Source organism: Burkholderia sp. CCA53 (genome assembly GCF_001685525.1).
GTDB lineage: Bacteria > Pseudomonadota > Gammaproteobacteria > Burkholderiales > Burkholderiaceae > Burkholderia > Burkholderia multivorans.
The window spans coordinates 3,335,897-3,449,963 of the sequence record NZ_BDDJ01000001.1; the positions used below are offsets into that span (position 1 = coordinate 3,335,897).

The window sequence follows — 114,067 nt, forward strand, 5'->3', positions numbered from 1 at the left end:
ATCCGGAATCCACACCGAGATCACGCCGACCACGAGCCCGCCGAGCGCGAGCCGCACCGGCAGCGGCACGGGCAGCCGCTTGAACTGGTTCTTCGACGCGTCGAGCAGATGCAGGAACTGCGGCGCGAGCACGCCGCACAGCGCGCCGAGCACGACGAACAGCAGCACCTCGGGGCCCGTGACGGCCGGAAACACCGGCATCTCGTACGGCGGCCGATAGCCGGCGAACTCGCGCATCACGATGTTCGCGACGACCGATGCGACGACCATCGGCCCGAAGCTTTCCATCGCGATCGTGCCGAGCACGATTTCGGAGACGAAGAACGCGCCGGCGATCGGCGCGTTGTACGCGGACGTGATGCCGGCGGCCGCGCCGCACGCGACGAGCAGCCGCAGGCGCGGCGGATCGAAATGCGCGAAGCGGCCGACGAGCGACGCGGCGAGCGCCGCGAGCTGTACCATCGGCCCTTCGCGGCCGATCGAGCCGCCGCTGCCGATCGTCAGCAGCGACGACAGGCTGCGCCACAGGCTCTGCCGCACGGGCACGATGCCGTTGCCGAGCGCGACGGCTTCCATATAGTCGGTCTTGCCGGACTTGCGTTCGCCGCGCGTCGCGAGCAGCAGCACGCCGCCCGCGAGCAGGCCGCCGGCGGCCGGCAGCCAGAAGCGCACGTACCACGGCAGGCTGCGCGCCATCTGCACGAAGCTGCCGCTGCGCCCGGCGATCAGATGCTGCATCAGGTCGATCCCTTCGCGAAACGCGATGGTCGCGAACGCGCCGCCGACGCCGACGATCGCCGACCAGATCAGCATCGTGTGGGCATCCGACAGGCGGAACAGCGTCTGTGCGCGGGTGCGCAGCTTCAGCAGGAACGAGAGCACGGCTGACAGGGGGCGATGGAAAACGACGCGAAGCATAGCACTGCGCCGCGCCCGCGGGAGATCCCCGTCGGGCGCGGCGCGCGAAGCGGTGCGGACGTGCGGCTCAGCCAAGCCAGTGCTGCACGGCCCACGTGATGCCGTAGCCGCCGACGATCAACCAGACGTACAGGATCAGCCCGGTGGTCAGCGCGCGCGGGCCGGCCTGGCGGATCTGCGCGACGCGCGTCTCGATCCCGAGCGCCGTCATCGCCATCGTCAGCGCGAACGTATCGAGCACGTTCAGCGTATGCGTGACGTCCGCCGGCAGCACGTTCAGCGAGTTGACGATCACGAAGGCGAGGAAGCCGAGCGCGAACCAGGGCACCGCGACCTTGCGCTTGCCTTGCGCGCCGCCGGCTGCCGTTTGCGCCGAGCGCGCGAGCCACCAGCCGAGCATAAGCAGCACGGGCACGAGCAGCATCACGCGCGTCATCTTGACGATCGTCGCGACGTGCGCGACCTGCGGGCTGATGTCGCTCGCGGCGCCGACCACCTGCGCGACCTCGTGGATCGTGCCGCCGAAGAACAGCCCGAGCCCGGCCGGATCGAGATTCAGCAGCCCGGCGTGATAGGCGATTGGATACAGGAACATCGACAGCGTGCCGAACAGCACGACGCTGCCGACCGCCATCGCGCTTTGATGGGGCTTCGACTGCAGCGTCGATTCGAACGCGAGCACCGCGGCCGCGCCGCAGATCGCGCTGCCGGCGGCGGTCAGCAGCGCCGCGTCGCGGTCGAGCTTCATCAGCTTCATGCCGGCCCAGGTGCCGATCGCGAGCGTGCTGACGACGACCAGCACCGATACCGTCAGACCCGGCAGGCCGACCTGCGCGATTTCCTGCAGGCTGACGCGCAGCCCGAAGAACGCGACCGCGATGCGCAGCAGCTTGCGCGCGGAGAAGTTCACGCCGGCCGCCCAGCTCGCCGGCATGCCGTCGCGCAGCGCATTGCCGTACAGCGCGCCGGCGACGATCCCGACGATCAGCGGCGACAGGCCGAGCGCGGCGATCGCGGGCAGTTGCGACAGGCTCGTGACGGCGGCCGCAAACAGTGCGACGAACAGCACGCCGTTCAACTGGCCGCGCATCGACGGCGCGGCGTGGCCGAGAGAGGGAGTCGGGGCAGTGGACATGGGAGGCACCGTGACAGCGTCGTTGCGATGGTCTAATCCTAAATTCGTTATATCGATATGAAAAATTGTGATTTGTGACATAAACTATCCGCCAAACCGATAATTCGACGCCATGACCCCGGATCAACTGATAACGTTCGCCGCCGTCGCCGAGCATCTGAACATCAGCCATGCGGCCGTCGCGCTCCATCTGTCGCAGCCGGCCGTGTCCGGCCAGTTGCGGCTGCTGCAGGAGGAATTCGGCGAGCCGCTGTACCAGCGCGACGGGCGCGGCATCCGGCTCACGCCGGTCGGCGAGCAGCTCGCGCAGTACGCGAAGGCGCAGCGCGACACGTTCGCGCAGGCACGCGCGTTCCGCGACGCGGTGCGCGGCCTCGATGCCGGCACGCTGCGGATCGGCGCGAGCACGACGCCGGCGAGCTATCTGCTGCCGTACCTGATTGCCGCGTTTCAGCCGCGGGCGCCGCGCATCGCGATCCAGACCATGAGCGGCAACACGGCCGACGTCGTCGCCGCGTTGCCGTCGCTCGATATCGCGATGATCGAAGGGCCGCCCGGCGACGCGTTGCCGCCGGGGACCGCGATGCACGTCTGGCACGAGGACGAAATCGTCGCGATCGTGCCGGCCGGCCATCCGCTCGCGGCGCCCGAGTACGACGCCGGCGTGACGCTCAATGCGCTGGCGCCGCATCCGCTCGTGCTGCGCGAGGAGGGCTCGGGCGTGCGGCAGCTCGTCGAGCGCGCGTTCGCACAGTGCGCGGCGCCGATGCGCGTCGCGTTCGAGATCGCCGGCGTCGAAGCGGTGAAGGAGGCCGTGCGCGCGGGCATGGGCGTCGGCTTCGTGTCGGCGATGTCGCTGCGTCATCGCGATGCGGCGCTCGTCATGCGTTCTTTCGCGCCGACGCCGCTCACGCGGCATTTCTCGATTCTGGTGCCGCATGGCAGTGCGCCGTCGCGGGCCGCCGCGCAGTTCCTCGAGATGAGCGTCGCGCATCCGATCGGATAACGGCCACGGCTCCACGCGCCGTGCACCACGTCGGTGCGGCGGCAGGCACGGACGATGCGCGCCGAGACGCGCGCGTCGCGCGGGGCGGGGCGGGCCCGCGGGGCGGCGTGCGGGCCGGCCGCCGACCCTAGGGATTTCCACTATGGTGCATGCCCGAAGCGAAGCGCACCATCCGTCTCAAGCAAATGGAACCGGTTCCAGCGCCGGGGAAAAAGGGCATCATGGCAGACATCGTGATCGTGGCGAGCGCATTCGGAATGGACCGTGTGCGCCAGGCGGGCCACAGTGCATTCGTCGCGGCGGCGGCAGAAGCCGGCGCGGCCGGATTCGAGGTGCGGCGCGAGCTGTTCGCGTCGGACGACGACGCGGCGCCCGGCGCGCTGGCCGCGCTCGGCGAACGGATCGCCGCACACCGGTTGTGGTCGGTCTATTCGACGCCGGCCACGCTGTACACCGACGACGGCGCGCTCGACGCGGCAGCGCTGCGCGACACGCTCGCCGAAGCCGACGCGCTCGGCGCGCGCTTCGTGAAATTCCAGCTGGGCGGCTTTGCCGGCGACGCGCACGCGGCCGACATCGTTGCGCTGTCGCGCGGTGCGCGGGCGCGTGTCGTCGTCGAGAACGGGCAATTGGCGGTCGGCGGCGCGTTCGCGCAATTTCGCGGGCTGTTCGACGCGCTCGCGGCGTGCGGCCTGCCCGATGCGCTCGGCATGACGTTCGACATCGGCAACTGGCAGTGGCCGGGCGAAGCGCCGCTCGCGTGCGCGCACGCGCTCGCGCCGCACGTCGAGTACATCCACTGCAAGGCCGTCGAAGGCGAGGGCGCGCGCCGCTTCGCCGTCGCGCCGGCGCCCGACGATCGGCTCGTGACCGACGTGCTGGCGGCGCTGCCGCCGCAGGCGCCGCGCGGGATCGAGTTTCCATTCGACGCACACGATCCGGCGGCCGACGCACGCCGCCGCGTCGCGTGGCTCGCGGCCGCGTGACGCACCCAGGACACGGAGGATTCACTGATGCAGGCAGCACTCGATATCGTCACCTACGGCGAAGCGATGGCGATGTTCGTCGCCGCGCAGCCGGGCCATCTCGCGCACGCGGCGCAGTTCACGAAGCGCATCGCGGGCGCCGATCTCAACGTCGCGATCGGGCTCGCGCGGCTCGGTTTCCGGGTGGGCTGGATGAGCCGCGTCGGCCACGATTCGTTCGGCCGCTACGTGCTCGACACGCTCGCGCGCGAAGGGATCGACGCGTCGTGCGTGACCGTCGATACGCGCTACCCGACCGGTTTCCAGCTGAAGTCGCGCAATGACGACGGCAGCGATCCGACGGTCGAATATTTCCGCAAGGGCTCGGCGGCGAGCCACCTGTCGTGCGACGACTACGTGGCCGACTACGTGCTCGGCGCGCGCCATCTGCATCTGACCGGCGTCGCGCCGGCGATCTCGGCGAGCTCGTGCGAACTGGCGTTTCACCTCGCGCGCGAGATGCGCGCAGCCGGCAAGTCGATTTCGTTCGACCCGAACCTGCGCCCGACGCTGTGGCCGTCGGCCGAGGCGATGGCGACGACGCTGAACGCGCTCGCGGCGCTCGCCGACTGGGTGCTGCCGGGCCTCGCCGAAGGGCGGCAGCTGACCGGCCGCGACACACCGGCCGACATCGCGCGCTTCTATCTCGACCAGGGCGCGCGCGGCGTCGTCATCAAGCTCGGCCCGCAGGGCGCGTACTATCGCACCGCCGACGGCGACGAGGGCACGGTTGCGGGCGAGCGCGTCGACAATGTCGTCGACACGGTCGGCGCCGGCGACGGCTTCGCGGTCGGCGTCGTCAGCGCGCTGCTGGAGCGCAAGCCGGTCGCGCAGGCGGTCGCGCGCGGCAACCTGATCGGCGCACTCGCGATCCAGGTGATCGGCGATTCGGAAGGGCTGCCGACGCGCGCGGCGCTCGACCGGCTCGAGCGCGAACGGGCCGAGCGAGTAGAGGAAAGCTTCGTCGCGCAATGAGAGGCCGGACACGGCACAATCCGCGAACCGGTTTCGCGCGCGCATCGCGATGCGCGGAGCCGCAGCAACGCATGCAGCAATCACCCCGATCGACGACGCCGACGCAAGCGCTCCGGTCGACACAGGAGACACTCTGATGGCAACCAATCTCGCACCCCGCCGCTGGTGGACGATCATGCCGATCGTCTTCATCACCTACAGCCTCGCCTACCTCGACCGCGCGAACTACGGGTTCGCGGCGGCGGCGGGCATCAACCAGGATCTCGGGATCGGCAAGGGCCTGTCGTCGCTGATCGGCGCGCTGTTCTTCCTCGGCTACTTCTTCTTCCAGATTCCCGGCGCGATCTATGCGGAGCGTCGCAGCGTGAAGAAGCTCGTGTTCGTGAGCCTCGTGCTGTGGGGCGCGTGCGCGGCGCTGACCGGCGTGGTCAGCAACATTCCGTCGCTGATGGTGATCCGCTTCGTGCTCGGCGTGGTCGAGGCGGCCGTGATGCCGGCGATGCTGATCTACATCAGCAACTGGTTCACGAAGAGCGAGCGCTCGCGCGCGAACACGTTCCTGATCCTCGGCAACCCGGTGACCGTGCTCTGGATGTCGGTCGTGTCGGGCTATCTGGTGCACGAATTCGGCTGGCGCCACATGTTCATCGCGGAAGGCGTGCCGGCGATCCTCTGGGCCGTGTGCTGGTGGTTCCTCGTGCAGGACAAGCCCGCGCAGTCGCCGTGGCTGTCCGCGCAGGAAAAGCGCGATCTCGAGACGACGCTCGCGGCCGAGCAGGCCGCGATCAAGCCGGTGCGCAACTACGGCGAAGCGTTCCGTTCGCCGGCCGTGATCAAGCTCTGCGCGCAGTATTTCTGCTGGAGCATCGGCGTGTACGGCTTCGTGCTGTGGCTGCCGTCGATCGTGAAGAACGGCTCGGCGCTCGGGATGGTCGCGACCGGCTGGCTGTCCGCGCTGCCGTATCTCGCGGCGACGATCGCGATGCTCGCCGCATCGTGGGCGTCGGACAAGGTCGGCTCGCGGCGCGGGTTCGTGTGGCCGTTCCTGCTGGTCGGCGCGGCCGCGTTCGCCGCGTCGTTCGCGCTCGGTTCGACGCACTTCTGGATCTCGTACGCGCTGCTCGTCGTGGCGGGCGCCGCGATGTATGCGCCGTACGGCCCGTTCTTCGCGATCGTGCCGGAACTGCTGCCGAAGAACGTCGCCGGCGGCGCGATGGCGCTGATCAACAGCATGGGCGCGCTCGGCTCGTTCGTCGGCTCGTATTTCGTCGGCTATCTGAACGGCGCGACCGGCTCGCCGCTTGCGTCGTATGCGTTCATGAGCGCCGCGCTCGTCGCCGCCGTGATCCTGACGCTGTCCGTCAAACCCCAGCCGCGCGATGCCCATTCGCTCGCGGCGCCGCTGCAAGGAAAATGAAACGATGAAGCCTCGTATCGTCGCGTACAAGCCGCTGCCCGATGACGTCCTCGCGTATCTGCGCGAGCATGCGGACGTCGTGCAGGCCGACGGCGCCGACGCGCTGGCCGATGCGCTCGGCGATGCCGACGGCGCAATCGGCGCGAGCCTGAAGATCACGCCGCAGATGCTCGATCGCGCGCCGCGGCTCAAGGCGTGGTCGACGATTTCGGTCGGCTACGACAACTTCGACGTCGCGGATCTGACGCGGCGCGGCATCGTGCTCGCGCACACGCCCGACGTGCTGACCGAGTCGACCGCCGATACCGTGTTCTCGCTGATCCTGGCCTCCGCGCGGCGCGTCGTCGAACTCGCCGAGTGGGTGAAGGCCGGCCACTGGCATCGCAGCATCGGCCCCGAGCTGTACGGCACCGACGTGCAGGGCAAGACGCTCGGCATCGTCGGGCTGGGGCGCATCGGCGGCGCTGTCGCGCGGCGTGCGGCGCTCGGCTTCCGGATGCAGGTGCTGTACACGAACCGCACCGTGCATCCGGAAGCGGAAACGCAATACGGCGCGCGGCGCGTGACGCTCGACACGCTGCTCGCGGAGTCGGATTTCGTCTGTCTGCAGGTGCCGCTGTCGCCCGAGACGCGCCACCTGATCGGCGCCGCCGAATTCGCGAAGATGAAGCGCAGCGCGATCCTGATCAACGCGTCGCGCGGGCCGGTGGTCGACGAGGCCGCGCTGATCGACGCGCTGCGCGCCGGCACGATCCGCGGCGCGGGGCTCGACGTGTTCGAGAAGGAACCGCTGTCGGCCGATTCGCCGCTGCTGCGGATGAGCAACGTCGTCGCGCTGCCGCACATCGGTTCGGCGACGCACGAGACGCGTCACGCGATGGCGCGCTGCGCGGCGGAAAACCTGGTCGGCGCGCTGGCCGGCACGCTGCGCTCGAACCTCGTCAATCCGGACGCGCTCGCGCCGCGCTAAGGCGCTAAGGCGCTAAGGCGCTAAGGCGCTAAGGCGCTGAGGCGCTAAGGCGCTAAGGCGCTGAGGCGCTGAGGCAGGGCCGCGCCGGGGGCGGCTGGCCGGCCGCGCGCCTGCCGTTAGAATCGACGGTCTTGGTGCCGGCGGGCGGCGTGCGTTATGATCGCCCGCTCGTCGCGCATGCGCGCGGCCGCGCCCGCGACGACGGTCCGTGCGACGCCGCGCGGCACGCCGGTTCCGGTCGGCGTCCGATCGACAGAGGAGTCCGCCAGGTGGCTTTCGTATCCAACAACAATGGTCCGTCCGCCGACGCAGCGGCGCGGATCGCCCGTCGCGAGGCATCACAGTGACCGAATCGCAACTTTCCACGTCCCGTCCGGCGACGATCAGCGACGTCGCGCGCGAGGCCGGCACGGGCAAGACCAGCGTTTCGCGCTATCTGAACGGCGAGACGCACGTGCTGTCGGCCGATCTGCGCCAGCGGATCGAAGCCGCGATCGCGCGGCTCAACTACCGGCCGAACCAGATGGCGCGCGGGCTCAAGCGCGGCCGCAACCGGCTGCTGGGCATGCTCGCGGCCGACCTGACCAATCCGTATACCGTCGAAGTGCTGCAAGGCGTCGAAGCGGCGTGCCACGCGCTCGGCTACATGCCGCTGATCTGCCACGCCGCGAACGAAGTCGAGATGGAGCGCCGTTTTCTGCAGCTGCTGACCACGTATCGCGTCGAAGGGCTGATCGTGAACGCGCTCGGCGCCGAAGAGGAGGTGCTGCGGCCGCTGCGCGGCGGCGGCATTCCGGCCGTGCTCGTCGACCGGACGGTCGAGGGCTTCGAGGCCGACCTGATCGGCCTCGACAATGCAGACGCGATCGAGACGGCGCTCGCGCATCTGATCGAGCGCGGCTTCGACGCGATCCATTTCGTCGTGCAGCCGTTCGAGCACGTCAGCTCGCGGCGGCTGCGCGAAGCCGCGTTCCGTGCGGCGCTCGCCGCGCGCGGCATGCCGGTGTCGCCGACGGTCGTGCTCGATCTCAACGTGCCGCAGGCGGCTGCTGTCGCGCTGGCCGACCTCGATGCGCGAATCGACGATGCCGCGCGGCGCGGCGTGCGCGCCGCGCTGTTCGCGGCAAACGCGCCGGTCGCGCTCGCGATCGCGCGTCATCTGCGCGCCCGATTCGGCGCCGCGTGGCAGTCGAACGCCGCGCTGCTGTCGATCGACGATCCGGAATGGGCCGAGCTGATCGGCATCACGACGATCCGTCAGCCGACCTACGAGATCGGCTACAAGGCGGTCGAGTTCGTGCACGAGCGGATCGACGGCGCGGGCGGCGACGTGCGCGTCGCGATGCTGCCCGGCGAGCTGATCGCGCGCGCGTCGACCGCAAGCTGAGTATCATTCGGGGCACGCGGCGCGTTCGGTGCGCCGCGCCCAACAAGGAACTCCATGACCGTTGCTCCCGTCACGCTGGCCGTGCTGATTGCGGCCACGCTGATCATCGCGCTGCTGCCGCTCGTCCTCTTCCGTTATCTGCGCAAGCCGCTTGCGCTCGACCGCCGCGACACGATCGTCGGCGTCGCGATGTTCGCGCTGTCCGCGATGATCGTCGAACGCGCGTTCCACGCTTTCGTGCTGAGCCGCACGCCGGCCGGCGGCTGGCTCACGCATCCGCTCGCGTTCGTCGCGTACAGTGCGCTCGCGACCGCCGTGTTCGAGGAGCTCGGCCGCTATCTCGGGATGCACTGGCTGAGCCGCCGCTACGGCGCGTCGGCCCGCGACGGGCGCGGGATCGGCTACGGGATCGGGCACGGCGGCGCGCAGGCATGGTTCGTCGGCGTGCTGGTATGGGGGCAGTGGGCGTATCTCGGCTGGCTCGCGAGCCGCGGCCAGCTCGACGCACAGCTTTCGGATCTGCCGCCCGACACCGTGGTGCGGCTGCAGATGATGCTGGCGACGCTGTCGGTACCGACCGTCGTGCTGCTGCTGCTCGAACGCGTTGCCGCCTTTGCGGTGCAGGTCGCGCTGTCGGTATTCGTGTGGCGCGGCGTGCGGGCCGGCCGCGCCGGCGTGCTGCCCGCGGCGATCGTGCTGCACGCGCTCGCGGCCGCGCCCGCGCTGCTGTATCAGGTCAGGATGCTGCCGGCCGCGTGGGCCGAGGCCGCGTACTTCGTGATCGCGGCGCTCCTGACAGCCGCGCTCGTGAAGACGTGCCGCGCGCCGCGCGCGGCGAACTGACCCGTGCGGACGAACGGTTGCGCCACGCCCGCGCCGACGCGCGGCGACAGAGGATGACATGGACGACTATCAGATTGACTGCGCAAGCGCGGAATTCGATGTGCTCGCGCGCGTCATTTGCGATCTCTTTCCGGAACAGACGCGCTTCGTCGAAAGCAGCGATGCGCGTGGACGCTTTCTGTCCGTGCACTGGCTCGCGATGCGTTTCGGCGCGACGCCGAAGCGGATGACGCTCGACGTACGAATCGCACCGGCCGCGCTGGCCCGCTATCTGGCGCTGAAGCCGATGCAGCGCGCGCGCAGCCACGCGGTGCTGCATGCCTATACGGAAGCGATGCTCGGGTCGCTCGAAGAGCGGCATGCGGCGGGCGAGACGGTCGAGCGCGAAGCGGAACTCGCGCTCGACGAAGATTTTGCGTGACGGCGTGAGCGCGATTACGTGACTGCGCGATGATGTGTGGCCCGCGCGTCGCGCGGTCACGCGTCGCGGTAGACCTGCGCGAAGCGCTGCGCCTGTACGACGCCGTAGTCGCCGGGCGCGTATTGCATGACCCAGTCGCCGGCCGCGCCGCGCAGCGTATCGCCGTTTTCCGAGCGCGCGATGGCGAACGGTTCGTCCATCCGGCGTGCGAGCACGACCGTCGGCCGGTTCCGGTATGCGCCCGGTGCGCCGTGCGCGAGCGCCGGATCGGCCGGCACGTACTTCGCGTCGAAGCGCGCGCGCGACACGACCCAGCGGTCGCCGGTCGAGCCCGTGATCAGCGCGTCGCCGGCGACGTAGCGGTTCGGACCTTCGAGGCTCATCAGTTCGCCGGCGGCGTCCGCGAACGCGACGGTGACGGTTTCATCCTTGACGACGCGGCGGGCCTGCGGATCGGTGCGCAGGTCGAGGTGCTTGAGTTCGAGCATGGCGGAAGGGCGGGAAAAGCCGGGAGCTTATCCCGAAATTGACGCGCCGTGTGAGGCGCGTCGACTGCAGGCCCGGTGCGCGGCGCCGCCCGGCCGCAGCGGGCAGGGCTGGCGGCCGCCGCACGGCCGAATTATCAGGGCTGCGCCGGCGCGCTCGCGGCCGGGGCGGCCGCGGCCTTGCCTTCCTTCGCGTTGCCCTTGCGGCGGTGCTCGCCGCCGTGGTGCAGCCAACTGCGGAACGTCGTGTCGGCGAGCGCCTTCTGCTCGGCCGGGAAGCTGTCGTAGAGCGGCGCGAACGCGTCAGCGAGCTTCTTCGCGCCGTCCGCGTTTGCCTGTGCGAGTTCCGCGTACTGCTTCATGTCGTCCACGGCGGACACGTTGCGGCTTTCCATCCGCGCGCGGTAGAGACGGCCCATCGTGTCCCCGTTGTCGCGCATCGTGTCGGCGAACGTCTTCCATTGCGATTCCTGTGCCGGCGTGATCTTCAGCTGATCGTGCAGATACTTGATGCGCTGCTCGATGCGCGCTTCGCGACGTGCGGCGCGCTGCTCCGCGCTCGGCGCGGACGCGGCCGACGTCGTCGCGGCCGAAGCGGACGTTTGCGGCTGCGGCGTCTGCGCGAAGGCGCCGGCGGCAACGAGGAGCGTAGCGAGGGTGAGCGAGATTTTCTTCATGGTTGGCTCTCCGGGTGGTGTCTTGCGAGCGGGCGTGGCGGCCGTTGCCGCGCGCGCCTCTCGCGTCGCCGCTATTAGTAGCACGTTGCCCGCGTCGCGGCAGCGAATGCGACACTTGCTTACATCCGATACGAATCGAAATTGAAAGGTCGGTGCGTGCAGGCGTTCGGGCGCAGCGGCGTTCGCGCTATCATCGCGGCACGTTCCACTTCGCCGGCGCACGGCGCCGCGCACAGTCTCATGCGCCCACCCCGTCTCGACCAGCTCGACGATCTCGATCGGCAACTCGTCGCGTTGCTGCAAGCAAATGCGCGTGCGAGCGTTGCCGATCTCGCGCGGCAGCTCGACGTCGCGCGCACGACCGTCGTCGCGCGCATTGCGCGGCTCGAACGCACGAACGTGATCGCGGGCTACAGCGTGCGGCTCGGCCAGGACGTGCTCGACGCGAGCATCTACGCGTACGTCGGCATCATCCTCACGCCGAAGTTCGGCAAGGACGTGCTGCGCAAGCTCGACCGCATGCCTGAGGTGCAGCTGCTATGCGCGGTGAGCGGCGAATACGACTACGTCGCGTGGCTGCGCGCCGATTCGCCGGAACGGCTCAACGATCTGCTCGACCAGATCGGCACGCTCGAAGGCGTCGAACGCACGACGACGTCGATCATCCTGTCGCGCAAGATCGATCGCGGGACCATCGGCGGCTGAGTGCGCGGTGCGCCGCAAGCCGCGCGTATCGGGCGAGTCGTCGTGCGGTTCGTCGCGTCGCGCGACGCGAATACGCGTCCACTAATTCCGCCTGCGGGATAAGCGTCTCCGTTCAGCATGACGATGCCGATCGAGCGATCGGCGAACCTCATTTGCCGTTCGTGAGGCAATTCGATCGGCGCCCGCCGGACGCGCTCGCGGTTGGCGTTATCTCGGTGCGCGATGTGCAGCGATCGGCGTTTCGATCGCCATCAACTGCCGCTTTTCCTTCGTGATTTCTCTTGCCGGCCGGCGCCTGCGCGTGCGGCGAATCGGCACGTCGCGCGCGCCTGCCGGGCCGCGCGACACGGTCGTTTCGGTGGCGTTTCGTCGTTTCGGCGAAACGTGTAGTCATTGCGTCGAAATTATCGGTCGTTTCGCATCATTCTTCGTCTTGGAACTGATTTTGCGCATCTCTACACTGCGGGTCATGGCTCGACGCCGTCCACAACACCAACCCATCATCAGGAGATAAGCGCATGAAAATCGCCATCGTCGGCGCCGGTTTGATCGGCCACACCATTGCTCACATGCTGCGCGAAACGGGCGACTACGAAGTCGTCGCGTTCGACCGCGACGCAGACGCGCTCGCGAAGCTGTCGCGCGAAGGCATCGCGACGCAGCGGGTCGACTCGGCCGACGCCGCTGCGATCCGCGAAGCCGTGAAGGGCTTCGATGCGCTGATCAACGCGCTGCCGTACTACCTGGCCGTGAACGTGGCGGCCGCCGCGAAGGCCGCAGGCGTCCACTATTTCGACCTGACCGAAGACGTGCGCGCGACGCACGCGATCCGCGAACTCGCCGAAGGCTCGGATCGCGCGTTCATGCCGCAGTGCGGCCTCGCGCCGGGCTTCATCGGCCTGGCCGCGCACGAGCTCGTGAACGGCTTCACCGAGGTGCGCGACGTGAAGATGCGCGTCGGCGCGCTGCCCGAGTATCCCACCAACGCGCTGAAGTACAACCTGACGTGGAGCGTCGACGGGCTGATCAACGAATACTGCCAGCCGTGCGAAGCGATCCGCGACGGTCGCAAGCAGTGGGTGCAGCCGCTCGAAGGCCTCGAGCATTTCTCGCTCGACGGCACCGAATACGAAGCGTTCAATACGTCCGGCGGCCTCGGCACGCTGTGCGAGACGCTGTCGGGCAAGGTCGAATCGCTCGACTACAAGTCGGTCCGCTATCCGGGGCACCGCGATCTCGTGCAGTTCCTGCTCGAGGACCTGCGCCTGTCGAGCGATCGCGACACGCTGAAGTCGATCATGCGCCGCGCGGTGCCGTCGACGAAGCAGGACGTCGTGCTGGTATTCATCACGGTGACGGGCGTGAAGGACGGCCAACTCGTGCAGGACGTGTTCACGCGCAAGATCTTCGCGAAGGAAGTGTGCGGCATGCACATGAGCGCGATCCAGATCACGACCGCCGGCGCGATGTGCGCGGTGCTGGACCTGTTCCGCGAGAAGAAGCTGCCGCAGAGCGGTTTCATCCCGCAAGAGAAGGTGTCGCTGAAGGCGTTCCTCGCGAACCGCTTCGGCAAGCTGTACGACGGCGGCACGATGGAGCGCGTGCACGCGGTTGCCTGATAACGACAAGACCAGACCGAGAGGGCCGGACGACGCCGGGCGTGCAGCTGCACGTCCGGCGTCGTCGTTGCGGCGCAGGGAAGGGCGCGTGCGCGCTTCAGGCCGGCAGCGGCGGGACGATCGTCGCGGCCGGAGCGGGCGGTACGATGCGAACCAGCAGTGCGTCGATGTCCGCGTCGGACGGCGCGGTGTTGTCGAACATCACGATGCCGTCGCATTCGGAGCCGGTCGGCACGAAGCGGCGCTGGCGGTATTCGTCCCAGTGCGCGAGCTTGTATGCGTCGTTCGGGTTGCCGCGCGCGACGATCCGCTCGCGTGCGACTTCTTCGGAGGTATGCACCCAGACGACCGTCAGCGCGACGTCGGGCGCGATGCCGAGCCAGGCGCGATCGAGAATGCGCCGGTCGCGCACCTCGCGCGACAGCGGGCCGACGACGATCGCGCTGATGCCGAGTGCGAGGTTTTCACGTGCGGTATCGAGCAGGCCCTGGTACTCGGGATCGCGCAGATGCTGCAGAAAGAGCGGGCTGTCGCGATCGTTCGGATCGGCGGTGAGCGCGCCCATCGCGGCGGCGCTGTAGCGGCCGTACAGCGTATCCTTGTCGAGCAGGCAGAAGGCCTCGCCGGTCGCGCGCATCAGCGGCCGGATCAGCCGTTTCGCGAGCGTGGTCTTGCCGGTGCCGGCGTGGCCGCAGAAGAACACCAGATGCGTCACGAGCGGCGGCTCCCGGCATGCGAAGCGGGCGCGGCGCGGCGGCCGTCGCGCGAGAATACTTCGGCTTCGAGCCACATTGCGTTGACGATGCCGAAGCCGAGCGCGACGCCGATCCCGAGTATCCACGCGAAATACCACATAGGTCTGCCTCCTTGACGGTTGCGCTGCATGGTCGCGTTCGCCCGGCCGTGCGTACCGGTGCGCGGGCGGCGACGCGCGAGAGTCCGATCATGACCAATATCGGCGCACGGTGCAAGCCGGCCGCGCGCGCGGCAAACCGGTAAACTGACGGGAAAACGGCAACATCATCCGACAACATGCTGATCAACTGCGCTGCATATCAGGACGGCCGCAAGCTCGCCGACATCGAGATCGAGGCCATCAGCGACTACGTATCGAAGCCCGAATGCTTCGTGTGGGTCGCGCTGAAGGACCCGACGCCCGAGGAGCTCGAGCTGATGGGCGAGGAGTTCGGGCTGCACGAGCTTGCGCTCGAGGATGCACGCAAAGGGCATCAGCGGCCGAAGATCGAGGAGTACGGCGATTCGCTGTTCGCCGTGCTGCATACGGTCGAGCTCGACGACGACGGCGAATTCAAGGTCGGCGAACTGAACCTGTTCGTCGGCCCGAACTATGTGCTGTCGATCCGCAACCATACCGAGCAGGATTTCCGCGAAGTGCGCAAGCGTTGCGAGCGCGAGCCCGAGCTGCTGCGCGAAGGGTCGGCGTTCGTGTTCTATGCGCTGATGGATCAGGTCGTCGATCGCTACTTTCCGATTCTCGAGACACTCGGCAACGAGCTCGACGAGCTCGAGGACCGCATCTTCGCGAAGGCGACGACGGCGTCGTCGCGCGCGATCATCGAGGATCTCTATTCGCTGAAGCGCCGGCTCGTGCTGCTGTATCAGCACACCGCGCCGCTGATCGAGCCGCTCGCGAAGCTGACGGGCGGCCGCATTCCGAACGTCTGCAGCGGGATGGTCAACTATTTCCGCGACGTGTACGACCATCTGCAGCGGATCGTGAAGACGATCGAAGGGCGGCGCGAGATGGTCGTGACGGCGATCCAGGTGAATCTCGGGATGATCTCGCTCGCCGAAAACGAGGTGACCAAGCGGCTCGGTTCGTTCGCCGCGCTGTTCGCGATCCCGACGATGATCGCCGGCATTTACGGGATGAACTTCGCGAACATGCCCGAGCTGCACCTGAAATACGGGTTCTACGGCTGCATCGCGGTGATGGTCGCCGCGGATCTCGCGCTGTGGTGGCGCTTCAAACGCGCAGGGTGGCTGTAGCCGCGATCAGCGCGGCGCGTGCTTGCCGACGACGACGCGCCACGGCCGCACGCGCCACGATTTGACGAGTCCGTTCTGCACATACGGATCCGCACGCGCGAACGACTCGGCGATGGCCGGCGAATCGCCTTCGAACACGAGCACGGCCTGGTCGGCCGGATCGGCGAGCGCGCCGGCGAGCACGAGTTCGCCGCGTTCGGTGGCGGCCCGCGCGAGCGCCAGATGCTCGGCGCGAAATGCTTCGCGGCGGGCCAGATAGTCGTCGACGAGATCGTAGATCAGCTGGAAATGCATGATGGCTCCGGGATCGGTCGGCGCGCGGGATCGCGCGCGGCGCGGTCAGTATAGGACAGCGGGCGGCGTTTGGCGGCCCTCGATGACGGTGCGTCGTGCTTCGCGCCGCGCGTCGCGAAGTCGTCGCTGCGGCTCGTATCGCTGCTCCGTCCTTTGCAACTAACGGTCCGCCCGTTCGCCGCCGGCCACTTCGGTCCGCGTTTCCGCACCTTCAGCGCATTGCCGCTTCAGTCTGCAGAAAGCGGGCCTGTATTGCGGTTATCCGGCATAGGTTCAACGCAATTTTTACGCGCGGCGAGGGCGCGCGACGGCACGGCAAAAATCGGTGCCGATCGGAAAAGTGCGCCGGCCGACACGCCGACAGATCCGATTTCCATCGGCGCGAATGCGACCTATGCTGAACGAATCCGGAGCGAGCTTCGTTCGCCCGCGTTGCCCACTTGTCCAGTCCAGACGAGGTGTGCCATGCCAGTGTCAGCCACCCTGCAGGATTGCCTGCGCCAGAAATCATCCCGATACGAAGTCGTGTATCACCCGTACAGCCATACGAGCATGGAGACGGCCGCCGCCGCGCATATTCCCGGCGATCGGCTCGCGAAGACCGTGTTGCTCGAGGACGAAGAGGGCTACGTCGCCGCCGTGCTGCCGACGACGCATGCCGTGCGTCTGTCCGATCTATGGGTCAAGACGGGGCGCCATCTCGTGCTCGCCAAGGAGGTCGAACTGCGCGAACTGTTCAAGGATTGCGACATGGGCGCGCTGCCGCCGGTCTGCATGGCGTACGGGATGAAAACCTTCCTCGAAGAACGGCTTGCGCAGCAGCCGGAAGTCTATTTCGAGGCCGGTGACCACGAAGCGCTGATCCATATGACGCAGGACGAATTTCTGTCGCTGATGGAGACGGCCGAGCGCGCGCATTTTTCACATCGGATGCAAGGGATGATGTTGTCCTGAGGCGGACGATGCGTCGGTTGGATGGTGCGGCGGCCGGTGACGGTCGCCGCGGCCGGTGCGTGCGTCGGTGGTCGAGCGGATGAGTTTGCGGTTTGCCGGATGGTGGCCGCTGGAAGCGGGTGTGGCCGTTCGGCACGCTTAGTGTGGGCGGGTTTTACACGTTGCTTTGTGGAAATTCATTATTTGACATAATCATAATTATCACACCAAACGGTTGTAGCGGCTAAGTTGTAATGTCCGCTTTCGTGCCGCGTAAGCTATCCGGCCGGTTGTCCGGCGCCGGGAGCTTCGATGGCTGCGACAGAACGGATCGCGATGACGATGCGAGAACTGGACCGATTCAAGGTTATTCAGGACGTGGCGGACGGCAAGCTCAAGCCGTGGCGCGCGGCCGAGCGACTCGGGCTGACGGCATGACGGCTGGTCGGGTGCTGTCGATCATCCGCGATCGCTACGCGGACTTCGGTCCGACGCTGGCCCGCGAGGAGCTCCGGGAATGCCACGGCATCCCGCTCGCCAAGGAAACGGTCCGGCGGCTGATGACAGACGCAGGTTTGTGGATTCCGCGCCGGCAGTGTTCGCCGAAGGTCTACCAGCCGCGAGTGCGCCGGACTTGTCCGGGTGACTGATCTAGATCGACGGCAGACTCTATCAATCGCCGTCTCCGGCGCGCCGGCGAACCGGAACCCATCAACGAGCGTCCCGAGGAACGCCATGTCATCGGCCCGACCCGCAAACGCGTCAACAGGCGAAGGAAGCAGGCGCGCCGAACACACCGCCACCCGCACCCTCCTCGTTCCGCTCAGATCGCGACTTCCGGCGGTGCCTGACGAAACAGCCGCGTTATCCAGCACAAATACACGAGCCCGAGCACGAACCACACGACACCCAGCACGATCGCCGTTTTCTCGAGGCTGACAAGCAGCCAGATATCCGACACCGCACCGATCGCCGGAAAAACGAGTCCGCCGACCACTCCGATCCGGCGCTCGCCATGATTGCCGGAAAGGTAGAGCCGAATCACACACAGATTGACGGCCGTGAATGCCAGGAACGCGCCGAAGTTGATGAACGACGTCGACGTCGCGACGTCCAGCCTCAGTGCGACGAGCCCGACGATGCCGGCCAGCGCGATGTTGATCGCCGGCGTCTTGAAGCGCGGATGGATGAACCCGAACACGCGCTTCGGCAGGATTTCGTCGCGGCCCATCGCATAGAGCAGCCGCCCCACGCTCGCCTGCGCGGAGATGCCCGACGCGAATTGCGCGAGGATCAAGCCGGCAAGAAACACGGTCACGAACAGATCGCCGCCGATCATCTTCGCGACTTCGAACGCGGCCGAATCCGTGTCCTTGAAGGCGACGCCCGGATGCGCGAGCTGCATCGTGTAGGCGGCGATCACGAAAATCGCGCCCCCGATCAGCGCGATCAGCAGGATCGCGCGCGGCATGTTCTTCTTCGGATCGATCGTTTCCTCGGTCAGCGTCGACACGGCGTCGAAGCCGAGGTACGAATACGCGGCGATCGCGGCACCCGCCATCGTCGCGCCGAACGGCACGTGCGGCTTGAAGAACGGTTCGGCCATCGCGATCCCGCCCGCGCCCGCTGCCGCCGATGCGTAGTGCCAGCACAGCACGACGAACATCGCGACGATCGCCAGCTGCACGATCATCAGCACGATATTGAAACGCGCGGCCAGCTCGATGCCGACGATGTTCAGGCCGCTCGTCAGCACGATGAACGCGACGATCCAGATCCACGTCGGCACATGAGGAAATGCGGCATTCAGATACGCCGCGCCGATCAGCCAGATCACCATCGGCAGGAAGAAGTAGTCGAGCAGCGTCGCCCACCCGATCATGAAGCCGACATGCGGACTGAACGTCTTGCGCGTGTACGTGTACGCGGAGCCCGCGGCCGGATAGAGACGCGCGAGCTTGCCGTAGCTGAGCGCCGTGAACGCGATCGCGATTAGCGCGAGCAGATAGGCGAGCGCGGCCGTGTCGTCGCTCGCCTTCGCGAGCACGCCGTACGTGCCGTAGACGATCAGCGGAGCCATATAGGCGAGACCGAACAGCAGCACGGACGGCAGGCCGAGCGTGCGCTTCAGGCGCGGCGATTCTTGGGACGACGACGCTTGCATGTTATCTCCTGGGCCCCGCGGGGGCCGATGCGAATGCCTTCGGGCCGTTTGCGGCCGGCATTTCGATTGGATGAGCCGGTACCGCACGCACGCAGGGGCGCGCGATGCCGTGAATGGACCGAGATCGGGACCGCGTCAGCCGACGCGCTGTCGAGGCGTTTCGATTGCGAGCGCGCGCCGGCCGTCCGGCTGTTCGATCGGTACGAGGCCGAGCGGCACGCGTGCGTCGTGCAGATAGTTGTAGTGCTCGCGGCTTGCTTCGAGACGCGTCGGATCGATGCGCGTGCGCGCGATCGCCTCGTCGCGACCCAGTTCGAGCACCGTGTCGCCGAACGGATCGACGAGCGCGGACAGGCCGGCGAACGTCAGATCGTCGTCGCCGGTGCCGCAACGGTTCACCATCAACGCGAACATCTGGTTCTCCATCGCGCGCGCCGCGATCGCACGACGATGCACGGGACCGAACGGGTCCATGTTGCCGTTCGTGACGATGAGCAGATCGGCATCGAGCGAGCCGATCGCGCGCGCGGTTTCAGGGAATTCGATGTCGTAGCAGATCAGCACGCCGACCGTCAGGCCGTTCCAGCGGCAGGTCGCGAAGCGGTCGCCCGGCGCGAACACGCCGACGTCGGACGCCCACAGATGCGTCTTGCGGTAGCGCAGCGCGATGTCGCCCTGCTCGTCGACGAGCACCGTCGTGTTGTAGAACCGGTCGCCGTCGCGCTCCGCCAGGCCGACCGCGACGGCGACGCCCTTTTGCCGCGCCGCGTCGCGCACCGCGGACAATGCGCGGCCCTCGAGCGGCTGCGCGACGTCGACCACGTTCTCTCGCGTCGGAAAACCCGACAGCGTCGTTTCCGGAAACACGATCAGCTTCGTGCCGCCTGCCACGTCGACGCGTGCGATCGCGTCGATGACCTTGTGCGTGTTGTGCGCGACGTCGCCGTCGATCAGCGATAGTTGCGCGAGTTCCACCTGCATGAAGCCGTCTCCTTCCAATTACCTTTCATCTGTGCCGCGCGCATTGCGCGCCGCGCGGCACTTCGCGAACCGGAACGGCGCCCGTGCGGCCGCCGTTCGAACCGGTGTCGATTATCGGGGTATTATTTTTGGCTCGAAATTCCCCGCCAGGGTTACCCTCACCGGAGCACACGATGGACTTCGAATGGCGAGATCTCGCCTTTCATCGGGAGATCGGCTCGGCCATCGATGCGCTCGATGGCCCGCACTTCTGGGCACGGCTTACGCGCGTGCTCGAGCGTCACGTCGGTTTCGACAACTGGGTCGCGCTGTGTTTCGCGCGCGATGCGGCGCCGCTCGTGCTCGCCGAGCAGGCCATGCCGGACGGCAAGATCGACGTGATGTTCCAGGACTATCTGGCCGCGCTCTATCAGCTCGATCCGTTCTACCTCGCGGCATTCGAAATGCAGGCATCGGGTTTCTACACGCTGGCCGACGTCGCGCCGGACAACTTCCGGATGACCGAGTACTACCAGCGCTATTTCAAGAAAAACATTGTCGGCGACGAAGTGCATTTCAACGTCGTGATCGATCGCGACCACACGCTCGGTTTTTCTCTCGGCAAGACCAGCAAATACGACGAACGCGAAATTGCGCTGCTGACGCTGTACTCGCCGTGGGTGCTGTCGCTGATGCAGCAGCGGCTGCATTTCGAGAAATTCGCGACGAAAGCGGCGCCCCGCCCTGCCGGCGGCGACGCGCCCGACCCGCATGCGCGCTTCGGGATGCTGACCGGCAAGAGCGGACGCGGCGCGCTGACGACGCGCGAGATCGAAGTCGCGATGCTGTCGTTGAGCGGGTTTTCGTCGCGCGCGATCGGCGAAAAATTGTCGATCTCGTTCGAAACCGTGCGCGCGCACAAGAAGCACATCTACGCGAAGCTCGGCATCAGCTCCCAGTCAGAACTGTTCGCGATGTTCTACGACGCCGGAAAGGCGAACGAGCCGGCGTGATTCGCGACGCGCATGCGAGCGCAATCGACGATGTTGTCGCCCTTCCCTGTTCCGGTTTCGTTCCTGCTCACCATCGAAACAGGATGCCGGACGACGTGAGACGCGTTTTCGAAATCGCCAGTTTTGGATTTCAATATGGCTATTGTGATAAGAAAAGTTATCCCGACGAGCGCCAAGTTTTTATCAACCCGACCGTTTCGCCGGCGGCAAGCCGCCATGCCTGAACACGGCACTTCCGCCCTCGCCGTCCCGTCGTTTGTGCCGCCATACGCCCGCACCGTGCGCATCGCCCTTTGCTGGTGCGACGCAAGACTGTCGCGCCACCGTGGGCGTTCGAACTCGCCTCGGCCGCGCCTACAGGTTCGCCCATCGGCGTTCGATCCGGTCGGCATCGAAGCCTCTGACCTTTACGGGTGGCGCCGGCGATGCGATGCGCTGAACGTGCTCGCGCAAATTCGCCGACACTTCAGCGGCTTCGACCGGCTGCGCCACATCGTTCGCGTCGACGGGCACGTCGCATCGGCCGACGGCTTCCTCGGGCAGCCGGCCGTCGTCGACGGCGCGTCCCACCTGTTCGCGACGGTGCTTCCCGACAAGGCCAGCCACAGGAGCTCGGCGTTTTCGCAACGCCAGTCGCCCGTCGATACGGCCGTGATTCTCGTCGTGATCGCCGACATTCGTCATACATGGGCTCGCCCGGCCCGCTCGGCGCCGATGCCGCTGCGCCGCCCCCGCTTTTCCATATCGAACCGTGTCCGGCCGCGGCGGATCGCGGCACCGTCCGATCGCCCGAGACCGTTCCCGCACAAGGCGTAGCCGGTTTTCGATACATTGAAATACAAAACATCGCATGCGATTTAATCGAGCGCGCTTGACATTGCGCGATCCGTCGACGAAACTCCATCGTATGCGATCGAATCGCATCTGAACAAAACCTTCCACTGACGGAGCAAACCATGAGCAAGATCGACAAAGTGCTGTACACGGGCAAGACGCACACGACTTCCGGCGGCCGCGACGGTAGCGCGCGGAGTTCCGACGGCCGGCTGGACATCCGCCTGTCGTCGCCAGGCAGCGCGGGCGACGGCACGAATCCCGAGCAGTTGTTCGCGGCCGGCTGGTCCGCATGCTTCATCGGCGCGATGCAGCTCGCCGCGCGTGCCGCGAAGGTGACGCTGCCCGCCGATCTGTCGGTCGACGCGGAAGTCGATCTCGGGACGGGCGGCAACGCGTACTTTCTGCAGGCGCGGCTGAACGTCAGCGCGCCGGGCCTCGATCGCGACGTCGTACAGCAGATCGTCGATACCGCGCACCAGACCTGCCCGTATTCGAAGGCGACGCGCGGCAACATCGACGTCGAAATCCGCATCGTCTGACTCATGCATCGGGCGGCAGCACGCCGCTCCGCCGAATTCCCGATCTTCTACCGAGGTGAATGATGAAAACCCGACTGATTGCCACCCTGCTCGTCGTCGCGTCCGCTGCCGTTGCCGCGCCGGCCTTTGCGAATCCCTCCACCGTCACGCGTGCGCAGGTACGTGCCGAACTCGCACAACTCGAAAAGACCGGCTACGCGGTCAACCGTGCCAGCGACGCGACTTATCCGGGCACGGTCCAGGCGGCACTTTCGCAGCTTCATGCGGACGATGCGATCGCCGGCGCCGCGTCGCGCACCGCGTACGGCAGCGACGGCAACGCCGCGACGCAGTCCGGCCGCCGTGCGGCGGTCCGTGTCGCCGAGCGCTCCGTCTATTTCGGTCATTGAGCGCCGCTTCGCCGCCATACCTGAAGAAGTCTTGAATCCTTTCTCTTTCTATCGAGGTCGATGATGAAAACACAGTTGATCGCCGCTCTTCTCGTTGCCGTGTCCGCCGCCGTTGCGGCGCCGGCATTCGCCAATGAATCCGCGCTGACGCGTGCGCAAGTGCGCACGGAGCTCGTCCAGCTCGAAGCGGCCGGCTACGCGCCAGGCCGTGCGAACGATCCGCACTATCCGGCCGACCTGGAAGCCGCGCTGTCGCGGATTCACACGAATGCTCCGGCGTCGGTGTCTGCGTCGGCGTCCGCATACGGCAGCGATGCGGCACCGGTCGCGCAATCGGGCAGCCGGCTCGCAACGCGCGTCGCCGACCGCTCGATCTACTTCGGACATTGAACGAACCCGCGCGCGGGCGCCGACGATCGGCGCACGACGCACACCTTACCCATCCTTTTTTGTCGAGGTCGATGATGAAAACCCCACTGCTTGCCGCTCTTCTCGCTGCCGTGTCCGCCGCGCTCGCCGCACCGGCGTTTGCCTCCGATGGCGCTGCCGTCACGCGCGCACAACTGCGCGCCGAACTGGCCGCGCTCCAGCAAGCCGGCTACCAGCCGAACCGGCCGAACGATCCGAACTATCCGGACAATCTGCAGGCCGCGCTGAAGCGCGTTCACGACAGCGGCATCGCCGTCGCGGACACGCAGACGTCCGGCTACGGCCGCGAGGCCGACGCCGCGACGCAGTCCGGCAGCCGCCGCGCCGTTCGTACGGTCGAGCGCTCGGTCTACTTCGGGCATTGAGCGGCGCGGCGAAACCGCCGCCGTCCGCCGACACAAAAAGCGCATGCGATGTAATCGCGTGCGCTTTTTCTTTGGAGGCGACACATGACGGCAAGCGAGTGCGAACGTGACTGTGCCGACGGCGTTGTCGGCGTTTGCAGGCGATGCACATCGCCGAGATTCAAGACGGATAAGCCTGCGAATGCTTCGCGCACTCGACGAAATGGCGCGCCGCGACGCGTCGGCTAAGCGCGCATGAACGGGTAAAGCAAGAAACGCGGGGGAAGTAAGAAACGGGCCGGCTCGCATTCGCTTCGCCGGCCCGACGTCGGCTAGTCTTCGATCGAATCGATCAGATTGCCGCGCAACGTGACGATTGCCTTTTGCATTTTCGCGAATTCATCGGGCTTCAAGCCGGTTGCCTCGACGAGGTTCATGCCGAGCCCCTTTTCGCGCACGCGGCGGCCGCTCTTGGTGAGGCTCACGCGCACCTGGCGCTCGTCCGACGGATCGCGGTGGCGTTCCAGATAACCCATCGCCTCGAGCTTCTTCAGGATCGGCGTCAGCGTGTTCGATTCGAGGAACAGCTTCTCGCCGAGCTGGCCGACCGTCAGGCTGCCCTCCTCCCACAACGCGATGATCGTGATGTATTGCGTATAAGTGAGACCGAGCTCCTCGAGGATCGGCTTGTACGCCTTGCCGAACGCGAGGTTCGTCGAATAGATCGCAAAACAGAGGAATTCGGACAGCTTCGGCGTGGCCGGCGCTTGTGCATCGTTCGGTTTCATCGGCGTTCTCCTTCGACGCGGAAACGGTCGCAGATACGCGCATTATATATCGCATGCGATCGAATCGGAAGCAGGAGAATCGTTCGCGATCGACGATGGCGCGCGGCCCGCGCGGCGAAGCGGCGCGCGAGCTCAGATGCGCGTTGCGTCGTCCCGGCGCCGGCGGTCGCCGACCGACGACAGTCGCCCGACGGACAGCAGCGAGCATTGCACCGGATGCGCGATTTCGGTCGCGAGCCCGCCCGCGGCGAACAGCAGGATCGTCAGCCAGCGTTTCATGCGTCCTCCACGACGGACAGGCTCGCACCGTTGGCGATCGTGGCGTCGAGCGCATACGGATCGATGCCGTCGATGCAGCCGAGATTGACGCGCCAGCACGCGGGATCCATGCGCGTCTGGTGGAATGGATAGACGCCGCAGCGGCTGCAGAAATAGTGACGCGCCGTGCCGGTGTTGAAGCGATACGTGCTCAGCATGCGCTCGCCCTCGACGATCTTCAGGTCGCGCCCGTCGAACATCGGGCTCATCAGCGCGCCGCGCCGGCGGCACAGGCTGCAATTGCAGCGCACCGCCGGTGTGAGGGCAGCTTTCACTTCGAAGCGGACGGCCCCGCAATGGCAGGATCCGCTGAACCAGGTGGCAGACATCGCGTGCTCCGGAAAAGGCGATATCTGCGTTATAGCGAACGCGCGCAACGGCTGCGTATCGCACTGTATCCGCGTTGCGCGCGGATACATGACGTTGCAATCCCGCGGCCGCCGCCGCGTAGATGCGCTCAGTCCAGCGCGTGCTGCAGTCGCGCGATCGCGGCGCGCGTCTCGCGCTCGAGCGTCGCGAACAGCTCGGCGGCGGGCAGCGAGCGGACGAGCGGCGCGGCCTGCCCGGCCCACTGCGCGCCGTAGCCGAATTCGCCCTTCGCCTTCGCTGCCGCGTGCAGCGCTTTACCGGCGTCGTAGGCAATCGGATAGGCGGGCGTGACCGGCGCGCGCGGATCGTCGCCGAGCGCGGTGAACCGGTTCGCAATGCCGCGCGCGACGCGACCCGAAATGGCCGCGGTGAACGTCGTGTGCCGCGTCGCGTCGCTGAGGATCGCGCGGCGATAGCCGTCGTCGATCGAGGTTTCGGGGCACGCGACGAACGCGGTGCCGAGCTGTGCGGCCTGTGCGCCGAGCGCGAGCGCCGCGGCGATCCCCTCGCCGTCCATGATGCCGCCCGCCGCGATCACGGGCAGCGCGCATTCGCGCACGAGCAGTCGCGTGAGCGCGAACGTGCCGAGCCGGTCGTCGCGCGCAGCTGGATCGAACACGCCGCGATGGCCGCCGGCCTCGACGCCCTGCGCGACGATCGCGTCGATGCCGCCGTCGGCGATCTGCCGCGCTTCGTCGAGATTCGTCGCGGACGCGAACAGCGTGACGCCGGCGCGCTTGAGCGCCGCGATCACGTCGGCGGACGGCAGCCCGAAATGGAAGCTGACGACGGCCGGCTTTTCTTCGAGGAGCATCGCCTGCATCGCGGGATCGGCGATGAAGCTCGTATAGATCTCCGACAGCGACGCCGGCGGCGTCGCGCCGTATTGGCGAAACGCCGGCGCGAGCCAGTCGAGCCACGCGCGTTCGATCGCCGCATCGGCGCGCGCGGGCTGGTGACAGAACACGTTGATGTTGAACGGCCGGTCGGTGAGCGCGCGCGTGTCGCGGATCATCTTGCGCGCGCCGTCCGCATTCGTCGCGCCGACGCCGAGCGAGCCGAGCCCGCCCGCGTTCGACACCGCGGCTGCGAGCGCCGGCGTGCTGACGCCGGCCATCGGCGCCTGGACGATCGGCACGCGGATGCCGAGCTGGCGCAGCAGCGCGCGGTTATCGGTCGATGCGTTCATGTCGTTGCCTCCTGTATCGCGATCGAAAGGTCGGTCGAATCGGGCGCCGGTGCGGGCACGCGCGCCGCGTCGCTGCGCCATCGTACGTCACGGGCAGGCGAGCGTGACGACGAACACCTCCATCGCATCGATCCGGTTTATGGCACTCGGAAGATCGCGCGCGGCGAGAAACGGGCATGCAGGCTGTCTATACCGTAGCCCCGTGCGCGCCCGCGCAGCGCACCCTTTCTGCACGGGAAAGGACGCTTGAGACATCCTCAATTATCGGCAGCCGCAAATTCGCGGAGCATGTGTCGGACGATCGGCGCAGCCCGCGCATCCGGCCCTCGCGGCGCCACGCGGGACTGACGCGATTCGCATGGCCGGCGCGCCGTTGTGCCGCGCCGTCGCCGCCCGGGCGCGATGCCCGGCGGTTTCAACAATCGGAGACATGATGACCATCCCTTCCCTCGATCTCGGCGGCCGCGCGGCGCCGCCCGCACCTGCCTCGCCGCCTGCCGCCCGCTCCGCCGCCGAGCCGGCGCCCGTTTCCGCACGCGACGTCACGCTCGGCGCTTTCATGGACGACCTGCCGGTCGGCGCGCTGCACCGGTTCGTCGTCTGGGTGATCGGAATCGGCCTGTTCTTCGACATGTACGAGATCTTTCTCGTCAGCACGATCGGCTCCGCGCTGCAAAGCGAATTCGGGCTGAACCGCGAGAGCGCCGACTTCAAGCTTCTGCTCGCGTCCGCGTTCATCGGGATGTTCGTCGGCGCGCTATGTCTCGGCAGTGTCGCGGACCGCATCGGGCGTCGTCGCGCGTTCCTGCTGACGCTCGTCTGGTACAGCGCGTTCTCGCTGATCGGGGCGTTCTCCGTGAACGCCGACATGCTCGTCGCGTGCCGGTTCCTGACCGGCATCGGCGTCGGCGCGATCTATCCGGTCGCGGACAGCTACCTGTCCGAGATCCTGCCGAAGGACAAGCGCGGACGGCTCGCGGCGTGGGCGTACACGACGTCGTACGTTGCAGTGCCGCTCGTCGGCTTTCTCGCGCTGTGGCTCAACCCGTTGCATGTCGGCAGCGTGGCCGGCTGGCGAATCATTCTGGCGATCGGCAGCCTCGGTGCGGTGTACGTGCTGTTCGTGCGGCACCGGTTGCCGGAAAGCCCGCGCTGGCTGCTCGCGCAGGGGCGCGACGACGAAGCATATGCGACGCTACGGCGCTTCGCGGACAGCGCCGGCGTACGGATGCCCGAACGTTTCGCGCCACCCGTCGAACCGCAGCGCCCGCTCGCGCTCGGCGAGCGCCTCGCGTTGCTGCGCCGCCGGCCGTACGGCGCGCGCTACGCGATGCTCGTGATCTTTCATCTATTCCAGGGCTTCGGCTACTACGGTTTCGGCACGCTTGCGGGCGTCGTCGTCAAAAGCCGCGGCTTCGACGTGACGGACAGCACGCTGTTCCTCGCGCTGTCGTTTCTCGGCTATCCGCTCGGCTCGCTGCTGTCGATTCCGTTGCTCCATCGCATCGAGCGCCGCACGCTCGTGATCGCGTCGATCCTGTCGATCGCCGCGTTCGGGCTCTGTTTCGCGTATTCGAACCATACGGTGCTGATCGTCTGTTTCGGCGTGTTGACGACCTGCGCGTCGAACGTGTTCAGCAACGCGTATCACGTCTATCAGGCCGAGATCTTTCCGGCGCGCGTGCGTTCGACCGCGATCGGCAGCACGTACGCGCTGTCGCGCATCGTCAGCGGCGCGCTGCCGTTCGTGCTGCTGCCGGTGCTCGTGCGCGGCGGCGCGGGCGCGATGTTCGGCACGATCTCGGTCGCGCTCGCGATCGTCGCGATCACGTTGCGCGTGCTCGGGCCGCTGACCACGCGGCGCAGCCAGGACGAGATCAATCCGGTGTGACGAATCGGGCGCGTCGCGCGTCGCGCGCCGCCCGGCCGTTTGCGTGTCGGCGCCTCAGCGTGCCGACATGAAGTCGAACAGCTTCGCGATGTCGGAGGTCAGCGCCGCACCGGCCTTCACGCCGACCCACAGCGTGCGCGTGGCCCACGCATCCTCGAGCGTCACGACGCCGAGCCGCGCCGCGCGCTCGCCCGTCACGGCGTCGCGCGGCAGCACGCCGATCCCGAGCCCGGCCTCGATCATCCGGCTCACACCGTCGAAATTCGATACCTGGATCCGCAGCTTCAGCGACCGCTCGGCCGCGAACGCCGCATCGGTCATTCGCGCGAGCAGCGAGCTGCCGTCGCTGAGCCCGACGTAATCCTCGTCGAGCGTCTCGGCGAAGCGGATCCGCTCGCGCGTCGCGAAGCGATGGCCGCGCGGCACCAGCAGCACGAGTTCGTCGCGCCGATACACGCGGCGCTCGATGCCGGGCGCCGGCACGTTGTCCGCGAACACGCCGAGATCGGCCTGACCGGCCGCGAGCGCATCGACGATTTCGTGGCTGAGCCGCTCCGCGAGGCTGATCCGGATGCCGGGGTTGTCGGTCAGAAACGCGGCGAGATCGGCGGGCAGGAACTGGACGATCGCCGACGTGTTCGTCCACACATGGATGTGTCCGCGCACGCCGGCGGCGTAGTCGCTCATCTCGTGCGCCATCCGGTTCACCTGTTCGAGAATCTTCGCCGCATGATCGAGCAGAGCACGGCCCGCAGGCGTCAGCTCGACGCCGCGCGCATGCCGGACGAACAGCGCGCTGCCCGTCACGCTCTCGAGTTCCGCGATGCGTTTGCTGACGGCCGACAGCGTGAGCTGCCCGTGCTCGGCGGCCTTGGTGAGACTGCCGTGCTCGGCGACGAGCGCGAATACGCGCAACGACTGCAGATCGAAATGAAGCGGGTTCACCATGGGCGGGTCCTGGAAAGCCTGAGGAGAAAGCCGCGCCCGTGCCGCTGCGGTATGCGCGGGCACGCATCGGCCTGACGCCGATCATACGCGCACGCATGCGTCGGCGGGCCGCGGGCGGCGGCGGGATCGGCAGGTTGACAGTCGGCGCGGCCGTGGGCGGACAGGCGCGCCGCACGTGCGAGACGGCGCTGCCGCGCCGGTTGGCTCGGCAAGATCGGTTGGTTCAGATAGGCTCGGCGATCTCGATCAGGTTCAGATCGGGATCGCGCACGTAGACGGAACGGATCCGCTGCGTCGCACCCGTGCGCTCGACGGGCCCTTCGACGATCGGCCAGCCGACGCGTGCGAGGTGCGCGATCACGTCGTCGAGCGGCACGGCTGCGATCAGACACAGATCGAGCGCGCCCGGCACCGGCAGGTGCGCCTTCGGCTCGAACTCCGCGCCACGCACGTGGAGGTTGATCTTCTGGTTGCCGAAGCGGAACGCGATGCGGCCCGCGCCGAACGTTTCGAGCCGCATCTGCAGCACGTCGACATAGAACTGCCGCGTGCGCTCGGGATCGACGCAGGTCAGCACGAGATGGTCGATGCGATCGATCAGCGTCATGTGCGTGCTCCATCGAGGACAACGCGCGGCGCTGCGATCGCTTCGGCCGGCGGACGATGCAGGTCCGAGCGGCGCCCGGCTTTCAGCAACTGGCTCGGCACGTCGTGACCGATCAGCGCGGGCAATCGTGCGGCCGCGGCGAGCACGGCCGCGAGATCGACGCCGGTGTCGTAGCCGTCGAGCTCGAGCATGTGCACGAGCTCCTCGGTGCATGCGTTGCCGGTCGCACCCGGTGCGTACGGGCAGCCGCCGAGGCCGCCGAGCGACGCGTCGAAGCGGTCGATGCCGGCGTCGAGCGCCGCGAGCGTGTTCGCGAGCGCCATTCCGCGCGTATTGTGAAAGTGCAGCGTCAGTGGCAGCGCACCGAAGCGCGCGCGTGCGCGTTCGCAGAGGTCGCGCACCTGCGACGGAAACGCCATGCCGGTCGTGTCGCAGAGCGTGAAGCCGTGCACGCCGAGATCGGCGAACCGCTGCATCCATGCGAGCACCGTTTCGGCGGGCACGTCGCCTTCCATCGGGCACCCCATCGCGGTGGACAGCGACACGTTGATCGCGATGCCCGTGCCGCGCACCGCCTCGATCACCTCGCGCAGCTGCGCGAACGACTGCTCGCGCGTCATCCGCAGGTTCGCGCGGTTGTGGCTGTCGCTCGCGGACATCACGAGGTTCACCTCGTCGACGCCGCACGACAGCGCGCGCTCCGCGCCGCGCACGTTCGGCACGAGCGCGGTGTAGACGACGCCCGGCGCACGCGCGATGCCGTGCATCACGGCCTCCGCGTCGCGCAGCGCGGGGATCGCCTTCGGCGACGTGAACGACGTGACTTCGATCTTCGCGTAGCCGCACGCACTCAGCGCGTCGATCAGCGCGATCTTGGCGTCGGTGTCGACGAATGCCGCTTCGTTCTGGAGACCGTCGCGCGGCGCGACTTCGTGCAGATGGAGCCGTTTGTACCGTTGGTGTCGAGCGTCCATGTTGAGCCTCCGTCAGATCACGCCGCGAGCGCGCCAGTCGTCGCGCGTCGTCGCATCGATGCCGAGCGATTCGAGCACCGTGTCGGTATCCGCGCCGAGTGCGGGCGCGGGCCGTGCGATGCGTCCCGGCGTCGCGGCGAGCTTCGGCACGATGCCCGGCACGAGCACCGGCGTGCCGTCCGGCAGCGCATCTTCGACGATCATGTCGCGCGCACGGTAGTGCGGATCGGACGCGATGTCCGCGACGTCGTAGATGCGGCCCGACGGAATGCGCGCTTCATGGAGCGCGGCGAGCACGTCGTCGAGATCGTGCTGCGCGGTCCAGGCGCCGATCGCCGCATCGAGGCGCTCGACCTGCGCGACGCGGCCGTCGTTGTGCGCGAGCGCCGGATCCTGGCCGAGGTCGGCCCGGCCGATCAGGTCCATCAGCCGCCGGAAAATGCTGTCGCCGTTGCCGGCGATCAATGCGTACTTGCCGTCGCGGCAGCGATACGCGTTGGTCGGCGCGATGCCGGGCAGGCTGCTGCCGGACGGCTGACGTACCGTGCCGAACACAGCGTATTCGGGCAGCAGGCTTTCCATCATGTTGAAGACCGACTCGTACAGCGCGACGTCGACGACCTGCCCGGTGCCGCCCGGACGATCGCGATGCCTCAGCGCGAGCAGCACGCCGATCACGCCGTGCAGCGCGGACAGCGAATCGCCGAGCGAGATGCCGACGCGCACCGGCGTCCGGCCCGGCTCGCCGGTCAGATGCCGCAGCCCGCCCATCGCTTCGGCGATCGCACCGAAGCCCGGCCGGTCGCGGTATGGGCCGCTCTGGCCGTAGCCCGACACGCGCAGCATTACGAGCCGCGGGTTGATCGCCGACAGCGTGTCCCAGCCGAGCCCCCACCCTTCGAGCGTGCCGGGGCGGAAATTCTCGATCAGCACGTCGGCTTCGGCGACGAGGCGGCGCACGACGTCCTGTCCTTCGGGTGTGCGCAGATCGAGCGTCACCGACGACTTGTTGCGCGACTGCACGGCCCACCATACCGACGTGCCGTCGTGCAGCAGCCGCCATTTGCGCAGCGGGTCGCCGACGCCGGGCGGCTCGATCTTGATCACGTCCGCGCCGAATTCGGCGAGCATCCGGCCGGCAAACGGCCCGGCGATCAGTTGCCCGAGTTCGAGGACGCGGATGCCGTCGAGCGGTGTTGTCATGACTGTCTCCGATCAGATGATGAGGTCCATGGCGGCGATCATGACCGCGTTTGCGCGGCGCGAAAATCGATCGATGCTCAAGCGCCCTTTCCGTTTCGGAAAGGCGTGCGCGGACGATCGACGGTGCGTTGGTAGTGGAGAGGCGCGTACTTTCCCGGGCGGAAAGCGCAGAAGCGACGATGACGGGGGAATGGACCGGCGCCGCGCGGATGCGGGGCGGTGGTGTATGACGAGGGGAATGGCGGAGAGAGGACGGCGGCTCAGGTAGCCGCGATCAGGCCGGCTGGAGCGCGGTTGGCGATCCGGTCGGCAAGCCGGTTGGCAAGCCCGTTAGGCGAGCCGATTTACAGCAGCGCCGCCGGTCGCGCGAGCATCGTCACGCGACGGCGGAAGTCGGCAAAACGCGGGTTCAGTTGCGACGCCGCTCAGTAAGCGGACATCTCGACGCAAGGATCGACCTTCGACGGCGAGCAGATCGTCGAGTACTTCGCGCTTTCGCGCATCAGCGCTTCGCCTTGCTGCAGCGCGATCTTGATTTCCGGATGGCGTTCGTACGCGAGAAATGCCGAGCACACGACCGCGGACATCACGACGAGCGAGAACATGAATTTTTCGAGGGTTTGGAAACGTTCAGGCATGGTTCGACCTTTCAGCAAGGCCGACATTGTAACGCAAGATAAGGGTTTTCCCTATATCGAATTCGTCATACCGAAGATGCGCGGGAGGCGGCCGGGCGCGATGTTCGCGCCCTTTTTCGCCGTTAAGCCGCCGTCAAGCGCCTGTCGAAAGCGATGATGGGACCAGTGCGGCAATCGGGCTGCGTCGGCCTCGCGTCTTGACGCAAAGCCGGAAGATGAGGAAAGCCGCCCTTTCCCTGCTCGTCGCTGCCGCTGCGATCGCGGCACCGCTCGCGTTCGTTCGGGTCGTTCGCGCAGCCGGCCAACGGGCCCGTGACGCGTGCCGAAGTGGTTGCGCAGCTGAGTCGACTCGAACTCGCCGGCTACAAGCCGTTCAAGAGCGCGTGTCCGGACGACATTCAGGCCGGCGAGGTGCGCGTCGCTGAGGCCACGGCCGTTGGCGCGGGAGCCAGACGTGTCGAGCGCTATCGCGCCGTCGCAGCCTGCGTCTGCACGTCGATGCCGCCGGGCGAATCGCGTCGAATCATGTCCAGCGGATTCGCATTGGCGCACGCCGCGCCATGCCGCTGTCGCTGCCGCTCCCGCTGTCGCCGCCAGCGTGATACGCCGAACGCTCTATCACCGCGCGGCGGCCGACGTGCCGCTCGCCCCGTTGCCGGGCCACGCGCGGCCGATCTTGTCGATCAGCGATTTGGCGGCGCCGGTCGCGATCGCGGCGTCGACGCCCGAGGTCTGCCACGTGCCGTCGGCGGCCTGCACAAACGTCAGGTTCGCGCGCGACGGCGCGTAATCGGCATTGCGCCACGTGACGACGACGTCGCACGTATAGGTCCGTTCGCCGGCCTTCCTGCAGTCGCCGTCGGGCCGCGCCGACACGACGTCGGCCGACACCGGCAGCGGCTGGCCGAATAGCGCGTTCAGGCCGCCGTGGTTCTCGGCTTCGAGCGCGCGGCGCACCGCGGCATCGACGTCCGACGATCCGGGGCCGTCGTGGATCAGGTTGCAGGCGGCCAGCAGCGTCGAGGCGCAGCCGAGGATCAGCAGCGAGTGAAACTTCATGGAGTATTCGTCGATCGGTCGATAGCGGGCGGCCTGCGACGCCGCGCATGCGCGCGCCGCGGGGCCGGTACGCCGCGTAGTCTGCAACGTCCGCGCGACGCGCGCGGTATCCATTTGTAACCGATCGTGCGGGCGGCACGCGCTCGCGACGCTACTGACGCTCCTGCTTCACGCGGCTCACGAGCTGCGTCGGGCTCACGAACTGCAGCGCGATCACGACCCACACGAGCGTGATCGCCATGTAAATCATCGCCATCGCGTCGATCGACTGCGGCGCGCGCACGCCCGTCGAAAACACCGCGTAGTACAGCGCGACGACGAGCGTCTGCGTGCTCGGCCCGGCGGTGAAGAAGGTCAGTTCGAACATCCCGATCGTGCGCACGAGCACGAGCAGCCCGGCCGCGAGCATGCCCGGCACGAGCAGCGGCAGCAGCACGTAGCGGAAATAGCGCCACGTATTCGCGCCGAAGATCCGCGCGGCGGCTTCGAGGTTCGGGTCGATCTGCTCGATGAACGGCGTCATCACGAGAATCACGAACGGCAGCGCCGGCACGAGGTTCGCGAGAATCACGCCGGATAGCGTGCCGGCGAGCCCGATCTTGTACATCGCGGTCGCCATCGGAATCCCGTACGTGACGGGCGGCACCATCAGCGGCAGCAGGAACACGAGCAGCGCGAAACGCTTGCCGCGGAACTGCACGCGCGCGAGCGCATAGGCGGCCGGCACGCCGAGCGCGATCGACAGCAGCACGACCGCGCCGACGACCTCGACCGTCACCCACAACACGCTCGCGAGCTGGAAGTCCTCCCACGCCTTCGCGTACCAGTGCAGCGTGAAGCCCTGCGGCAGCGGCGTGCCGAACCAGCGCGTCGCGACCGAATTCACGGCGACGGTCGCGATCAGCAGCAGCACGTTCAGCAGAAAGAACGCCATCACGGCCCAGACGAGCGCATGCCATGCGCGGCCCGTCAGGCCGCCGCGCAACGCACGCGGCTTCGGCGTATCGGCCGGTCGCGCGTCCTGCGGCTCCTGCTTCGGCGGCCAGGCCGGTGCCGCATGATTGTCGGTCGCCATCAGCCCTTGCCTCCCGTCACCGGACCCGAGTAGAAGAAACGGCGCGCGCCGAGCATCGACGCGACCACCAGCAGCTGCACGAAGCCCATCACGATCGCGATCGCCGACGCGAGCGAGTAGTCGTAGTTTTCGAACGCGGCTTCGGCCGCCGCGATCGAGATCACGCGCGTCGGGCCGGCCGGCGCACCGAGCAGCACGGCCGACGGAAACACCGAGAACGCCTGCACGAACGACAGGCACGCGGCCATCGTGAGCCCCGGCACGAGCAGCGGCAGATAGATCTGGCGGAACTGCTGCCACGGATTCGCGCCGAGCGTCGCGGCCGCGCGCGCGAGCGTCGGGTCGATGCCGCTGATATACGAGAGCATCAGCAGGAACGCGAACGGAAAGCCCGACACGATCAGCGACAGCAGCACGCCCCAGTAGTTGTGCGTGAGGCGCACTTCGTCCGCGTACAGATGCAGCCCGTGCAGCGCCTGCGGAAACCAGCCGTTCGGCCCGAAGTACGTGAGCATCCCGTCCGCGACGAGCACGGTGCCGAGCGTGACCGGGATCACGAGCAGCGTCGTCACGAACTTCTGGTACGGCGAATTGCGGCGCAGCGCGAACGCGACGGGCACCGACACGCCGACGTTGATCAGCGTCGCCGGCACCGCGAGCTTCAGCGTGACGAGCACGGTCGGCCACAGCGCGGTATCGGTGAAGAACTGCACGTAGTTCGCGAGCATTCCGCCGCCGTTCATCGGCTCGAACGACAGCACGAGGCCGTAGGCGAACGGGTAGATGAACAGCGCGGCGATGAACGCGAGCGCGGGCGTGACGAGCCACGCCTTCGCGTCGCGAGGCGCGCTGCCGGATGCGAGCGTGCTCATGCGGCCTCCCGGCCGGCGGCCCGTGCCGCGCGCGGCATGCGGACGAGCGGGCAGCACGCGGTCATGGCGCGTCTCCCGGATAGACGAGCGTGCGCGATGGCGCGACGCGCAGCGTCAACCGTTCGCCGGACGCGAACTCGCCCGCCACGCGCGCCCAGATCGCGCCGAACGGCGCGAGCGCGCGAATCAGCGAATCGCGGCCGCCGTATTCGACCGTCTCGACCGTTGCCTCGAACGTGTTGTCGGCGGCGGCATCCGCGCGCTCGATATCGTCGGGCCGCAGCGCGACCGCGACCGCCTTGCCGTCGAAGCCCGCCATCGGCACGCCCGCGAGACGCACGCCGGCGGCCGCGACCGTCACGTAGTCGCCGGCCATCCCTTCGAGCGTGAACGGCAGCACGTTGCGATAGCCCATGAAGCGCGCGACGTGCAGGTTGTGCGGGCGCGTATAGACCTCCTTCGGCGACGCGACCTGCTGCACGACGCCCTCCTTCATCACGACGATCCGGTCTGCCATCGACAGCGCCTCGTCCTGGTCGTGCGTCACGTAGATCGTCGCGCGCTCGAGCTGCGTGTGGATGCGGCGGATCTCCGCGCGCATCTCGATGCGCAGCTTCGTATCGAGGTTCGACAGCGGCTCGTCCATCAGCACGAGCGGCGGCTCGATCACGATCGCGCGCGCGATCGCGACGCGCTGCTGCTGGCCGCCCGACAGCTGGCCCGGCAGCTTGCCTTCGTGGCCGACGAGCTGCACGAGTTCGAGCGCCTGCTGCGCGCGACTGCGCGCTTCGTGCTTCGGCACGCCGCGCATCTTCAGCCCGAAGCCGACATTGTCGAGCACGGTCATGTGCGGAAACAGCGCGTAGTTCTGGAACACCATCCCGAACCCGCGACGCTCGGGCGGCAGCACGTCGATGCGCGTGTCGTCGAGCCAGATGCCGCCGCGCGTGAGCGGCTGCAGCCCGGCAATGCAGTTCAGCGCGGTCGACTTGCCGCAGCCCGACGGGCCGAGCAGCGCAATGAACTCGCCGCGCCGGATGTCGAGGTCGAGCCCGTTCAGCGCGGCCACCTGCGCGCCTTCCGCGTTGGTGAAGCTGCGACAGACGCCATCGAGCCGCAACCGTTCGAAACTGTGCTTCATGCCCCACACTCCGATGACGCGGGCGCACCGGCGCCCGCGGGTTCGACCGTCACTTCGACTTCTGCGAGCCGATCTCGCGGTCCCACTTCTGGAACGCGGCGACCATCGCCTGCGCACTGAGCGGCTGCACGTGCGGACGCTCGGCGAGCAGCTTCGCGTATTCGGGGCGGCCGAACTTGCGGATCACGTCCTGACTGTGCGCGGGCGCCATCTCGAGCGTCACGCCCTTCACGGCCGGGCCCGGATAGAAGTAGCCGTCGTCGTAGGTCATCGCCTGTTGAGCCGGTTCGAGCAGGAAGGTCATCAGCTTGAACAGCACGTCGAGCTTGTCCTTCGGCACGCCCTTCGGAATCACCATGTAGTGCGCGTCGTTCACCCACGTCATGTTGTCGAACGCCTGGATCCGGAAGTCGGCCGGCACGATGCCGAGCGCGCGCGGGTTGATGTCCCAGCCGGTGACGGTCACCGTCATGTCGCGCGTACCTTCGCCGAGCTCCTTCATCACGGCCGACGTGCCGCCCGGGTAGTACGGAATGCAGTCGTTGAGCTGCTTGAGGAAGGCCCAGGTCTTGTCCCAGCCGTTGATCGGGTCCTGCGGATTCTTGTCGCCGAGCACGTACGGCAGCCCCATCAGGAACGTGCGGCCCGGCCCCGAGTTCGCGGGCCGCGCGTAGATCAGCTTGTTCGGATGCGCCTTGCACCAGGCGAGCAGCTGCTCGGGCGTCTTCGGCGGCTCGCCGACCTTCGCCGGGTTGTATTCGAGCAGCGGGCCGGCCGGCATGTAGGTGACCTCGAGCCCGAAACCCTGCGCGAGATCCTGCATCTTGCGCGGGCCCGGCGCATATTTGTCGAGCACGCCGGGAAGCGCGGCCGCATGGTCGGGCAGCAGCTTGAGCCAGAGGTTCTGCTCGATGCCGGCCGCGAGCGCGTCGGTGCCGGTCAGCACGAGGTCGATGTCCGCCCGCCCGGCCGCCTGCATCGCCTTGATCTTGCCCGGCAGCTGCGGCGCCGGCGCGTTCGTGAACGTGACGTTCGAGACGAGATTCGGATTCTTTTCCCTGAACGCCTCGATGGCCTTCTGCGTGAGCTGCAGGTTGCCCGCGACGTCGACGACATTCAGCGACACGGGCGCGGCGACGGCCGCCGCAGCCGACAACGTGAAACCCAGCGCGACGGCGATCCGGCGAACGATCCTGGTTGTGTTCATGTCTCCTCTCTGCGGTCAGTGGATGGGACCTTTCTTTCGCGAAATCATGACGGCGTTATACGATGTCGGTCAACAAAAAACCGTGACAACGGGGACGGGAATTTCCCTAACAAAAAGCTTTAATGAAACGGCGTCCGGCCGAGGAATCGGCTCGGTGCGTTTCGCGTGTTAAGACGTCATATAACGTCGCGCCGCGTTCGTCTGACGGTTCGCGGTGCCGCGCCGGACCGCGCATGCGCCGCGCGGTGTCCTGCACCCGTTTCCCGAATCGGCTACAGTGGGCGTTTTCGGCGCGCCCGCTCGCGCCGCCGCCACGATCGCACCGCCCTCGCGGCGCACGCTGCGGCGGCGCCCGGGCGCGGATCCTTCAACTCGACGAACGTATCCCCATGTCCGATCTGTCCGCCTTTCCGATCACGCAGAAGTGGCCGGCCCAGCATCCCGACCGTCTCCAGCTCTACTCGCTGCCGACGCCGAACGGCGTCAAGGTGTCGATCATGCTCGAGGAAACGGGACTGCCGTACGAGCCGCATCTCGTGCGCTTCGACACCAACGACCAGTTCTCGCCGGCGTTCCTGTCGCTGAACCCGAACAACAAGATTCCCGCGATCCTCGACCCGAACGGTCCGGAGGGCAAGCCGCTGCCGCTGTTCGAATCGGGCGCGATCCTGATCTATCTCGCCGACAAGACCGGCCAGCTGATTCCGAAGGATCCGGCCGGCCGCTACGAGACGATCCAGTGGGTGATGTTCCAGATGGGCGGGATCGGGCCGATGTTCGGCCAGCTCGGCTTCTTCCACAAGTTCGCAGGCCGCGAGTACGAGGACAAGCGTCCGCGCGACCGCTACGTCGCCGAGTCGAAGCGCCTGCTCGGCGTGCTCGATGCGCATCTGTCGAACCGGCAGTGGATGATGGGCGATACCTATACGATCGCCGACATCGCGATCTTCCCGTGGGTGCGCAACCTCGTCGGCTTCTACGAAGCGGGCGATCTGGTCGGCTTCGGCGAGTTCCGCCACGTCGCGCGCGCGCTCGAGGCGTTCGTCGCGCGGCCGGCCGTCGTGCGCGGGCTGAACATCCCGGCGCGCGACTGAGTCGCGCCCGCACCCGGTGCGGGCCGCCTGCTTCGATCGACGCCCGCTGCATCGCGCAGCGGGCGTCTCTTTTTGTGTCGACGCTTGCGCGACGCGCGCGTCGCTAGTCGCCATCGTTGCCATCGTTGCCGTCGACCGTGCGCTCCAGCCCGGCCAGCAGCTGGTCGAGCAGCCGCGCGAGCTGCGCCTGCTCTGCGGCCGACAACGCGGCCAGCATCGCGCGCTGGTCGTCGACGTGCGCGACCACCGCTTCGTCGATCAGCGCACGAGCGCGCGACCAGCGTGCCACGCCCGTCGGCCATCGTCACGGTCGACCATGCGGCGACGCCGGCCGATGCGGCATCGCTGACGGGCTTCGTGCAGGGCGTCGGCTATCTAATCGCGGGACTGTTTCCGTTCGCGGCGGGCATCGTGCGCGAGCATCTCGCGGATTTGACGCCTGCGTGGGTCGCGACGGCTTGTCTGTGCGTCGTGCTGTTCGTGCTCGCGGCCGGCTTCGCGCCGGGCATGACGCGGCGCGTCGTGCGGGCGTAAGCGCTGCGATCAGGCGCCGGCCCGCGCCTGATTACCCCGCACTGGCATACAACGTCGAATCCGCAAACCCCTGCGCGTCGAGCACGCGTCCGACCAGGATCAGCGCGGTGCGTTCGATCGACGTGTGCCGCACCTTGGCGACGATATCGGCGAGCGTGCCGACGACGCGTTCCTCATCGGGCCAGCTCGCGCGATACACGACCGCGACCGGGCAGTCGGGCCCGTAATGCGGCAGCACCTCGTCGACGATTTTTGCGAGATGACGCACGCCGAGATGGATCGCGAGCGTCGCGCGATGCGCGGCGAGCGAGCCGAGCGTCTCGCCTTCGGGCATCGTCGTCTTGCCGGCGAAGCGCGTGAGGATCACCGTCTGCGCGACGCCCGGCAGCGTCAGCTCGACGCCGAGCGTCGCGGCGCATGCGGCCGTGGCCGTCACGCCCGGCACGATCTCGTACGGAATCCCGAGCGCCTTCAGCCGGCGGATCTGCTCGCCGATCGCGCCGTAGAGCGACGGATCGCCCGAATGCACGCGCGCGACGTCCTGCCCTTTCGCATGTGCGTCGGCGAGCAGCGCGACAATCGCGTCGAGATCGAGCTCGGCGGTATTGACGACCTGCTCCGCGCGATGGCCGTCGAGCACGGCCGCCGGCACCAGCGAGCCTGCATACAGAATCACCGGGCACGTGCGTACGAGGCGCTGGCCCTTCACCGTGATCAGCTCCGGGTCGCCGGGACCCGCGCCGATGAAATACACCGTCATCGAAAAAACTCCGTCAGTGGATGGGGCGATGCGCCGCGTCTCACGCGCGCGCGGCGGGATCGAGTGCAGCGAGCAGCGCGGCGGCCGACTCGAACGTGCGATCGGCATCGGGCAGTGTCGGTCGGCGCAGCATCACGACCGGCAGCCTGCGCTCGCGCGCGACCTCGAGCTTCGCTTCGGTCGCGCTGCCGCCGCTGTTCTTGCTGACGACGACATCGATCCCCGCGAGCGCGAACAGCGCGCGTTCGCCGTCGAGCGTGAACGGCCCGCGCGCGGCGACGACCTGTGCGCGCGCGTTGCCCGGATGCGGATCGAGGCAGCGCACGAGCCAGAACTGGTGCGGCGGGATCGCGTCGAGATGCGCGAGCGGTTCGCGACCGAGCGTGAACAGCGGCCGGCGGAACGGCGCGATCGCGGCCTCGATGCCGGCCCAGTCGTCGACCATGCGCCAGTCGTCGCCGGGTTGCGGCGTCCACGGTGCGCGGCGCAGTGCCCACAGCGGCACGCCGGCGTCGCGCGCGGCGGCGGCCGCGTTCGCGCTGATCCGCGCGGCATACGGATGCGTCGCATCGATCACGAGACCGATCCGCTCGGCGCGCAGATAGGCGGCGAGCGCCGCCGCACCGCCGAAGCCGCCGACGCGTACGGCACAGCGCAGATCGTCCGGCACCTTGCCGAGCCCCGCGAGGCTGTACACGTGCTGCGGGCCGAGCGCGCGCGCGATCGTCAGCGCGTCGCCGGTGCCGCCGAGCAGCAGGATGCGCGCGCTCATCGTGCGCTCCCGACGAAACGGCCCTGCCGGTCGATCGCGAACATCTCGACGGCGACCGACGCGGGCACGATGTCGCGCGCGACGCGCAGCGCATGCGCGCAGACGACATCGCCGAGCGGCACGCCGTCCGCGCCCGCGAGCGCCAGCGCTTCGACGCTCGTATTGGCCGCGCGGATCGCGGCCTGCAACGCGTCGCTCGCGCCTGCATCGCGCGCCCACTGCGCGAGCAGCGGCAAGTCGATGCTCGAATGGCGGCTATGCAGATCGAGATGGCCGGCCGCGAGCTTGCTCAGCTTGCCGAAGCCCCCGCACATCGAGAGCCGCGCGACGGGCGCGCGCCGCAGATGCTTGAGCACCGCTCCGGCGAAATCGCCCATCTCGATCAGCGCGATGTCGGGCAGCCCGTAGTGCGCGCGCATGGCGTCCTCGCTCGCGTTGCCGGTGCACGCGGCGATATGCGCGACGCCGTTGGCGCGCGCGACGTCGATACCCTGATGGATCGACGCGATGTACGCGGAACACGAGAACGGCCGCACGATGCCGGTCGTGCCGAGAATCGACAACCCGCCGACGATGCCGAGACGCGGATTCATCGTCTTCAGCGCGAGCGCCTCGCCGCCTTCGACGCCGATCGTCACGTCGAAGCCGCCCGTGTAGCCATGTTCGGCCGCGAGCGCGTCGAGATGCGTCGTCATCATCCGGCGCGGCACCGGATTGATCGCCGGTTCGCCGATCGGCAGCGCGAGGCCCGCGCGCGTGACCGTGCCGACGCCCGGCCCCGCATGAAAACGCACGCCGCGTGCGCCGCCGAGCGCGACGCGCGCGAAGATCAGCGCGCCGTGCGTGACGTCGGGATCGTCGCCGGCGTCCTTGATCGTGGCGGCTTCCGCGCCGTCGGCCGTCGCGCGGCAGAATTCGAGGCGCATCACCACGCGCTGCCCTTTCGGCAAGACGATTTCGACCGCGTCGTCCGCGCGGCCCGCAAGCAGCAGGCGCGCCGCCGCGAGCGACGTCGCGGTCGCGCAACTGCCGGTCGTATAGCCGAAGCGCAGCGGCGCGGACCGTTCGGGCGTCTCGTCGCGCATCAGCGGCACTCCGCGGCGCACGGCGCGGCGGCCGTGTCGGGCTTGCGCACGTCGTACAGCGTGACGGGCAGCGCCTGCCGCCAGGTGTCGAAGCGGCCGAGCGGTTCCGCATGCGCGATCGACACGCGCGTGAGCGTGCCGCCGTGCGCGTCGCGCCATCCGGCGAGCGCGACGTCGCCCTGCAGCGTGACCGCGTTCGCGACGAGCCGGCCGCCCGGCTTCAGCGCGGCCCAGCATGCGTCCAGCACGCCGGGCGTCGTCGCGCCGCCGCCGATGAAGATCGCGTCGGGCGCGGCCAGTCCGGCCAGCGCGTCGGGCGCGCGGCCGGCGACGAGCTGCAGGCCCGGCACGCCGAGCGCGTCCCGGTTGTGTTCGATGAAGCGCTGCCGCTCCGCATGCGACTCGATCGCGATCGCCTGACACGACGGATGCGCGCGCATCCATTCGATGCCGATCGAGCCGCTGCCCGCACCGACGTCCCACAGCAGTTCGCCGGGCGCCGGCGCGAGGCGCGCGAGCGTCAGCGCGCGCATGTCGCGCTTCGTCAGCTGGCCGTCGTGGCGATACGCGTCGTCGGGCAGCCCGGGCGTCAGTGCGCGGCGCGGTGCGTCGGGGCCGGCTTCGCAGTCGAGCGCGACGAGATTGAGTGCGGCCGTCTCTTCGACGTTCCAGTCTTGCGCGAGACCGTCGATGCGCCGCTCGAGCGGCCCGCCGAGGTGTTCGAACACGCTGATGCGCGTCGGGCCGAAGCCGCGTGCGACGAGCTCGGCCGCGACGGCGGCCGGTGTGCGGCCGTCCGCGCTCAGCACGAACAGGCGTCGACCCGGCAGCAGATGGCGCGCGAGCGTCGCGAGCGGACGGCCGACCAGCGACACGGCGCCGACGTCCTGCAGCGGCCAGCCGAGTCGCGCGGCCGCGAGCGACAGCGACGACGGCGCCGGCAGCACGCGCCATTCGTCGGCGCTGAGCCGGCGCGCCAGCGTCGCACCGACGCCGAACAGCATCGGGTCGCCGCTCGCGAGCACGCAGACCGGCGAGCCGCGCCGCGCGAGCACGCCCGACAGGTCGAACGGCGACGGCCACGCTTCGCGTGCGGCCGGCAGTCGCGAGGGCAGCATGTCGAGATGCCGCTTCGCGCCGACGACGAGCGTCGCGTCGAGCAGCGCGCGGCGTGCGGCGCGGCCGAGCCCCGCGAAGCCGTCGTCGCCGATGCCCACCACCGTCAGCCATGCCGTCATGCACCCTTCCCCATCGTTCGTCCTGTTGCCGCCGCGTACCGGTCTGCATCGCCAAAAACGGGATAGTACCGTGTTCGACTCCGCGTTTCATCGGCAGGCCGGACGGCGCTTCGCGCATGCCGGCGATTCGGCGCGCGGCCTATTCGGCCGATGAAAATTGAGCCGATGAAATATCCGCGACGAGCGCACGGCGTTCGCCGTCCGGCGACGGAAGAACGGCTTCGGCACGGCGGCGCTGCCGTCCACGTGCCGCCGCACGGTTTTCGGGTCGTGGCCCGCCCGCGAAATCGGGTATCCTACGCGCGTTCGTTCGCCGGTGCCCTTCGGGGCCGAAGAGGGAACACAGGGCGCATCGCGCCGCTGTGGCTGCCCCCGCAACTGTAGACAGCGAGCCGATCTCCCCCTCATGCCACTGGTTTCACCGGGAAGGCCGGGAGCAGGCGCCGACCTGTCAGCCAGGAGACCTGCCGGCCTGAAAGTGCGTGCGTGCCAGCCGGCGTCGGGCGGGGTGTACCGATGCGTTGGCCGCGGCGCGACACTGTCCCGGTGCCCCGTTGAGTCCCGCCTTCTCCGTTCCGTTTACCGCGTCGCCTGTCGCGCGCCCGTCGGCGTGTCCGGGGCTCGTGCGCATCGTGGCGGCCGCCGACGGCGGACTGTGCCGGATCAAGCTGCCGGGCGGCCGGCTCGACGCGAGCCAGGCACGCGCGATCGCCGCCGCCGCGCGCAGGTACGGTTCCGGCGCGATCGACGCGACCAATCGCGCGAACCTTCAGTTACGCGGGATCCGCGACGGCGCGGCCGACGCGCTCGTGCGCGCCTTGCTCGATGCGCGGCTCGGCCCGCACGCGGCCGAGCCGCGCGGGCTCGACGAGGCAGCCGCGCTGGCCGCGAGCGACGATGCACGCAACCTGATGCTGAGCCCGCTCGCCGGTCACGATCGCGCGGCGCTCGTCGACAGCCGCGCGTTCGCCGCGCCGCTGCTCGATCTGCTCGCGACTGACCCGCGCCGCGGCGAGCTGTCGCCGAAATTCTCGATCCAGTTCGATGGCGGCGAATCGGTCGCCGCGCTCGATCATCCGCACGACATCTGGCTCGCCGCGTGGCGCCGCGACGACGGCGCGACGCGCATCGCGGCCGGCCTCGCCGGCTGTCCGCCGACTTCGCGCGACGACGCCCCCGCGGCAGTCGACGTGGCGCCCGAGCATACGGTCGCACTCGTTCGCGCGCTGCTGCATGCGTTTCTCGATCTTGCACCGGCCGACGTCACGCGGATGCGTACGCTGCTCGCCGCGTGCGGCGAACCTGCGCTGCTGACGCGCGCGCAGCACGACCTGCCCTTCGCGCTGACTGCCGATCCCGCGCTGGCCCGCTGGCGGCGTGCGCCGTCCGATCCCGCGTGGCGCTTCGGTGCGCGCGCGTCGGTCGACGCGTCGCGCTGCAGCGTCGGCGCGCAGTTCGCGCTCGGACGGCTCGACGCCGCGCAACTGGACCGGCTCGCGGCACTGGCCGATGCATACGGCGACGGCACGCTGACGATGACGCCGTGGCAAGGCGTGTTCGTGCACGGCGTCGCGCACGCGCAGGCGCCGGCGGTGCTCGAGGCGCTGGCGGCGCTCGGTCTCGTCTGCGCGCCGTCCGATCCGCGCGCGACGCTCGTCGCGTGCGCGGGCAGCACGGGCTGCGCGAAAGCGCGCGCCGACACGAAACGCGACGCGCTCGCACTCGCCGCGCATGTCGGCCGGCCGGTCGACGTGCATCTGAGCGGCTGCGAGCGGCATTGCGCACTGCCGCGCACGGCTGCGCATACGCTCGTCGCGGTCGCGCCGGCGCGCTACGACCTGTATCGGCGCGATGTCGCGGCGGCCTCGCCGGGCATCGCGCTCGCCCACCATCTGACGATCGACCGCGCCGCGGCGCTGATTGCGCGCACGCGGCACGGCCACGACTCCAGCCAGGACACCACCGATGATTGACTATCTACGCGACGGGCAAGACATCTACCGCCAGTCGTTCGCGACGATTCGCGCCGAAGCCGACTTGTCACGGATTCCGCCCGACCTCGAGAAGCTCGCGGTACGCGTGATCCACGCGTGCGGGATGGTCGACGTCGTCTACGATCTGCGGTTTTCCGAGGGCGCCGGCGCAGCCGGCCGTGCGGCGCTCGCGGCCGGCGCGCCGATCCTCTGCGATGCGCGGATGGTCGCCGAAGGGATCACGCGCGCGCGGCTGCCCGCCGGCAATCGCGTGCTCTGCACGCTGAACGCGCCGGAAGTGCCCGACCTCGCGCGGCAGCTCGGCAACACGCGCTCGGCGGCCGCGCTCGAACTGTGGCGCCCGCACCTGGCCGGCAGCATCGTCGCGATCGGCAACGCGCCGACCGCACTGTTTCATCTGCTCGACATGATCGACGCCGGCGCGCCGCGCCCCGCGCTGATTCTCGGCTTTCCGGTCGGTTTCATCGGCGCGGCCGAGTCGAAGGCGCTGCTCGCCGACGATAGTCGCGGCGTGCCGTACGTCGCACTGCTCGGCCGGCGCGGCGGCAGCGCGATGGCGGCCGCCGCAGTGAACGCACTCGCGTCGGAGGCCGAATGACGGCCGCGCGCGGACGCCTGTTCGGGATCGGCGTCGGCCCCGGCGACCCCGAGCTGATGACGCTGAAGGCGCTGCGTCTGCTGCAGGCCGCGCCGGTGGTCGCGTATTTCGTCGCGAAAGGCAAGAAAGGCAACGCGTACGGCATCGTCGAAGCGCACCTGCGCGACACGCAGCTGCAGCTGCCGCTCGTCTATCCCGTGACGACGGAGGTGCTGCCGCCGCCGCTCTGCTACGAAACCGTGATCGCCGACTTCTACGACACCGCTGCCCACATCGTCGCATCGCACCTCGACGCGGGCCGCGACGTCGCGGTGATCTGCGAGGGCGATCCGTTCTTCTACGGGTCGTACATGTATCTGCACGATCGCCTCGCGCCGCGCTACGACACCGAGGTCGTGCCGGGCGTGTGCGCGATGCTCGGCGGCACGGCCGTGCTCGGTCAGCCGCTCGTGTATCGCAACCAGAGCCTGTCGGTGCTATCCGGCGTGCTGCCCGAGCACGAGCTGCGCACGCGCCTCGCGCAGGCGGACGCGGCCGTCGTGATGAAGCTCGGCCGCAATTTCGCCAAGGTGCGCCGCGTGCTCGACGAGCTCGGGCTCGCGCAGCGCGCGCGCTATGTGGAGCGCGCGACGATGGCAAGCCAGCGCATCGTGCCGCTCGACGAAGTCGAGCCGATGGCGTCGCCGTATTTCTCGCTGCTCGTCGTTCCGGGGGAAAAATGGCAAGGATGATCACGCCGCCGGCGATCGTGGTGCTCGGCGCCGGTGCGCTCGACACCGCACGACGCATCCAGGCGCGCTATCCGGGCGCGCAGGTGCACGGGCTCGCGTCACGCGTCGACGCGGACGTGCGCTTCGACGAACTCGGCGCGCATCTGCGCGAACTGTATGCACGCGGGCTGCCGATCGTCGCGCTGTGCGCGGCCGGCATCGTGATCCGCTGCATCGCGCCCGCGCTCGCGGACAAAGGCGTCGAGCCGCCCGTGCTCGCGGTGGCCAAGGACGGCTCGGCCGTCGTGCCGCTGCTCGGCGGGCTGACGGGCGTCAACGCGATCGCGCGCGAGATCGCCGCGCAACTCGGGATCGCGCCGGCGATCACGACGAGCGGTGAACTGCGCTTCGGCGCGTGCGTGCTGAATCCGCCCGACGGCTATGTGCTCGCCGATCTCGCGCAGGGCAAGCGCTTCGTGTCGGATTTGCTCGCCGGTGCGTCGACGCGCATCGAGGGCACGGCACCGTGGCTCGACGACGTCGCGCTGCCGCGCGACGCGGCGGCCGCCCATGCGATCCGCGTGACGCCCGACGCGGTGCGCGCCGCGCGCGACGAGCTGGTGATTCATCCGCGCAGCGTCGTGGTCGGCGTCGGCGCGCACACAGGGCACGGCGTGCACGCGAGCCGCGCGGCCGAACCGCTCGCCGTGCGGATCGACGCGCTGCTCGACGCATGCGGGCTCGCGCGGCGTGCGCTCGCGGCGATCGTCGCGCCTGCGTCGGTCATCGGCGATCCGGCGCTCGATGCCGCCGCCGAAGCGCTCGACGTACCACTGCGTTTCGTCGATGCGGACGACGGTGTCGACGCCGGCATCGACGCCGCGGCCCTGCTCGCGCGCGCACTTCGCGTGCCGCACGCCTTGTGCGGCAACGCGGACGGCCTCGCGTGCACGGTCGCGACGCAGCCTGTCGATGCGGCGACGCTCGGCCGCGCACGCGGCCGCCTGACCGTGCTCGGGCTCGGGCCCGGCGGTGCCGCGTGGCTGACGCCCGCGGCGCGCGCGGCGCTCGCCGACGCGACCGACATTCTCGGCTACACGACGTACGTGAACATGGCCGGCCCGTTCCGCGCCGATCAGCGCGTGCACGGCAGCGACAATCGCGAGGAAATGCAGCGCGCGCGCCATGCGTTCGAGCTGGCGGCGGCCGGCCGGCGTGTGGCGGTCGTGTCGTCCGGCGATCCGGGCGTGTTCGCGATGGCCGCCGCCGTGCTCGAAGCGCTCGACGACGCACGCGATCCGCAGTGGGCGGCCGTCGACCTGCGGATCGAGCCGGGCGTATCGGCGTCGCTCGCGACCGCCGCGCAGGCCGGCGCACCGCTCGGCCACGACTTCTGCGCGATTTCGCTGTCGGACAACCTGAAGCCGTGGGATGTGATCGAAACGCGTCTGCGGCATGCGGCCGAAGCCGATCTCGTGATGGCGTTCTACAACCCGATCTCGCGCGCGCGACCTTGGCAGCTCGATCGTGCGCTCGACGTCGTGCGCGCGCACCGCGCGGCCGATACGGTCGTCGTGCTCGGCCGCGACATCGGCCGTCCCGGCGCCACGCTCGCGACGACGACGCTCGGCGCGCTGCGTAGCGATCAGGTCGACATGCGCACGATGGTGATCGTCGGCTCGTCGACGACGCGGCGCTTTACGATCGGCGCCGGACGCGAGTGGGTCTATACGCCGCGCTGGTATCGATGAGCGATGCGCCGCGCACCTGGACGTGCGCGGCGGCGGCATGCTCGGGCGTTACGCGCGCGCGTAATCGGCGAGCAGCCGCGCCTTCGCGTCGACGAGCAGCGCCGCGTGCGCGTCGCGATGCTGGCGAATCCGTTCCGTCGGCCCCACGATCGACAGCCCGTACCAGTCGCCGTCGAGCGGTAGCGCGACCGCGATCGCCGACAGCTCCGGCGCGCTCTCGCCGAAGTTTTCGGCCCAGCCGCGCTTGCGAAAGCGCGCCGTCTGCGCGACGAGCGCCGGCAGATCGGCGACGGTCGCCGCGGTGAAGCGCTCGAACGTCAGCTCTTCGCCGAGCGCCTGCTGCGCATCGCCGGCAAGTTCCGCGAAGATCGCCTTGCCGATCGAGTTCGCATGCAGCGGACGCAACTCGCCGGGCTGGCTCGTATAGCGGATCGCCTGCTCCGATTCGACGACGTCGAGATAGGCGATCGATGCGCGCTGGATCTTGCCGAGCACGGCCGTTTCGCGGCTCGCGTCGCGCAGTGCGACGAGATACGGATGGACGATGTCGACGACGGGATCGGTCGCGTCGATCGCGGCCGCGATCGTCTGCAGACGCCGCGTCGGATAGTAGCCGCCGCGCTTGCGCACTTCGTACAGATAGCCGCGGCTCACGAGCGTGCGTGCCATCGCGAGACAGCTCGACGCCGGCACGTTCAGCAGGCGCGCGAGTTCGGTGAGCGGCAGCGGCCGCCGTTCGGCGGCGAACAGTTCGAACAGGTCGAGCGTGCGGGCAACGAGTTTGACGTCCATGACGAGCGCTTGAAACGGAACGGGAAAACGCGCGCCGGACGGCCGCCGCGCATCAGTACGATTTCGGCAGCCCGAGCACCTTCTCCGCGATGTAGCACAGGATCAGTTGCGGACTCACGGGCGCGAGCCTCGGAATCATACACTCGCGCAGGTAGCGCTCGACGTGGTACTCCTTCGCGTAACCCATCCCGCCATGCGTCGCGACCGCCGTCTGGCATGCGTGGAACGCGGCTTCCGCGCCGAGATATTTCGCGGCGTTGGCCTCCGCGCCGCACGGCTGCCCCGCGTCGTAGCGCGTCGCGGCCTTCATCACCATCAGCCACGCGGCCTCGAGCTGCATCCACGCGAGCGCGAGCGGATGCTGGATCGCCTGGTTCTGCCCGATCGGCCGGCCGAACACGACGCGTTCGTTCGCATACTGCGTCGCGCGGCGCAGCGCCGCCTGTCCGAGGCCGATCGCTTCCGCCGCGATCAGGATGCGCTCGGGATTGAGCCCGTGCAGCAGATAGCGGAAGCCTTCGCCTTCGGTGCCGATCAGGTCGTCGTGCGGCACGCGCAGGTTGTCGATGAACAGCATGTTCGAGTCGACCGCCTTGCGGCCCATCTTGTCGATCTCGCGCACTTCGACGCGCGAACGGTCGAGATCGGTATAGAACAGGCTGAGCCCGTCGGTCGGCTTCGCGACCTGCTCGAGCGGCGTCGTGCGCGCGATGATCAGCATCTTGTTCGCGACCTGCGCGGTCGAGATCCAGATCTTGCGGCCGCTCAGCACGTAATGATCGCCGTCGCGACGCGCGTGCGTGGTCAGATGCGTGGTGTCGAGCCCGGCGTCGGGCTCGGTCACCGCGAAGCAGGCCTTGTCGCGGCCCGCGATCAGCGGCGGCAGGAAGCGCGCCTTCTGCGCGTCACTGCCGAACACCTGCACGGGATTGAGCCCGAAGATGTTCATGTGCACGGCCGACGCGCCCGACAATCCCGCGCCCGACGCGCTGATCGCGCGCATCATCAGCGCTGCTTCCGTCATCCCGAGGCCGGCGCCGCCGTAGGCCGGATCCATCGCGATGCCGAGCCAGCCGGCCTCCGCGAGCGCCGCATGAAAATCGTGCGGGAAGCCGCCGGCGCGATCGCGTTCGAGCCAGTAGTCGTCGCCGAAGCGCGCGCAGATTTTGTCGATCGCGCTCTCGATCGCGCGCTGGTCGTCGGTCAGGTCGAACTGCATGGACTGCTCTCCCGGAAAACGTGAACGGCCGCGCCGCTCATAACGGAAACACGCCCGTCGCGACCGCGGCGAACACCATCAGCACGGTGGCGGCGAACAGGAACGGAATCGTGAATTTCTGATGCTCGGCAAGCTCGACGCCGGTCAGGCCGACGATCAGGAACGTCGCGGGCGTGAGCGGACTGACCGGGAAACCGGTCGTCATCTGGCCGAGCAGCGCGGCCTGCGCCATCTGGATCGGCGGCACGCCGAGCAGCTTGCCGCTTTCGGCGAGCACGGGCAGCACGCCGAAATAGAACGAATCAGGATCGAACAGCAGGCTGAGCGGCATCGACAGCAGTCCGAGCACGAACGGCATGTGCCGCGCATGCTCGACCGGCACGTGCGCGACGACCACCTCCGCCATCGCCTTCAGCATTCCGGTGCCGGTCATGATCCCCGTGAACGCGCCCGCCGCGAGCAGCACGCTGGCCATCATCAACGCGGCCTTCGCATGCGCGTCGATGCGCTCGCGCTGCGCGCGGACGTCCGGATAGTTGATCACGAGCGCCGCGACGGTGCCGAGCATGAACATCACCATCGGATCGACGATACCCGACACGAGCGTGCCGAGCACGACGAGCGTCAGCACGAGATTGACGGCGAACCGGTCGGGCCGGCGCAGCGCACGCTCCGCGTCGGTCAGCTCGCGCGGCGCGACGGCGATCGCCGCTGCGCCGGCGCGGTCGAGCCCGAGCCGCTTCGCCTCGCGCACGCCGAGCACCCAGGCAGTGCCGAACACGAACGCGAGCCCGACGAGCTGTACCGGAATCATCGGCATGAAGATCGCGGTGCCGGGGATGTGCAGCGCGGCGGAAGCGCGCAACATCGGGCCGACCCACGGCAGGAAGTTCACGCCGGCCGCCATCGACGCGACGCACGCGAGAATCCGGCGATCCATGCCGAGCCGCGTATAGAGCGGCATCATCGCGGGCAGCGTGACGAGAAACGTCACCGCGCCCGATCCGTCGAGATGAATCAGCAGCGCCAGCAGCGCGGAGCCGACGACGATGCGCGGCGGATGACAGCCGATCACGCGCAGCACGCCGGCGATGATCGGATCGAGCATGCCGGCGTCGGTCAACACGCCGAAGAAGAGGATCGCAAACACGAACATGCCGGCGATCGGCCCGATGTTCTGCACGCCGTGCACGATGAACTTGCCGGTCGTCAAGCCGAACCCGGCAGCAAGCGATGCGGCGACCGGCACGACGATCAGCGCGACGAGCGGCGACAGCCGCTTCGTGATGATCAGGCCGAACAGCGCGACGATGGCGATCGCGCCGATCCATGCGAGCATGATGTGTCTCCTGTCGATGCGGCGCATCGCGGGTGCGCCGTTCTGGTCGAATGCGGTGTGCGGCCGCGCCGCGTGCGGGATGCGCGCGTCAGTCGGTGCGGTCGTCGGCGGCGCCGAACAGCTGTGCCGCATGCTCGTTCAGCGCGGGCGGCGCGCGCCGATAGGTGGCCGGTGTGCGGCCGAGCTTGATCGGCGATGCGATGCCGCGATGCGCGCCGAGCTCCACTTTCATCGCGCGATGCGCGACGTGCGGATGCGCCAGCGCCGCATCGAGCCCGAGCACCGGCGCGCACGGCACGCCGCTGCGCATCAGCCGCTCGGCGAGCGCCGCGCCGTCGTGGGCCGCGAGCGCCGTTTCGAGCAGCGCGCGCAGCGCCGTGCGGTTCGCGCTGCGCGCGCGGTTGTCCGCGAAACGCGGATCGTCGAGCCAGTCGCGCGTACCCAGCACGTCGCAGAGCGCCGCGAACTGGCCGTTGTTGCCGACGGCCAGAAAGATATCGACGGTCGCCGTCGGAAAGCTGTCGTACGGCGTGATGTTTGGATGCGCGTTGCCGGTGCGCACCGGCGCGCGGCCCGAATGGAAGAAATTCGGCGTGTGCGGATGCAGGATCGACAGTGCGCAGTCGAACAGCGTCGTCTCGACGAACTGCCCGCGGCCGCTCGCGTCGCGTTCGCGCAGCGCCATCAGCACGCCGAGCGCCGCGTTCAGCCCCGTGACGAGATCGACGATCGGCACGCCGACGCGCAGCGGCGCACCGCCCGCTTCGCCGTTTACGCTCATCAGCCCCGTCATCGCCTGCACGGCCGCGTCGTAGCCGGGCAGCCCGCCGAGCGGGCCGTCCGCGCCGAAACCCGACACGCGGCAATAGACGAGCCGCGGGAACCGCGCATGCAGCGCGTCGAAGCCGAGCCCCCAGCGTTCCATCGTGCCGATCCGGAAGTTCTCGACGAGCGCGTCCGCCTCGTCGAGCAGCCCGAGCAGCCGTTCGCGGTCGCCGGGCTTCGTCAGGTCGAGCGCGATGCCGAGCTTGTTGCGGTTCACGCCGAGGAAGTACGACGCGGTGTCGCCGTCGAACGGCGGCCCCCAGGTGCGCGTCTCGTCGCCCGACGGCGGTTCGATCTTGATGACCTCCGCGCCGTGATCGGCAAGGACCTGCGTCGCGTACGGGCCGCCCAGCACCCGCGACAGATCGATGATGCGCAATCCCGCCAGCGCGCCCGGCCGTTCGTGTTCCGTCATGCGTCTCGCTCCTGCTTCCGGTGGATCGGATCGCCGGTGATGCCGGGCGGCGGCGCTGCGGGATGCCGTTCCGGTCTCGACGAATAATTCGTGTATGTGAATTTATATTCATGCGCGAGAATTTTATTGTCAAGCCCGGAGGTGCCCGCCCCGCTACCGCGCGTCGCGCCGGGTGCCGACCGTCCCGCATCCGTGACGTGCCGGTTGCCGCGACGTCCCGCCGTTCGTTAAGCTGGCGAACAAACATTCCCCTCGAGACAAGCGGAGATTTCATGAAACGCATGCTGCTGGCCGTCGTCATGCTGGCTTCGACGCTGGGCGTCGCACAGGCACAGACCTGGACTTTCCACTTCGGCGAAGGACAGGCCACGCCGGCCGGCGCGACGACGGCTCGCCGCGCGCCTGCACGTCGCCATGTGGTGCCGCCTGCGCCACATCGCAGGCATGCGGTTCACAAACGTCGCCATGCGCGGCACGCGAAATCGACGCGCGGCGGGCTGTACACGCGGTCGTGACGACGCGCGGCGGTTCGCCACGCGCGCGGAACCGCGATGAAACGAGGGATGAGATCGGCGCGGCGGCCTGCATGCAGTGTCGGCGCTTATGCCGATCGGCTGTCGGTCATCGGCTCGGCGACGTCCGGCCGATGCGCATTTTTTTCACGCTTGAGCACCTGTCTTGCCGAACATGAGCACCGCGCCGGGCACCTTCAAGGAAAGAGCCACGATCGTTTGTCGCCAGCGCGGCAGCGTGCTGCTGGTCGCCCGCACCGCCTCGCGGTGGGCGTTGCCGGGCGGCACGATCCGCCGCGGCGAGACGCCACTGCAGGCCGCGCAGCGCGAACTGGCGGAGGAAACGCGGCTCGAAGGACTCGCGCTGAACTATGCGGTGCAGTTCGGCGGGCTGAGGAAAGTGCACCATGTGTTCGTCACCGACGTGCCGAAGCGGTTGGTCCCGCGCGCGAGCAACGAGATCGTGCGCTGCAAGTGGTTTGCGATCGAGCGGCTCGAGACGCTGCATACGAGCGTGCCGACGCGCAAGATCGTCGAGCTGCTGCGGCTCGACCTGCTCAGCGGGTTACCGGAGGATTAGACGGGTGGAGCGTGTAGGCGCAGCGGCGCGACGGGCCGTGCGCGGTCAATCGAAAGGACCGACGTTGTCGACGACGAAGCCTTTGCATGTCATTTTTGCTATATAGCGATGATTGTCGACACGGTAAGGAATTTTCCATTGCTGAAGGTCCGCCAGATACTCGGCAGCCTCGTCGAACGTCAAACTCGAAAAATTGTTGTGCCGGGCATATTTTTCCAGATAGCCACGCATCTGCGACGTGGAGAGATTCGGGCAGGCTGCGTCACCCCCATCGTCTCGGATGTACGCCATTACACCTATCAGCAATGCAGCCAGCAGCACAATTAAAAGGATGGCTGCAAGCGTGAATTTAAAGAAGCCGGAGAATTGCACTTTCGACATGGCGTCTCCAATGTCGGCAATGAGTCGAAACGGCGAATGATTCCTGCCCGCCGTTCGCGATTGAGCGCGGCGAACATCCCCTTGTCGATCGAGTTCTCATGCGGCAAGCGAAGCTCACGCGGTGAGCGCATGCAGCGTATCGCCCGGCCACATCGCCCCGCGTCAGCGCCGCTGCATCGCCCGCCGCCCCACCTCAACCCTGCGGAATCGTGCCCGGCCGCACATAGGCGAGCATGTGCGGCACGTAATCGGCCTTGCCGAGATCGACGCCATGATGGCGCAGGATCGCGTAAGCCGTGATCGCGTGGAAGTAGAACTGCGGTAGCGCCCAGTCGCGCGCGTATTGCTCGCCCGTCATGTCGAACGCAGTGCCGTTCGGCAGTTCGAGCGCGATGGGCAACGCGGCGCCGCCGTCGAGCGCATCGGGCGCGAGTTCGCCGAGAAACGCGAGCGTGCCCGCGAGGATCCCCTGCGCATCGCCGAGCGAGCCCGGCTGCGCATCGGCATGCCAGCCAGCCTGCCGCAATGCGAGCAGCGGTTCCGGCAGCGGCTCGCCGCGCAGCCGGTGCACGGGTTCCATCGCCTGAAAACACGAGAACCGGACCTGCGCGGCAAGCGGATACATGTCCGGCGCGAGCTTCAGCGTCATCAGCGCATCGGGATCGTCGCCGGCCGCGCGCCAGTGCCCGGCCGCCTTGTCGAGCCACGCGGATTGCGCGCGCAGCAGCTGGCTGAAGGTCGGAACGAGAAGTTGAGTCGGTGACACGCGCGCCCTCCAATGGATGATCGATCGCATCACGATAGCAGCGTCGACGCCATGGCGCATCGTCGCGGTGCCGGCAGCAGCCCGAGAAAATATCGCGCCACAACGGCGACAGCGACGCCGACGGCGCTCGGCGCGCGCCCGGCACCGCCGCGTTACGGCCCGCGGCGCCGTGCGAGAAACCGGTCGAGCTGGGCCGCGAACGCGTTGCCGTCGCGTGCGCTGAACGGCGCCGGGCCACCGGTATCGATGCCCGCGCTGCGCAGCTGATCCATCATCGCGCGCGTCGACAGACGTTCTTCGATGTTGTCGCGGCTGAACCAGTTTCCGCGCGGATCGAGCGCAAATGCGCCCTTGTCGAGCACGGCTGCCGCGAGCGGAATGTCGGCCGTGATCACGAGGTCGCCCGCCGCGGCCAGCTCGACGATCCGCGCGTCCGCCGCGTCGAAGCCGGCCGGCACCTGCAGCGCGCGAATGAACGGCGACGGCGGCGTACGCAGAAACTGGTTCGCGACCAGCGTCACGCAGATCTCGGTGCGCCGCGCGGCGCGAAACAGCATCTCCTTGATGACGGCGGGACACGCGTCGGCATCGACGAGCACTTGCATGGCGGAATTTCCATTGGAGACGAGTGACGATCATAGCGCACGCCGTGCGTCGGCCTCGCGCGCACGAACCGATCCGTTCGCCACCGCGTTCGCCCGCGCTCAGCCGCGCACGTCCGCGCAAAGCGCATCGGCCGTCACCCACTGCGCGCCCCACGCGCGCGCGAGCCGTGCGCCCTGTCCGAGCCGCACCGGCGCATCGTCGAAGTCGACGAACACGACGTGATCGGCCGCGGCGGGCTTCGCCGGTGTCTCCCGCGTGCGTCCGTCGGACAGCACCCACAGCCAGCGCTGCTTGTCCGCGTGACGTCGCGCGTCGCGCGCGAGCAGCTGCGCCGCGGCGGCGATGCCGTCCGCGAGCGGCGTCCCGCCGCCGCCATCGACCGGCTCGACCCAGCGCGCATTCCACCAGCGCGGCACGGCCGGTCCGAAGCGCCGCGCGGCGCCGCTGCCGCCGAAGCAGATCAGCGCGGTCTCGATCCGGTCGCGCGCGGCGCGATCGAAATACGCGACGATCAGCCCCTTCGCGAGCGCGAGCCGATCGTGCGACAGCATCGACGCCGAGCAGTCGAGCACGAAGCAATGGAGTGCGCGCGGCGCATCCGCGCGTTGGCGAAAGCGCAGATGCGCGGCATGCAGCGGCTGCCCGCGCTTGGCGGCGAGCGTGGCCGCCCACGCGACGGCCGTGCCCGCGCGCGCGAGGCCCGGCACGCGCCGGGCGGCACCCTGCTGCCATCGAGGACCGCGAACGGCGTTCGCGGCGGCGCCGTCTCGATGGCTCAGCGTTTTTTTAGCGGCAGCGGCACGACGGCCTTCACGTCGCGCAGCCCCGCGGACTCCGGCGGCAGGTAGCCCCAGTCGCCGTGCGATGCGGGCGCGTCGTCGGGCGACGGCGCCGTGTCGCGCGGCAGGCGCTCGCGCGTGTCGCGATGCGTCGCATCGTCGTGCCCCGTGCGCGAATCGGGCGCGCGCGCAGCCGGCGGCGGCGATGCATCCGCGCGGCGCCGATGCCGCAGCACCGCTTCCGCGACGCGGTCCACATGCGCGACCGTCACAGCGTCGGCCGCTTCCAGCGCGGCAAGCGCACGCGCCGCGCGCAACATCACGAGATCGGCGCGCAATCCGTCGACGGCCGCCTCGATGCAGAGCGCACTTACGCGCGCATGCACGGCGTCGTCGAATTGCAGTGCCGGCAGCCGTGCACGCGCCGCGCGAATCCGCGCGGCGAGCGTTTGCTGCGCATCCCCGTGCCGGGCGCGAAACGCGTCGGGATCGAGATCGAACGCGAGGCGCGCCTTCACGATCCGTTCGCGCTGCGCGGCATCGAAGCAGTTCTCGAGCTCGACCATCAGCCCGAACCGGTCGAGCAGCTGCGGACGCAGCTCGCCCTCTTCCGGATTCATCGTGCCGACCAGCACGAAGCGCGCATCATGCGCGTGCGACACGCCATCGCGCTCGACGATGTTCACGCCGCTCGCCGCGACGTCGAGCAGCGTATCGACGAGGCCGTCGGCGAGCAGGTTCACCTCGTCGACGTAGAGCACGCCGCGATGCGCACGCGCAAGCAGGCCGCCGCGAAAGCGCACGCCGTTCTCCGCGAGTGCATGCGCGAGATCGAGCGTGCCGGTGACCTGCTCGTCGGTGGCCGACAGCGGCAACGTGACGAACGCGCCTTCCGGCAGCAGCTCGGCGAGCGCCCGCGCGGCGGTGGATTTCGCGGTGCCGCGCGGCCCGCTGACGAGCACGCCGCCGATCGACGGATCGATCGCGGCGAGCAGCAGCGCCTGCTGCAGCGCGTCCTGCGCGACCAGCGCCGTAAACGGAAAAACCGCGCGTGCGCGCGGCGCGGTCGAATCGCTCATCGCCGTGCTCCTTCCTGAAGTTGTTCGGTCGCGAGCCAGACCGCTTCGATGCGCTCGCGATAGTCGCCCGGCTGCTGCCACAGCCCGCGCTGCATCGCCTCGACGAAGCGCTCGCAGATGCCGTGCAGCGCGTGCGGATTGTGACGTTCGAGGAACGCGCGCGTCGCGTCGTCGAACAGGTACGCGTCGGCGACGAGCGCGTACTGGTGATCGGACAGCACGCGCGCGGTCGCGTCGTATCCGTACAGATAGTCGACGGTCGCCGCCATTTCGGCCGCGCCCTTGTAGCCGTGCCGCTTCACGCCGTCGAGCCATTTCGGATTCACGACGCGCGAGCGGATCACGCGCGCGATCTCCTCGCGCAGCGTGCGCATCTTCGGCGCGGCGGGGTTCGCGTGGTCGCCGTGATAGACGCTCGGCTGCCGGCCCGACAAATGGCGCACGGCCGCCGTCATCCCGCCCTGGAACTGGTAGTAGTCGTTCGAATCGAGGATGTCGTGTTCGCGGCTGTCCTGGTTCTGCACGACGACGTCGATCGCGGCGAGCCGTTCGCCGAACACGTCGGGCGCGGCATCGCCCGCACTGTTCTGCGCGTACGCATAGCCGCCCCACCGGCGGTATGCGTCGGCGAGATCGGCGTCGGTCTGCCAGCCGCGCCGATCGATCAGATCCTGCAGCCCCGCGCCGTAGCTGCCGGGCCGCGCGCCGAATACGCGCCAGCCGGCCCGGCGCCGCGCTTCGTCGGGCGCGACGCCTTGCGCGATCCACTGCGCGCGTTCGCGCTCGATGCGCGCGCGGATCGGGTTCAGCGCCTCCGGTTCGTCGAGCGCGGCGACGGCCTGCACGGCCGCGTCGAACAGATGCATGAGGTTCGGGAACGCGTCGCGGAAAAAGCCCGACACGCGCAGCGTCACGTCGATGCGCGGGCGATCGAAGATCTCGATCGGCAGGATCTCGAAGTCGGTCACGCGATGGCTGCCGTGCGCCCATTTCGGCCGCACGCCGAGCAGCGCGAACGCCTGCGCGATATCGTCGCCGCCGGTGCGCATCGTCGCGGTGCCCCACACCGACAGGCCGATCGCGCGCGGATAGTCGCCGTGCTCCTGCAGATGGCGCTCGATCAGCTGCTGCGCCGATTTGAGCCCGAGCGACCACGCGGCCTGCGTCGGCACCGCGCGCGTGTCGACCGAGTAAAAGTTGCGGCCGGTCGGCAGCACGTCCGGACGGCCGCGCGACGGCGAACCGCTCGGCCCCGGCGGCACGAAGCGGCCGTCGAGCCCGCGCAGCAGCTGACGCATTTCGTCGCGGCCGCACACGTCGAGTGCGGGCAGCAGCGTCGTTCGCACACGCCCGATCACCGCGAGCGTATGCGGCCATTCGCCGGGCGGCGGGATGGCGATGCCGGCCTCGTCCGGCGCGACGTCGCAGATGCGGTCCAGCCAGTGCTGCGCGAGCCGTTCGAGCCGCTCGCGCGTGTCGCCCGCATGCCGCCACGGCGACGCGTCGAGCGCCTGCAGCACGGCCGGCCGCGGGCCCGTCCACGGCGCGGCCCAGTCGGCCGCGAGTGGATCGAAATCGTCGCCGAGCGCTAGATCGCGTGCGAGTGCCGCGATCAGTCCGGCGTTCGCGCCTTTGCCGTCCCCGACCGGAAAGCGCGCGAGCGCGAGCAGCGTATCGCGCCGCTGCCGCTCGGCCGGCGACACGCCGAACACGTGCAGCCCGTCGCGGATCTGCGCTTCCTTCAGCTCGCAGAGCCATGCGTCGACACGCGTGAGCAGCGCGTCCTCGTCGTTCGCGTCGCGCGGCGGCGATACGCTCAGCTCGTCGTGCAGCCGGTGCTCGGCAATCGTCGCGAGGATCGTCTTGCGCAGCAGCTTCGCGCGTCGCGCGTCGACCATCAGTGCGTCGTAGTATTCGTCGACCAGCCGCTCGAGGTCCTGCATCGGGCCGTAGTTTTCGGCGCGCGTGAGCGGCGGCATCAGATGATCGACGATCACGGCCTGCGCCCGCCGCTTCGCCTGGCTGCCTTCGCCGGGATCGTTGACGATGAACGGATACAGATGCGGCAACGGGCCGAGCGTCAGATCGGGCCAGCACGCGTCGGACAGCGCGACGCTCTTTCCCGGCAGCCATTCGAGGTTGCCGTGCTTGCCGAGATGGATCACCGCGTCGATGCGGAACACGTCGCGCAGCCAGAAATAGAACGCGAGATACGCGTGCGGCGGCACGAGCTCCGCGTCGTGATAGCTCGCGTAATCGTTGTCGTCGCGCGAGCGCGACGGCTGGATGCCGACGAACACGTGCCCCGCGCGCCAGCCCGCGATCGTGAAGCGTCCGCAGCGCAGCGTCGGATCGGCTTCGGGCGGCCCCCAGCGCGCGTTCAGCGCGTCGCGCACCGCGGCGGGCAGCCGCGCGAAGCGTGCGCGGTAATCGTCGAGCGCATAGCTCTGGAACGCCGGCCGCAGCGCATGCATGGCCGCATCGTTGGTCACGCCTTCGGTCAGGCGCGCGATCAGCGCGTCGCCGTCGGCCGGCAGCTCGGCGAGCGTGTAGCCGGCGCCGCGCAGCGCGGCGAGCACATGCAGCGCGGACGCCGGCGTATCGAGCCCGACGCCGTTGCCGATGCGCCCGTCGCTTTGCGGGTAGTTCGCGAGGATCAGTGCGATGCGCTTGTCCGCGTTGTCGAGCGTGCGCAGCCGGCACCAGCCGCGCGCGAGCGCCGCGACGAACGCGATCCGCTCCGCATCGGGCTGGTAGCGAACGACGTCGACCTCGGTGTGCGGGCAGCGATACGCGAGCCCCTTGAAGCTGACCGCACGCGTGACGATGCGCCCGTCGACCTCGGGCAATGCGACGTGCATCGCGATGTCGCGCGCGTGAAGCCCCTGGTTGTCCGCGACCCACGCATCGCGGTTGCCGCCCGACAAGATCACCTGCAGCACCGGCGCGTCGCCGGCAAGCACGTCGGGCGCGGGCGCGTCGATCGCACCGGCCGCGAACGCGGTCGTGTTCAGCACGAGCGCGACGTCGCACGCCTCGCAGAGCTGCGCAATCACCTCGCGGCTCACCGCATCCTTCAGCGACGTCACGGCGATCGGCAGCGGGTTCAGTCCTTCGTCGACGAGCGCGTCGGCGAGCGCGTCGAACACGGCCGTATTCGCGGCCTGCCAGTGCGCGCGATAGAACACGATCGCGACGACCGGCGCGCCCGGCGTCCAGCGCGCCCGCCAATCGTCGACGCTCGCCGGATCGCGCGCCGGGTGATACAGCGCGGCGGCCGGCAGCGGACGCGGCGGCGCCGGCTCGTCGCCGAAGCCGAGCGTGTGAAACGCGATGCTGCGCAGCAGCGCTTCGGCGTTGTGCACGCCGCCCTCGCGCAGATAGTGCCACCACAGCCGGCACAGCGCGGGCGCGACCGTGCTCTTCGCGACGAGATTCGGATCTTCCTGCAAATCGCCGGAGAACATCGCGAGCTGCTGCCCGTGCTTCGACGCGACCGAAACGGCCTGCTCGATGCCGTACGGCCAGTACGCCTCGCCGCCGAGATGGTCGATCACGACCGTCTTCGCATGGCGCAGCACGTCGTCGACGTAGAAGTCGACCGAGGCCGGCTGTCGCAGGAACGTGACGTTCGCGAGCCGCACGCTCGGAAAGCCGGCCGGCAGCCGCGGCACGACGCTCGCGAGCAGCGACAGCGTCGTGTCGGCCGAGCTCAGGATCACGATGTCGGCCGGGCGCTGATCGATACGCACGACACCCTGTGTGTCGTCGACGAAGCCGCCCGGCGTGGTGCGCAGCAGATGCATCGCGCGTTACGCCTGCTGCGGCTCGGCCGCGCACGCGGCGTCGAACGCGCGTTGCAGCTCGGCCGCGTCGAGCCGTTCGCCGATCAGCACGAAGCGGCTCGCGCGCGCTTCGCCGTCCTGCCAGCGGCGGTCGAAATAGCTGTCGAAGCGGCGGCCGACGCCCTGGATCACGAGCCGCATCGGCGCGTCGGGCAGCGCCGCGAATCCCTTCGCGCGATAGATCGTATGCGTTTCGACGAGCCGCTGCAACGCGGCGATCGTCGCCTCACGCGTGCCCGCGTCGCCGCTCACGACGACCGAATCGAAATCGTCGTGATGATGGTCGTGCTCTTCGTCGTCGGCCGCACCTACGCCGGTCGCACCGTGATGGTCGTGACGCAAATGGATCGTGTCTTCGGACGCCGATTCGAGCCCGATCAGCATCGCGAGATCGAGCTCGCCGCGCGTCGCGCGCACGATCTTCACCTGCGGCGGGATCTCGTCGCGGATCGCGGCTTCGATCTGCGCGAACTGCGCATCGTCGACGAGCTCGGCCTTGTTCACGATCACGAGATCGGCCGCCGACAGCTGATCGGCGAACAACTCGTGCAACGGCGATTCGTGATCGAGGTTCGGATCCGCGCGCCGCTGCGCGTCGACGGCCTGCGGGTTTTCCGCGAACTGGCCGCTCGCGGCCGCGGGCCCGTCGACGACGGTCACGACCGCATCGACCGTAAACGCATGGCGAATCGTCGGCCAGTTGAACGCCTGCACGAGCGGTTTCGGCAGCGCGAGGCCCGAGGTTTCGATCAGCACGTGATCGATGTTCGCGCGCCGTTCGAGGAGCGCTTCCATCACCGGATAGAACTCCTCCTGCACGGTGCAGCAGAGGCAGCCGTTCGCGAGCTCGTAGAGCTGCCCGGACGTCTCACCGGCCGCGTCGTCGCAACCGATGCCGCAGCCCTTCAGGATTTCGCCGTCGATGCCGAGTTCGCCGAACTCGTTGACGATGACCGCGATGCGACGGCCGTTCGCCTGCTGCAGGATGTGGCGCATCAGCGTGGTCTTGCCGCTGCCGAGAAAGCCCGTGACGATCGTGACGGGCAGCTTGCGTAGGGTCATGGTAGGTCCTGGGTCGAAAAAGCATCACGCGGAGATCGTCACGTCGATCTCGTCGTAGCGTTTGAAGCGGTAGATCGCGGCCGACGCGGCCCAGCACGCGACGAACAGGCCGATCACGACGTAGCCGAGCATGCCGAAATGCGACGCGACCATCGTCGCGAAATCCCAGACCGGCCCCTGCAGCGACAGCTTGTCCGCGAGCAGCGCGAGCACCTCGATGCCGCCGATCAGCGCGGCGACCAGCACCGACACGAACGTGATCGTCATGTTGTAGTAGATCTTGCGAATCGGTCGCACGTACGCCCAGCGATACGCGCCCATCATGAGGATGCCGTCGGTCGTGTCGACGAGCGTCATGCCGGCGGTGAACAGCACCGGCAGCGCCATCACCGACCAGAACGACAGCCCGCCCTGCACCTGCGTCGCGGAGATGCCGAACAGCGCGATCTCGGTCGCGGTATCGAAGCCGAAGCCGAACAGGAAGCCGACCGGGTACAGGTGCCAGCTGCGCGATACGAGCCGGAACAGCGGCCGGAACAGGCGCGCGAGCACGCCGCGCTGGTTCAGCAGCATGTCGAGATCGGCGTCGACGATCGCGTCGCCGCGCCGTGCCGCGCGAAACGTCCGGTACACGGAGATCAGGATCAGCAGGTTCGCGGCCGCGAGCACGAGCAGGAAGAACGCGGACACGCTCGTGCTGATCACGCCGCCCCACGTCTTCATGCTCTCGAAGCGCGCGAGCGACGCGGCGGTCAGCGCAACCGCGACCGACATCACGATCACGACCGTCGAGTGCCCGAGCGAGAAGAACAGCCCCGCGCCGAGCGGGCTGCGCCCTTCCTGCATGAGCTTGCGCGTGACGTTGTCGATGGCGGCGATATGGTCCGCGTCGACGGCGTGACGCAGCCCGAAGACATACGCGAGCAGCGCGGTGCCGAGCAGCACCGGCTGCCCGCGAAACGCGATGAACGCCCAGATCCACGCGCCGACGTTGAACGCGACGAGCAGCGAATAGATGGCGACAATCTTGCCGCGCAGCCCCGACGGGCTGTCGTTGAACAGACGTAAGAAAGAATCGAGCATGGTGCTCCGCGATGAACGGTCGACATGTGAATGCCAACACGGTCCGCACCGTGCCTGCCGGCGCCGCTTGCCTGCCGGTTCGCACCGCGCGCGCGGCCTGACGACGGGAAATCGGAAACGCTCGGGCGTCGGGCGCGCTGCGGCCGTGGACGATGCGCCGCCTCCCCGCGGCGCTGTACCCCTCGTCTCGGCCGGTATCCGGGCTGACGAACACGCCGCTTCGCCTTCCCGGAAGCGCGAGGCATCCAGTGGCGTCGTCCGCACGCGCGTGGCATGCGGCGAAGCGGCGCTGCATCGCGGAGCGATGCGTTCGCTTACCGTTGCGGGGGCAGCACAGGTTGGCTCGACTGCGGGGCAGCCGCACTCCCTGTTTCCCGTTTAACTGCGCGTGCAGGAACGCACGCGCGAGCACCGAAACGCGTGCGAGTGTAGGCTCCGGCGCCCGGCCGCGTCAAGGCGAACGGCGGCCGCGATCGCGCGCGAGGCCTGTGCTATCGTATGCGCCGCGTTCGGTGCTCGCATGCGCAATCCGCGCATGCAGTTAAACGGGAAACAGGAGGCGGAGCATCGCCCGGCCTGTGCTGTCCCCGCAACGGTACGCCGCCCGCGCGACGCGCCTTGCGCACGCGCCCATGCCGCCCACGATGCCACTGCCCCTCAGCGGGCGGGAAGGCTGCGGCCTGGCAAGCGGCCAGCCCGGATACCGGCCGACGCAAGGGGCGAGCGCCACGCTCGCCGAACGCCCGATCCGCGGGGGACGGAGAGTGTGCGCGTTGTCATCCGCCCGCTACGGGCGCTTCGTTTCGCTCTCGTCATGTCACGCCATTTCGCAGGCCGTCCGCGCGCGGCCGTTTCGTCGCCCTGTCCCGTCTCGTCACGGCGCGCGCCGTGCTGCGCGCGATGAGCCGCGCATGGCTCGTCGGCGCCGGGCCCGGCGATGCCGACCTGCTGACGCTGAAGGCCGTTCGCGCGATTGCGGCCGCCGACGTGCTGCTCGTCGACGATCTCGTCAACCCCGACGTGCTGCGCCATGCGCGTGCGGACGCGCAGATCGAGCACGTCGGCAAGCGCGGCGGCCATGCGTCGACGCCGCAGGCCGAGATCGTCGCGACGATGCTCGCGCATCTGCGCGCGGGCCGCAGCGTCGCGCGGCTGAAAGGCGGCGATCCGTTCGTGTTCGGCCGCGGCGGCGAGGAGCTGATCGCGCTCGGTGCGGCAGGCTTCGCGGTCGAGGTCGTGAGCGGGATCACGGCCGGCATCGCGGCACCGGCCGCGCTCGGCATTCCGGTCACGCATCGCGGCGACGCGCAGGGCGTGATCTTCGTCACCGGTCACGGCGCGGGCGCCGACGAGCCGGACTGGCGCGCGCTCGCCGCGACGCGCATGACGATCGTCGTCTACATGGGGATGCGCCGGCTCGATGCGATCGCCGCGGCGCTGCGCGACGGCGGCCTGCCCGGCGACACGCCGTGCGCGGCGATCGCGAACGCGACGCGCGACACGCAACGGCACGTGCTCGCGACGCTCGACCAGATCGTCGAACGTACGGGCGCGGCCGGCATCGGCTCGCCGGCGATCGTCGTGATCGGCCGCGTCGCCGCGCTGGCCGCCGATCCGGCCGTGCAGGCCGCACTGGCCGGCGGCGGCCGCGCGGAGCGCGCGTGATGCGCGTCGCGCTCGGCATCGGCTTTCGTGCGGGCGTGCGCGCCGCGCAGCTCGACGCGGCCGTGCGCGTGGCGCTCGCGGCGCATCCCGGCGCGCAGCCGGCGGTCGTCGCGACGCTCGCCGCGAAGTCGCGCGCCCGCGCGCTGCGCACGCTCTGCGCGCGACGCGGCTGGCCGCTCGTCGCGTTCGAGCCCGCGCAACTGGCCGCGTGTGCGCAGCGGGCGGCCAGCGCGCCGTCGGCCGCCGCGCTCGCGCGCTTCGGCGTCGCGGGCGTCGCCGAGCCGTGCGCGCAACTGGCCGCGCCGCATGGCCGGCTGCTTGCACCGAAAACCATCCGGGACGGCGTGACGGTCGCGCTCGCCGGCCCGCTCTGAACCTTTGCTATCGACAGGACGATTCCGATGAAGACCGATCCCGAATCCCATCAGCGGATGGCCGAGCGCCGCCGCGCCGGCCACGAAAAGAAGCAGGCCGCCGCCGTCAACGAGAAGGGCCTGCTGATCGTCCATACGGGCAACGGCAAGGGCAAGAGCACCGCCGCATTCGGCATGGCCGTGCGCGTGCTCGGCCACGGCATGCGGCTCGGTGTCGTGCAGTTCATCAAGGGCGCGCTGCATACGTCGGAGCGCGATTTCCTCGGCGCGGTCGCCGAGTGCGACTTCGTGACGATGGGCGACGGCTATACCTGGAACACGCAGAACCGCGACGCGGACATCGCGACCGCGCGCAAAGGCTGGAACGAGGCGCGCCGGATGATCGAAAGCGGCGACTACCGGATGGTGATTCTCGACGAGCTCAACACGGTGCTGAAGTACGACTACCTGCCGCTCGACGAAGTGCTCGCGACGCTGGCCACGCGGCCCGCCGACCTGCACGTCGTCGTGACCGGCCGGCATGCGCCCGACGCGCTGATCGACGCGGCCGACCTCGTCACCGAAATGCGGCTCGTCAAGCATCCCTACAAGGAGCAAGGCGTGAAGGCGCAGCGCGGCGTGGAGTTCTGAGCGATGCCGGCCTGTCCCGCGCTGTTCGTCAGCGCACCCGCGTCCGGACAGGGCAAGACCTCGGTGACGGCCGGCCTCGCGCGGCTGCATCGCCGGCTTGGCCGGCGCGTGCGCGTGTTCAAGACGGGGCCGGATTTTCTCGATCCGATGCTGCTCGAACGCGCGAGCGGCGCGCCCGTGCATGCGCTCGATCTCGGCATGGTCGGCGAGGCCGGCTGTCGCGCGCTGCTCGCCGACGCCGCGCGCGACGCGGACCTGATCCTGATCGAGGGCGTGATGGGCCTGTTCGACGGCACGCCGAGCAGTGCCGATCTCGCGGCCGCGTTCGGCGTGCCGATCGTCGCGGTGATCTCCGCGAAATCGGTCGCGCAGACGTTCGCGGCCATCGCGTTCGGACTCGCCCGCTTCCGCCCCGGCCTGCCGTTTCACGGCGTGTTCGCGAACCGCGTCGGCTCGGACCGGCACGCGGCGCTGCTGCGGCAAGCGCTGCCCGACGATCTGCGCTGGCTCGGGCATCTGCCGGCCGATGCGGCGCTGGCCTTGCCGGAACGGCATCTCGGGCTGCACCAGCCGGACGACATCGCCGATCTCGATGCGCGGCTCGATCGCGCGGCCGATGCGCTCGCGCACACGGCGCTCGCCGCGCTGCCGCCCGCGATCGCCTTCGCGACGCCGGCCGTGGCGGCGCCGCTGCCGCGCACGCTCGCCGGCAAGCGCGTCGCGGTCGCACGCGATGCCGCGTTCTCGTTCATCTACCCGGCCAATCTCGCGCTGCTCGACGCGCTCGGGGCGCACGTGCGGTACTTTTCGCCGCTCGCCGACGAGCCGGTGCCCGATGGATGCGACGCGCTGTTCCTGCCGGGCGGCTATCCGGAATTGCATGCGCGTACGCTCGCCGCGAATCGGACGTGCGCGGCGACGATCCGCGCCCATGCGGCGGCCGGACGGCCGATCGTCGCGGAATGCGGCGGAATGCTCTATCTATGCGAATCGCTGACCGACGTCGACGGCACGACGACGCCGATGCTCGGGCTGCTGCCCGGCCATGCGACGATGCAGCGCCGCTTCGCGGCGCTCGGTATGCAGCAGCTCGACACGCGGGCCGGCACGCTGCGCGGCCACACGTTCCACTATTCGCGGCTCGCAACGCCGCTGGCACCGGCCGCGATCGCGCAGCGCCCGGACGACGACGCGCGCAGCGGCGAAGCCGTCTATCGCGTCGGCGCGATCGTCGCGACCTACATGCACCTGTACTGGCCGTCGAATCCGCACGCGACGGCCGCGCTGTTGACCGGCGACGCATTCTGACGATGCGCGAGCCGGCGTGGCGACGCCGGTGCGCGGTCCCGCCGGCGCGTCAGACGAGAAACGCCTCGGTCAGCTTGACCCAGTACGACGCGCCGGTCGGCAGCGCCGCGTCGTTGAAGTCGTAGCCCGGGTTGTGCACCATGCAGCCGCCCTCGCCGTCTCCGTTGCCGATGATCAGATAGCAGCCCGGACGCCGTTCGAGCAGGAACGCGAAATCCTCGCTGCCGGTGAGCGGCACCATCGCGTCGATCAGGTTCGCTTCGCCGACCCACTCGCGCGCGACGTCTTGCGCGAACGCGGTCATCTCCGCATCGTTGACGAGCACCGGATAGCGGCGCTGATAGTCGATCGTCGCGGTTGCGCCGAACACCGCGGCCTGCGCGTGCACGACTTCCTTGATGCGCGTCTCGAGGAGATCGCGCACCTCCGGCTTCAGCGCGCGCACCGACAGCCGCATCTGCGCGCGATCGGGGATCACGTTCGGCGCTTCGCCCGCATGGATCGCGCCGACCGTGACGATCGCCATGTCGAGCGGCGGCACGTTGCGCGACACGATCGTCTGCAGCGCGATCACGATCTGCGCGCACACGACGACCGGATCGATCGCGCGATGCGGCACCGCGCCGTGGCCGCCGCGCCCCTGCACGTCGACGATCACCGTGTCCGACGACGCCATGAACGGCCCCGGCAGGAAGCCGAAGTGTCCGGTCGGAAAGCCCGGCATGTTGTGCATCGCGAAGATCGCATCGCACGGGAACAGCTCGAACAACCCGTCGTCGAGCATTTTCTTCGCGCCGCCGAGCCCTTCCTCGGCCGGCTGGAAGATCAGGTTCAGCGTGCCGGAGAAGCGGCGCTCGCGCGCGAGATGCTTCGCGGCCGCGAGCAGCATCGCGGTGTGGCCGTCGTGACCGCATGCGTGCATCTTGCCCGCGATCGTGCTCTGGTACGGCAGCCCCGTCGCCTCGAGGATCGGCAGCGCGTCCATGTCGGCGCGCAGCCCGAGACGCCGCGTGCCCTGGCCGACCGTCAGCTGCGCGACGACGCCCGTGCCGCCGAGCCCGCGATGCACGGTGTAGCCCCATGCGCGCAATTGCTCGGCGACGAGATCGCTCGTCGCGAATTCCTCGAAGCCCAGCTCGGGGTGCGCGTGGATGCGATGCCGAATCTCGATCATTTCGTCGGCAAGGCCGGCGGGAATCACGCTGTGCGTCACGGTGTCGTCTCCTTGTAGGCGGGGAAAGATGCACGCAAGGATAGTCCGTTCGGCGGCAACCCGGCAGCCGGAAAGTCGTCGTGGCGGCAACCATCGGTTGCCGGCTCAAGGGGCGCGCGCGAGCGCCCGTCAGGACGAAGGCATGACCGAACAAAGCGCTTTCGTGTCAACGATATAGCGTTCGCACGTTCATTTTTTGACGAATGTACATTTTTTGTGTACGCTCTTCGAAAAGTGAACATCCGCGTGCCGACATGCCGACCCCCGCGCCTCTTTCCGCCCCCGCGCAGCAACTGCTGGCCAACGCCTGCGCCGCGTTCGCGCGCGCCACGCGGCGCTTTCGCGCGACGCCGGTGCGCGTGCCGGCCGCGTACCGCGCGCACGCGGATGCGATGATCCGCTTCGACGTCGGCGCGCAGCCGTTCGAGATGCCGGCTGCCGTGTGCGTGCGCGCCGATTCGCTGCAGGCCGCGCATGCGGCGCTGCACGGCCGCAGCGCGCCGCGCGCGCGCGGCGAGCGCCCGCTGCTGCTCGTCGCACCGCATGTGCCGGACGAACTCGCGACGCAGCTGGTCGACGCAGGCATCCCGTTTCTCGACACGGCCGGCAATACGTTCCTGGCCGAACCGGAAGCGACCGTGATGATCGCAGGGCGCCCGAAGCCCGCGCGCACGCGGCAGGCGCCGACCTCGCGCGCGACCACGCCGAAAGGCATGACCGTGATGTTCGCGCTCGCGGCCACGCCGGGCCTCGTGCAGGCGCCGTATCGCGCGATCGCGGCCGCCTCGGGCGTCGCGCTCGGCACCGTGAACCTCGTGATGGACGATCTGCTCGCGCGCGGCCTGCTCGGCCGCCGCCGCGACGGCACGCGCGTGTTTCCCGACTGGCCGCGCTTCGTGCAGGAATGGGTCGCGCTCTACCCGAGCCGCCTGCGCGCGAAGCTGCCGGCGCGGCGGTTTTCCGGTCTTGCGCCCGACTGGTGGCGCGCGGTCGATTTCGCGGCCGCCGACGCGCGGCTCGGCGGCGAGCCGGCCGCCGATCTGCTGACGCACGACCTGAGGCCGGCCGCGATCACCGTCTACACGCACGGGCCCGTGTCGAACCGCCTGCTGCTCGACGCGCGGCTGCGCGCGGACGAACGCGGCGACGTCGAAATACTCGAAGCATTCTGGCCGCCGTCCGCGGCGCTCGACTGGCGCGATCCGCCGCTGCCGCTCGTGCCGCCGCTGCTGATCTACGCGGATCTCGTCTCGACCGGAGACAGCCGCAATCTTGCCGCCGCCGAACAGATCCATGACCGATACCTCGCCCATCCGCCCGCTTGAGGTCGACGCAGAGCGTCCGCTCGAGCCTGCGACCGTCGCACTGCTGCGCGCCGTGCGCGACGCGTGCGCACATGTCGACGCGGCGTTCGTCGTCGCCGGCGCGACCGCGCGCGACATCCTGATGTGGCACGTATACGGGATCCGGCCGATGCGCGCCACGCGCGACGTCGACGTGGCCGTCTGCGCGGTCAGCTGGCCGTTCCACGACCGGCTCGTCGACACGCTCGTCGCGACCGGGCAATTCGCGCGCGCGCCGAAGCATCAGCAGAAGCTGCTGTTTGCCGCCGACACGGGCCGCTGGCGCACCGAACTCGATCTCGTGCCGTTCGGTCCGCTCGAGGCGCCGCCCGGTGAAATCGCGTGGCCGCCCGGCGGCGAGTTCGTGCTCAACGTGCTCGGTTTCCAGGAGGCCGTCGACCATGCGCTGCCCGTCGCCATCGAGACGCATACGGTCGTGCCGGTCGCAAGCTTGCCGGCGCTGTCGCTGCTGAAACTGCTCGCGTGGAAGGATCGCCGCGCGCGTCAGAACAACGACGCGTACGACCTGCTGTTCCTGCTCACGCATGCACACGACGCAGGCGATCGCACGCGCCTCTGGGACGTCGCGCCCGACCTGCTCGCCGCGCACGACTTCGATCCGACGCGCGCGGCCGCCGCGCTGCTCGCGCGCGACGCGAAACGGATCGCGTCGCCGGCGACGCGCGATGCGGTGCGCGCACTGCTGTCCGACCGCGCGACCTACGCGACGCTCGGCCAGGATCTGCTCGCGCGCGCCTTCGCCTGGCAGCCCGGCGACTTCACCGACGACGCCGAACGCTATCTGCACGCATTCCGCGACGCATTTCTCGCGGACGAGCCCGACGCTAGCGCCGACGCGCACGCACGGCGCACGTAGTGCCCGCGGCTGCCGCCGCGTCCATGCATGTCCGCCGTGCGCCCCACGTGCATCACGGCAGCCGGAACGTATCGAAGAACGTATCGCGTTCGATCACGGTCAGCGCCGCGCGCTTGTGCGGGAAATCGAACTCCTTGAGCGTATAGAAACCGAGCCGGTGCATATACGCGATGTGCCGCACGTGATCGACGCGCGGCTCGCCGACGAGCCGCTGCGTGCGCGGTTCGTCGACGAACATGTAGTGCAGCACGCCGCTCCACCACGCATGCAGCTTGCCCGCGCTCTGGAACCGCGAATCGCCGATCAGCAGATGCAGCCCGCGGTCGTAGTCGTGCGCGTCGTAGAACGGCGCGAGCCGATCCTCCTTCGCCCAGTAGAACTCGAAATAGCCGAACGGCGTGTCGTCGAAATAGCCGATCATCGGATGCATGTGCGGATCGGCGAGCCGCTCCGCGAGATACGCCGCATGCTCGTCGCGCGTGCCGCGCTGATCCCAGAAATGCGCGACGCGATCGAGATTCATCCAGCCGCTGAACAGGTCCGCATGCGCGTCGACGTCGACGGTGCGCAGGCTGAACGTCATCCCGACCTGCGGCATATAGCGCGCATAGATCTCGCCGGCCGGCGTCGGCGGCCGCACCGGATGACGGTGGCCGTTCGTGATCGTGTAGCGCAGCGGCATCCCGCCCGACGCGGGCGCCTTCAGCCAGGGATGCGGATGCTGCCAGAACGTCGCGCGCGACGTGGTCACGTTAAGGCGGTCGCCCGCGCGTTGCGCCGCGTCGATCACGCCTTCGCGCACCGCGCGTGTGATGTAGGCCGCGATGGCGTCCGGGTCGGTGCCTGCGATCGGCAGCGCGATCGTCGCCGCATCGCGCCGTGCGTCGGTATTGAACAGCGCGACGAGCTCGGCGAGCAGCGCGCCCGGCGGATCGTCGGGCCGCCATGCGTCGAGCACGCGATCGGCGGCGGGCGCCGTATCGGCGCCGTGATCGCGCACGGCGGCGACGTCGCCGGCGGCGGTCTTGAGCACCGCTTCTTCGGGTTGCGTCAGCGTCGGTGCCATCACAGTGCTCCCGCGTCGTGGCGATCGGCGAGGAGATGCAGCCCGCGCTCGAGCGCCGGAAACAGGCTGCGCTGGAAGTTGTTCCAGCGCAGTTCGAGGATCGTGTCGTCCGGCGCGATCGGCGTGTCGAGCACGTCGCAGATCACCTCGCCGGAATCGATGCCGTTGTCGACGTAGTGGAACGAGGCGCCCGTCATCGTTACCGGCGCGACGGGCGTCGTCGTGCCGGTCGCCCAATCGACGCGCTCGCCGCGCGCGCCGTGCAGCGCATCGAGCGTCGCCCATGCGCCGCGCCGCTGGTACGGCGAACCGTCGGCCGTGATGCCCGGATGGATATTCGCGATGCGCCGGTAAAAGCGCGCGCCGGGCCGCACCAGCTCGTCGAGGATGACGAGCAGCCCGTCGAGCACGACGACGTCGGCGTTCAGCTCGAGCAGGCGTTCGAGCAGCCGCCGCTCGAACGCCTGCTTGCCCGCCACGCGCTCGCGCGCCTCGCGCGGCAGCCGCCGGTACGTCGACGGAATCGAGCAGAACAGTGCGTCGACCGGCGTGCCCTGCACCGTCAGCCCGTCCGGCAGAATCCACGGACGGCCCGGCGTGCGTGCAAAGCCGTAGTCGGCGAGCTTCGCGCGATCGGCGGCCGAGCCTTCGTCGTCGTCGACGATCACGCCCGCGAGCGTGTAGCGCTCGCCGAGCGGCGAGTCGTTCAGCCGCTCGACGAGAAATTCGAGCGGCGCCTTCATGTAGCGCGTGCCGCCCTTGTAGGCGACCGGCTGACCGGCGCGATCGGCCGCGCCGTTGCGCAGCGACTGGATATAGACGAGATTTTTCTTCGGCATGAATGCGTCGTGTTGAACGGACGCCCGCGCCGCGGACGGCGGCCCGCGGCGCGCGACGTCACCAGTTGTATTTCGCGGTGGCGATCACCGTGCGGTCGTTGCCGAACATGCAGACCGAGGTCGACTGGCAACCGCTGATGTAATGACGGTTGAACAGGTTCGTCGCGTTCACCGCGAAGCGCCAGTTGCGCACGTCGTAATGCACGGCCGCGTCGATCAGCGTGTAGCTCGACACCGTCAGCGAGTTGTCGGCCGCGCCGGCGGACGCGCTCTGGTAGCGCACGCCGCCGCCGAGCCCGAAGCCCGCGAGCGGCCCCGTGTGCCACGTCCAGTCGGCCCACAGCGACGCCATCTGGCGCGGCCGCGGAATGTCGACCGGCCAGTTGTTCAGCGTCGCGTCGTTGGCCTGCACGACCTTCACGTCCTGATACGCGTACGACGCGATCAGCGACAGGTTCGGCGTGACCTTGCCGGTTGCGCTCAGCTCGATCCCGCGCGCGCGCACTTCACCGGTCTGCACGGATTTCGTGCCGCTCGGATCCTGCGTCGGCAGCGCCGGCGTAACGCCGTTGGTCTGGTTGATCTGATAGATCGCGGCATTCAGCATCAGGTTCTTGCCGGGCGGCTGCCAGCGCAGGCCCGCTTCGATCTGCCTGCCGCGCGTCGGCTTCGGCACCCCGCCGTCGAGCAGGCTCACGCCGATGATCGGATTGAACGACGTCGAATAGCTGATATACGGCGACAGCCCGTAGCCGGCCTGATACGTGAGGCCGACGCGGCCCGTAAACGCCGACACGTCGGCCTTCGACTGCGTGCCGGCCGCGCGATCGTCCATCCGCATGTTGACCCAGTCCTCGCGGCCGCCGAGCGTCAGCGTCCAGCGGTTCCACTTGATCTGGTCCTGCGCGTACAGGCCGAACGTGTTCATCGTCGTGTACGTGTTGGTGCGGTACGTGGTGTCCGGATTGGAAAACACGGCCGTCGTGACCGGCGTGTACACCGGGTTGTAGAGGTTCAGCGTCGGCGCGGCGGCGAGCCATTCGCTATCGGTCGCCGTCTGGCGGTTGTACTGGAAGCCGAGCAGCAGCGTGTGCTGGAGCGGACCCGTCGCAAAACGGCCCTCGAGATTGTTGTCGATGTCGAAGCGGCTGTAGTTCATCTGGAACACGCCGGCCCAGCGGTTGACTTCGGTCAGCGTTTCGTCGGCGAAGCCCGCTCCCCACACCGAGCCGTTGTCGAGCGACAGATGCATCCACCGCGTGTTCTGCCGGAACGTCCACATCGAGTTCAGATTGTGCTCGAACTGATAGCCGAGCGACCACTGCTTCTTGCGGTAGTAGTTGAAGTTGCCGTCGCCTTCGTAGATGTCCTTCGTGATCTGCCCGTTCGGATTCGGCAGCACCGTGCCGGCCGCGGGCAGGAAGTTCGACGAGATGTCGCCCCAGTCCTGCAGATACGTGGCCGACAGCGTCAGCGACGTGTCCGCGTTCGGGCGCCAGCGGAACGACGGTGCGAGCGCGACGCGCTGATCGTTGTTCGGCCCGGTCACCGCGTTGCCGTCGCGCGCGACGCCGACGAACCGGTACGCGTACTTGCCGTCCGGATCGAGCTTGTCGCCGACGTCGATCATGAACTGCTTGCGCGCATAGTTGCCGATCTCGACGCCCGCTTCGCGCACGCGCTCGCCGTCGGCGAGCTTCGTCTTCACGTCGACGATCGCACCCGGATCGCCCGCGCCGTACAGCACCGACGTTGGGCCGCGCAGCACGGTGATGCTGTCGATCATGTAGGGATCGACGCGCCAGCTCGCGAGGTTTAACGTGTTGGGCACCTGCAGGCCGTTCACGTACGCGGTCGGCGTGAAGCCGCGCAGCGCCGCGTACCAGTCGGAGCGGTTGTCCGAGCCGTACGACGAAAAGCCCGGCACGTAGCGCAGCGCGGTGTTCACGTCGGTCGCGCCCGTCATCTCGATCTGCTGCGCGGTCACGACGTTGATCGTCTGCGGGATCTCCTCGATCGGCGTGTCGGTCTTCGTGCCGGTCCGGCTGCGCTTCGCGACGAGCCCCACCGTGCCGTCGCCTTCCGACGCCGCGTTCACGGTGATCGCCGGCAGCGTGCCGGCCGACGCAGCGTTCTGCGCGCCGTTCGCCGACGCGGCAGTCCCCGCATTCGCCGCCGGCGCGGTCTGCGCGAACGCCTGCCCGGCCGCCGCACCGAATGCCACGCTCGCCGCGGCCGCGATCGCACGCAGCCGCGTGCCTGTTGCCCAATCCATCTTCTTTTACTCCACTTGTCATGCGGTCTCCCGACCGCGCCTCTCAAAGAGCGAAAGCCATGCGGCCCGCGCTCACCCCGTTTTCTTGTCGTGCGCGGGCCGCGGCATCGTCGTGCGCGCCCGGCATGCCGCTTTCGAGCGACGCGCAGATTTCGTCCGCGCGTCGTGCCAGCACCGACAGCAGCGTGTCGGACAGCCCGTGGCTGTCTTCGCAGCAGCCTTGCAGATAGATGCGCGGTGCGAAGTGCGCGGGCGTCGCGAGCCGGTAATCGCGCCCGACGTCGCCGCGCGCCAGCGCGTCGCCGAGCTCCGGCGCCAGGCCCGCGAGCAGCGCGGCATGCGTGTCGCGGCGGTAGCCGGTCGCGAGCACGAGCGCATCGAAACGTTCGACCTGCGTCGCGCCGCTCATCCGGTCGCGCGTCGCGAGCTCGATGCGGCCGTCCGCCGTGCGCGACGCGGCTTCGATCGCGCGGTTCGCGAGCAGCGCGTGGCGCGGCGTGCCGTCGATGCGCTGCAGGTACAGCATTTCGTAGATCTGTTCGATCAGCGGCCGATCGACGACCGCGTAGTTCGTGTCGCGATAGCGCTCGAGCAGCGCGCGTCGCGCGTCGTGCGGCTGCGCGTAGACGACGTCGGTGAATGCCGGGCTGAAGATCTCGTTGACGAACGGACTGTCGTCGGCCGGCTTCAGCGCGCCGGCGCGCATCACGAGGCTCGCGTCGACGTGCGGGAAGCGCCGCGCGAGATCGACGAACACTTCGGCCGCGCTCTGCCCGGCGCCGATCACCGCGACGCGGCGACGTTCGCCGTCCGGTGCGGCGACGAGCCGCGCGATGTCGGCCAGATACGACGACGAATGGATCACGCGCTCGTTGCCGAGTGCCGCGAACGCATCGGGAATCGCCGGCGCGCCGCCGATGCCGACCGACAGCGCGCGCGTCACGCGCCGATGCGTCTGTCCGTCTGCGTCGCGCGACACGACGCGCAGCGCATCGACGCGCGCACCGCTGCCGTGCACGGGCTCGATCGCGGTGACCGTTTCGCCGTAGTGCACGCGATCGTCGAAGGCGTCGGCGACCCAGCTCAGGTAGTCGTGGAATTCGACACGCGTCGGATAAAAGTTCTTCAGGTTGATGAATTCGTTCAGCCGGCCGCGTTCGAACAGATAGTTGATGAACGTGTAGCGGCTCTTCGGATCGCGCATCGTGACGAGATCCTTCAGAAACGAGATCTGCATCCGGCAGTCGTCGAGCAGCATCCCGCGATGCCAGCCGAACGCGGGCTGCCGCTCGACGAAGCAATGCGCAAGCGCGCGCGGGCCGCCGCGCTCGGCGAGGCGCACGGCCAGCGCCAGATTCGACGGCCCGAAGCCGACGCCGATCAGGTCGAATACGGTTTCTCTCTGCATGTCTCAGCTCCCTTGTCGATGAACCGGCCCGTCAGACGTGACGGCCGGAGAAGAACGTGTCGCGCCGCGTGCACATCCACAGCGGCTGTCCGTCGGCGAGCGCGAGACGGCGCCGCCGCGCGAAGCCGTGCCGCGCGAGCAGCTCGGCGATCCGCGCGTGGCCGGCCGGTACGGCGCAGCCGATCGCTTCGGTACGCGGATCGTCGAGAAACAAGTAATGGACGACGCTCGGCAGCCACGCGGCGATGCAGTGCGCGCCGCGCCAGCGCGACTCGCCGACCAGCATCCGCAGCGCGCGGTCGTAGTCGCGCGCGGCAACGTGCGGCGCGAGCGCATCCTCCTTCAGCCATACCGCTTCGAAATACGCGAACGGCTCGCCGTCGAAGCAGCCGACGAGCGGCGTCACGTGCGGCTCGAAGTCGGCCGCCGTGCCGGGCTGCGCGCCGGGCCAGCCGTCGCGCACGCGCGGCGTGTCGAACCAGCGCGCGATGCGCGCGGGATCGTCGGCCGGCTGCCAACCGCGCAGCGTGAAACGCACGCCGAGCGCCGGCATGTCGCGCGCATAGACCTCGGCGCGCGGCGCGGGCGGACGGCGCGGATGGCGCCGCCCGTCGGTCAGCGTCGGCAGCGTCGCGCACGGCGGCCGTGCCTCGACGAGCCAGAGATCGGCCTGCTGCGCCCACCCTTCGCGCATGCATTGGCCGCCGTCGCCGAGCACGCCGCTCGCGCGCAGCGCATCGAGCGCGACCGCGGGCCATGCGGCCGCGTCGAGACGGACCGACGTGCGCGCGACGTCGACCGCGAACGCCGCCGCGAGCGCGGCGAGCACCGCCCGCCGCTGCTCGGCCGGCGCCGCGCGATGGTTGTATGCGACGAGGCGCAGCGCGCCGTCGTCCGTCAACTGGGCGCGCAGCAGCTGCGCGCCGATGCCGTCGCCGTGCGAGACGCGAATCTCGGCACCGTCGCGTGCCGCGCAGAGTTCGTTCGCGAACGTCAGCCGGCAGGTATCGGGCACCGTGTATCCGTCCGGGCGCACTTCAGCCAGCATGGCGAGCCTCCCGATATGCGTCGGTGTGCGCGCGTGCGTCGAGCCGCGCGGCGAGCGCCGCGAGCGTCGGCACGGCGAACACGTCGTCGATCGTCAGCGCGTGGCCCGCGCGGCACGCGGCGTCGACGAAGCGCACGACGTCGAACGACGTCGCGCCCGCCTCGAACAGGTCCGCGTCGGGCGCAGGCGCGGCGGTTGCGAACGTGTCGGACCACAGCGCGGCGAGCGCGGCGGCCGTGCGCGACGCGCGCGCCGGTGCATCGGCTTCGTCGTCGGTCGCGCCGCGCGCGGGTGCCGCAGCGACGTGCGCGTCCGGCGCGCCGAGTACCGTGTCGGCCGCATGCGCGAAGCGCGCGACTTCGTCGTGATAGCGCGCGACGAGCGCCTCGACGAAGCGGCCGTCGAGCAGTTCGTCCGCATACGAGAACGCCGCGCCGACGCGCCCGTCCGGATGCTCGACGACGTCCAGTTCGAGCGTGAACACGACGCGATGCCGCACGTCGTCGAACCCGGCGACCGATAACCCGGCCCAGTCGCGTGCGACCGCACCGGTCGGGCGCAGATAGTTGAACATCACCTGGAACAGCGGATTCGCATCGGCCGCGCGCGGTGCGCGCAGCGCGGCGACCACGTCGGCAAACGGCACGTCCGCACGCGCATAGGCGGCCAGCGCCGTGTCGCGCACCTGCGCGAGCACGTCCGCGCGACGCGCGGTCGCGTCGAGCCGCGTCCGCACGACCACCGCATTGATGAACAGGCCGAGCGCGTCGCGTGCCGCGTCGCCGGTCAGCTCGCGCGTCGACGCGAGCACGCCCACCGGCTGGTCGCCCGCGCCCGTCACGCGGAACAGCGCGGCGTTCAGCGCCGCGTGCAGCAGCATCGGCAGCGTCGCGTGCGCGGCCGATGCCGCCTCGCGCGCCGCGCGGATCAGCGCGCCATCGAATTCGAATGCGAGGCGCGCGGCGCGCCATTGCGGGACCGCCGGCGCGTCCGCACGCTGCGGCAGGATGCGCACCGGCAGGCCGGCGAGCGCGCTGCGCCACTCGTCGACGCGCCCCGCTGCAGCCGGGGCCGGCAACACGAACGGCGCCGCCCTGCCGGTCGGCACAGCGTTGCCGCGCACGTGCGCGACGTAGCGCGTGCGCACCGCGTCGAGCCACAGCTCGATCGATTCGCCGTCGGACACGATGTGATGAATCGCGATCGACAACACGTGATCGTCGGCACCGAGCCGCAACAGGCGCACGCGCCAGAGCGGCGCATCGGCCGCGAGATCGAACGGCGCGAGCGCATCGTCGTCGGTCAGCGCGGCCGCGCGTGCGCGTGCGTCGTCGTGCCCGGACAGATCGACGACCGGCAGCGCGAGCGGCGCCGCGTCGACGATCCGCTGCCCCGGCAGCCCGTGCGCGCGCGGCACGATGCGCACACGCAGCGCCGGATGAACGGCTGCCGCGTCGGACAACGCCGCGCGCAGCGCGTCGACGTCGAGCGGGCCGCGCACGCGCAGCGCGACCGGAATGTTGTACGCGGCGCTATCCGGCTGTGCGCGCCACAGGAACCACAGCGCGAGCTGGGCGGGCGACAGCGGCCATACGCCGTGCGCATCGGCTTGCGCGACCGCGACGCGCGGGGCCGCGGCAGCCGCGTGTGCGGCACGCGGCGCGGCGGCGACCTGCCGTGCGTATTGCGCGAGCAGCGGCGCCTCGAACAGCGTACGCACCGGCACGTCGCGGCCGAGCCGTTCGGCCACGCGCGTCGCGACGCGCACGGCCGCGAGCGAATGCCCGCCGAGTTCGAAGAAGTGATCGCCGCGACCGACGCGTTCGACGTTCAACACGTCGCGCCAGATCGCCGCAAGCGCCGCTTCGTCGCCGTCGTGCGGCGCTTCGTACGCGCGCTCGATGCGCACCGGCGCCGGCAGCCGCGCGCGGTCGACCTTGCTGTTCGCGTTACGCGGCAGTGCGTCGAGCACGATCAGCTGCGCGGGCACCATGTAGTCGGGCAGCGTGCGGCGCAGATGCGCGTCGAGCGTCGCCGCGTCGACCGGTTGCGCGCCCGCGCGCGCCTCGGCCGTCAGTTCGACGTAAGCGACGAGCTGCGCCTGCGCGCCCTGCCCATGCACGACCGCGCACGCTTCGCGGACCGCGTCGTGTGCGGCCAGCTGCGCCTCGATCTCGCCGAGTTCGATCCGCAGCCCGCGCAGCTTCACCTGATGGTCGACGCGGCCGATGAAGTCGAACACGCCGTCCGCACGGCGCCGCACGAGGTCGCCCGTGCGATACAGCCGCGCGCCCGGCGCGCCGTACGGATCGGGCACGAAGCGTTCGGCCGTCAGCGCGGGCCGGTCGAGATAGCCGCGCGCGACGCCGATCCCTTCGCCGCCGAGATAGAGCTCGCCGATCACGCCGACCGGCAGCGGATGCAACCGCGCGTCGAGCACGTGCGCGGTGCGCGCGCCGACCAGCGTGCCGATCGGCAGATAGGCGGCGTCGCCGAGCTTCGCGAGATCGTCACCGGGACGGAACATCCAGAGCGTCGGCGTGATCACCGTCTCGGTCGGTCCGTAGCCGTTCACGACGCGCACGTTCGGCAGCGCGCGGCGCAGCATCGCGAATGCTTCGCGCGAGGTCGCCTCGCCGCCCACCGTCAGCGAACGCAGTGTCGGCGGCGCGCCGTGTGCGAGCGCCCATTCGGCGAGCTGCGCCGCGCAGCCGGGCGGCACGTAGGTCATCGTCACGCCGTCGCGGTTCATCATCGCGCAGGTCTGCGCGGGCGGCCACAGCACGTCGGCCGTCACCGACACCGCCGCGCCCGACATGTACTGCGAAAACCAGCCTTCATGCGCGCCGTCGAAGTTGACCGACTGGAACAGCAGGAACACGTCGTCCTCGCCGGCGCCGTAGCGCTCGGCGATCGCCGCGCAATGGCGCGCGAACGACGCGTGATCGACGATCACGCCCTTCGGCTTGCCGGTCGACCCCGACGTGTAGATCGCGTACGCCGCGTGGCCGGGCAGCACGTCGGGCAGCGCGACGTCGGCCGCTTCGTCGAGCGCGTCGATGCGATCCGCGCGCCACACGCGCAACGCAGGCGCCTCGGGCAGCGACGCGACGCTCGCGGCGTCGGTCAGCACGTGCGCGATGCGTGCATCGTCGACGATCTGCGCCAGCCGTTCGCGCGGATGCGCCGGATCGAGCGGCACGAACGCGGCGCCCGACTTCAGCACCGCGATCAGCGCGACGAGCAGATCGACCGAGCGCTGCAGCGCGACGCCGACACGCATTTCAGGCCGCACGCCGGCCGCGACGAGGTGGCGCGCGAGCCGTGCGGCGCGTGCGTCGACTTCGCCGCGCGTCAGCGCGCGCTCGATGTCGGCGACGCCGCGCGCGTGCGGCCGCGCCCGTGCATGGGCGGCGATGCGCGCGTGCACGGGCACGAACGGTTCGGCCTCGGCCGCACCGGCCGGCGCATTCCACGCGGCAAGCTGCGCGCGCTCGTCGGCCGGCAGCCAGTCCAGATCGCCGACCGGCGTGTCGGGTCGCGCGAGCGCATCGCGCAGCAGCGTGACGAAACGGGCGGCGAGCCGCGCGATCGCATCGGCCTCGAACAGGTCGAGCGCATAGACGAATGCAGCGTCGAACGAGCCGTCGGGCGTCGCTTCGATCGCGAGCGTCAGGTCGAATTTCGCCGACGGCGTGCCGGACGGCAGCAGCGCGGCCGACGCGGCGCCGAAGGCCGGCAGCGCGCGGCGCTCGCCGTACGCGGCCATCACCTGGAACAGCGGATGATGGCTCGCGCTGCGCGGCACGCCGAGCGCGTCGACGACCTGCTCGAACGGGACGTCCTGATGCATTTGCGCGTCGACGAGCGCGCGTTGCGTGCGCGCGACCAGCGACGCGAAATCGCGATGGGCCGGCACGTCGACGTCGATCGCCAGCGTGTTGACGAAGAAGCCGATCAGCCTCGCCGTCTCCGCCCGTTCGCGATTCGCGGCCGGCACGCCGACGCAAATCCGCGCATCGCCGGTCGCGCGCGCGAGCAGCGTGTCGAGTGCGGCGAGCAGCACCGCGAACGGCGTCGCCCCCGACGCGGCCGCGAACGCACGCAGCTGCGCGCCGATCTGCGCGTCGAGCGAGAACGCATGCCGCGCGCCGAGCGCGCTGCGCCGCGCCGGCCGTGCGCGCGCGCCGGGCAGCGCCAGCACGCCGCGCTGCGCGTCGAGCCGTTCGCGCCAGAACGCGAGCTGACGATCGCGCTCGCCGGCATCGAGCCAGCGGCGCTGCCACAGCGCGTAGTCGGCATACTGGATCGGCAGCGGCGCGAGCGACACCGGCCGGTCGTCCGCATAGGCGCGATAGAACGCCGCGAGTTCGTCGAGCATCACGCTCGAGGACCAGCCGTCGGACACGATGTGATGCACGGTCAGCGCGAGCCAGTGCCGCGTCGCGTCGAACCGCAGCAGATGCGCGCGTACGAGCGGTGCCGCGCCGAGATCGAACGGTTCGGCTTCGTCGGCCGCCGCGACGTCGTGCGCACGGGCGTCGCGCTGCGCGGGCGGCAGCGCCTCGAGATCGGTTTCGCGCCACGGGCAGCGCAATGGCGGATGGATCGTCTGCGCGACGCCGTCCGCCGTTTCGTCGAAGGTCGTGCGCAGCGCCTCGTGACGTGCGATCAGCGCATCGCATGCCGCACGCAGCGCGTGCCGATCGAGCGGCCCTGTGAGTGCGAGCCGTTCGGTGATGTGATACGCCTGCGGCGCATCGATCAGCCGTGCGTGCAGCCACAACCGCGTCTGCGCGAACGACGCCGGCACGCGGTCGCTGCGCGGCGTGCGCGGCGGAATCGGCAGCACGCGAAAGTCGATGCCGGCCGCGCCGAGCTTGTCGATGAACACCGCGCGCTGCGCGTCGGGCAATTGCGCGAACCGCGTCGCGAGCGCGAGCCAGTCGGGTTGAACCTTCGTCATCCGTCGTCCTTATTGGGTTTCGAGTTCGCCGAGCAGCGCGTCGATCGTGCTCGCCGCGTCGGTCGCGCCGCGCGCTGCGCAGGCGTCGTCGATCGCCGCGGCGCAGCGCGCGAGCGTGCGCGCGTCGAACAGCGTGCGCAGCGGCAGCGCGATGCCCCAGTGCAGATTGGCCTGCGCATGCGCGTGCGTCGCGAGCAGCGAGTGGCCGCCGAGCAGGAAGAAGTCGTCGTCGCGACCGATCGCGTCCACGTGCAGCACGCGCTGCCAGATCTCGGCGAGCGCGCGCTCGGTATCGGTCGCGAGCGCGGCCGCGACGGCCGGCGCACGCACGGGCGCCGGCAACGCGTGGCGGTCGCACTTGCCGTTCGGCGTGACCGGCAGCGCGTCGAGTTCGATCAGCTGTGCGGGCACCATGTAGGCGGGCAACTGCGCGCGCAGCGTGTCGAGCAGCGCCGCGCGATCGAGCGCGGCACCATCGCCGCGTGCGACGTAGCCGATCAGCTGCTCGTCGCGCACGATCACGACCGCGTCGTGCACGCCGGGCGCCGCGCGCAGCAGCGCCTCGATCTCGCCCGGTTCGATCCGCTGGCCGCGCAGCTTCACCTGCGTGTCGACCCGGCCCAGGTAGTCGAGCGCGCCGTCCGCGCGGCGCCGTGCGAGGTCGCCGGTGCGGTACATGCGCTCGCCCGGCGCGAACGGATCGGGCACGAAACGCTCGGCGGTCAGCGCCGGCCGGCCGAGATAGCCGCGCGCGAGCCCCGCGCCGGACAGATACAGCTCGCCGGTCGCGCCGGGCGGCACCGGCTGCCATGCGGCGTCGAGCACGTGCAGCCGCAGGTTTGCGATCGGATGCCCGATCGGGACGGCGGCCGCGCGCGCGTCGTCCGCGCCGCAGGTCCAATGCGAGACGTCGATCGCGGCTTCGGTCGGCCCGTACAGGTTCACGAGCGTCGCGTTCGGCAGCAGCCGCGCCATGCGCGCGACGAGCTCCGGTGCGAGTGCCTCGCCGCTCGCCACGATCAGCCGCACGCTCGCGCACTGCGCGGCAGCCGAAAAATCGTCGAGATACGCGGCGAATGCGGCGAGCATCGACGGCACGAAATGCAGCACCGTCACGCGATGCGCCGCGATCGCGGCACAGAGCCGCGCCGGATCGCGATGCTCGCCGGGCGCCGCGATCGCGAGCTTCGCGCCCGCCGCGAGCGGCCACACGAACTCCCATACCGACACGTCGAAGCCGAACGGCGTCTTGTGCAGCACGACGTCGTCGCGCGTGAGCCCATAGGCGTGCTGCATCCACGCGATCCGGTTCGCGAGCGCGCCGTGCGTGTTGCCCGCGCCTTTCGGCCGGCCGGTCGAGCCCGACGTGTAGATCAGATACGCAAGCTGCGCATCGTCGACGTCGGCCGGCCGTTCGTCGGCGTCGGCGTCGGCGTCGGCGGCCACGTCGTCGTCGAGCAGATCGGCGAGCGTCAGCCACTGCGTCGAGGCGCGCTCGCCGAGTGCGGCATCGACCTGCGCGCGCAGATGCGGCTGCGTGATCGCGACGGCCGGCCGCGCATCGTGCAGCAGATACGCGATGCGCTCGGCCGGATAGTCGGGGTCGATCGGCAGATAGGCGGCGCCCGCCTTCAGCACGCCGACGAGCGCGATCACCATGTCGAACGAACGCTCGAGGCACAGCGCGACCGGCGTATCGGGCCGCACGCCGCGCCGGCGCAGCGCGGCCGCGACGCGCGACGTGCGGCGATCGAGTTCGCGATAGCCGATCTGCCGGATCGAGCCATGCGCGTCCGCCAGTTCGAGCGCGACCGCGTCGGGCATCGCGCGCGCGGCATCGGCGAACTGCCGGTGCAGCGGCTGTCGTTGCGCGTCGGGCCAGATGCGCGCGGTGTCGTGCATGCGCGTCAGCGCGTCGCGCACGGCCTCGTCCGCAATCGACAGCATGCCGAGCGGCGCGTCCGGCATGCGTGCGAGCGCGTCGAGCGCGCACGCGAAGGCGCGATGCCAGGTCTCGACCTGCGATGCATCGAGACGCGCGGTGTCGTAGCCATAGTCGATCGTCAGCGCACTACCGGTTTCGATCACGAGCGTCAGCGCGAAATCGGTCGCCTCGATGCTGCGCACGTCGGTCAGCCCAAGCGCACGCGGATCGGCATCGCCGGCGCGCTCGTCGACCGGGTAGTTTTCGAAGACGACGAGCGTGTCGAACAATGCACCGCCCGCGCCGCGCGCCCAGCGCTGAATGTCGGCGAGCGGCGTGTGCGCATGCTCGGCGGCCGCCGCGTTGTCGCGTTGCAGCGCCTGCAGCCAGTCCGACGCGCGCCGCTGCGGCGCCGGCGTCGTGATGACGGGCACCGTGTTGATGAAGAGACCGAGTACGGCGTCGACGTCCGGCAATGCGTCCGGACGTCCGGCCACCGTCGCGCCGAACGCGACCGCCGGCTGATGCGTCATGCGCTGCAGCGCGAGTGCCCATGCGCCCTGCACCAGCGTGTTGACCGTCAGCTTCAGTGCACGTGCCGTCTGCGCGACGCGCGCGAATGCCGGCGCGTCGATCGTCGCGCGCCACGTGACGACGTGCCCGTCCGCACGGTCGGCCGTGCGTTCGGCGATCAGCGTCGGCGCATCGAGCCGCGCGAGCCGTTCGGTCCAGAAGCGTTCGTCGGCGTCGCGATCGCGCGTGCCAAGCCATGCGATGAAGTCGCGATAGCGCAGCGCCGGACGCGGCGCGAACGGCGACACCGCATCGGGATCGCGATAGTCGCGCAGCACGTCCGCGAGCAGACGCGCCGTGCTCCAGCCGTCGAGCAGCACGTGATGGCGCGTCCATACGATGCGCCACGCGTCGTCCGTCACGCGAATCAGCGTGAGCCGCATCAGCGGCGGCTCGCGCCAGTCGAAGCCGCGTGCGCGATCGGCCGCGAGCCACGCGTCGAAATCCGCGTCGAGCGTCGCGCCGCGCGTGCGCCAGTCGAGCTGTTCGACCGGCATCTGCGCATGACGATGGACGCATTGCAGCGGCGCCGCTTCGTCCGGCATCACGCTCGTGCGCAGGATGTCGTGCCGCGCGATCGACGCCGCGAACGCGCGCACGAGGCGCGCCGGCTCGAGCGCGGTCGCCGTCGCGACGAGCTGGTTCACGTAGCTCGCGTGGCCGGGCGCGAACAGCGCATGAAACAGGATGCCCTGCTGCATCGGCGAAAGCGGATAGACGTCGTCGATCGTGCGCCAGTCGAGCGGCGTGCGCTCGATCGCGGCCTGCGTGAGGCCGGCTGCGCGCGCAAGCGGAAAATCGCCCGGCGTCGCACCGCCGCCGCGCCGCGCGAGGCGTGCTGCGCATGCGTCGACGAGCTCGCGCAGCGCGGCCGCAAAGCGCTCGGCCAGCGCGTCGATCGTCGCGCGCTCGAACTGCGGTGCGCCATAGACCCAATGCAGCTTCAGCGTGCGCGCACCGTCCGGCTGCGCGTCGAGGTACGCGTGGATCGCGAGCAGATTGCCGAGCGGGCCCTGCGGATCGCGCTCGATGCCGGCGCCGCCGACGCGCGGCACCAGCGTCGCATCGCGCGCTGCGTCGAACTGGCCGAGATAGTTGAACGTGACGCGCGGCCGCGGCACGGCCGCCAACGCCTCGCGCGTGCGCGGATCGCCGTAGTGCGCGAGCACGCCGAAGCCGAGCCCCTTGTGCGGCACCGCGCGCAGCGTGTCCTTCACCGCGCAGAGCGTGTCGCGCGCGCTCGCCGCGACAGGAAGCGCGACCGGATAGTGGCTCGTCAGCCAGCCGACCGTGCGGCTCGCGTCCGCATCGTCGAACAGCGCCTCGCGCCCGTGTCCTTCGAGTTCGACGCGACACGACGATGCGCCGCGCGAGCCGGCCAGCGCGATCGCAAGCGCCGCGCACAGCAGCTCGATCGTCTGCGTGCGGTAAGCCGCGTGCGCGTCGGTGAGTGCGGCGCGCGTCAGCGTCGCGTCGATCGTCTGTACGACGACGGCCGCGTCGGCATTCGTCGCACGCGCGTCGGGCCGGTCGGGCTCGAGTTCGTCGCCTTCTGCGGCGGCGGCCCAGTAAGCGGTTTCAGCCGCGAACGGCGACGCCGGATCGGTCGCGGCACGCGCGAGGCGCGCGGCCCAGGCATCGGCGCGCAGGCCGGGCGCCGACAGCCGCGCCGGCATACGCTCGCAGGCGGCACGGTAGGCGGCATCGAGATCGTCGAACACGATGCGCCACGACACGCCGTCGACGATCAGATGATGAATCGCCAGATACAGCCGCGTCGACCCGTCCGGCAACCGCGCCGCGCAGGCGCAGGCGAGCGGGCCGCGCGCGAGATCGAGGCGGCGCTGCAGCGCATCGAAGCGCGCGAGCGCGTCGGCTTCGTCGTGCGCGACGACCTCGACGAACGGCAGCGCATCGTACGGCTTCGCCGCGTCGGTCGCATGCCACGTGCCGTCCGCGCCGCGCGCGAAACGCTGGCGGAACGCCGCGTGATGCGTGAGCACCGCATCGAACGCGCGCGCGAATGCGTCGGCATCGAACGGCCCGCGTACGTCGAACGCGACCGACTGGTTCCAGTGGCCGCGATTCGGCAGGTCGAGCGCGAAAAAGCGCTGCTGCGCGGGCGTGAGCGTCTGGATATCGGCGCCGGCGGACGACGCAGGCTCGGCGGCCGGCTGCGGCGTCGCGGCGTCGTCGACCTTCGCAACGCGCGCGAGCTCGGCGAGCGTCGGGCCGTCGAACAGCTGTTTCGGCGTGAAGCGCACGCCGCGCTTGCGCGCGCGCGCAATCACCTGCAGCACGAGGATCGAATCGCCGCCGAGCTCGAAGAAGTTGTCGTGGCGGCCGACGCGCGGCGCTTTCAGCACGGCCTGCCACACCTCGGCGAGCACCGTTTCGGCGAGCCCTTGCGGCGCATCGCCCGATGCATGCTCGACCGGTCGCGCCGCCAGCTCGCGCAGCGCCGCGCGGTCGATCTTGCCGTTCGCGGTGACGGGCAGACGCGCAAGCGCGACGCACTGCGCAGGCACCATGTAGTCGGGCAGCGTCGCGGCGAGCGCCGTACGCAGCGCCGCTTCGTCGAATGCGGCACCGTCGCGCGGGACGACGAAGGTCGCGAGCCGCAGCCGGCCGTCGTGTTCGATCGCGAGCGTTTCGGCCTGCGCGATCGGGCCGGCCGCGCGCACGGCCGCGCTGACTTCGCCGGGCTCGACGCGGTAGCCGCGAATCTTCACCTGGTCGTCGATCCGGCCGAGAAACGCGATGCGGCCGTCGGTGCCGAGCCGCACGCGATCGCCGGTGCGGTAGAGCCGCGCACCGGGCGTGAACGGATCGGGCACGAAGCGCTCGGCCGTCTGCGCGGGCCGGTTCAGATAGCCGCGCGCGACGCCCGGGCCGCCGAGATGGAGTTCGCCGATCGCACCGGGCGGCACGCAGGCGCCGAACGCGTCGAGCACGAGCGCGCGTGCGTTCGGCAGCGGCACGCCGAGCGGTACGCCGGCCGCCGGATCGCGCGCGTCGGCGGCGATCGACGCCGTGTCGCACGCGAGCGCGCCGACCGTCGCTTCGGTCGGCCCGTAATGGTTGATCACGCGGCATGCGGGCGCGAGCGCCGCGACGCGCGCGACCAGCGCCCACGTGAGCGTCTCGCCGCCCGTGACGAGCGCGTGGCGTGGCAGCACGTCGGCCGGTACGCGCGCGTCGAGCAGCGCCTGCAGATGGCTCGGCACGATCTTCAGCACGCCGACCTCGCGGTGGCGCATTTCGTCCGCAAAGGCATCGGGATCGAACGCGCACGATGCGGGCAGCAGATGCAGCGTCCGGCCGCTGCAGAGCGCGCCGAACAGCGTCGTATGACCGAGATCGGCCGCGACCGTCGAGACCATCGCGAACGACGCCTCGGACGCGAACGCGAGCTCGTCGAGCAGCCCCTGCACGTAGTCGGCAAGTGCGCGATGCGATACGACGACGCCCTTCGGCGTGCCGGTGGAACCCGACGTGTAGATCAGATACGCGCCCTGCTCCGGATGCGGCGCGACGCGCACACCGGCTGCCGTCGCGAGCGTCGCGTCGTGCGCGAGCGCGTCGACGTCGAGCGGCTGTGCGCACGTGTCGAGCGGCCATGCAGATGTGTTTGCGACGAGCGCGCAGCGCGCACCGCAGTCCGCCGCCGCCGCGGCGAGGCGCGCGGCCGGTTGGGCCGGATCGAGCAGCACGGCGAGCGCGCCGGCCTTCAGCGCACCGAGCAGCCCGACGACGAAGCGCACCGAGCGCTCGATACAGACGATGACGGGCGCTTCGGCGGACACGCCGCGCTGCTGCAGCGCGCGGGCGACGCGGTTCGACGTATCGTCGAGTTCGGCAAAGCTCAGCGACGACGCGGCGTCCGCCACGGCGATCCGATGCGGATACGCGGCCGCCTGGCGCGCGAACGCGGCCACGACGTCCGCATGCTCGACACGCAACGCACGGCCGTCGCGCGGCTGCCGCGACGCGGGCGCACCGTCGCACGGCAGCGCGGCCGTCGCGCATTGCGGATCGCGCACGGCCGACGCGAGCAGCGCCGCATAGCTGTCGAGCCACGCGCGCGCGGTATCCGCATCGATGCAGTCGGTCGCATAGGCGGCGACGAGTTCGATGCCGCTCGCGTCGTCGGTGAAGTCGACCGCGAAATCGAAGCGCGCCGCGAGGTCCGGCCCCGGCGTCGCGACCGCCGTTGCGCCCGGCAGCACGCTGTCGTGCCGCGCGTCGAACTGCTGGGCGAACTTCACGCGCAGCCATTCGTCGCCGCGCCTGACCGGCGGCTTCACCGCATCGACGACACGCTCGAACGGCACGTCCTGATGCGCGACCGCTTCGAGCGCGGCGCTGCGCGCGGCATCGACGAGCGCGCGGAACGGCTGGGCCGGCGCGACGCGTACACGCAGGGCGACGGTGTTCAGGAACAGCCCGAGCAGCGCGCGCGTTTCCTCACGCTGCCGATGCGCGACCGGCACCGCGACGACGACGTCGGTTTCGCCGGTGAGCCGCGCGAGCCATGCGTCGAACGCCGCGACCAGCACGACGAACACGCTCGCGTGCGCGTCGCGCGCGAGTTGGCGCACGTCGGCCGCGACCGCATCGGGCACGCGCACGCTGACGCGCGCGCCGCGCAGCGCGCGCGTGGCCGGCGGCTGACGGTCGAGCGGCAGCGCGATCGGGCCCGGCGCGTCGCGCAATGCGCCGCGCCAGTAGTCGAGCTGGCGCTCGGCCTCGCCGTTCGCGAGCATCTCGCGCTGCCACTCCGCATAGTCGGCGTACTGGATCGGCAGCGCGGGCAGCGACGGCGCCCGGCCTGCTGCATACGCGCGATAGGCGGCCGACAGCTCGTCGAACGCGCAGCGCGAACTCCAGCCGTCGCTGACCGCGTGATGCGCGGTCAGCAGCAGCCGATGGCGATCGTCGGCGAGCGCGACGAGCGTCGCGCGCACGAGCGGCCCGCGCGCGAGATCGAACGGCGTGCCGGCGTCGCGCTCCGCGAGCCGCGCGGCCTCCGCGTCGCGCGCCGCCGGCGGCAAGCCGCGCAGATCGACGTCGACGATCGTTACCGGCAGTCGCGCATGAATGCGCTGCATCACGATGCCGTCGTCGTTGTCGACGAGCGTCGTGCGCCACGCCTCGTGCCGCTCGATCAGATGGTCGAGCGCGCGCTGCAGCGCGGCACGGTCGAGCGCGCCGTCGATCGTCCAGTGCGCGGCGATGTGGTACGCGGCGCTTGCGTCGCGCGTCTGCGCGAGCACCCAGAAGCGTTGCTGCGCGAGCGACGCCGCGCGGTCGACGTGCGCCGCACCGGCACTCGGCGTCGTGCCGCGCGCGGCAATCGCGGCGAGCGGCGCGCCCGTCTCGCGCTCTGCATCGTCGATCGTGGCGGCGAGCTCCGCGAGCGACGGATCGGCAAACAGCGTATCGAGCCGCAGGTTCACGCGCATCGACGCGCGAATCGCGGCCTGCAACTGCATCACGCCAAGCGAATCGGCGCCGAGCGACACGAAACGATCGTCGCGCGACGGCGCGGCATCGAGCGCGAGCAGCGTTTGCCACAGCGCCGCGAGCTGCTGCTCGGTCGGCGTGCGCGGCGCGTCGCCGCCCTGCTGCGCGTTGCGCGCAGCGGCGATGCGCTCGCGCAGCGCCGCGCGGTCGAGTTTGCCGTTCAGCGTGTACGGCAGCGCGTCGCAGCGCACGAAACGGTGCGGCTGCCACGCGGCCGGCAGCTGCGCGGCGACGTGCGCGCCGAGCGCCGCATCGTCGATTGCCGCGCGCAGCGCAATGCATGCGATCAGCCGCGTCGGGCCCGCGCCGGTTTCGGCGATGACCGCGGCATCGGCCACCGCCGGATGCGCGCGCAGGCAGGCGGCGATTTCCGCCGGTTCGACGCGTACGCCGCGCACCTGGACCTGATCGTCGACGCGGCCGATGTAGTCGAATGCGCCGTCGTCGCGAAGACGCACGAGATCGCCGGTGCGATATACACGCGCGCCGGGCGCGCCGTCCGCGTCCGGCACGAAGCGCTCGGCGGTCAGCGCAGGCCGCCCGTGGTAGCCGCGCGCGACGCACAGGCCGCCGAGCAGCAACTCGCCGGCGTCGGCCGCCGCGGCGTCGCTGCGGTCGATGCGCGCGACGCGCGGGCCGATCGGGCGCCCGATCGGCAGCGCGGCATACGCGTCGTCCGCATTCAGCACCGGCGTCTCGCCCGGCTCGACCGGCCACAGCATCGGCGAAATCACGGCCTCGGTCGGCCCGTAGCCGTTCACGAGCCGCACCGCAGGAAACGTGCGGCGCACGAATTCGAATGCCTGCTGCGGCAGCGCTTCGCCGCCGAACGCGAGCACGCGCAGCGCGGGCGGCACGCCGTCGCGCGCGGCGACGTTCGCGAATTCGCGCAGATAGGCGGGCGGAAACGCGGCTACGCTGATCGCGTCGCGCACCATCAGCGCATGCGCGGCGTCCGGCGCGAACGGCTGCGGCGGCGCGATCGTCACGCTGGCGCCGAGCGCGAGCGGCGCGAGCCAGCATTCGTGCGCGGCGTCGAAATTGACCGACGCGAAATGCAGCAGCCGATCGTCCGCGCGGATCGGCAGCGCGGCCGCGAGCGCGTCGCAGTGCGCGGCGAGCGGCCCGTGTTCGACGACGACCGCCTTCGGCGTGCCGGTCGAACCGGACGTATAGATCATGTATGCGGCCGAGCGCGCATGCACGGCCACGCACGGGCCGTCCGATACGCCGGCCGCGCCGGCATGTGCGGCGGCGGCCATCGCGTCGGCGACGTCGAACGCGTGCTCGAACGGCGTGCGCAGCGCCGCGCGCCCGGCCGCATCGACGATCCCGTAGCGCAGCTGCGCGTCGCCGACGATCCAGTCGAGCCGGGCGGCCGGATGGCGCGGATCGAGCGGCACGAATACGCCGCCCGCCTTCAGCACCGCGAGCAGCGCGACGAACAGCTCGCACGAGCGCTCGACGCAGACGCCGACGCGCACTTCCGCGCCGACGCCGGCTGCACGCAGCTGCTGCGCGAGCCGCGATGCGCACGCATCGAGCGCGCCGCGCGACAGGCGCAGATCGTTCTGGAAAGGCGCCGCGAGCGCGGGCGCATCGGGCGCCTGCTGCGCCAGTTCGCGGATTCGGTGGTGCAACGCAGTCGGGAAACTCGTCATGGCGTGAAGTCCTTCGGTCCGGCCGCTTCGGCCAAGTCTCGGGGCCGCTTCGGGCGGCTTCACTGGTGTGACGAACGACGCGCGCGATTTTTTACCTTTTCGTATCGACACCCGTTTCGCACACGCCAGGGCCGCAGCATTGCTAAAGATTTGCCGCGCTCGTTCGTCTATCAGGAAGGACAGCGCGGACCCCGCCCGGCGCGGCCGATGCGATTACGCCCGTTTCGACGCGATTGCGTCCGCTGTCCGCTATCCGTTTCCCCTGTTTCCCTTGACCGACGTTGCCGATGACCGCCGCCCACGAGCCCACTTCCCCGCCGTCTCCCGATGCCGCGCCCGCCCGCCCCGCGACGCGCCTGATCCTCGCGCTGCTGCGCGAAAGCCGCGCGTCGTTCGCGCTCGCGCTCGTCGCCTGCGTGCTGAACGGCATCGCGAGCGTGCTGCTCGTCGCGACACTGAACCGTGCGCTCGCGCAGCCCGACGCGGCCGACGCCGCGCTCGCGTGGCGTTTCGCGCTGTGCGCGGTGATCGCGCTCGTCACGCGGATCGTGTCGGGCACGCTGTTCGCGCGGCTGTCGCAGGACACGATGGCGCGGCTGCGCGTGCATCTCGCGCGCCGCGTCGGCGCGGCCGAGCTGCGCGACATCGAACGGATCGGCGCGGCGCCCGTGCAGTCGGTGCTGACCGACGACGCGACGAACGTATCGATGCTGTTTTTCGCGCTGCCGAACCTCGTGATGCACGGCTCGATCGTGTTCGGCTGCCTCGGCTATCTCGCGTGGCTGTCGTGGCCCGTCTGTCTGCTCGCGCTCGCGGCCATCGTCGCCGGCTCGCTCGGCTATCACACCGGCGACCGCCGCGCGATCGCGTCGCTCGAAGCGGCCGGTCGTGCGCAGGACCGTCTGTTCGACTATCTCGGCGCGCTGTTCTCCGGCGCGAAGGAACTGAAGCTGCACGACGCGCGCGCGCGCCAGTTCGTCGACGGCCAGCTCGGCGCCGCGATCGGCGAAGTGCGCGATCATCGGCGCCGCGCGTTCAGCGCGTATGCGGTCGGCGTCGGCTGGATCATCTTCCTGTTCTATGCGTTTCTCGGCGTCGCGTCGTTCTGGCCGGCGCTCGGCGTGCACGCCGACCCGGCTGCCGCGGCCGGCTACGTCGTCGTGTTCCTGTTCATGCTCGTGCCGCTCGACGGGCTGCTGAACAATCTGCCGACCGTCAATGCCGCGCGCGTGTCGCTCGCACGCATCGAAGGCGTCATGGCGGAATTCGGCGCACTGCGCACGGTGCCGCCGGCGAGCGAGGCGCCCGACGTGCCGCCGGCCGGCGCCATCGCGCTGCGCGGCGTCACGCATGCTTACTTCCACGAACGCGACGAGCGGATGTTCCGGATCGGACCGGTCGACCTGACGATCCGCCCCGGCGAGCTCGTGTTCATCGTCGGCGGCAACGGCAGCGGCAAGACGACGCTCGCGAAAGTGCTGACGGGCCTGTACGAACCCGAAGAAGGCACGATCGAAGTCGACGGCCGCGCGATCGGCTGGCGCGAGCGCGCGGCGTACCGGCAGCGCTTCAGCGCGGTGTTCAACGATTTCCATCTGTTCGATGCGCTGATCGGCATCGTCGATCCGGACGATCCCGACCGCGCACAGGCCGATGCGCGCGCGAACGCGCTGATCGCGAAGCTCGCGCTCGACCACAAGGTGAAGGTCGTCGACGGCGCGTTTTCGACGCGCGCGCTGTCGACCGGCCAGCGCAAGCGGCTCGCGCTCGTCGTCGCCTATCTGGAGGATCGGCCGTTCTATCTGTTCGACGAATGGGCGGCCGATCAGGATCCGACCTTCAAGGCCGTGTTCTACGAGCAGCTGCTGCCCGAGCTGCGTGCGCGCGGCAAGGCCGTAATCGTCATCACGCACGACGATCGCTATTTCGGGCTCGCCGACCGCCTGCTGAAGCTCGAGAACGGACGGATCGTCAGCGATACGTCGCCGACACGCACGCGCGCGCACGACGGCGTCGATGCGCTGAGCACGTAAACGCAAGGCGCCGGCCCGTCGCGATCGCGACGGCCGGCGCCTCTGTCAACGACCGATGAAAGAGAACGACGCGACGAAACGCGCTCAGCGCACGGCCGGCAGCGTCAGCATCGTATCGGTCATCACGTCGGCGAGTTTCAGCGCCGACATCGGGCCGCCGAAGCCCCAGATATTGCGCTCGATCATCGCGATCCGATGCTCGCGCCATGCCGGCACGAAACGCCACACCGGCGAATCGAGCTTCGCGGACAGCGGCACGTCGAGCGCGGTCGCGGTCACGAACAGGATCGCCAGATCGCGCTGCGTGAGCAGATCGGCCGACGTCACATAGATCGTCCCTTCGCGTGTCGGCTTTTTCGGCCACGGGACGAGACCGAGCGCACGCGCGAGCCCGGCCGCGGTACTGTTGCCGGTATAGGCCCAGTAGCGGTCCGGCAGGCCGAGCTCCTGCAGCAGCGCGATCCGCTCGCCCGCGCGGCCGGCCGCCGACAGACGTGCCGCGTTGCGCGCGAGTCCTGCGTCGAGTTGCGCTTCGACCGCGCGCGCACGCGCGTCGCGACCTGTCACCGTGCCGATCGTCCTGAAGATCTGCCGCATCCAGTCGAGCTGCGTGACCGGCACGCCGCCTTCCGACACGTTCGGGCTGAACTGGAACAGGATCGTCGGCGCGATGCGGTCGAGCGCGTCGAAGATCGGCGCATGCCGGAAGCCGACGCCGATGATCAGGTCGGGCCTGACGGCCGCGATCGCCTCGAGGCCGGGCTCCTGCCGCGACCCGATGTCGGTCACGTGCGCGATACGCGCGCTCTCGTAGCCGAGCCAGCCCGGATAGAACGCCGTGTCGGCCATTCCGACCGGGATCAGATCGAGCGCGACGACGCTTTCCGCGAACATGAAGTCGAGCGCGACCACGCGCTGCGGCCGCACGGGCATCGTCGCGCTCGCCTGCGACACGACCGGATTGCCGGCGAGCGACAGCGCGCGGCGCGATGCGGGCGGCGCATCGGCCGCCATCGCAGGCGCACCGAAAACGCCGAATCCACCGAACGCAGCGAACGCGCCGCAGCACGCGCTGGCGGCGAGTTGCGCGAGCGCGCGTCGGCGCCCCGCGTCCGTCACCGGATCGCGTCCTGCTCGGCCAGCGCCGCGTCGTCCATCGTCAGCAGCAGAGGACAGCTTCCACACAGTTGCGTTTCTCCAGGAATCTCATAGCGCAGGCAGCACACGCGGCGCGCGCGAAACGGCGTCGGCAGCAACGGCGAGCGCGGCACCACGTCGCGCACCGGCAGCCGCAGCGGATTCGGTTCGCCGTCGACACACGTCGCGCCGAACAGCCATTCGGCATCGCGCGCGCGATCGACCGCGCACGGCAGCGTCCGGTAACGATCGAACAGGAAGTCGAGCAGATTGCCCGCGTTGCTCCAGAGCACGCGCTGCGTGACGCCGCCGATGCCGGCGAGCAGCGCGATCGTGGCACGCAGATGCGCGACGAGCCCCGCATGCCGGCGCGCCGGTTCGTCGCACGGCGCACCGAGCGCGTCCGCTGCGAAATACAGCGCGGCGGGCATCCCGTCGTCGAGCGCGACGAAGGTGCGCTCGGGCGTCATGTCGAGCGGCCGGCCGAGCGTCAGCGCGGCAACGACGCCGGCCGGCACCGCGCGGCCGAAATAGTATTTGCTCCACTGCGACACGAGCGCGCGCGTATGGCGCGCCGGGTCGCCGCCGTAATGACGGACCATCGCGTCGACGATCGCGTCGCGGTGTTCGGGCAGCGCGGTGACCGGTACGATCCGGCGGCCGCCGCACTGCGCGTCGTCCGGCATGCCGAGCCACACGACGTCGAGATGCGCTGCGAACGGCTCGGGCGCGAAGGTCGAGAAGCGCGTCGCGCGTGCGCCGTCGCGCTGCCCGGTCATCGCGCCGCGCGCCGCGCGCGGCGCGCCTCGAGAATCAGCAGCCCGAGCAGGTACGGCGCGCCGATCAGGGCGGTCAGCACGCCGGCCGGCACTTCGCGCGGCGCGACGAGCGTGCGCGCCGCGAGATCGGCGGCGGCGAGAATCAGCGCACCGCACGCGGCCGCGAGCCACAGCCGCGTGCGATGACGGCGCGCGCCGAGCATCGTCGCGACGTGCGGCGCCATCAGTCCGATGAAGCCGATCGGCCCGACCGCCGCGACGGCCGCACACGCGGCGAGCGTCGCAATCGTCAGCGCGAGCGGCCGCAGCATCGCGACCGGCAGGCCGAGCGCGGCAGCCTGGTCGTCGCCGAGCGCAAGCATGTCGAGCGGCTTCGCGAGCCACGCGAAGACAGGCACCGCGAGCACGCACCACGGCACGAGCATCGACACCTCGCCCCAGCTGCGGCCGTACGTACCGCCCACGAGCCAGACGACGAAGCGCGCGGGCTGCACGCTTTCCTGCGTGATCAGCCATTGCGCGAGCGTGGTCCACAGCGCGCCCGTCACGATGCCGGTCAGCGCGACCGCGAGCGGCGCATAGCGATGGCGATGATTGAGCGCGAGCGTGATCGCAAGCGACAGCCCGCCGCCGATCAGCGCGGCGGCCGCGAGCCCGACGTGGCCGATCAGCGGCCACGCGGACAGCGCGAACAGCGTGACGAGCCCCGCGCCCTGCGTGACGCCGAGCACTTCCGGCCCCGCGAGCGGATTGCGCACGACGCTCTGCATCGCGACGCCGCTCACCGCGAGCAGCGCGCCGGCGAGCAGCGCGCACAGCAGCCGCGGCATGCGCAGATCGAGCAGCATGCGCGCGAGCGGATCGTGCCCGGACAACGCGGCGAACCAGCGCGCCGGCGCGAGCCATTCGGGCCCGGACGACACGCCGACGTATACGACGACGAGCGCGATCGCGGCGAACAGCGCGGAGCGCAACGGCCAGCCGAGCCGTTCGAGCCAGCCGACGATGCGCGTCGACCGGCCGCCGGCCGCGCGCTCGGGCGGCCCATGCAGCACGCCCGACCACGCGGCGCCGCGCCGGATCATCATCAGCATCAGCGGCGTGCCGACCAGTGCGATCGCGACGCCGGTCGACAGCGTCGCATCGAGTCCCGACGCGAGCACCGCGCTGTCGGTGACGAGCACGAGCGCTGCGCCGGTGAGTGCGGACAGCGGGACGAGCGCACCGAGCCGCGCCGCGCGCGCACCGCGGATCTGGCGAATCAGGTTCGGCGCGACGAGGCCGACATACGACAGCGGCCCCGCGATGCTGACCGCAACGCTCGTGAACGCGACTGCCACGACCGTCGCGGCGAGCCGCGTCGCGTCGACGCGCACGCCGGCCGCGGCCGCCGCGTCGTCGCCGAGCGCGAGCGGATCGAGCGGCCGCATCACGAACGGCAAGGCGACGAGCGGTGCGACGAGCCAGCGCGCCGCGAGCGCGAGCCCTGCCGCACCGGGCTGATACAGGCTGCCGTTCGCCCACAGCGCGGCGCCCGCGATGTTCTGCTCGAAAAACGCGAGCACGAGCGTCGACAACGCGGCGAACAGCAGCATGCAGACGCTGCCCGCGAGCACGAGCCGCAGCGGCGTCGCGCGCCAGCCGCCGGCCGCCGCGATCGCGCAGGCCGCCGCCGCGAGTCCGCAGACGAACAGCAGCGGCACCGACGCGACGCCCGCGAGCGCGGGCACGAGCATCGACGCGAGCAGCCCGAGCTGGGCGCCGCCCGTCACGCCGAGCAGGTCCGGCGACGCGAGCGGATTGCGCGTCAGCGACTGGAACAGCGCGCCCGCGATGCCGAGGCAGCCGCCGGCGACGAGCGCAGCCGCGATACGCGGCAAACCGAGATCGAACAGGAACACGTGCGCGAGCGCGGCCGCGTCGCTGCCGGGCGCGGCGCGCCACCAGGCAAGCAGATCGGGCGCGACGCGCATCGCCGCGACGAGCGCGATCAGCACGATCGCGCCGATCGCGATCCGGCCGGCTCGGCGACCGGTTGCGGCGTGCGCGGCCTGCGTGCGCTTGCGTATCGCGACCGTCGTCGTCATGCGAGATCCCGGTCCGACGCGTGCGCGGCCGCGGGCGCGGCGGTCGCCGGCCCGTACGCCGGCACGCACATCGGCGCGCCCGTCTGCGGATGCGCGAGCTTCAGCATGTCGACGCCGAACGCGGCGCGCAGCCGTGCGGGCTCGAGCATCGCGTCGGGTGCGCCGTGCGCGACGACGCGGCCTGCGCGCATCAGCACGATCTCGTCGCTGTACGCGGCCGCCTGGTTCAGGTCGTGCAGCACCCAGACGATCGTCAGGCCGCGCGTGCGGTTCAGCGTGCGCAATGCGTCGAGGATGTCGAGCTGATGATGGATGTCGAGATAGGTCGTCGGCTCGTCGAGCAGCACGATTGACGCCTGCTGCGCGAGCGCCATCGCGATCCACGCGCGCTGCCGCTCGCCGCCGGACAGTGCGCCGACGTCGCGCTCGGCGTCGGCGGCGAGGCCGCTCGTGTCGAGCGCCTCGTCGATCGCCGCGTGGTCCGCGCGCGTGAGCCCGCGCAGGAAGCCGCCGTACGCATAGCGTCCGTACGCGACGAGTTCGCGCACCGTGAGCCCCGACGGAATCTGGTTGAACTGCGCGAGCATCGTCAGCTCGCGCGCGAGCGCGCGGCGACGAAACGATGCGAGCGGCCGCCCGTTGACTTCGACGTGGCCCGTGCGCGCCGGCTGCAGGCCGGCAAGCGTGCGCAGCAGCGTGCTCTTGCCGCAGCCGTTCGGGCCGCACAGCGCGGTCACGCGACCGGCCGCGATCGACAGGTCGAGCCCGTCGATCACGACGTGGTCGCGATAGCCGACCGTCAGGCCGCGCGCGGCAAGCGCGGCAGGACGCCCCGTCATCGAGCCTCCGTTCGGTCGCGCGGGACCGTATGGCTTTGCGCCATCGCGACGACGACCTTGCGCGGCCCTTCGAACGGATCGCGCGCATGCGCCGTCAGCATGTTGTCGAGCATCAGCACGTCGCCCGTCTGCCACGGGAACACGATGCGCTGTCGATCGAGCACGCCGCGGATCTCGGCGAGCGCATCGGCTTCGAGCGGCGCACCGTCGCCGTAGTACACATTGCGCGGCACGTTCTCGAGGCCGACCGCGTCGACGAGCGCTTCCTGCATGTCGTCGTCGAGCGCGGACAGATGAAACAGGTTCGCCTGGTTGAACCACACGCGATCGCCGGTGCGCGGATGCTGCGCGACGGCCTGACAGCGCTCGCGCGTGCGCAGCAGCCATTCGCCGTCGTCGTCGGTGCGCCATGCGCATTCGATCCCGCGCGCCGCACACATCCGCTCGACCGCCGCGCGATCGTCGGTGCCGAACGCCTGCTGCCAGGGCAGATCGAGGCCCTGCCCGAAATTGCGCACGTACAACAGCTCGCGCCGCTCGAAGCGCGCGACGAGCGCCGGATCGAGCGCGCGGTAGACCGCGCGGCTGTCCGCGATCGGCGTAGCCCCGCCCTTCGGCGCGGCGAGCGCGCAATGAAACCAGATCCGCATCGGCCATTCGCGCGTATACGACTGCTCGTTGTGCAGCGGAATCGCGCGATGCGGCGGATACTCGGTCGACGTATAGACAGCGCCCTCGACCTGGCTGCGCGGCGTCGACGCATATTCATAGCCGATCAGCGGATCGCCGAACGACGCCGCAAACCGCTGGAACGCGTCGATCGACGGTACGCGAAACCCCGTGAACAGCACGCCGCCCGCGCGTTCGAGCGTGTCGGCCGCGATGGCGCGCGCGAGCGGCGCGACGTCGTCGATCGACATGCCGTCGTCGCCGCGCGGCGACACGACGGTGGGCAGCCCCGGCTCGATACGCAGATCGTCGAGCGTCGGCAACGAAAGCAAGGTCATGCAAACGTCCTCTTCAGATGGCGCGCCGCGTCGCGGCGCCGCGGATCACGATGCGTTCGGCGCGCGCTCGCCGTCCATCGCGCGGCGCAGGCTCGCGGGGCGCATGTCGGTCCAGACGGTTTCGATGTGCGCGAGACAGTCGGCCTTCGCGCCGCGCACGCCCACCTCGCGCCAGCCGGCCGGCACGGGCCGGAACGTCGGCCAGATCGAATACTGTTCTTCGTCGTTGATGACGACCGTGTAGACGAGATCGTCGGAGTCGGCGGAAGGCGTCGTGGCTTGCGTCATGATCGGAAATCGCTTGAGACGGTTGAAGGTGCGAAGCGGCGATGCGGCCGCTTCTGTATCGAAGACGAACGGGCCGCGCAATTTTTTACCGGCGCCGCGTGCGGCCGCCGAGAAATACCGGGCACGCGACGCCGCGCTGGCAGGCGTCGAGGCAGGCCGCACAGTGGCGCTCGGCGTCGCGCACCATAAAGTGCACGAGCGTCTGCGACACGTTCAGCGCGCGCGCCGCGGTCTGCAAGGTTTCCTCGCGCAGCCGCACCATTTCGAATGCCGCGCGGCTGCGCGCGGGCAGATCGTCGAGCGCGGCCGATACGCGGCGCAGCGTGTCGCGCGTGATCAGCGCGGCCTCGGGCGTCGGCTCCGGCGACGGCACGTCGAAGCCGTCGTCTTCGTCGGCATGATGGATGTTTTCGAGATTCTGGCGACGGCACGCGTCGATCGATGCATTGCGCACCATCCGCGTCACGTACGCGACCGGCTGGCGCACGGCGTCCTGGTTCGGAAAGTCGACGAGCTTCACGAACACGTCGTGCACGACGTCCTCCGCGCGGCTCGCGCAGCCGAGAAAGCCGCGCGCGACGTTGACCAGCATGGCGCGATGCGCGATCAGCACGTCGAGCAGCGCGCCCTGCGCACGCGGTTCGGCGCCGCGTCGCGCGCACACGGTGCCGCTTCCGGGAAACCGATTCGCCGGTGCCGCGACCGGTCGTTCGAGCACGTCCGCCATTGCCATCGATCTGCTCCGTCGTATTCCGAGATAGCGGAATGTAACGTAAACGCAAATCATTCTCAATCCGATTACCAACACCCCTGCCGGATGTGGGGAATAGTCTGATCAAACGGCGCTCCCGCCTGCGCGTGCCGCCGACGCGCGCGGCGAAGCTTACGGCGCGCCGCCCGACAAGGCGACGGGCCTTCGCGCGTGCCGCGTCCTGCGCGCGCGGCTTCGGCGTGCATCGCGTCGCGGACCACGTGCGGACGACGCCTTTCTGCCATCTGACGAAATGCCTTCGACCGTTATTTGCGGTAGCAACTTATTACCACGTGAAATTTTCGGGGCTCGTACGATCGGGCTGCGGTTTCCAAGGGAGAACGACATGAAAACCATCGTGTTATCCGCCGTGATGATCGGCGCGTTGTCGAGCGTGATGCTGACCGGCTGCGTGGCCTACCCCGCACCGGCGCAGGTCACGATCGGCTGGCACGGCGATCGTTACTGGGACGGACATCGTTACTGGGAACGCCGTGACTGGGAGGCGCAGCATCCGGGCTGGCACGACGAACGCCGCGACGACCGTCGCGACGAACCGCGCCCGCAGTGGTAACGCCGCGCCGCTTTCCGTAATCGCCAACTTCAACGACAGGACATCAACATGAAAACGCTACTGAAGACCCTCACCGCCGCCGCCGTCGCTGCCGCCGTGCTCGCGCCGACGCTCGCGCAAGCGCATCCGCACCGCGTCTGCCATGTCGAGCATCACCATCACAAGGTGTGCCGCTGGGTGCGCTAAACACCGCGATGCGCCGCGCGAGCGGCGCGTCGTCGCATCGCGTCGCGTGCTCGCGCGCGACGCTCCTCAGTAGATGAACAGCCGGATCGTCGCGGTGCCGGTAAACGGCCCGATCTTCGGCGCCCCGAACGACTTCAGCACCGCATCGAGCGTCACGCTCTGATAGTTGGCGCTGCCCGGCATCTGCGCGAGCACGAACTGCTGGTTGAACGGAATCGCGGTGCCGTTGCGATCCTCGATGCCGATCCCGAAATTGCTGTCGGCGGCCGGCACGAGCAAGCCGTTGCGCACCGTCTGGGCCGTCTCGAAGTAGCCGTCCACGCGCACCGGCACGCTGCACTGCTTGGTCAGCGCGACGCTGAACGTCTTGCGCGGCACGGCGGGCGAGAAGCCGGTGGCCGTCGCCTGGATCTGCCCAAACTTCACGACGCCCGGCTCGGGCGTGACCTTGACGTCCACCATGCACGGCGTCGGCTTCAGCTTCTGCAGCCCGCTCAGCTTGTAGCGGAAACTCGGATTGATGTAGTTCAGCCCGCCCTTCCCGTCGAACTGGAAGACCGCGTAGACGTCCGACGGCGGTTGCGTCCAGCTGCCGCGCTTGCGCACGACGACCTGGTACGTAATGCTCAGCGGAAACTTTTCGCATCGTCCGGCGCGCACGTCGGCGTCGCTGAGCCGGCACGGCTGCACGTAGGTGCTCGTCTGCACGCCGTCCCCCGGCTGGCTGCTGCGGCCGAAATAGTCCTGGCCGAGATAGCGGATGCCGATCTCGAGCCCCCACGCGGCCGGATTCTGCTGCTCCGGATTCGCGTAGAAGTAGATCCATTCGCCGAACGTCTTCATGCTGCCGCCGAGATCCTTGTAGCAGTAGCCGGTCGTCGTGCGCGGCGGCGACACCCAGATGACGTAGCCGTCCGGCGCATCGGTCGGATACGACGCGACGTTGCCGATCGATTCGGTCAGCACCGTGCCGCCGCCGTTCGCGACGCAGCGTACGGCCCACGCGGGTTGCGCGAGCGCGATCAGCAGCACGCAGACGCTCCAGCCGAACCACGCGCGCAGCCGGCCGGCAGCACGCGGCCGTCGTGCGCCGCTCATCGCTTCACGCTCTTGCAGGCGCCCGCGTCGCACGCATACTCGACCGCGACCTGGCCGCCGTAGTCGTCGACGTGCGTGACGAACAGCGTCGACGGCGCCGCGCCGTCGAACCGCAGGTCGCCCGTGCTCATCGGATTCACCATCAGCGGATCCATCGGCACCGGCGTCTTCTGCGCGCCCGCGGCGAGCGCGACGATCGTCACGTGGTATGGCGTCGGGTTGTCGAACACGAGCCGATGCGCGGCGGTGTCGACGCGCAGCGTCATCGGCAGCGTCCAGTCCTCGTCGCGCGCGGGCTGCACGCCCTTCGGCCGGTAGAACAGCTTCATCTGCGTATGCAGCGCGATCTGCAGCGTGTTCGGCGTGTCGGTCTTCGGCGGCACTTCGCGGATGTTCAGATAGAACACCGATTCGCGATCGGCCGGCAATTCGGCGCCGGGCAGCTTCGCGATGCGCAGCACGTTGCGCTCGTTCGCTTCGACGCGCTGCAGCGGCGGCACGACCATCAGCGGCGACGTGATGCGCTTGCCGTTCGCGTCCTCGAGCCACGACTGGACGAGATACGGATAGGTCGCGCTCTTGTTCGTCACCGTGACGACCGCCGCCTGCTCGCCTTCGTTGAAGATCACGCGCGTGCGGTCGGGCACGATCGACGCGTGCGCGGCGCAGGCGACGAGCGCGCCGGCCGCAACGAGCAGCGACGACGTGCGGCGCACGCCGGGAAGGGAATGAAAGTGCTTCATCGCAACATCCGTCAGTGAATCGTTTCAGGTTGGGCGGCCGCGGCGTGCGGCGCGACCGTCGTGTCGCACGCGACCGGAATCGGCGTGCCTTCAAGTTGCAGGCGGTTCGGCAGCGTGTCGACCGTGCAGAGCGTGCGTTCGCCTGCGCGCACGACCAGCGACGACTTCGGCTGCACCTGCGTCAGATACGCGGCGCCACCCTCGCCGACGATACCGAGCTCCTTGCCGTTCGCCGCATCCTGCACCGACGCGCCGAACGGCAGCGGCTTGCCGGCCGCATCGGTCAGCGTCAGATAGAGGTTGCTGCCGCGCGCGGCCGAAAACTGCACGAAGCCGATCGCGCCGTCGGTCAGCACCATGCGCTGGATCGGATTCGACACCTGCACTTCGAGCGGCAGCTTCTCGACGTTGACCGCCGCGTCGTACACGTTGTACGGCGAGATGCCGTCGAGCACCGCGTAGCCGCGCGAATCGGTGTGCGTCAGCGTGCCGGACAGCGGCACGTCGCGCACGCCGTCGGTCGACACCAGAAGCCGCGTGTCGCCCGCATTGCCGTTCGCATGCGCGGCGATGCCGTACTGCGTCGCGACGAGCGAGCCGTCGACCTCGAGCGATGCGGCCGCATAACCGTTCGCGACCGTCGACGCCTGCGCGGTCAGCTGATACGCGGACGTGCGCTGGCGGAAGCTCGCGTTCGCCGACGCGCGGCCGTCGGTCGTGCCGGCGCTGATCTGGTACGTGCGGCCGGCCGGATCGTCGTACAGGTAGCCGGCGTTGACGCTCGTGCTGCCGTTGCCGGTCGTCAGGTTCGACGTGACGGTATGCCGGCCGCCGATCGGCAGCGTCGCGGTCACCGAAACCTGGTTGCCGCTCGCGCCCGCGCTCTGCGTGCGAAACGCCGACACGCTGACGTTCAGGTTGCGCAGCGCGCCGACCGAGAAGGCGCGCGTCAGCGTCACACCGACGCGCTGCTCGGACGCGCGTTCCCAGTACGTCGTCTGGTCGTACGAGAAATAGGCCGACGTATCGCCGAAGCGCTTCGACATCGTCGCCGAGTAGCGTTGCTTGCTGTTCGCGAGACCGTATGCGGTCGGGTCGCCCGAGAACTGCGCGAAGTTCGTGTAGTCGCGTTCGGAAAAGCGATAGCCGAAGAAGCGCACGTCCGCGTCGAGCCCGTCGAAATGCTTCGAATAGTTGATGCGGTACGCGTTGCCGTGACGCGTCGCGCCGTTCCACCAGAGCCGGGCGCGTGCATGCGTGACGTCGGCCGATACCGCACCGAACGTGCCGAAGTCGCGGCCGACGCCGAGCGCGATCGACGTATAGCCGGACGCGGCGATGAAGCCGCCGTACACGGTAACGTCGAACGGCAGCCCGTACGCCGCCTCGCCGAAGCCGAAGAACGGCGTGATGCCCGCGCCGCCGAAGCGCCGCGGCTTGCCGACCGCGGCCTTGTAGCGGAACTGCCCCGTGCGCGCGAGGAACGGCACGGCCGCGGTCGTCACCTGGAAGCGCTGCACGCTACCGTCCTCTTCCTCGACCGCGACGTCGAGCGTGCCCTGCACGCTCGTGTCGATGTTCTGCAGCGCGAACGCACCGGGCGACACGCGCGTCACGTACAGCACACGCCCCTGCTGCGACACGGTCACGGTCGCGTTGGTGCGCGCAACGCCGGAAATCAGCGGCGCATAGCCGCGCAGCGACGGCGGCAGCATCCGGTCGTCGCTGCGGATCGACGCACCGGTCAGCGCGAACGTGTCGAAGATGTCGGAGCTCAGATAGTCGTCGCCGAACGTGACGGTCGACTGGATCGACGGCAGCGCGCGGAACGCATAAAGGCGGCTGAAACGGAACGTGCGGTCCGCGTAGACGGTATTGCCGACGTTCGACTGCGCCTGGTAGTCGCCGCGCACGCGCCACGCGCCCCAGTTCGCGCCGATCGTCCCATACGCCTGGACCGCATTCGTCTGCCGGCCGCCCGAACCGAAGCTGCGATTCGTGTTCGCGATCACGCGATAGTCGAGCATCGCGCCCGCGATCCCGTCCGACCAGCGTTCCGGCGGCAGATACGTGCCGTCGGTGAACTCGAGCGCAGCCTGCGGAATCGTGATCCTGAGCCGGCCGTCGCCCTTCAGGTAGCGCACGGTCACGCCCTCGATCGCCGCGAGATCGACGCAGCGCCCGCCGTGAAAGCGCGGCAGGTCTTTTGCGAGCGACGGCTTCAGGCCGAACTGCGCGACCAGCTCCGCGCGCAGGCAGGGCTTGCCCGCGCCCGACGCGTCGAGCGCGACGAACTCGATCGGCTGCAGCCCGTAGAACAGGTCGTTGACCTGCACCTCGAGCATGTACTCGCCGGGCAGCGTGAAGTCGGCCTGCGAGAACTGCGACAGGTCGACGTCGGTCGCCCCGTCGATGCTGAGAAACGACGAATTGAATTCCGTCGCATGGCTCTGGCTGCCGACGACCAGCACGGAGACGCAAAGGAGGGAATGTCTGATTCGCACGCGGCGCTACGGGAAAGTCGTGGGACGAAGGGAAATGGGCGCAATGCGGGAGGAGCGATGCGCACATCGCGTCCTCCCGAACCGGCGCTTACTGGTAGCGGACCGTGAAATTCGCGACGCCGTCGGCCGTGCCGGGCTTCACGTCGGCCGCGACCGCTTCGTACATCGCCGCGAAGCGTGCGATGTTGGTGCCGTTCTGCAGCACGGTCGGCGCCTTCTGCTCGACGCCGTTGTCGAGGTATTCGCCCGACGCGCTCTGCAGGCGGATGCCGACGTTCTGCGCGGAGCCGATCGTCGCGAACAGCTTCGGCTGGCCGGCGCTCGACGTGCCCGTGAACGTGAAGAACGCGTTCTGCGCGACGCTCGTGTCGCAGTCGGTCAGCTTGATGTCGAAGTTGGTCGCGGTCGACTTGTCGCCGGCCTGCTTGAACACGTTGGTCGGCACCTTGCCGAGGTTCACGGTCTGGTTGTCCGAACCCGAATCGATGCCGCATGCACCGGCGACGATCTCGCCGGTGAAGTTGATCGTGCCGGTGCCGCTGTTTGCGCCCGCAGCGAAAGCGGACGTGGACAGAACGGCGAGTGCGGCGGCGGTCAGGAGGGTTTTTTTCATGGCGTTTCCGTATGAATTGCAAATGGAAATAACGACGTGGCGGACGCATTCGGTAGCGTATGGTCGGCTCCCGTCCGTCACGAGGCGGCATTATCGAGATAAGCTTGAAAGAACTCTGTAAAGCATTGTTAAATCAAACCTGACAATGTTCGATTCAACGAATGCGAATTGCGTCATTTCGTCGGAATTCTCCGCTTTCCAGAATCGATATTCCGGACACGCAAAGCGAGCGAAAGCGTTTGATGATTAAAGACAATTCGCGACACGGAGCGGCGGCGCCCCGCTCTTCCTTGTCTGCATTGGGTTTGTCGCAGCCCTGCCGCGAAAGGACAAGATCCTGTCACGCGCCGCCATCGTTGTCCGTCCGCAACGAAACGCGATCCGGATTTTCAACTGAGAGAAAATAACGCCATATTGACTCGATCGTGAATTAATCGCGCAAACGATTGCGCGATTCGATTTAACGTTTTACACCGGCATGACGACTTTATTATTCATCGCATGCAGGAATTAATCGTCACGTCAATTCGGCGTGAATATTGGCGATTTCCGACATATCCGTCGCGTCGAAATAAGCCTCGAATGGCCGATCAAATGGAAGAAAAATAGAGATGCAGATGGCGGCTTGCACGCTGCACCGGTTGCAGCATGCAAGCGGATGCGCGCCTGCCGCGCGGCCGGCGGACGAAAAAAAACGCCGCTGTCGCACGAAGCGACAACGGCGCGCGATCGGCGACGCGACGGCGCGTCAGCGCGTCACGCGTCGTCGACGGCCGTGCCGGGCGTCCAGCCGCCGCCGAGCGCGCGATACAGCGCGATCGCGTTCGCGAGCCGCAGCTGCCTGAGCCGGATCAGCTCCTGTCCCGATTCGTACGTGCTGCGCTGCGCGTCGAGCAGTTCGAGATACGTCGCGACGCCGCCCGCGTAACGACGTTCCGCGAGCTTCAGCCGCGCGTCGTCGGCCGCGTGCACGTCGCGCTGCGCGGCCAGCTGGCGCTCGATCCAGTCGCGTGCCGTGAAGGCGTCCGCGACCTCGCGGAACGCGACCTGCACGGTCTTCTCGTACTCGGCGACCGCAATGTGCCGCCGCGCGTTCGCGACGTCGAGATTCGCGCGATTGCGCCCGCCGGCAAAAATCGGCAGCGTGATGCGCGGCGCGAAGGTCCAGACGCTCGTGCCGGCTGCGAACAGGCTCGAAAACGCGTCGCTGACCGAGCCGTAATCGGTCGTCAGCGCGATGCGCGGGAAAAACGCGGCGCGCGCGGCGCCGATCTGCGCGTGCGCGGCCTTGAGCCGCGACTCGGCCTGCCGGATGTCGGGACGCCGCTCGAGCAGATCGCTCGGCGCACCGGGTGCGACCGGCGCGATCGTCAGCGCGTCGAGCGCCGTATCGTCATCGCGCACGTCGCGCGCGAAATTGCCGGCAAGCAGTTGCAGCGCGCGCACGGCCTGCGCGTGCTCGCGCTGCAGCGCCGCGTGCGATGCGCGCGCGGCCGCGACCAGCATCTCGGCCGAACGCAGTTCGATCGCATCGCTCGTGCCGGCCGCATAGCGGCGTTGCGTGAGCGCGGCGATCCGTTCGCGCGCGTCGAGCGTGCGCTCGGCGAGCGCGCGCTGTTCGTTCAGCGCGCGTTCCGCGACGTAGGCATTCGCGACTTCGGCGATCACGCCGATGCGGACCGTGCGCTGCGCGTCGGCCGTCGCGAAGTACTCGGCCAGCGCCGCATCCGACAGATTGCGCACGCGCCCGAACAGATCGAGTTCGTATGCGCTGATGCCGACACCCGCGCGATACAGCCCGCTCACCGCGCTCTCGCGCAGGACCGGATCGTATTGCCGCGTGCGTTCGTAACCGGTGCTCGCGTCGATCGACGGCATCCGTTCCGCACGCTGCACGCCATACATCGCGCGCGCCTCGTCGAGCCGGCCGGCCGCGATCCGCAGATCGCGATTGTTCGCGAGCGCCGCGTCGATCCACGCGTGCAGCGCCGGCGCGGTGAAATAGCTGCGCCAGTCGTCGAGCAGCGCCGCATCGGCGCCCGGCACGGAAGCCGACGGCGCGTCGTACGTGGCGTCGACGCCGCTCGTATACGCGGACGGCACCGGCGCAGCCGGACGCTCGTAGCGCGGCGCGAGCGAACAGCCGGCCAGCACGACCGCGGCAGCCAGCGCGAACGGCGCGCGCCGCGCGGTGCGGCGCCAATCGGAGCGATGCCTCATCGCGAACCCTCCACGTTGACCGCCGGCGCGCTGCCGCGTCGGCGCGTGCCGAAGCCGAACAGCCGGCCGACGACCACGAAGAACAGCGGCACGAGAAACACCGCGAGCACGGTTGCGGCGATCACGCCGCCGAGCACGCCGGTGCCGATCGCCGTCTGCGCGCCCGATGCGGCGCCCGACGCGAACGCGAGCGGCAGCACGCCGACGCCGAATGCAAGCGACGTCATCACGATCGGCCGCAGCCGCAGCCGTGCGGCCTCGAGCGCCGCCTCCGCGAGCGACATACGCTGCGCGAGCAGATCCTTCGCGACTTCGACGATCAGGATCGCGTTCTTCGCGGACAGCCCGATCGTCGCGATCAGCCCGACCTTGAAATAGATGTCGTTCGGCATCGCGCGCAGCGTGACGCCGAGCACCGCACCGATCACGCCGAGCGGCACGACGAGCATCACCGCGAGCGGGATCGACCAGCTCTCGTAGAGCGCGGCGAGCGCGAGGAACACGACGAGCACCGACAACGCGAACAGCAGCGGCGCCTGTGCGCCCGACAGCCGCTCCTCGAACGATTGCCCCGACCACGCATGGCCGATGCCGGCGGGCAGCGTCGCGGCGATCCGCTCGATCGCGGCCATCGCTTCGCCGCTGCTGTGGCCGGGCGCGGCCGAGCCGTTGATCGTAAACGACGGATAGCCGTTGTAGCGCGTGAGCTGCGGCGGCCCGAGCGTCCAGTGCAGCGTCGCGAACGCGGCGAGCGGCACCATCTCGCCGCGCGCGTTGCGCACGCGCAGCTTCTTCACGTCGTCCGGATCGAGCCGGTGCTGCCCGTCGGCCTGCACGATCACGCGGCGCACCTGCGTGCCGTGCATGAAGTCGCCGATATAGTCGGAGCCGAACATCACCGCGAGCGTCGTGTTGATCTCGTCCATCGACACGCCGAGCGCCGACGCCTTCGCGCGATCGATGTCGAGCTTCAGCTGCGGCGCGTCCTGCGTGCCCGCGAACATCAGATCGGTCAGCGCCGCGTCCTTGGCGCCGGCCGCGAGCAGCTGCTCGCGCGCGGCGCTGAACGCGGCGTAGTCGAGCCCGCCGCGGTTCTGCATCCGGAAGTCGAAGCCGCCCGTCGAACCGAGATCGGGCAGCGCCGGCGAATTCATCGCGAATACGGTCGTGTTCGGCGTGCCTGCGAAACGCTCGTTGACGCGCGCGACGATCGCCTGCACGTGATCGCGCGCGGCCTGGCGCGCGTTCCAGTTCTTCAGCGTGACGAAGATCATCCCGCCGTTCGGCCCTTCGCCGTAAAGGTTGAAGCCGCCGAGCGCGAACGTATACGCGGCCGGCTCCTCGCGGCGCAGATACGATTCGACTTCGCGCACGCTCTGCATGGTCTCCGCCAGCGGCGTGCCCTGCGGACGAATCACCATCACCATGAAGTTGCCCTGATCCTCGTCGGGCAGGAACGCGCTCGGCAGGCGCGTGAGCATCAGCGCGGCCACGGCCGTCAGCGCGCCGTACACGACGAGCCATCGCAGCGGCTTGTTCAGCATCGCGCCGACGCGCGTCGCGTAGCGCTGCGTCGAGCGCGCGACGAAGCGGTTGAACCAGCCGAAGAAGCCGCGCTTGTCGTGATGGCCGTCGTCGACGGGCTTGAGCAGCGTCGCGCAGAGTGCGGGCGTCAGCGACAGCGCGAGGAACGCGGAAAACGCGATCGACACCGCGAGCGACAGCGCGAACTGCCGATAGATGTTGCCGACCGCGCCGCCGAAGAACGCCATCGGCACGAACACCGACGTCAAGACGACCGTGATCCCGACGATCGCGCCGCTGATCTGCTTCATCGCCTTGACCGTCGCGTCGTACGGCGCAAGCCGCTCCTCGACCATCAGGCGCTCGACGTTCTCGACGACGACGATCGCATCGTCGACGAGGATGCCGATCGCGAGCACCATCCCGAACATCGTCAGCACGTTGATCGAGAACCCGGCCGCATACATCGCGCCGAACGTGCCCGCGAGCGCGACCGGCACGACGAGCGTCGGTATCAGCGTCGCGCGCAGGTTCTGCATGAACAGGAACATCACGAGGAACACCAGCACGCCCGCCTCGATCAGCGTCGTGACGACCTTGTTCATCGACACGCGCACGAACGACGAGGTCTCGTATGGAATCTGGTACTTCACGCCCGGCGGGAAATAGGCGGACAGCTCGTCCATCGCCGCGCGGATCCGCTTCTCGGTGGCGACCGCATTCGAGCCCGGCGCGAGCTTGATACCCATGCCGACCGCGACCTTGCCGTTCACGTACGACGGATAGTTGTAGTCGCTGCCGCCGAACTCGATGCGCGCGACGTCGCGCAAATACAGCGCGGCGCCGTCGGCCTGCGAGCGCAGTGCGATCGCGCCGAAATCGGCCGGCGTTTTCAGCGGCGCGTCGGCGAACACGGTCGCCGCGATCGGCGCGCTGTCGGGCACGGCGCTGCGGCCGATGTCGCCGACCGTCACGCGCGCGTTGTGCGCGCGCACCGCCGCCGCGATGTCGGACGCGGTCAGCCCGTGACCGGCGAGCTTCACCGGGTCCGGCCAGATCCGCATCGCGTACTCGGCGCCCCAGAACTGCACGCGGCCGACGCCGTCGACGCGGCGCAGCGCCTGCACGACGTTCGCCGACGCGTATTCGCCGAGCTGCACACCGGTCATGCGGCCGTCGTCCGAGGTCAGCGACACGACGAGCTGGATGTTGTCGGCCGCCTTCTCGACCTGGATGCCGTCGCGCCGCACGGGCTCCGGCAGCCGCGCCTCGACGGTCTTCAGCCGGTTCTGCACCTCGACGGCTGCGAGATCGGCGTTGACGCCCTGCCGGAACGTCAGATACAGCGACGCCATGCCCGCGCTGCTCGTCGCCGACGTATACAGCAGGCCCGGCGCGCCGTTCATCTCGCGCTCGATCAGCGCGGTCACCGATTCCTCGACGACCTGCGCGGACGCACCCGGATACGTCGCATAGATGCTGACGACGGGCGGCGCGATGTCCGGATATTGCGCGACGGGCAGCGCGCGAATCGCGAAGGCGCCGCCCAGCATGATGAAGAGTGCGATCACCCACGCGAATACGGGGCGATCGATGAAGAAACGTGCCATGGTCAGCGCTACCGGTCAGGTTTGACGGCCGAGCGTGCCGGAGGCCGCCGCAGCCGGCGCCGCATGCGCGGGCCGTGCGTCGACGGGCTTCACGACAGTGCCGGGGGCGAACTGCGCGGCGTTGTCGACGATCACGCGCTCGCCGCCGTTCAGTCCGCGCGTGATGCGCCAGTCGCGGCCGCTCATCCGGTCCGCGACGACTTCGACGTCCTTCACGCTGCCCGCCGCATCGACGACGCGCACCGACGTGCGTTCGGCCGTACGCAGCAGCGCGTCGCGCGGCACGAGCAGCGCGCGGTGGTCGACCGCCGCATCGAGCGCGATCCGCACGTACGCGCCCGGCAACAGTTCGCGCTCGGGATTCGGGAACAGCGCGCGCATCGCGACGGTATCGGTGGTCGGATCGACCGCGAGATCGCTGAACAGCAGCTTGCCCTTCAGCGGATACGGCGTGCCGTCGGCGCGCAGCAGCGTCACCGCGACGTCCTGCTGCGCAATGCCGGTCGCGCGCCCGCTTTTCACGGCGCGCCGCAGCGCCTCGACGTCGGCGGCCGGCTGCGAGAAATTCACGTAGATCGGATCGAGCTGCTCGACGGTGGTGAGCGGCGTCGCTTCGCCCTGCCCGACGAGCGCGCCTTCGGTCACGAGCGCGCGCCGCGCCCGGCCGGAAATCGGCGCGGTCACGTTCGCGTAGTCGAGCTGCAGCTGCGCACGCGCGAGTTCGGCCTTCGCCGACGCGACTTCCGCCTTGGCCTGCGTGTCCGCCGCGACGGCCTCCGTGTAGTCGCGCTCGCTGACGGCGTGATCGCGCACGAGATCGGCATAGCGCCGCCGCTTGTCGGCGGCCGCGGCCGCCGCGGCCTGTGCCTTGGCAAGCGCGCCCTGCGCCGCATCGCGTGCCGCCTTCAACGGCGCGGGATCGATGCGAAACAGCACGGCGCCCTGCTTCACTTCCTGGCCTTCGTCGTACGTGCGTGCCGTGACGATGCCGGCGACGCGCGCGCGCACTTCCGCGCGTCGATACGCATCGAGCCGGCCCGGCAGCTCGACGGTCATCGGCACCGCGACCGGACGCACCGTGACGACGGTCGCCTTCTGCACGGCCGCCGGCTCGGCATCCGGTTTGCCCTTTCCGCAGCCGGCTGCGGCCACGGCGACGGCCAGCGCGAGCGGCGTCAGCCGGCGCGACAGCGAGCGTTTGTCATTCATCTGGGACCTCGGATCGTGCGCCGCCGATACAATGCGGCGGCTCAGGGTCGCCGATTATAATCAGTCACGACTGATTAAATACAGCGATCCTCCATCCAATCGTCAGACTGTCTCAATAAAGCGACAGCGTAATGTAAGGAAACTCGATACATGGCTCGCAAGACCCGGGAAGAATCGCTCGCCATCAAGCACCGGATCCTCGACGCCGCCGAGCTCGTGCTGCTCGACAAGGGCGTCGCGCAAACCGCGATGGCGGACCTTGCCGAGGCCGCCGGCATGTCGCGCGGCGCCGTGTACGGCCACTACCGCAACAAGATGGAGGTGTGCCTCGCGATGTGCGACCGCGCGTTCGCGCGCACGTCCGAGGGCTTCGAGGCCGGCGACGGGCTGCCGGCGTTCGCGACGCTGCGGCACGCCGCGTCGCACTATCTGCGCCAGTGCGGCGAGCCCGGTTCGATGCAGCGCGTGCTCGTGATCCTCTACACGAAGTGCGAGCAGAGCGACGAGAACGCGGCGCTGCTGCGCCGCCGGATGCTGCTCGAACTGCAGACGCTGCGGATCACGAAGGCGCTGCTG

The 114,067-nt window shown here is 69.5% G+C and carries 97 protein-coding genes, 4 pseudogenes and 3 riboswitches (2 of these 104 cut by a window edge); of the genes and pseudogenes, 39 read left to right on the forward strand and 62 right to left on the reverse strand.

Going from position 1 to position 114,067, the window contains the following annotated elements; genetic code table 11:
- Together BCR55_RS15465 and BCR55_RS15470 are read right to left on the reverse strand one after the other, a co-directional pair.
- Positions 1–882, reverse strand: partial view of a ClcB-like voltage-gated chloride channel protein gene (locus BCR55_RS15465; RefSeq protein ID WP_006404756.1) — the 5' portion only. 852 nt of this gene lie to the left of the window's left edge; only the first 882 of its 1,734 coding nucleotides appear in the window; its start codon is at positions 880–882; its stop codon lies off the left edge, out of view.
- A gap of 103 nt (positions 883–985) precedes the next feature.
- Positions 986–2,053: a YeiH family protein gene (locus tag BCR55_RS15470; protein ID WP_080559059.1), complete on the reverse strand. Its 1,068-nt coding sequence runs from the start codon at positions 2,051–2,053 to the stop codon at positions 986–988.
- A gap of 112 nt (positions 2,054–2,165) precedes the next feature.
- On the opposite strand from BCR55_RS15470, the gene BCR55_RS15475 reads away from it, so the two are divergent.
- The 8 genes from BCR55_RS15475 to BCR55_RS15515 all read left to right on the forward strand — a co-directional run bounded on the left by BCR55_RS15475 (position 2,166) and on the right by BCR55_RS15515 (position 10,097).
- Entirely contained in the window at positions 2,166–3,059 is an 894-nt protein-coding gene (locus BCR55_RS15475; protein ID WP_053297222.1) for a LysR family transcriptional regulator, read from the forward strand.
- Between the two features lie 221 nt (positions 3,060–3,280).
- Complete coding sequence (locus BCR55_RS15480; protein WP_053297223.1) at positions 3,281–4,045, forward strand: TIM barrel protein; 765 nt, start codon at positions 3,281–3,283, stop codon at positions 4,043–4,045.
- A 27-nt stretch (positions 4,046–4,072) separates the two neighbouring features.
- On the forward strand, positions 4,073–5,059 hold the full coding sequence (locus BCR55_RS15485) for a sugar kinase (RefSeq protein WP_053297224.1): 987 nt from the start codon (positions 4,073–4,075) through the stop codon (positions 5,057–5,059).
- Positions 5,060–5,195: 136 nt separating this feature from the next.
- Complete coding sequence (locus BCR55_RS15490; protein ID WP_006400012.1) at positions 5,196–6,476, forward strand: MFS transporter; 1,281 nt, start codon at positions 5,196–5,198, stop codon at positions 6,474–6,476.
- 4 nt (positions 6,477–6,480) lie between these two features.
- Positions 6,481–7,446, forward strand: coding sequence for an NAD(P)-dependent oxidoreductase (locus tag BCR55_RS15495; RefSeq protein ID WP_053297225.1), 966 nt, complete (start codon positions 6,481–6,483; stop codon positions 7,444–7,446).
- Positions 7,447–7,789: 343 nt separating this feature from the next.
- Positions 7,790–8,833 (forward strand): LacI family DNA-binding transcriptional regulator, encoded by a 1,044-nt coding sequence (locus BCR55_RS15505; protein WP_006412037.1) that lies wholly within the window; start codon positions 7,790–7,792, stop codon positions 8,831–8,833.
- Positions 8,834–8,887: 54 nt separating this feature from the next.
- Positions 8,888–9,676, forward strand: a complete 789-nt coding sequence (locus BCR55_RS15510) for a YhfC family glutamic-type intramembrane protease (protein ID WP_053297226.1) — start codon at positions 8,888–8,890, stop codon at positions 9,674–9,676.
- Positions 9,677–9,734: 58 nt separating this feature from the next.
- Positions 9,735–10,097, forward strand: coding sequence for a DUF3022 domain-containing protein (locus BCR55_RS15515; protein WP_053297227.1), 363 nt, complete (start codon positions 9,735–9,737; stop codon positions 10,095–10,097).
- Between the two features lie 56 nt (positions 10,098–10,153).
- Here the strand turns inward: BCR55_RS15515 and BCR55_RS15520 are convergent, their stop codons facing one another.
- Together BCR55_RS15520 and BCR55_RS15525 are read right to left on the reverse strand one after the other, a co-directional pair.
- A complete protein-coding gene (locus BCR55_RS15520) occupies positions 10,154–10,585 on the reverse strand; it encodes a PGDYG domain-containing protein (protein ID WP_006400018.1) in 432 nt (143 codons plus the stop codon).
- Positions 10,586–10,719: 134 nt separating this feature from the next.
- Positions 10,720–11,259, reverse strand: coding sequence for a Spy/CpxP family protein refolding chaperone (locus BCR55_RS15525; RefSeq protein WP_006404766.1), 540 nt, complete (start codon positions 11,257–11,259; stop codon positions 10,720–10,722).
- 240 nt (positions 11,260–11,499) lie between these two features.
- Between BCR55_RS15525 and BCR55_RS15530 the strand changes: the two genes are divergently transcribed.
- Together BCR55_RS15530 and BCR55_RS15535 are read left to right on the forward strand one after the other, a co-directional pair.
- Entirely contained in the window at positions 11,500–11,964 is a 465-nt protein-coding gene (locus BCR55_RS15530) for an Lrp/AsnC family transcriptional regulator (RefSeq protein ID WP_006400020.1), read from the forward strand.
- Positions 11,965–12,482: 518 nt separating this feature from the next.
- Complete coding sequence (locus tag BCR55_RS15535) at positions 12,483–13,583, forward strand: saccharopine dehydrogenase family protein (protein ID WP_006404771.1); 1,101 nt, start codon at positions 12,483–12,485, stop codon at positions 13,581–13,583.
- A gap of 97 nt (positions 13,584–13,680) precedes the next feature.
- Here the strand turns inward: BCR55_RS15535 and BCR55_RS15540 are convergent, their stop codons facing one another.
- Together BCR55_RS15540 and cydX are read right to left on the reverse strand one after the other, a co-directional pair.
- Positions 13,681–14,298, reverse strand: a complete 618-nt coding sequence (locus BCR55_RS15540) for an ATP-binding protein (RefSeq protein ID WP_006404772.1) — start codon at positions 14,296–14,298, stop codon at positions 13,681–13,683.
- Positions 14,295–14,438 (reverse strand): cytochrome bd-I oxidase subunit CydX, encoded by a 144-nt coding sequence (gene cydX, locus BCR55_RS15545; RefSeq protein WP_006404773.1) that lies wholly within the window; start codon positions 14,436–14,438, stop codon positions 14,295–14,297. The genes BCR55_RS15540 and cydX overlap by 4 nt, the downstream gene beginning before the upstream one ends.
- A gap of 177 nt (positions 14,439–14,615) precedes the next feature.
- Here cydX and corA point away from each other — a divergent pair, with 177 nt between their 5' ends.
- Positions 14,616–15,593 (forward strand): magnesium/cobalt transporter CorA, encoded by a 978-nt coding sequence (corA, locus tag BCR55_RS15550; RefSeq protein WP_006404775.1) that lies wholly within the window; start codon positions 14,616–14,618, stop codon positions 15,591–15,593.
- Between the two features lie 6 nt (positions 15,594–15,599).
- Here the strand turns inward: corA and BCR55_RS15555 are convergent, their stop codons facing one another.
- Entirely contained in the window at positions 15,600–15,887 is a 288-nt protein-coding gene (locus BCR55_RS15555) for a YciI-like protein (protein ID WP_006400027.1), read from the reverse strand.
- 465 nt (positions 15,888–16,352) lie between these two features.
- Between BCR55_RS15555 and BCR55_RS15560 the strand changes: the two genes are divergently transcribed.
- Both BCR55_RS15560 and BCR55_RS30955 read left to right on the forward strand, forming a co-directional pair.
- Positions 16,353–16,841, forward strand: coding sequence for an aminoacyl-tRNA deacylase (locus tag BCR55_RS15560; protein ID WP_006404776.1), 489 nt, complete (start codon positions 16,353–16,355; stop codon positions 16,839–16,841).
- A gap of 291 nt (positions 16,842–17,132) precedes the next feature.
- Positions 17,133–17,467, forward strand: a pseudogene (locus BCR55_RS30955) (ISNCY family transposase); the annotation flags it as partial.
- Between the two features lie 176 nt (positions 17,468–17,643).
- Here BCR55_RS30955 and BCR55_RS15565 read toward each other — a convergent pair.
- A complete protein-coding gene (locus BCR55_RS15565) occupies positions 17,644–18,984 on the reverse strand; it encodes an APC family permease (RefSeq protein ID WP_006410724.1) in 1,341 nt (446 codons plus the stop codon).
- Between the two features lie 135 nt (positions 18,985–19,119).
- Entirely contained in the window at positions 19,120–19,965 is an 846-nt protein-coding gene (locus BCR55_RS15570; RefSeq protein WP_065494770.1) for a carbon-nitrogen hydrolase family protein, read from the reverse strand.
- Positions 19,966–20,138: 173 nt separating this feature from the next.
- Here BCR55_RS15570 and BCR55_RS15575 point away from each other — a divergent pair, with 173 nt between their 5' ends.
- From BCR55_RS15575 to BCR55_RS15600, 7 genes and pseudogenes are all read left to right on the forward strand, one after another.
- The gene (locus BCR55_RS15575) at positions 20,139–20,957 is read left to right on the forward strand and encodes a response regulator transcription factor (protein WP_065494771.1); all 819 of its coding nucleotides are present in this window, start codon (positions 20,139–20,141) and stop codon (positions 20,955–20,957) included.
- Positions 20,954–21,181: a hypothetical protein gene (locus BCR55_RS30965; protein ID WP_244104630.1), complete on the forward strand. Its 228-nt coding sequence runs from the start codon at positions 20,954–20,956 to the stop codon at positions 21,179–21,181. The genes BCR55_RS15575 and BCR55_RS30965 overlap by 4 nt, the downstream gene beginning before the upstream one ends.
- A gap of 208 nt (positions 21,182–21,389) precedes the next feature.
- A pseudogene (locus BCR55_RS33425) lies at positions 21,390–21,638 on the forward strand (RidA family protein); the annotation flags it as partial.
- Between the two features lie 275 nt (positions 21,639–21,913).
- Positions 21,914–22,333 carry an organic hydroperoxide resistance protein gene (locus tag BCR55_RS15585; protein WP_065494772.1) on the forward strand — a complete coding sequence of 140 codons (420 nt, stop codon included), beginning with the start codon at positions 21,914–21,916 and terminating at the stop codon, positions 22,331–22,333.
- Between the two features lie 59 nt (positions 22,334–22,392).
- Positions 22,393–22,722 carry a DUF4148 domain-containing protein gene (locus BCR55_RS15590; protein ID WP_006404783.1) on the forward strand — a complete coding sequence of 110 codons (330 nt, stop codon included), beginning with the start codon at positions 22,393–22,395 and terminating at the stop codon, positions 22,720–22,722.
- A gap of 60 nt (positions 22,723–22,782) precedes the next feature.
- Positions 22,783–23,112, forward strand: a complete 330-nt coding sequence (locus BCR55_RS15595) for a DUF4148 domain-containing protein (RefSeq protein WP_006404784.1) — start codon at positions 22,783–22,785, stop codon at positions 23,110–23,112.
- 71 nt (positions 23,113–23,183) lie between these two features.
- Positions 23,184–23,516, forward strand: coding sequence for a DUF4148 domain-containing protein (locus BCR55_RS15600; RefSeq protein WP_065494773.1), 333 nt, complete (start codon positions 23,184–23,186; stop codon positions 23,514–23,516).
- Positions 23,517–23,827: 311 nt separating this feature from the next.
- Here the strand turns inward: BCR55_RS15600 and BCR55_RS15605 are convergent, their stop codons facing one another.
- From BCR55_RS15605 to BCR55_RS15615, 4 genes are all read right to left on the reverse strand, one after another.
- Entirely contained in the window at positions 23,828–24,283 is a 456-nt protein-coding gene (locus BCR55_RS15605) for a MarR family winged helix-turn-helix transcriptional regulator (protein WP_006404787.1), read from the reverse strand.
- Positions 24,284–24,415: 132 nt separating this feature from the next.
- Positions 24,416–24,562 (reverse strand): hypothetical protein, encoded by a 147-nt coding sequence (locus tag BCR55_RS33050; RefSeq protein ID WP_006404788.1) that lies wholly within the window; start codon positions 24,560–24,562, stop codon positions 24,416–24,418.
- On the reverse strand, positions 24,559–24,930 hold the full coding sequence (locus tag BCR55_RS15610; RefSeq protein WP_012213319.1) for a GFA family protein: 372 nt from the start codon (positions 24,928–24,930) through the stop codon (positions 24,559–24,561). Before BCR55_RS15610 ends, BCR55_RS33050 begins: the two co-directional genes overlap by 4 nt.
- Positions 24,931–25,058: 128 nt before the next feature.
- Complete coding sequence (locus tag BCR55_RS15615) at positions 25,059–26,159, reverse strand: nitronate monooxygenase family protein (RefSeq protein ID WP_065494774.1); 1,101 nt, start codon at positions 26,157–26,159, stop codon at positions 25,059–25,061.
- Between the two features lie 433 nt (positions 26,160–26,592).
- On the opposite strand from BCR55_RS15615, the gene BCR55_RS15620 reads away from it, so the two are divergent.
- Positions 26,593–28,050: an MFS transporter gene (locus BCR55_RS15620; protein WP_059941034.1), complete on the forward strand. Its 1,458-nt coding sequence runs from the start codon at positions 26,593–26,595 to the stop codon at positions 28,048–28,050.
- Between the two features lie 54 nt (positions 28,051–28,104).
- Here the strand turns inward: BCR55_RS15620 and BCR55_RS15625 are convergent, their stop codons facing one another.
- The 10 genes from BCR55_RS15625 to BCR55_RS15670 form a co-directional block, all read right to left on the reverse strand.
- A complete protein-coding gene (locus BCR55_RS15625) occupies positions 28,105–28,998 on the reverse strand; it encodes a LysR substrate-binding domain-containing protein (RefSeq protein ID WP_006400046.1) in 894 nt (297 codons plus the stop codon).
- Between the two features lie 223 nt (positions 28,999–29,221).
- Positions 29,222–29,605: a VOC family protein gene (locus tag BCR55_RS15630; protein WP_006404794.1), complete on the reverse strand. Its 384-nt coding sequence runs from the start codon at positions 29,603–29,605 to the stop codon at positions 29,222–29,224.
- Positions 29,602–30,579, reverse strand: coding sequence for a hydroxymethylglutaryl-CoA lyase (locus BCR55_RS15635; protein WP_065494775.1), 978 nt, complete (start codon positions 30,577–30,579; stop codon positions 29,602–29,604). The genes BCR55_RS15630 and BCR55_RS15635 overlap by 4 nt, the downstream gene beginning before the upstream one ends.
- Positions 30,580–30,591: 12 nt before the next feature.
- Positions 30,592–31,782, reverse strand: coding sequence for a CaiB/BaiF CoA-transferase family protein (locus BCR55_RS15640; protein WP_053297236.1), 1,191 nt, complete (start codon positions 31,780–31,782; stop codon positions 30,592–30,594).
- A gap of 425 nt (positions 31,783–32,207) precedes the next feature.
- On the reverse strand, positions 32,208–32,420 hold the full coding sequence (locus BCR55_RS15645; protein WP_006404798.1) for a hypothetical protein: 213 nt from the start codon (positions 32,418–32,420) through the stop codon (positions 32,208–32,210).
- Between the two features lie 618 nt (positions 32,421–33,038).
- Positions 33,039–33,479, reverse strand: a complete 441-nt coding sequence (locus BCR55_RS15650; protein WP_006414202.1) for a hypothetical protein — start codon at positions 33,477–33,479, stop codon at positions 33,039–33,041.
- Between the two features lie 151 nt (positions 33,480–33,630).
- Complete coding sequence (locus BCR55_RS15655) at positions 33,631–34,554, reverse strand: ABC transporter permease (RefSeq protein ID WP_006400052.1); 924 nt, start codon at positions 34,552–34,554, stop codon at positions 33,631–33,633.
- Positions 34,554–35,426 carry an ABC transporter permease gene (locus BCR55_RS15660; RefSeq protein WP_065494776.1) on the reverse strand — a complete coding sequence of 291 codons (873 nt, stop codon included), beginning with the start codon at positions 35,424–35,426 and terminating at the stop codon, positions 34,554–34,556. Before BCR55_RS15660 ends, BCR55_RS15655 begins: the two co-directional genes overlap by 1 nt.
- Positions 35,427–35,487: 61 nt before the next feature.
- Positions 35,488–36,567: an ABC transporter ATP-binding protein gene (locus BCR55_RS15665; protein WP_065494777.1), complete on the reverse strand. Its 1,080-nt coding sequence runs from the start codon at positions 36,565–36,567 to the stop codon at positions 35,488–35,490.
- Positions 36,568–36,616: 49 nt separating this feature from the next.
- Entirely contained in the window at positions 36,617–37,774 is a 1,158-nt protein-coding gene (locus BCR55_RS15670; protein ID WP_006404803.1) for an ABC transporter substrate-binding protein, read from the reverse strand.
- 389 nt (positions 37,775–38,163) lie between these two features.
- On the opposite strand from BCR55_RS15670, the gene BCR55_RS15675 reads away from it, so the two are divergent.
- Positions 38,164–38,868, forward strand: a complete 705-nt coding sequence (locus BCR55_RS15675; RefSeq protein WP_006404804.1) for a glutathione S-transferase N-terminal domain-containing protein — start codon at positions 38,164–38,166, stop codon at positions 38,866–38,868.
- Positions 38,869–38,971: 103 nt separating this feature from the next.
- Here the strand turns inward: BCR55_RS15675 and BCR55_RS15680 are convergent.
- Positions 38,972–39,167 (reverse strand): annotated as a pseudogene (locus tag BCR55_RS15680) (MarR family transcriptional regulator); the annotation flags it as partial.
- Here BCR55_RS15680 and BCR55_RS15685 point away from each other — a divergent pair.
- Positions 39,163–39,402 (forward strand): annotated as a pseudogene (locus tag BCR55_RS15685) (MFS transporter); the annotation flags it as partial. The pseudogenes BCR55_RS15680 and BCR55_RS15685 overlap by 5 nt on opposite strands.
- A gap of 31 nt (positions 39,403–39,433) precedes the next feature.
- Here the strand turns inward: BCR55_RS15685 and cobM are convergent.
- The 4 genes from cobM to BCR55_RS15705 are packed head-to-tail and all read right to left on the reverse strand — an operon-like array spanning position 39,434 to position 43,257.
- Entirely contained in the window at positions 39,434–40,162 is a 729-nt protein-coding gene (gene cobM / locus BCR55_RS15690) for a precorrin-4 C(11)-methyltransferase (protein ID WP_006404807.1), read from the reverse strand.
- A gap of 40 nt (positions 40,163–40,202) precedes the next feature.
- Entirely contained in the window at positions 40,203–40,934 is a 732-nt protein-coding gene (locus BCR55_RS15695) for a cobalt-precorrin-6A reductase (protein WP_006404808.1), read from the reverse strand.
- Complete coding sequence (locus tag BCR55_RS15700) at positions 40,931–42,019, reverse strand: cobalt-precorrin-5B (C(1))-methyltransferase (protein ID WP_065494996.1); 1,089 nt, start codon at positions 42,017–42,019, stop codon at positions 40,931–40,933. Before BCR55_RS15700 ends, BCR55_RS15695 begins: the two co-directional genes overlap by 4 nt.
- Positions 42,019–43,257: a bifunctional cobalt-precorrin-7 (C(5))-methyltransferase/cobalt-precorrin-6B (C(15))-methyltransferase gene (locus BCR55_RS15705; RefSeq protein ID WP_053297241.1), complete on the reverse strand. Its 1,239-nt coding sequence runs from the start codon at positions 43,255–43,257 to the stop codon at positions 42,019–42,021. The genes BCR55_RS15700 and BCR55_RS15705 overlap by 1 nt, the downstream gene beginning before the upstream one ends.
- Before the next feature lie 297 nt (positions 43,258–43,554).
- Positions 43,555–43,744: riboswitch (cobalamin riboswitch) on the forward strand.
- A 67-nt stretch (positions 43,745–43,811) separates the two neighbouring features.
- Here BCR55_RS15705 and cobG point away from each other — a divergent pair.
- From cobG to cobJ, 4 genes are read left to right on the forward strand one after another with little or no spacing between them, the layout of a single operon-like run.
- Positions 43,812–45,230: a precorrin-3B synthase gene (gene cobG, locus BCR55_RS15710; protein WP_276512765.1), complete on the forward strand. Its 1,419-nt coding sequence runs from the start codon at positions 43,812–43,814 to the stop codon at positions 45,228–45,230.
- A complete protein-coding gene (locus BCR55_RS15715; RefSeq protein WP_065494778.1) occupies positions 45,223–45,849 on the forward strand; it encodes a precorrin-8X methylmutase in 627 nt (208 codons plus the stop codon). Before cobG ends, BCR55_RS15715 begins: the two co-directional genes overlap by 8 nt.
- Positions 45,846–46,580: a precorrin-2 C(20)-methyltransferase gene (locus BCR55_RS15720; RefSeq protein ID WP_053297243.1), complete on the forward strand. Its 735-nt coding sequence runs from the start codon at positions 45,846–45,848 to the stop codon at positions 46,578–46,580. The genes BCR55_RS15715 and BCR55_RS15720 overlap by 4 nt, the downstream gene beginning before the upstream one ends.
- Positions 46,577–48,310, forward strand: coding sequence for a precorrin-3B C(17)-methyltransferase (gene cobJ / locus BCR55_RS15725; RefSeq protein WP_065494779.1), 1,734 nt, complete (start codon positions 46,577–46,579; stop codon positions 48,308–48,310). The genes BCR55_RS15720 and cobJ overlap by 4 nt, the downstream gene beginning before the upstream one ends.
- Positions 48,311–48,358: 48 nt before the next feature.
- Here cobJ and BCR55_RS15730 read toward each other — a convergent pair whose 3' ends face one another.
- From BCR55_RS15730 to BCR55_RS15745, 4 genes are all read right to left on the reverse strand, one after another.
- The gene (locus BCR55_RS15730; protein WP_006400070.1) at positions 48,359–49,102 is read right to left on the reverse strand and encodes an IclR family transcriptional regulator; all 744 of its coding nucleotides are present in this window, start codon (positions 49,100–49,102) and stop codon (positions 48,359–48,361) included.
- A gap of 52 nt (positions 49,103–49,154) precedes the next feature.
- Entirely contained in the window at positions 49,155–50,321 is a 1,167-nt protein-coding gene (locus BCR55_RS15735) for an acyl-CoA dehydrogenase family protein (protein ID WP_006408861.1), read from the reverse strand.
- 37 nt (positions 50,322–50,358) lie between these two features.
- Entirely contained in the window at positions 50,359–51,660 is a 1,302-nt protein-coding gene (locus BCR55_RS15740) for a CitMHS family transporter (protein ID WP_012213342.1), read from the reverse strand.
- A gap of 88 nt (positions 51,661–51,748) precedes the next feature.
- Positions 51,749–52,900 (reverse strand): CaiB/BaiF CoA-transferase family protein, encoded by a 1,152-nt coding sequence (locus BCR55_RS15745; protein WP_053297245.1) that lies wholly within the window; start codon positions 52,898–52,900, stop codon positions 51,749–51,751.
- Positions 52,901–53,172: 272 nt separating this feature from the next.
- On the opposite strand from BCR55_RS15745, the gene BCR55_RS15750 reads away from it, so the two are divergent.
- On the forward strand, positions 53,173–53,415 hold the full coding sequence (locus BCR55_RS15750; RefSeq protein ID WP_065494780.1) for a hypothetical protein: 243 nt from the start codon (positions 53,173–53,175) through the stop codon (positions 53,413–53,415).
- Between the two features lie 172 nt (positions 53,416–53,587).
- Positions 53,588–53,992, forward strand: coding sequence for an NUDIX hydrolase (locus BCR55_RS15755; protein ID WP_035488236.1), 405 nt, complete (start codon positions 53,588–53,590; stop codon positions 53,990–53,992).
- Between the two features lie 45 nt (positions 53,993–54,037).
- Here the strand turns inward: BCR55_RS15755 and BCR55_RS33430 are convergent, their stop codons facing one another.
- From BCR55_RS33430 to BCR55_RS15795, 8 genes are all read right to left on the reverse strand, one after another.
- Entirely contained in the window at positions 54,038–54,373 is a 336-nt protein-coding gene (locus tag BCR55_RS33430; protein ID WP_236860376.1) for a hypothetical protein, read from the reverse strand.
- 193 nt (positions 54,374–54,566) lie between these two features.
- Positions 54,567–55,199 (reverse strand): DUF1993 family protein, encoded by a 633-nt coding sequence (locus BCR55_RS15765; protein ID WP_006416863.1) that lies wholly within the window; start codon positions 55,197–55,199, stop codon positions 54,567–54,569.
- 92 nt (positions 55,200–55,291) lie between these two features.
- Positions 55,292–55,744 (reverse strand): YaiI/YqxD family protein, encoded by a 453-nt coding sequence (locus tag BCR55_RS15770; RefSeq protein WP_006400081.1) that lies wholly within the window; start codon positions 55,742–55,744, stop codon positions 55,292–55,294.
- A 99-nt stretch (positions 55,745–55,843) separates the two neighbouring features.
- Positions 55,844–56,452, reverse strand: coding sequence for a VWA domain-containing protein (locus BCR55_RS15775; protein ID WP_065494781.1), 609 nt, complete (start codon positions 56,450–56,452; stop codon positions 55,844–55,846).
- Between the two features lie 68 nt (positions 56,453–56,520).
- A complete protein-coding gene (locus tag BCR55_RS15780; RefSeq protein WP_065494782.1) occupies positions 56,521–57,603 on the reverse strand; it encodes an ATP-binding protein in 1,083 nt (360 codons plus the stop codon).
- The gene (cobN, locus tag BCR55_RS15785) at positions 57,600–61,409 is read right to left on the reverse strand and encodes a cobaltochelatase subunit CobN (protein ID WP_065494783.1); all 3,810 of its coding nucleotides are present in this window, start codon (positions 61,407–61,409) and stop codon (positions 57,600–57,602) included. The genes BCR55_RS15780 and cobN overlap by 4 nt, the downstream gene beginning before the upstream one ends.
- A 6-nt stretch (positions 61,410–61,415) precedes the next feature.
- The gene (gene cobW, locus BCR55_RS15790) at positions 61,416–62,510 is read right to left on the reverse strand and encodes a cobalamin biosynthesis protein CobW (RefSeq protein WP_065494784.1); all 1,095 of its coding nucleotides are present in this window, start codon (positions 62,508–62,510) and stop codon (positions 61,416–61,418) included.
- A gap of 24 nt (positions 62,511–62,534) precedes the next feature.
- Positions 62,535–63,593, reverse strand: coding sequence for a HoxN/HupN/NixA family nickel/cobalt transporter (locus BCR55_RS15795; RefSeq protein WP_065494785.1), 1,059 nt, complete (start codon positions 63,591–63,593; stop codon positions 62,535–62,537).
- A 171-nt stretch (positions 63,594–63,764) separates the two neighbouring features.
- A riboswitch (cobalamin riboswitch) is annotated at positions 63,765–64,024 on the reverse strand.
- 62 nt (positions 64,025–64,086) lie between these two features.
- Positions 64,087–64,320, forward strand: a riboswitch (cobalamin riboswitch).
- Positions 64,321–64,493: 173 nt separating this feature from the next.
- On the opposite strand from BCR55_RS15795, the gene cobA reads away from it, so the two are divergent.
- The 4 genes from cobA to BCR55_RS15815 are packed head-to-tail and all read left to right on the forward strand — an operon-like array spanning position 64,494 to position 67,570.
- Positions 64,494–65,258, forward strand: coding sequence for a uroporphyrinogen-III C-methyltransferase (gene cobA / locus BCR55_RS15800; protein WP_035488331.1), 765 nt, complete (start codon positions 64,494–64,496; stop codon positions 65,256–65,258).
- Positions 65,258–65,632 (forward strand): cobalamin biosynthesis protein, encoded by a 375-nt coding sequence (locus BCR55_RS15805; protein ID WP_006404825.1) that lies wholly within the window; start codon positions 65,258–65,260, stop codon positions 65,630–65,632. The genes cobA and BCR55_RS15805 overlap by 1 nt, the downstream gene beginning before the upstream one ends.
- Before the next feature lie 27 nt (positions 65,633–65,659).
- The gene (cobO, locus tag BCR55_RS15810) at positions 65,660–66,262 is read left to right on the forward strand and encodes a cob(I)yrinic acid a,c-diamide adenosyltransferase (protein WP_006400089.1); all 603 of its coding nucleotides are present in this window, start codon (positions 65,660–65,662) and stop codon (positions 66,260–66,262) included.
- Between the two features lie 3 nt (positions 66,263–66,265).
- Positions 66,266–67,570, forward strand: a complete 1,305-nt coding sequence (locus BCR55_RS15815) for a cobyrinate a,c-diamide synthase (RefSeq protein ID WP_059940977.1) — start codon at positions 66,266–66,268, stop codon at positions 67,568–67,570.
- A gap of 49 nt (positions 67,571–67,619) precedes the next feature.
- Here the strand turns inward: BCR55_RS15815 and BCR55_RS15820 are convergent, their stop codons facing one another.
- A complete protein-coding gene (locus BCR55_RS15820) occupies positions 67,620–68,783 on the reverse strand; it encodes a M20 aminoacylase family protein (RefSeq protein WP_065494786.1) in 1,164 nt (387 codons plus the stop codon).
- A 254-nt stretch (positions 68,784–69,037) separates the two neighbouring features.
- Here BCR55_RS15820 and BCR55_RS15825 point away from each other — a divergent pair, with 254 nt between their 5' ends.
- On the forward strand, positions 69,038–70,108 hold the full coding sequence (locus tag BCR55_RS15825; RefSeq protein ID WP_065494787.1) for a type IV toxin-antitoxin system AbiEi family antitoxin: 1,071 nt from the start codon (positions 69,038–69,040) through the stop codon (positions 70,106–70,108).
- Complete coding sequence (locus BCR55_RS15830; RefSeq protein ID WP_065494788.1) at positions 70,077–71,003, forward strand: nucleotidyl transferase AbiEii/AbiGii toxin family protein; 927 nt, start codon at positions 70,077–70,079, stop codon at positions 71,001–71,003. The genes BCR55_RS15825 and BCR55_RS15830 overlap by 32 nt, the downstream gene beginning before the upstream one ends.
- A 52-nt stretch (positions 71,004–71,055) precedes the next feature.
- Here BCR55_RS15830 and BCR55_RS15835 read toward each other — a convergent pair whose 3' ends face one another.
- From BCR55_RS15835 to BCR55_RS15865, 7 genes are read right to left on the reverse strand one after another with little or no spacing between them, the layout of a single operon-like run.
- Entirely contained in the window at positions 71,056–72,069 is a 1,014-nt protein-coding gene (locus BCR55_RS15835) for a GNAT family N-acetyltransferase (protein WP_059940981.1), read from the reverse strand.
- Positions 72,069–72,908, reverse strand: a complete 840-nt coding sequence (locus BCR55_RS15840; protein ID WP_059940982.1) for a formyltransferase family protein — start codon at positions 72,906–72,908, stop codon at positions 72,069–72,071. Before BCR55_RS15840 ends, BCR55_RS15835 begins: the two co-directional genes overlap by 1 nt.
- A 58-nt stretch (positions 72,909–72,966) precedes the next feature.
- Entirely contained in the window at positions 72,967–75,183 is a 2,217-nt protein-coding gene (locus BCR55_RS15845) for a TonB-dependent siderophore receptor (RefSeq protein WP_059940983.1), read from the reverse strand.
- Positions 75,184–75,226: 43 nt separating this feature from the next.
- Positions 75,227–76,591 carry a lysine N(6)-hydroxylase/L-ornithine N(5)-oxygenase family protein gene (locus tag BCR55_RS15850; RefSeq protein WP_006400098.1) on the reverse strand — a complete coding sequence of 455 codons (1,365 nt, stop codon included), beginning with the start codon at positions 76,589–76,591 and terminating at the stop codon, positions 75,227–75,229.
- Between the two features lie 31 nt (positions 76,592–76,622).
- Positions 76,623–77,639, reverse strand: a complete 1,017-nt coding sequence (locus BCR55_RS15855; RefSeq protein ID WP_065494789.1) for a GNAT family N-acetyltransferase — start codon at positions 77,637–77,639, stop codon at positions 76,623–76,625.
- Positions 77,629–82,605, reverse strand: a complete 4,977-nt coding sequence (locus BCR55_RS15860) for a non-ribosomal peptide synthetase (RefSeq protein WP_065494790.1) — start codon at positions 82,603–82,605, stop codon at positions 77,629–77,631. The genes BCR55_RS15855 and BCR55_RS15860 overlap by 11 nt, the downstream gene beginning before the upstream one ends.
- A 9-nt stretch (positions 82,606–82,614) precedes the next feature.
- A complete protein-coding gene (locus BCR55_RS15865) occupies positions 82,615–92,289 on the reverse strand; it encodes a non-ribosomal peptide synthetase (protein WP_065494792.1) in 9,675 nt (3,224 codons plus the stop codon).
- Positions 92,290–92,576: 287 nt separating this feature from the next.
- Between BCR55_RS15865 and BCR55_RS15870 the strand changes: the two genes are divergently transcribed.
- On the forward strand, positions 92,577–94,322 hold the full coding sequence (locus tag BCR55_RS15870) for a cyclic peptide export ABC transporter (protein ID WP_065494797.1): 1,746 nt from the start codon (positions 92,577–92,579) through the stop codon (positions 94,320–94,322).
- 84 nt (positions 94,323–94,406) lie between these two features.
- Here the strand turns inward: BCR55_RS15870 and BCR55_RS15875 are convergent, their stop codons facing one another.
- From BCR55_RS15875 to BCR55_RS15905, 7 genes are all read right to left on the reverse strand, one after another.
- A complete protein-coding gene (locus BCR55_RS15875) occupies positions 94,407–95,441 on the reverse strand; it encodes an ABC transporter substrate-binding protein (protein ID WP_065494801.1) in 1,035 nt (344 codons plus the stop codon).
- Positions 95,438–96,238, reverse strand: a complete 801-nt coding sequence (fhuF, locus tag BCR55_RS15880) for a siderophore-iron reductase FhuF (RefSeq protein WP_060098690.1) — start codon at positions 96,236–96,238, stop codon at positions 95,438–95,440. Before fhuF ends, BCR55_RS15875 begins: the two co-directional genes overlap by 4 nt.
- The gene (gene fhuB / locus BCR55_RS15885) at positions 96,235–98,325 is read right to left on the reverse strand and encodes a Fe(3+)-hydroxamate ABC transporter permease FhuB (protein ID WP_065494998.1); all 2,091 of its coding nucleotides are present in this window, start codon (positions 98,323–98,325) and stop codon (positions 96,235–96,237) included. Before fhuB ends, fhuF begins: the two co-directional genes overlap by 4 nt.
- A complete protein-coding gene (locus BCR55_RS15890; protein ID WP_065494802.1) occupies positions 98,322–99,164 on the reverse strand; it encodes an ABC transporter ATP-binding protein in 843 nt (280 codons plus the stop codon). The genes fhuB and BCR55_RS15890 overlap by 4 nt, the downstream gene beginning before the upstream one ends.
- The gene (locus BCR55_RS15895) at positions 99,161–100,171 is read right to left on the reverse strand and encodes a TauD/TfdA family dioxygenase (RefSeq protein WP_006400108.1); all 1,011 of its coding nucleotides are present in this window, start codon (positions 100,169–100,171) and stop codon (positions 99,161–99,163) included. Before BCR55_RS15895 ends, BCR55_RS15890 begins: the two co-directional genes overlap by 4 nt.
- Positions 100,172–100,216: 45 nt before the next feature.
- The gene (locus BCR55_RS15900) at positions 100,217–100,459 is read right to left on the reverse strand and encodes an MbtH family NRPS accessory protein (protein WP_006404845.1); all 243 of its coding nucleotides are present in this window, start codon (positions 100,457–100,459) and stop codon (positions 100,217–100,219) included.
- A gap of 85 nt (positions 100,460–100,544) precedes the next feature.
- Positions 100,545–101,192 (reverse strand): RNA polymerase factor sigma-70, encoded by a 648-nt coding sequence (locus BCR55_RS15905; protein ID WP_065494807.1) that lies wholly within the window; start codon positions 101,190–101,192, stop codon positions 100,545–100,547.
- Positions 101,193–101,556: 364 nt separating this feature from the next.
- On the opposite strand from BCR55_RS15905, the gene BCR55_RS15910 reads away from it, so the two are divergent.
- Both BCR55_RS15910 and BCR55_RS33055 read left to right on the forward strand, forming a co-directional pair.
- On the forward strand, positions 101,557–101,784 hold the full coding sequence (locus BCR55_RS15910; protein WP_006400111.1) for a hypothetical protein: 228 nt from the start codon (positions 101,557–101,559) through the stop codon (positions 101,782–101,784).
- Between the two features lie 48 nt (positions 101,785–101,832).
- A complete protein-coding gene (locus BCR55_RS33055) occupies positions 101,833–101,970 on the forward strand; it encodes an HHHH-motif protein (RefSeq protein WP_006400112.1) in 138 nt (45 codons plus the stop codon).
- Positions 101,971–102,036: 66 nt separating this feature from the next.
- On the opposite strand, the gene BCR55_RS15915 is transcribed toward BCR55_RS33055, so the two are convergent.
- The 7 genes from BCR55_RS15915 to BCR55_RS15945 form a co-directional block, all read right to left on the reverse strand.
- Positions 102,037–103,068: a fimbrial protein gene (locus BCR55_RS15915; RefSeq protein ID WP_065494809.1), complete on the reverse strand. Its 1,032-nt coding sequence runs from the start codon at positions 103,066–103,068 to the stop codon at positions 102,037–102,039.
- Positions 103,065–103,811, reverse strand: coding sequence for a molecular chaperone (locus BCR55_RS15920; protein ID WP_059940991.1), 747 nt, complete (start codon positions 103,809–103,811; stop codon positions 103,065–103,067). Before BCR55_RS15920 ends, BCR55_RS15915 begins: the two co-directional genes overlap by 4 nt.
- Before the next feature lie 11 nt (positions 103,812–103,822).
- Positions 103,823–106,282 carry a fimbria/pilus outer membrane usher protein gene (locus tag BCR55_RS15925; protein WP_065494812.1) on the reverse strand — a complete coding sequence of 820 codons (2,460 nt, stop codon included), beginning with the start codon at positions 106,280–106,282 and terminating at the stop codon, positions 103,823–103,825.
- A gap of 121 nt (positions 106,283–106,403) precedes the next feature.
- On the reverse strand, positions 106,404–106,928 hold the full coding sequence (locus BCR55_RS15930; protein WP_006400116.1) for a fimbrial protein: 525 nt from the start codon (positions 106,926–106,928) through the stop codon (positions 106,404–106,406).
- Positions 106,929–107,684: 756 nt separating this feature from the next.
- Positions 107,685–109,148, reverse strand: a complete 1,464-nt coding sequence (locus BCR55_RS15935) for an efflux transporter outer membrane subunit (RefSeq protein WP_065494814.1) — start codon at positions 109,146–109,148, stop codon at positions 107,685–107,687.
- Entirely contained in the window at positions 109,145–112,282 is a 3,138-nt protein-coding gene (locus BCR55_RS15940; RefSeq protein ID WP_065494816.1) for a multidrug efflux RND transporter permease subunit, read from the reverse strand. The genes BCR55_RS15935 and BCR55_RS15940 overlap by 4 nt, the downstream gene beginning before the upstream one ends.
- 15 nt (positions 112,283–112,297) lie before the next feature.
- Positions 112,298–113,491 carry a MexX/AxyX family multidrug efflux RND transporter periplasmic adaptor subunit gene (locus BCR55_RS15945; RefSeq protein WP_006400120.1) on the reverse strand — a complete coding sequence of 398 codons (1,194 nt, stop codon included), beginning with the start codon at positions 113,489–113,491 and terminating at the stop codon, positions 112,298–112,300.
- A gap of 150 nt (positions 113,492–113,641) precedes the next feature.
- Here BCR55_RS15945 and BCR55_RS15950 point away from each other — a divergent pair, with 150 nt between their 5' ends.
- Positions 113,642–114,067: the 5' portion of a TetR family transcriptional regulator gene (locus tag BCR55_RS15950; protein ID WP_006400121.1), read on the forward strand. It continues 240 nt past the right edge of the window; only the first 426 of its 666 coding nucleotides appear in the window; the start codon lies at positions 113,642–113,644; its stop codon lies beyond the right edge, outside the window.

What these genes read in the sequence shown, in the direction of transcription:
- BCR55_RS15470 (WP_080559059.1), bottom strand. Translation starts at nt 2,053, where the DNA reads ATGTCCACTGCCCCGACTCCCTCTCTCGGCCACGCCGCGCCGTCGATG.
- BCR55_RS15475 (WP_053297222.1), top strand. Translation starts at nt 2,166, where the DNA reads ATGACCCCGGATCAACTGATAACGTTCGCCGCCGTCGCCGAGCATCTG.
- BCR55_RS15480 (WP_053297223.1), top strand. Translation starts at nt 3,281, where the DNA reads ATGGCAGACATCGTGATCGTGGCGAGCGCATTCGGAATGGACCGTGTG.
- BCR55_RS15485 (WP_053297224.1), top strand. Translation starts at nt 4,073, where the DNA reads ATGCAGGCAGCACTCGATATCGTCACCTACGGCGAAGCGATGGCGATG.
- BCR55_RS15490 (WP_006400012.1), top strand. Translation starts at nt 5,196, where the DNA reads ATGGCAACCAATCTCGCACCCCGCCGCTGGTGGACGATCATGCCGATC.
- BCR55_RS15495 (WP_053297225.1), top strand. Translation starts at nt 6,481, where the DNA reads ATGAAGCCTCGTATCGTCGCGTACAAGCCGCTGCCCGATGACGTCCTC.
- BCR55_RS15510 (WP_053297226.1), top strand. Translation starts at nt 8,888, where the DNA reads ATGACCGTTGCTCCCGTCACGCTGGCCGTGCTGATTGCGGCCACGCTG.
- BCR55_RS15515 (WP_053297227.1), top strand. Translation starts at nt 9,735, where the DNA reads ATGGACGACTATCAGATTGACTGCGCAAGCGCGGAATTCGATGTGCTC.
- BCR55_RS15520 (WP_006400018.1), bottom strand. Translation starts at nt 10,585, where the DNA reads ATGCTCGAACTCAAGCACCTCGACCTGCGCACCGATCCGCAGGCCCGC.
- BCR55_RS15525 (WP_006404766.1), bottom strand. Translation starts at nt 11,259, where the DNA reads ATGAAGAAAATCTCGCTCACCCTCGCTACGCTCCTCGTTGCCGCCGGC.
- BCR55_RS15530 (WP_006400020.1), top strand. Translation starts at nt 11,500, where the DNA reads ATGCGCCCACCCCGTCTCGACCAGCTCGACGATCTCGATCGGCAACTC.
- BCR55_RS15535 (WP_006404771.1), top strand. Translation starts at nt 12,483, where the DNA reads ATGAAAATCGCCATCGTCGGCGCCGGTTTGATCGGCCACACCATTGCT.
- cydX (WP_006404773.1), bottom strand. Translation starts at nt 14,438, where the DNA reads ATGTGGTATTTCGCGTGGATACTCGGGATCGGCGTCGCGCTCGGCTTC.
- corA (WP_006404775.1), top strand. Translation starts at nt 14,616, where the DNA reads ATGCTGATCAACTGCGCTGCATATCAGGACGGCCGCAAGCTCGCCGAC.
- BCR55_RS15555 (WP_006400027.1), bottom strand. Translation starts at nt 15,887, where the DNA reads ATGCATTTCCAGCTGATCTACGATCTCGTCGACGACTATCTGGCCCGC.
- BCR55_RS15560 (WP_006404776.1), top strand. Translation starts at nt 16,353, where the DNA reads ATGCCAGTGTCAGCCACCCTGCAGGATTGCCTGCGCCAGAAATCATCC.
- BCR55_RS15565 (WP_006410724.1), bottom strand. Translation starts at nt 18,984, where the DNA reads ATGCAAGCGTCGTCGTCCCAAGAATCGCCGCGCCTGAAGCGCACGCTC.
- BCR55_RS15570 (WP_065494770.1), bottom strand. Translation starts at nt 19,965, where the DNA reads ATGCAGGTGGAACTCGCGCAACTATCGCTGATCGACGGCGACGTCGCG.
- BCR55_RS15575 (WP_065494771.1), top strand. Translation starts at nt 20,139, where the DNA reads ATGGACTTCGAATGGCGAGATCTCGCCTTTCATCGGGAGATCGGCTCG.
- BCR55_RS15585 (WP_065494772.1), top strand. Translation starts at nt 21,914, where the DNA reads ATGAGCAAGATCGACAAAGTGCTGTACACGGGCAAGACGCACACGACT.
- BCR55_RS15590 (WP_006404783.1), top strand. Translation starts at nt 22,393, where the DNA reads ATGATGAAAACCCGACTGATTGCCACCCTGCTCGTCGTCGCGTCCGCT.
- BCR55_RS15595 (WP_006404784.1), top strand. Translation starts at nt 22,783, where the DNA reads ATGATGAAAACACAGTTGATCGCCGCTCTTCTCGTTGCCGTGTCCGCC.
- BCR55_RS15600 (WP_065494773.1), top strand. Translation starts at nt 23,184, where the DNA reads ATGATGAAAACCCCACTGCTTGCCGCTCTTCTCGCTGCCGTGTCCGCC.
- BCR55_RS15605 (WP_006404787.1), bottom strand. Translation starts at nt 24,283, where the DNA reads ATGAAACCGAACGATGCACAAGCGCCGGCCACGCCGAAGCTGTCCGAA.
- BCR55_RS33050 (WP_006404788.1), bottom strand. Translation starts at nt 24,562, where the DNA reads ATGAAACGCTGGCTGACGATCCTGCTGTTCGCCGCGGGCGGGCTCGCG.
- BCR55_RS15610 (WP_012213319.1), bottom strand. Translation starts at nt 24,930, where the DNA reads ATGTCTGCCACCTGGTTCAGCGGATCCTGCCATTGCGGGGCCGTCCGC.
- BCR55_RS15615 (WP_065494774.1), bottom strand. Translation starts at nt 26,159, where the DNA reads ATGAACGCATCGACCGATAACCGCGCGCTGCTGCGCCAGCTCGGCATC.
- BCR55_RS15620 (WP_059941034.1), top strand. Translation starts at nt 26,593, where the DNA reads ATGACCATCCCTTCCCTCGATCTCGGCGGCCGCGCGGCGCCGCCCGCA.
- BCR55_RS15625 (WP_006400046.1), bottom strand. Translation starts at nt 28,998, where the DNA reads ATGGTGAACCCGCTTCATTTCGATCTGCAGTCGTTGCGCGTATTCGCG.
- BCR55_RS15630 (WP_006404794.1), bottom strand. Translation starts at nt 29,605, where the DNA reads ATGACGCTGATCGATCGCATCGACCATCTCGTGCTGACCTGCGTCGAT.
- BCR55_RS15635 (WP_065494775.1), bottom strand. Translation starts at nt 30,579, where the DNA reads ATGGACGCTCGACACCAACGGTACAAACGGCTCCATCTGCACGAAGTC.
- BCR55_RS15640 (WP_053297236.1), bottom strand. Translation starts at nt 31,782, where the DNA reads ATGACAACACCGCTCGACGGCATCCGCGTCCTCGAACTCGGGCAACTG.
- BCR55_RS15645 (WP_006404798.1), bottom strand. Translation starts at nt 32,420, where the DNA reads ATGCCTGAACGTTTCCAAACCCTCGAAAAATTCATGTTCTCGCTCGTC.
- BCR55_RS15650 (WP_006414202.1), bottom strand. Translation starts at nt 33,479, where the DNA reads ATGAAGTTTCACTCGCTGCTGATCCTCGGCTGCGCCTCGACGCTGCTG.
- BCR55_RS15655 (WP_006400052.1), bottom strand. Translation starts at nt 34,554, where the DNA reads ATGGCGACCGACAATCATGCGGCACCGGCCTGGCCGCCGAAGCAGGAG.
- BCR55_RS15660 (WP_065494776.1), bottom strand. Translation starts at nt 35,426, where the DNA reads ATGAGCACGCTCGCATCCGGCAGCGCGCCTCGCGACGCGAAGGCGTGG.
- BCR55_RS15665 (WP_065494777.1), bottom strand. Translation starts at nt 36,567, where the DNA reads ATGAAGCACAGTTTCGAACGGTTGCGGCTCGATGGCGTCTGTCGCAGC.
- BCR55_RS15670 (WP_006404803.1), bottom strand. Translation starts at nt 37,774, where the DNA reads ATGAACACAACCAGGATCGTTCGCCGGATCGCCGTCGCGCTGGGTTTC.
- BCR55_RS15675 (WP_006404804.1), top strand. Translation starts at nt 38,164, where the DNA reads ATGTCCGATCTGTCCGCCTTTCCGATCACGCAGAAGTGGCCGGCCCAG.
- cobM (WP_006404807.1), bottom strand. Translation starts at nt 40,162, where the DNA reads ATGACGGTGTATTTCATCGGCGCGGGTCCCGGCGACCCGGAGCTGATC.
- BCR55_RS15695 (WP_006404808.1), bottom strand. Translation starts at nt 40,934, where the DNA reads ATGAGCGCGCGCATCCTGCTGCTCGGCGGCACCGGCGACGCGCTGACG.
- BCR55_RS15700 (WP_065494996.1), bottom strand. Translation starts at nt 42,019, where the DNA reads ATGCGCGACGAGACGCCCGAACGGTCCGCGCCGCTGCGCTTCGGCTAT.
- BCR55_RS15705 (WP_053297241.1), bottom strand. Translation starts at nt 43,257, where the DNA reads ATGACGGCATGGCTGACGGTGGTGGGCATCGGCGACGACGGCTTCGCG.
- BCR55_RS15715 (WP_065494778.1), top strand. Translation starts at nt 45,223, where the DNA reads ATGATTGACTATCTACGCGACGGGCAAGACATCTACCGCCAGTCGTTC.
- BCR55_RS15720 (WP_053297243.1), top strand. Translation starts at nt 45,846, where the DNA reads ATGACGGCCGCGCGCGGACGCCTGTTCGGGATCGGCGTCGGCCCCGGC.
- cobJ (WP_065494779.1), top strand. Translation starts at nt 46,577, where the DNA reads ATGATCACGCCGCCGGCGATCGTGGTGCTCGGCGCCGGTGCGCTCGAC.
- BCR55_RS15730 (WP_006400070.1), bottom strand. Translation starts at nt 49,102, where the DNA reads ATGGACGTCAAACTCGTTGCCCGCACGCTCGACCTGTTCGAACTGTTC.
- BCR55_RS15735 (WP_006408861.1), bottom strand. Translation starts at nt 50,321, where the DNA reads ATGCAGTTCGACCTGACCGACGACCAGCGCGCGATCGAGAGCGCGATC.
- BCR55_RS15740 (WP_012213342.1), bottom strand. Translation starts at nt 51,660, where the DNA reads ATGCTCGCATGGATCGGCGCGATCGCCATCGTCGCGCTGTTCGGCCTG.
- BCR55_RS15745 (WP_053297245.1), bottom strand. Translation starts at nt 52,900, where the DNA reads ATGACGGAACACGAACGGCCGGGCGCGCTGGCGGGATTGCGCATCATC.
- BCR55_RS15750 (WP_065494780.1), top strand. Translation starts at nt 53,173, where the DNA reads ATGAAACGCATGCTGCTGGCCGTCGTCATGCTGGCTTCGACGCTGGGC.
- BCR55_RS15755 (WP_035488236.1), top strand. Translation starts at nt 53,588, where the DNA reads ATGAGCACCGCGCCGGGCACCTTCAAGGAAAGAGCCACGATCGTTTGT.
- BCR55_RS33430 (WP_236860376.1), bottom strand. Translation starts at nt 54,373, where the DNA reads ATGTCGAAAGTGCAATTCTCCGGCTTCTTTAAATTCACGCTTGCAGCC.
- BCR55_RS15765 (WP_006416863.1), bottom strand. Translation starts at nt 55,199, where the DNA reads ATGCGCCATGGCGTCGACGCTGCTATCGTGATGCGATCGATCATCCAT.
- BCR55_RS15770 (WP_006400081.1), bottom strand. Translation starts at nt 55,744, where the DNA reads ATGCAAGTGCTCGTCGATGCCGACGCGTGTCCCGCCGTCATCAAGGAG.
- BCR55_RS15780 (WP_065494782.1), bottom strand. Translation starts at nt 57,603, where the DNA reads ATGAGCGATTCGACCGCGCCGCGCGCACGCGCGGTTTTTCCGTTTACG.
- cobN (WP_065494783.1), bottom strand. Translation starts at nt 61,409, where the DNA reads ATGCATCTGCTGCGCACCACGCCGGGCGGCTTCGTCGACGACACACAG.
- cobW (WP_065494784.1), bottom strand. Translation starts at nt 62,510, where the DNA reads ATGACCCTACGCAAGCTGCCCGTCACGATCGTCACGGGCTTTCTCGGC.
- BCR55_RS15795 (WP_065494785.1), bottom strand. Translation starts at nt 63,593, where the DNA reads ATGCTCGATTCTTTCTTACGTCTGTTCAACGACAGCCCGTCGGGGCTG.
- cobA (WP_035488331.1), top strand. Translation starts at nt 64,494, where the DNA reads ATGAGCCGCGCATGGCTCGTCGGCGCCGGGCCCGGCGATGCCGACCTG.
- BCR55_RS15805 (WP_006404825.1), top strand. Translation starts at nt 65,258, where the DNA reads ATGCGCGTCGCGCTCGGCATCGGCTTTCGTGCGGGCGTGCGCGCCGCG.
- cobO (WP_006400089.1), top strand. Translation starts at nt 65,660, where the DNA reads ATGAAGACCGATCCCGAATCCCATCAGCGGATGGCCGAGCGCCGCCGC.
- BCR55_RS15815 (WP_059940977.1), top strand. Translation starts at nt 66,266, where the DNA reads ATGCCGGCCTGTCCCGCGCTGTTCGTCAGCGCACCCGCGTCCGGACAG.
- BCR55_RS15825 (WP_065494787.1), top strand. Translation starts at nt 69,038, where the DNA reads ATGCCGACCCCCGCGCCTCTTTCCGCCCCCGCGCAGCAACTGCTGGCC.
- BCR55_RS15830 (WP_065494788.1), top strand. Translation starts at nt 70,077, where the DNA reads ATGACCGATACCTCGCCCATCCGCCCGCTTGAGGTCGACGCAGAGCGT.
- BCR55_RS15835 (WP_059940981.1), bottom strand. Translation starts at nt 72,069, where the DNA reads ATGGCACCGACGCTGACGCAACCCGAAGAAGCGGTGCTCAAGACCGCC.
- BCR55_RS15840 (WP_059940982.1), bottom strand. Translation starts at nt 72,908, where the DNA reads ATGCCGAAGAAAAATCTCGTCTATATCCAGTCGCTGCGCAACGGCGCG.
- BCR55_RS15845 (WP_059940983.1), bottom strand. Translation starts at nt 75,183, where the DNA reads ATGGATTGGGCAACAGGCACGCGGCTGCGTGCGATCGCGGCCGCGGCG.
- BCR55_RS15850 (WP_006400098.1), bottom strand. Translation starts at nt 76,591, where the DNA reads ATGCAGAGAGAAACCGTATTCGACCTGATCGGCGTCGGCTTCGGGCCG.
- BCR55_RS15855 (WP_065494789.1), bottom strand. Translation starts at nt 77,639, where the DNA reads ATGCTGGCTGAAGTGCGCCCGGACGGATACACGGTGCCCGATACCTGC.
- BCR55_RS15860 (WP_065494790.1), bottom strand. Translation starts at nt 82,605, where the DNA reads ATGACGAAGGTTCAACCCGACTGGCTCGCGCTCGCGACGCGGTTCGCG.
- BCR55_RS15865 (WP_065494792.1), bottom strand. Translation starts at nt 92,289, where the DNA reads ATGACGAGTTTCCCGACTGCGTTGCACCACCGAATCCGCGAACTGGCG.
- BCR55_RS15870 (WP_065494797.1), top strand. Translation starts at nt 92,577, where the DNA reads ATGACCGCCGCCCACGAGCCCACTTCCCCGCCGTCTCCCGATGCCGCG.
- fhuF (WP_060098690.1), bottom strand. Translation starts at nt 96,238, where the DNA reads ATGACCGGGCAGCGCGACGGCGCACGCGCGACGCGCTTCTCGACCTTC.
- fhuB (WP_065494998.1), bottom strand. Translation starts at nt 98,325, where the DNA reads ATGACGACGACGGTCGCGATACGCAAGCGCACGCAGGCCGCGCACGCC.
- BCR55_RS15890 (WP_065494802.1), bottom strand. Translation starts at nt 99,164, where the DNA reads ATGACGGGGCGTCCTGCCGCGCTTGCCGCGCGCGGCCTGACGGTCGGC.
- BCR55_RS15895 (WP_006400108.1), bottom strand. Translation starts at nt 100,171, where the DNA reads ATGACCTTGCTTTCGTTGCCGACGCTCGACGATCTGCGTATCGAGCCG.
- BCR55_RS15900 (WP_006404845.1), bottom strand. Translation starts at nt 100,459, where the DNA reads ATGACGCAAGCCACGACGCCTTCCGCCGACTCCGACGATCTCGTCTAC.
- BCR55_RS15905 (WP_065494807.1), bottom strand. Translation starts at nt 101,192, where the DNA reads ATGGCAATGGCGGACGTGCTCGAACGACCGGTCGCGGCACCGGCGAAT.
- BCR55_RS15910 (WP_006400111.1), top strand. Translation starts at nt 101,557, where the DNA reads ATGAAAACCATCGTGTTATCCGCCGTGATGATCGGCGCGTTGTCGAGC.
- BCR55_RS33055 (WP_006400112.1), top strand. Translation starts at nt 101,833, where the DNA reads ATGAAAACGCTACTGAAGACCCTCACCGCCGCCGCCGTCGCTGCCGCC.
- BCR55_RS15915 (WP_065494809.1), bottom strand. Translation starts at nt 103,068, where the DNA reads ATGAGCGGCGCACGACGGCCGCGTGCTGCCGGCCGGCTGCGCGCGTGG.
- BCR55_RS15920 (WP_059940991.1), bottom strand. Translation starts at nt 103,811, where the DNA reads ATGAAGCACTTTCATTCCCTTCCCGGCGTGCGCCGCACGTCGTCGCTG.
- BCR55_RS15930 (WP_006400116.1), bottom strand. Translation starts at nt 106,928, where the DNA reads ATGAAAAAAACCCTCCTGACCGCCGCCGCACTCGCCGTTCTGTCCACG.
- BCR55_RS15935 (WP_065494814.1), bottom strand. Translation starts at nt 109,148, where the DNA reads ATGAGGCATCGCTCCGATTGGCGCCGCACCGCGCGGCGCGCGCCGTTC.
- BCR55_RS15940 (WP_065494816.1), bottom strand. Translation starts at nt 112,282, where the DNA reads ATGGCACGTTTCTTCATCGATCGCCCCGTATTCGCGTGGGTGATCGCA.
- BCR55_RS15945 (WP_006400120.1), bottom strand. Translation starts at nt 113,491, where the DNA reads ATGAATGACAAACGCTCGCTGTCGCGCCGGCTGACGCCGCTCGCGCTG.